We start from the raw sequence: 115,343 nt of genomic DNA on the forward strand, positions 1-115,343 counted from the left end.
AAGGTTAATGTGGATTGGGACCATATCCAATCTGAAAATGGTTTGATCCAATTAATCTTAATCTCTGAGGATGAATTTGTACTAACCAAGGAGGAAAAATCCCTGTTTGACTATTTTTCTGCCAAAGCAAGCCGTCCCGTTGATCAGTCAATAATAAATAAAACTTACCGGTTTGGGGAAGTAATACAATCCCAGCAATCAAAATTTTCCATAGAGAAAGTGAAAAACATGAAGCCTGGGGATAAATTATCTTTTATGATCCACAACCCCACTTCCCTCGTTGACAGGTATTCCAATGCCATTTCGGTGAGGCCCCAAAATAATTATGGGTCGGTTCTGCAGGTTAGTATGACTACTTCGGTGGTTGAAAAAGGAAGGGATTATGTCAACGCCTTGATGGATTCCTATATCGCATATGATCTGAAGGAAAAGAACCAAATGTCTGAAAATACCTTGAAGTTTATTGAGGATCAGATGTATATAGTGGAGGATTCCTTAAGGGCTGTTGAAAACCGGATGCTTAATTTCAAGGTGTCTAACAAACTTTTAAGTGTGGATTCTGAGTTTGGGGATGTTCTTAGTAAGATCCATTCTTTGGAGAGTCATATTCAGGAATTGGATTTTCAATTAAGTTATTACAAATCCCTGAAAAATTACCTCAGTCAAAAGTCTTCGGATTATGGAGAGATTTTGGCGCCGAGTATGATGGGGATTTCGGATGGCTTATTAAATGGCCTTACTCAAAAATTAATAGAAATTTCTATGGAAAGAAGAAAAATTCTTTCTGTAGTTAAGGAAAACCATCCGGATGTCAAAAAGCTCGAGGAACAAATGGAGAGGTTGAAAGAAAATATTTTTGAAAATATTAAAAACCTAGTCCATAATACAGAAGTAAAGAAAGCAGAAGCCAGGCAGAAGTTAACCCAGTATGATAAGGAGTTTTCCAAGTTGCCTCAGGCAGAATCCAGTTATACCAATATTTACAGAGAGTATAAGTTGAGAGAAAACTTGTACAATTACCTGCTGGAAAAAAGAGCCGAAGCGGGGATCGCTAAAGCCTCCAATGTGTCGGATAATTCAGTAGTAGATTATGCCCGAAGAGGAAGTCTTATCTTTCCAAAAAAATCCCAAAATTATGGGATGGCAGTTGGTTTGGGCTTTTTTATTCCCTTGGGTTTGCTTTTACTTTACCATTATTTGAATAATAGAATAATGGACCAAGTGCAGTTAAAAAATTCGATCCGAATTCCCTTGTTAGGTACAATCGGTTATAGTGATAAAGGGACCAATATGCTTGTAGCAGAATTTCCTAAAGCCATAGTATCAGAGTCATTCCGTTCTCTCAGGTCAGCCTTGTTCTATATAGCTAGTGAAAAGAGGTGTAAAAGAATCTTGGTCACTTCCAGTGTTTCAGGCGAAGGAAAAACCTTTGTAAGTTTAAATTTGGCATCTGCAATGTCCTTAAGCGGAAAAAAGGTATGCATATTGGGAATGGACCTTAGAAAACCGCGAATTGCTCGTTATGTGGGGGTAAGTAATAGAAAAGGGCTTTCTTCTTATTTGGTCAATAAAGCCGAAATAGATGATATTGTCCATGCTACAAAATATGACAATTTATATTTTGTTCCTTCTGGGCCTGTACCACCAAACCCTTCAGAGTTATTGCTGAAGGAAAAAATGGAAACCCTTATCAACGATCTGGAGAATAAGTTTGATGTGGTAATAATGGATACCCCTCCCTTGGCTCTTGTATCTGAGACAATGGATTTATTGAGGTTCTCAGATATTAATCTCTACATTGTAAGACAGGATTATACTCACAAGAAGTATTTATTGATGATCAATGACTTGTATGCCAATGATCAGATCAGGAATTTTTACTGTGTATTTAATGGATTGAAAGCGGGTGGCGATATCTATGATTTTGGGGGATACAATTATGGATATGGGTATAATTATTCCTATATCAGGAAAAATAAATATACTGGAAATTACTATGAAGATGACTTGAAAACCAGTTCCAATGGTTGGTTTAGTAAATTGTTGTCAAAATTCAGGGCTTAAATCTTTTCTGGTTTTAAGGCTTAATGACCATCCAAAATTTCCATGATCGCCTTTGCTTTTAAAAGGCACTCCTGATATTCATATTCTGGATCCGCATCGTGTGTGATGGCGCTGCCAACAGCAAAAAACATTCGTTTTTCCTTTAGGTCTACAACCAGGCTCCGGATAATTACACTGAGATCAAAATCTCCTTTCTCATCAATGAATCCAATTGCCCCGGAAAACCATCCTCTTTTGAAGTTTTCATAATTCTCAATTAACTCCATACATTTGATCTTTGGAGCTCCGGTCATGCTGCCCATGGGGAAAGTTTTGGCAATAATCTCATGAAATCCCAATTCTTTTGGAAGAGTGGATGATACCGTGCTGATTAGTTGGGAAACCTGTTTAAATCCATATACCCCAAATAGCTCTTCCACCTTAACTGACCCCACCTCAGAAATTCGGGCAAGATCATTTCTCATTAAGTCCACTATCATCAGGTTTTCCGCCTTTTCTTTCTCACTGTTCTTTAATTGAGATTGTAATTGGGAGTCTTCCTCTGGAGTTTTGCCCCTTTTAATTGTACCTTTTATAGGCTGGGCTATCAGTTGATTTCCCGTTTTTTTGAGAAACCTTTCCGGGGATGCTCCAATCAAATATTGATCTTGGGCCTTGAAAAAACTGCTGAAGGGCATGGGGGACTTTTTAGAAAGGTCAAAATAGGTTGATACCGGATCCATTGCATCAAAATCAACGGAAAAAGCCATACAGTAATTCATTTCATAAATATCTCCCTCCCGGATGTTATCCTGAATATGCTGAACGTTCCTAATATAATCCTCCTTTGAAGTTGCAGGAATTATTGATTTTGGATTAATGGGGAATGATTGGATTTCCTGGGCCCTGACCGTGTCATAGATAAAGTTTGGTTTAGGGTGATGAATAGTGATTTTTTTACCTTCAAATATAATTTTTAGGTCAGGTTCAAAAAATATACAATCAGGGGTATCGACAATAGGTTTATTTTGGCAGGTTAGTTTTTCAAAATAATTCTTAAGGTCATAAGCAAGGATCCCTGCTTTTTCTCCAGTATTATTTCCAATTTCATCCCATGTCAGTTTTTTTGTTCCTGCTAAAAATATATGGGAAAAGCCCTGAAAGGGATAATCAAGATCATTTGGATTAAAGTAAGCCAGATATGGATAATGGTAGTTTGCCCATTGTAGTAATTGATTGATCCAATTTCGATCAGTAGAAAAATGCTTGGTCTCCCTATTTTTGTTCATGGCCCAAAGTTAACAGAATGCAAAAAAAAAGAGGAATCATCTTTTGATTCCTCTTTTAGATATTTAAAATCGTTGTTTAATCAGCTTGGATTTCAAAGCTAACGTTTACGGTGTTATAGATGAATTTGTCTTTAGCTTTGTCAGCAACAGAGCTTTCATCACCATAAGATAATCCCCAATCGGTTCTGTCAATATTAAATCCAGCCTTAGCGGTTAGGGAACCGTCATTTAATTTTACATTGGCAGGAAATTTAATGTTTTTAGAGGTGCCTCTCAGGGTAAGGTTACCACTGATCCAGTGAGTAGGATTTTCAACCATTTGTTCACTTAGGGTGTTAGGAGTATAATCAGACTCATACTCATTTTTATCATCCACCTTTCCTGCAGATTGGAAAGGTTCAACTGAAGTTACTTCAAATGAGGCCTTGGGGTGATTGGCTGCATCAAAGAAATCAGGAGATTGAAGGTGGCCATAAAGCTTTCCGTAATTTTCGGTACCCTCTTCTATATCTTCTATTTTTAGTTCTTTAATGTTAAACTCAAACTTTCCACTTGTTATTTCATCCCCATTGAAACTGATTTCTCCGTTGGTAATAGGAATAGCTCCAATATGTTTTCCTGTTGGTTTATAACCTGTCCAGGAAACTTTACTGGATTCAGGATCAATGGAAATTGTTTTTCCTTCTGCCTTAGCAACATCTTGTGCTTCAGAGGTTTCAACGGTTTTTCCTTTTTGTCCACATGCAAAAACCATAAGTGCACTGGATAAGATTAAAGCGGTTGTTTTAATGAATTGCATTGTTTTTGAATTAAAGTTTTAATTTGATGTATATACATGTAAATTTAAAATTAATAAAAAAGGTTCAATTTCGGTTCAAAAAAAATTAGATTTGATTTTAAAATTTTTCTGACGGAATTTTCATAAGCATCAAAAAATGGCCTACATCAAGAAAGTAAAGGGAAAATTGCCCCAATTGGGGAAAAATAGTTGGGTAGCGGACAATGCCACCCTGGTAGGGGATATTATCATGGGGGAAGATTGTACTGTTTGGTTTAATGCTGTAGTTCGAGGGGATGTTCATGAAATTAGAATTGGGAATCAGACCAATATTCAGGATGGGGCCATAATTCATTGTACCTACCAAAAGGCGGGTACCTATATTGGAAACCGGGTTTCCATTGCCCATAATGCCGTAGTACACGGTTGCACCATTCATGATGATGTTTTGGTGGGAATGGGGGCCATTATTATGGATCATGCTGTTGTTCAAAGTGGAGCGGTTATAGCGGCAGGTGCAGTGGTATTGGCTGGGACGGTGGTTGAGGCCAATAGCATTTATGCAGGCACCCCTGCCAAAAAAGTCAAGGATACAGGAGATGGAATGAAAGAGGTAATAGAAAGAACGGCCCGTAACTATCCCATGTATGCCTCCTGGTACGAAGAAGAGGAGTAAGTGGTCTTTTTACTTTATTAATTTTTTTAACACTCTAGAGGAGGATTCCTCCAGTGTAATCAAGGGGTAATACCTACTTTTTCCCAATATTAAATGGCCTTTTTTGAAAGCTATAAATCAGATAAAATAGAGAAGGTAAAATAAGCAAGCTTCCCGCTAACAAGGCAATGCCCAATCCCTGCATTGTGCTATTTCCCGCCGCGGCATTTTGTAAACTTAAAGCCCTATCCTTCATGATAATAAAATTCGGATGCTGGCTATATGTTAGCGCAAATAAAATCATGCTTACCTGCAGTCCGGAAAGAACCCTTGCAAGGTAATGATAGTTTTTTTGTAATGACCGCCACAAAAGGGGAAGTGAAAGGGTAGCAGTAGCCAAGGCAATCCAATTTATGGTATGTTTGGAAAGGTTGTCTACTAAAGGGATCCCTTCAAGTTCTGCAGTTAGGAAAACCAAGCCACCCGCTAGGACGGTAAGCAAATTCATTTGAATCGCTTTTTTTCTAAAAAGGGCCCGATCATTTGGGGAGCTTGCATCTCCTGTCAAATATACTGCTGCTAAATACCCACAAATACATACCGTGAATACTCCCACACTCATTGGGAACCAATCCAACCATGGTTTGATATATGCAGCAATAAAATCTGTTGCCTGGGGATCTATACTTCCAGAAATTACAGTTCCTGCCAAAATGCCCAAAAATAAAGGCGTAAGGAAGGACGAATAAACAAAAATGAAATTGTAAACTTTTTGAAAATGGTCATTTACAGCATCATAATGCCTAAAAATAAAGGCTGTTCCTCTAGCAATGATCCCAATTAACAACAGGGACAATGGAATATGTAAATAAATGGATACCGTAGTATATATGGTGGGGAACCCTACAAAAAGGATAACAATGGCTATGATCAACCACATATGGTTGGCTTCCCAAATTGGTCCAATAGCTTGATAGGTCAATAATCTTGTTCTTTCCTTATTCGATCCACCAGTAAATAACTCGATGATACCTGCACCAAAATCAGCTCCTCCCAAAAGCAGGTAAAACAGAATAGAAAGGTATAAAAAGGCAATTACAACATCGGTCATTAGCTTATTGATTTTGCGGTAGGGAAAGATCTTGATCTGTTTCCAAAGATTTGATTTGCCGTATCAATAAGGTGCTGACAATTACGGCCAATGATATGTAAATTATAGCATAAAGGCTAAATGAGTAAACTAATCCCGGCATGGGTGTTAGTGCATCTTTGGTTTTCATAATCCCATAAAGAATCCAGGGTTGTCTTCCCACCTCCGTAACCACCCACCCTGCTTCCACAGCAAGAAAACCCAAAGGGGTCAGAAAGATTAAGAACTTTAAAAATTTTTTGTGGTAGATAAATGCTTTTGATTTCCATAAACCAAATAACCAGGCTATTCCTGCCAACATTAAAACTCCACCACAAGCCACCATTATTTGAAAGGCAATATGAGTAACCAAAACTGGAGGATGTTCCTCATTAGGAATTTGATCCAGTCCGGTAACTTCAGCCTGAAAATCACCATGGGCCAGAAAACTAAGAGCACCAGGAATTTTAAGGGCATATTTTACCTCGCGTTCGCTCTCATCAGGTATTCCACCAATAATCAGTGGGGCGGCTTTTTCGGTTCGGAAATGCGCTTCCATCGCGGCAAGTTTGGCGGGTTGCCTTTGGGCAACATCTTTGGCAGATAAATCCCCACTTATGGGTTGTAAAATGGCAGCAAAGGCCCCAATGGTTAAGGCAATTTTTAATGCGCTTTTATGAATTTCTACTGATTTACCTCTCAATATCAAAAAAGCGTGAATCCCTGCCACTGCAAAGCAAGTGGCCACAAAAGCTGCCAAAATCATATGCAAGGCCTGAGTAAACCAAGTTTCATTGAACATGGCTGCCATAGGGTTGATATTTAGATATTCTCCATTGACAAAATCAAAACCTGCAGGAGCGTTCATCCAGGCATTGGCTGCCACCACCAATATTCCAGAAGCCAAGCCACTAAGGCCCACCACTACCCCCGTAAACCAATGGAACCAGGGATGAAACTTTTCCCATCCATATAAGAAAAATCCTAAAGCGATGGCTTCAATAAAAAATGCCGTTCCTTCCAAGGAAAATGGCATGCCAAAGATGGGACCTGCATGTTCCATAAACTTTGGCCATAATAATCCTAATTCAAAAGAAAGCATCGTACCGGAGACAGCCCCGGTTACAAAAAATATGGCCACCCCTTTGCTCCAGGCTTTAGTCAGTAACTTGTATTTTTGAAGGCCTGTTTTTAAATATTTATAATGGGAAATGGCCATCAAGAATGGCATGATCATTCCGATGCAAGCAAAAATGATGTGAAAACCCAGAGAAAGCGCCATTTGGGACCTTGCGGCCAATAAATCATCCATAGGTGGAAATCTATTTATTTTCCTGAATTTACGGTTTAATTAAATGATGGGTTGTCCTAATGTTCTGTGTGGGAATTTTTAATTGATACTCAAGATTAGGGCATTTTTCCTGTATTTATGGATTGATAAAGTTTATCTAAAGTTTCCTTTCTGTTGATTTTGCCAGATTGGGTTTCAGCAAAATTTTCTATGAAATGTATTTTTTTTGGGTTTTCAAATTTATCCAGACTGGATTTTAGGGAATCTGAGAAATCAACTGAAGGCATATGGTCTTGATTCTTCATCTCGATAACCAATACAAGTTGCTCCCCAAACAAATCATGAGGTAATCCCCCAAAGAAATAGCGGGAATCAGGAAAAAACTGAGACATGGCCCCTTGGATTTTTGACTCCAATAATTCAGGTTGAATTTTTATTCCTCCGGAATTAACTGTAAAATCTGCCCGACCCTTCCAAATAAATTCATTCTCAGATACCATTTCAGCCAGATCATTGGTAGTGAGGGTGTCTTGGGAAGCCATCGGGGCTTTTATGACCAATTGATGAGTTTCAGTTGTAGAAATGGAAACCCCCGGTAATGATTTGTACACTAAATTACCATCACCGTTGATTTTGGCCAAAGCAATATGGGAAACAGTTTCTGTCATTCCGTAAGTTTGGTATAAATTTACCGGCCATTGGGAAATTTTCTTTTGCAGAGTAGCAGATATAGGGGCCCCACCAATAATCAGGTTTTTGATGTTTTTGAATGCTTTCAGGCTATTTGGGTCAAGAAGTGTATTTTCCACTTGATAGGGGACCATGGCGACAAAATCCAAGGGGAAACAGGATGGGAATTCTTTTAAGGGTTTGGAATTAGGTGTTTCAATATGTATTGGACAATTCCAAACCATACTCCTGACCAACATCATTTTGCCAGCCACCAGATCAGTATGGAGACAACATAAAAGCCGATCTCCATTTTGGATTTGGAAAAAACGCCTTGTGGCCTCTGCGCTAAGGATCATTTGTTTCCTTGAAACTTGGATGGTTTTGGGCTTCCCGGTGGATCCGGAAGTATTTATTGAGAAAGACTCCTGGCCATTTAACCAGTCTTGGCAAAATTTCAGGGAATTTTTAAAGTATTGGGCCATTTCTGGCCACTGACCAATCCTTATCTGGTCAAAGGTGATCAGATGCGGTCCTATAATGACATGGCTCATGATTAAGCTAGGGTTTGTGGCAAAGTACATTTTTTTGTCAATAAAAAAAAATTGAATTGGATTTCCGAAAGGGTATGATTCTATAAAATTTCAAAAGCATCCATGAGAAATAACCCCAAGGCTATTATCTTGCAGAGTAATTGGAATTATAATAAAATCATCTGGAATATGGAATGGAAAGTTGTTAAAGAATATGAGGACATCACTTATAAAAAATGTAATGGAGTAGCCAGGATTGCTTTTAACAGGCCAGAAGTGAGGAATGCCTTCAGACCGAAAACCACCAGTGAATTATATGATGCATTTTTGGATGCAAGGGAAGACACCTCTATTGGGGTGGTGTTGCTTTCAGCAGAAGGACCTTCTCCAAAAGATGGAGTTTATTCCTTTTGTAGCGGGGGGGATCAAAAAGCCAGAGGACAACAAGGATATGTAGGTGATGATGGAATGCACCGTTTAAATATCCTGGAAGTGCAGCGACTTATCCGTTTTATGCCCAAAGTAGTTATCGCGGTTGTCCCTGGTTGGGCTGTTGGTGGAGGACATAGTCTCCATGTTGTTTGTGATTTGACATTGGCAAGTAAGGAACATGCTATTTTTAAACAAACCGATGCTGATGTTACCAGTTTTGATGGGGGGTATGGGTCAGCCTATCTGGCCAAAATGGTAGGGCAAAAAAAGGCGAGAGAAATATTTTTCCTTGGAAGAAATTATTCGGCACAAGAAGCCTATGAAATGGGGATGGTCAATGCGGTAGTTCCACATAAGGAATTGGAGGAAACAGCCTATCAATGGGCTCAGGAAGTTTTGGAAAAATCACCTACTTCTATCAAAATGCTGAAATTTGCATTTAACCTCACCGATGATGGCATGGTGGGGCAGCAGGTTTTTGCAGGAGAAGCTACCCGGCTGGCTTATATGACTGAGGAAGCAAAAGAGGGAAGGAACGCCTTTCTTGAAAAGAGAAAACCTAATTTTAAAGATATAAAATGGATACCATAAATAGTTCAACCTGCATTTATTGGAAAGTGCAGGTTGTTTTTTGCTCCCTTGGGAATGGAAGTATTATTTAAAAATATTAATGTTTAATTAAAAAATCCATATTTAACCATGAAAAAATTTTTCCAAATTGTATTTTTCTCAGTTTTAACTTTGGCCGTTCAGGCCCAAACCACATCATTACAAGAATCAAAAAATCTGACAATAGGCTCCCCAGAAAGTGTGGGAATGTCTTCTGAGAGGCTTGCCAGGTTGGACCAAATGTTTGAATCGGTAATAGATAATAATCAAATACCAGGAGCGGTGGCGCTTGTAGCAAAAGATGGCAAAATTGTTTACCACAAAGCATTTGGTATGGCAGATAATTCCTTAAATAGGGAATTAAAAAAGGATGATATATTCAGGATCGCATCCCAGACCAAAGCCATAACATCCACCGCAGTCATGATGCTTTGGGAAGAGGGAAAATTCAGGTTGGATGATCCCATTTCAAAATATATTCCGGAATTTAAAAATCCCAAGGTGTTAAAAAGTTTCCACTATTCGGATACCACCTATTCCACTGTCCCTGCAGCGCAGGAAATTACTATCCGCCATTTGTTGACCCATACTTCTGGCTTAGGGTATGGAATGATAGATAGTGATGAGAGGATGAAAATGATTTACCAAAAAGCTGGAGTGACAGATCTTTTCACTACAAAAGAAATTACCATTGGTGAAAGTGTAAAAAAATTGGCAAGCCTTCCTTTGCATCATAATCCGGGTGATAAATTCACTTATAGTGAAGGTTTGGATGTGTTGGGATATTTTGTGGAAGTGATTTCTGGTCAACCTTTTGATGAGTTTTTGAGGGAAAGAATTTTTGAGCCTTTGGAAATGAAAGATACTTGGTTTTACCTTCCCGGTAAAAAAGCATCCCGACTGGTACCCATTCAGCATAAGGTAGGGGGTACCTGGGAGCATTTTCCCATTACCTTTTATGATCCAGAGTATCCCGTCAAAGGAGCAAAAAGTTTTTTTTCAGGGGGTGCAGGCCTAAGCAGTACTGTAGTGGATTATGCAAATTTTTTACAAATGTACTTGAATGGGGGAGAACTCAATGGGGAAAGAATTTTAAGCAGAACAACGGTAAATTCAATTTTGGGAAATCAAACGGGTGACCTATTTGGGGGAGAAGACCATTTCTTTAGCCTGGCTTTCAGGGTTGTTACCCAAAAAGGAGAAATTAGTGGGGGAATGGGAAGCGAAGGTACCTTTAGCTGGGGTGGTTATTTCAACACCCAATATTTTGCCGATCCCGAGGAAAATGTAATTGGGGTTTTGATGAAACAAACCCAAGGGCCAGTTGATGACCCAACGGGTTGGAAATTCCAACAAATGGTCGGGGCTTCAATAGATGATTGATGAAAAAAGCCTGCTGGATAAGTTCAGCAGGCTTTTTTTATTTTGGGAAAAGGATAAACTCTTCCTTTAATTGTCGCTTGATGGTTTTTAGAATTCCGGTATTGGTTTTACTATCTGTACTGATCTCAAGAATTTTTGGATGGATGGATGGATGGTAAAACTGTTCCATTACTTCTTCTACCTCCGATTCATTTTGGGCAGTATAATACCTGAATCCAAATTCCTTGGCCAAGTGTTCTGCATTTAAAGCTTGTTGCGTTTCAAAAAACTCTTCTAATTCTGGCTGTTTGGAAGGTCCATCAATGATCCTGAAAATTCCCCCTGCATGGTTGTTCAGTAAAATTACTCTAAGGTTAGAAACCGGATAATTGTGCCAATAGGCATTTCGGTCATAAAAAAAGGCCATGTCCCCGGTGATCAGGGTGACAAATTCTTTTGTTGTAAAGGTACATCCTACCGCCATGCTATTGGATCCATCGATTCCACTGGTTCCCCTGTTACAAATAATTTCCTGTTTTCTTGGCCCTAGAAAATTAACATAACGGACAGCCATACTATTTGCCAAATGCATTTTGGAAGGAGCCGGAATATGTTTTAGGGCTTGGAAAATGGCTTTCCATTCCCCAAAAGGAGCATTGGAGAGGTGCTTTTCCAAAGCTTTTCCCATTAGGTAGTTAGCTTCTTTCCAGGATTCTATAAATAATTGGTCTGCAACCTTCAAGTTGTCCAGCAGGAACTGAAGGAAGTATTCTGGCTGGGTGTGAATTTGACAGGACAGGGATTGATAAGTGTCTGGAAAATAGCCCTCAGGTTGGATATGCCAATGGGAGGCACTGGAACTCCTTAGAAATTGTTTGAGGGATTTAGATATTATAGATTTTCCAAAACTAATAATAAGGTCAGGCTTAAAGGAATCCAGCTCAGGAACTACCTGCAAAAACTGATCATGAAAATTAATGGTTTCCTTGGATTGGAGGTTGCAAATGGTGTCAGTAACCACCACGGCTTTTTGGTCCTTAGCAAGCTGATTTAATAAATTGCCAATATTTTCATTGGGGCTTTGTTGTCCCGGAACGATCAAAATCCGCTGAAATTTATCCAAAGCATTTTTAACTTTGATCAATCCTTCCTCAGGAAGCAAAGTAGTTCCCCTTAATTCTTGGACCAATTTAATATTGTTAGAATAATTAAAATCCTCCCCGTTTTCTGGATAAAAAGGTTCCCGGAGGGGAATGTTGATATGGACAGGTCCCTGTGGGAAGGCCATAGCAGCATTAATGGCTTCATTACTTATCCGATGGGCATGCCACTGTTCGTCTTTTAAGGAATAGCCGGTAGGAAAAACATAGTCTTTTTTGATGTGCTGACCATATAATTTTTCCTGGCGGATGGTTTGGCCATCCCATTGGTCTATCCATTCTTTGGGCCTATCTGCAGTAACAACCAGCAATGGGATTTGTTGGAAGTAAGCTTCTGCAATTGCAGGGGCGTAATTGAGGGCAGCGGTGCCAGAGGTACAGACTAATACCACTGGTTTTTTTAATTGTTGGGCCATTCCCAAAGCGATGAATGCGGCAGACCTTTCATCAGAAATGGTTCTGCAGTGCATTTCGGGGTGTCTGGCAAAAGCCAGGGTAATTGGAGCACACCTGGATCCTGGGGAAAGAATGGCGTTTTTGATGCCTTTTTTGGCGCAGATGGCGGCAAGATCAATGATAGGTTGTAAGGTCAAAATATATCCTTATTGAATGAATTTACCGATAATATTACACTTCAAGTTGGTTTCCTCCCACTCCTTTTCTGCAGTGGAGTCTTCGGTTACCCCCGCACCCGCGAAAAGTGCAATTTGATCTCCCATAATTTGGGCTGTTCGCAGGTTTACAAAAATGGATGTTTGACCTTGAATATTGACAGGCCCTAGAAAACCAGAGAAAAAGGAACGGTCAAACTTTTCTTTTTCTTTCAGGAAATTCATGGCATTTTCCCTTGGGCTGCCACAGACTGCAGATGTAGGGTGAAGTAATTTTAGCATGACAGATCCTAGCTGAGGAAAATTGGTGGATTTCATGTCCACCCTAAAGTCAGATCTCAAATGAAGAAGGTTTCCTGCCAAAACCGTTTTTGGGCCTACCTCTTCATATTCCCTTAAGCGGATTTTTTTAAAGTTGTTGACAATATAGCGGCTAACCAATGCTTGTTCTTCAATTTCTTTTTGAGTCCAGGCGGCACTTTTTATTGGGTTGTCACCCTCTGCTTTTTGGGTCCCTGCCAGTGCCATGGTATTGAAACAGTTTCCCTCGGTATTGATAAGGATTTCGGGACTTGCCCCCAGCCAAGTACCCACTTCGGGGATATGGAAAAAATTGACAAACCCATTTGGGTATTGGCTACATAATTCCAGGAATGTATTTGCCAGGTCAAAGTTTTCCCTGAAGGGAATAGTTTTAACCCTTGCAGGTACCACCTTAGTAATATTTCCAGTTTGGATACTTGAAATTCCATCATTTACAATTTTGATAAAATCTTCTTTGGTGGTGGAGAATAGAGGTGTTTTATTTCCGGAATTTTTGCTTTTAATCCTTAGATTTTGACGAATCTTTTCCTTGATCTGATCCCCATTTAAGTTGATAGAATGAAATTGCCCTAATTCTTCTTCAGGAAAATGAGAAAGGTTAATGTCAAAATTAAAGTATGCATCAGCTTCCAGGAAGTAGGCTTTTGAAGCTTCTTTTGTTTCAAATGGATGGATGATAAAGCCTTTTGGAAGGTCTTCCAGATCTAAAGCTACTTTTTTTACTTTGTCACTTTTATCTATGATGACCTGAACCATGTTGGATTTTGGAGAGCGCCAGATGGCTATCTGGTAATTGCTTTCCAAGGATTGGAATAATAACCTTTCAAGGACATTTTCCAGACAAAGGATGTTCGATTCGGTGGTGGGTGTATTCATTATTGTTTTTTCTCCAAAACAGCAAGGGTAATTCTACTGACACAAACTAGCTGGCCTTGTTCATTGTTTATTTTTATTTCCCAAACCTGTGTTTTTCCGCCAATATGTAGGGGTTTGGCAATTCCAGTTACTTTTCCCGATTTAACCGATTTAAGGTGATTGGCGTTGATTTCCAGGCCTACGCAAAAATGGGTATCTGGATTGATACAGCAAGTTGCAGCTACACTACCCAATGTCTCAGCCAATACCATATTGGCTCCCCCATGTAAAAGGCCCAATGGTTGTTTGGTCCGGTGATCCACAGGCATGGTAGCCTCCAAATAATCCTCTCCAATGGCAGTAAATGCAATGCCCAAATGATCGGCCATATTGTTTTTGCCCAATTGGTTCAAAAAATCCAACTTGAGGTTTTTGTTAAATATCATGTATTTTGAAATAAAAGCGTTTTCTTTGAAAATCGTTAACAAAAATACAGAATCTTGAGTACTAAAAAAATCTACCTCGTCAGACACGGACAAACTGATTATAATCTTAGAGGAGTAGTGCAGGGCAGTGGAATAGACGCTCCCATCAATGAAACTGGAGAAAAGCAAGCGGAGGCCTTTTATGAAGCCCACAAGGATATCCCTTTTGATTTTATTTACTATACGGGGCTTCAAAGAACCCGACAATCGATCTCAAAATTTTTGAACAAGGGAATTCCTCATGAGGGATTGGAAGAGTTAAATGAGATCAGCTGGGGAAGGTATGAAGGGGTGCCCATGGACCATGGGGAAAATGAATACTATCAAAATATGCTTCAGAAATGGTCTGAGGGAGAATTGGATTATTGTATTGAAGGTGGAGAATCTCCTAATATGGTTTACAAAAGGCTCAGGAAAGGCCTGGATTATATTCTTGAAAAGGGCGGGGAAACCATTCTCATTTGCATGCATGGTAGGGCCATAAGGGTTATGCTTAGCGTAATGCTCAATTATGACCTGAGATTTATGGACGTATTTGAGCACCATAACCTGGGATGTTATGAACTAAGCTTGTTGGAAGCCGGAGATTTCAGGATTGACCGTTATAATAATATGGACCACCTAAAAGCTAAAGGATTGATCTAATGGCCTTGGCTTTTTTCTTGTCAATTTTTTCATAAAAAGAGGACATCAGACCCTGGTAATTTTCTCGGGACTCATCCATGTCAATAATCCTAAAAGCAACTTCTTGAAGAGGTTTCCAAGTGGATTGATTGACTTGAACTAATGTTTGTCCAAATTGACATTTGTCAAATTCACAGTCAGGAACATTGATGAAAATAGCAGCATCTGAGTTTCCCATGTAGGATTTGGTCTCAAACTCTTCTAAAAAGCTCAATTCAATGTACTTAGCACTGGATTTTAGTTCCTTTAACTCTGCTTTGTTAAATATAACTAGAAATGTTTTTTCTTCCGGGTTTTTGCAATATCCGGAAGATATAAGGCAAATAAGCAATAGAGATAGAATAATATTTTTCATGTCGATAATATATGAAAATTATTAGGATCATTCAAATATCTTGGTCCTACTTGTTAAATATTTTTTTCACCTTAATGTTTAATTAATAGGATGTTATGAGTTATAGTAAAGAAAAAATTGTGCCAAAAGTAGAATAATTGCGGGTTTTTCTCACCCCAAAAGAGGAGTTTACTCCTCTTTTGGGGTGAGGCTTAAATTAAGATTGCTGAACGTTAAGAAAACTTCTTGCATGTTGGATCTCGGGACGTTCGGATGAAGGGTTTTCTACTAGCTCTAGAAGTTGGTGGTAATATTGTTTAGCTTTTTCCAGATCACCCACCTTTTCAGCTGCTTTTCCTGCTCCATATATACTGTTAAATCTATTGGGGTTTCTTAAAAGAGCCTCTTCATAGGCGACCATTGCTTTTTCAGGCATACCCATTTCAAAATACATATCCCCAAGCATCTCTTTCATGGGAAGTAATTCTCCAGGTGTAATAGGGCTTTTCTCTGTAGCTGCTTCCATTTCTGCTGCCTTTAATAAGGTTTTAAGAGCCTGGTCCTTTTGGTTTTGGGCATAAAAGAGCCAAGCCTCTACAGCTGTTTTTTGAATATTTACCTGTTGGGCCCAGTATTGAGCAGCCCTGTTTTCCTCTAACGTTTTTTTAATGTTTTGCAGTTTTTGTATTGATTCCAGGGATTGTTGCTCATTTCCTTCTCTGGCGGCCCCTATTCCTTTGGCAAAATGGGTCAAGGCCTCAAAGGCAGGGAATTTTTCCCAGGCAAAATGATCAGGGTGACGTTCCGGAAGTTGAGAGGCTTTTTTCCAATCATGGTTTTCTAAGGCAAGCCTTGCTGGAAAGGCAGCAAGCATAAAAGCTGTACCTGCATGAATTTGATAGGGTCCCTGCAAGGTGTCGAGGGTGGCTTTTAATTCTTCAGCCTTTTTGTCCTCCGCCTTTTGTAAATAAGCATATACCAAATAATCTAATGCATGAAAATAATGCCCTGAAACTTGACCTTTATAAGGGTATTTTAAGGCAGCTTCAGCAGACCTGAGGTTCCATTCTATTGACTCGTTCCAGTATCCTAACCGGGTGAAGATATGAGAGGGCATATGGAGGGCATGAGGGATTTCTGGAGCAATTTTGCCATAGTTATTGGCAACTCTTATGGCGTTGGAGGCAAGGGGTGGTACATCATAAGCGTGAATGGCATAGTGGAAACCGCCAGGGTGATCAGGGATGATTTGAAGGGCCATTTCTGCAGTTTTGCCCACTTCTTTTTGGACAGAATAGCTTTTGTCAGCAGGGGAGGCAGTAGCCAACCTGCTTAAGCCGTGAAATAAATCTGCTTCCAGGTCTATCGGGAATTGTTGGTGGACTTCCCTCCAGCCTTTTTCAAATGCCAATAACCTTTCTTTTTCAGTTTTGGTGGCTCCATTTTCATAGTAAGCTGCAATGGTTTTTCCATAACCTGTTTCCTTTTCATCTTTGGCATATTTTAATGCTTTTTGACTTAATTCCCAGCCTTCTTTTAATTCTCCTTTGGAAGGTTCATCGGGCCAGAGGGGGTGAATATAAGTCATCGCTTTTCCCCAATAACCCCAAAAACATTTTGGATCCTTTTCAATAATGTTTTCAAAAGTGTACCGGGCGTCTTCATAAGTCATATGGTGAACCAAGGCCAAGCCAAATTGAATCAAAGAATCGACTGCTGGTCCACAACCTTCGCTAAATTGTACCGTTCCGCACATCGTGTTCGGACTAAGGTAATTACTGTTTAGGGCATCGGTCTCTTGTTGGGATTTTTCCTTGCAAGACGCCAATAGCATCAGCCCTATAAATGAGAGGACAATGAAATATTTCATGGTGTAATAAGGATGGGTTTAAAAGTAAATTTACATATTTAAAATGTAAATAGCTGAAAAATAACGGATTGTATGACGTGGTGTTTTGAGGTGAAAAAATGAAGACAAAAAAATAGCCCATATAATGGGCTATTTGATTATGATTTTCTGGAACCTCTTTTTTTCTTCGGAATCGTTTCATCTTGAATTTCATCGGCAACACCGGCCAAGATCCTTCCGCAGTGTTCACAGACAATGATTTTTTTCTGTTCTCTAATATCCGCTTGTCTTTGAGGAGGGACGATGTTAAAGCAACCGCCGCAGGCACCTCTTTTTACCATTACAACAGCCAATCCGTTTTTGGCATTTTTTCTGATTTTATCGTAAGACTTCAGGATTCTGTCATCGATTTTTTTCGTAGCCTTTTCTCTTTCGGATTTTAATTTGTTCTCTTCAGTCTCGCTTTCTGCCACGATGGTTTTCAATTCCTCGTTTTTGGTGTCAAGATCTTTTTTACGATCCTTAAGCGTTTCATTAAGATCCTCCAAATCCTGCTTTTTCCCCTCAATTCTAGCTTCCGCTTCGCCGATTTTTTTCTTGGAAACCTGGATTTCCAAATCCTGCAGTTCAAGTTCTTTGGTGATGGCGTCATACTCCCGGTTGTTTCTGACATTCATCTGCTGATCTTGGTATTTTTTGATCAACTTTTCAGATTCCTTGATAGCCTCCTTGTGTTTTTTGATTTCCTCTTCCAGGGAGACAATGTCTTTATTGAATTTCTCCAACCGGGTTTCATAGCCGGTTATTTCGTCTTCAAGGTCCTGAACTTCTTCGGGAAGGGCTCCCCTGATTTTAAAAATTGCATCGAGGCGGGAATCGATTGATTGAAGATTATGAATGGCTTCAAGTTTCTGTGCAACTGTACTTTCCATGTACTAAATGTAAGTTATGGGATTTGTAATGACTTTTGTCAAATAGAGTGCAATATTACTAAATTTTTGTGACAATAGCTCCATTAATAATTCTTTTGTATGGATTTCGCTTTCGTAATGCCCGATGTCAGCCAAAACTATCTGATTGTCAGCATCAAAGAATTCGTGGTATTTTATGTCCGAAGTGATGAATATGTCCGCATTTGCTTTTTTTGCTGCTCCTAAAAGAAAAATTCCTGCTCCTCCACAGATAGCTACCCTTTTAATTTGTCGATCCCTGAGAGCGGTAAATTTTATAATATGAAGATTCATGGAGCTCTTTAAATGCTGCAAAAATACTTTTTCATTCATAGGTTGGGGTAATTCTCCGACCATACCTGCCCCCACTTCCTGATGTTCATTTTCCAGGCTTTGCAGATAGTAGGCTACCTCTTCATATGGATGGCTTTTTTTTAAGGCACTTAAGATCTTATTTTTTAAAAAGGCCGGGAAGATTACTTCCACTCTTTTTTCTTGTACCGTTTCAGTTTTTCCCTGAGAACCAATGGTTGGGTTTGAATTTTCAGAGGGCAGAAATGTCCCTTCCCCTAATACTTGAAAACTGCAATTGGAATATTCCCCAATGGATCCAGCCCCAGCTTTATACAATCCCTGTAAAACTTCTTCTGTATTTTCATTGGGGACAAAAACCACCAATTTCATCAAAAGGGAATTTTTCGGAGCCAAAATCCGGGACTTTTCTAAGCCTATTTTTTCTGCGATTTTCCGGTTTACCCCCGTATGGACATGATCCAAATTGGTATGGATGGCATAAATGGCAATATCATTTTTGATGGCTTTAATCACCGTCCTTTCTACGTAATTTTTACCTGTCAAGCTTTTTAATCCCTTGAAGATGATGGGGTGATGTGCCACAATGAGATTACAATTTTTGTCAATTGCATCCTGAACCACCTCTTCAGTAACATCCAGGGTACAAAGTATACCTTTTACCTTATCCTTCGGACTGCCTGTGATCAATTGGGCATTGTCGTAAGATTCCTGATAAGCAGGTGGGGCAATGCTTTCTAAGTAAGAAACTACATCTCTTATCAAATTAACCATATATTTGTATCTAGCTTTGAAATCAAAAATATAAAAAAATATAGGAATGAAGCCCCATCAATTTCTCTTATATCCTTTTTCACTTTTGTATGATGGGCTGACCCGGTTGAGAAACAAGATGTTTGACCGGGGAGTGAAAAAAAGTGTGGTTTTTGAAATCCCAACCATTGTAGTCGGAAACCTGTCTATGGGAGGAACCGGGAAAACTCCAATGGTGGAATTTTTATTGACTGAATTTAGGGAGATGTATGAAGTGGCCATGCTGAGCAGGGGGTATGGCCGGAATACTAAAGGGTTTATTTTGGCTAATTCCCAGTCCACTCCTGAGAAAATTGGAGATGAACCCTATCAGATTTTTCAAAAATTCGGAGAAGAGGTCGCTGTGGCCGTAGGTGAACAAAGGGTGCTCGCCATCCCCAGGATAATTGAAAATAACCCTGCAACCGAACTGTTAGTACTGGATGATGCATTTCAGCACCGTTATGTCAAAGGTGATTTCAATATTTTATTAACTACTTATCAAAAACCCTTTTTCAATGATCATGTACTGCCAATGGGGACCTTGAGGGAAAATCCCAATGGGGCCAAAAGAGCCAATGTGGTAGTGGTAACCAAATGCCCGGATAACCTGGCGGAGAAGGAAAAAAATTACTACATAGAGGGAATCCACCGTTTTACCAAAAAACACTGTCCGGTAGTTTTTGCAAGCTTAAATTATGGCCAGCCGTATAATATTTGGAATGGTGAGCCAGAAGAATTGGAGAGAGTCATTTTGTTAAGTGGCATTGCCAATCCAAAAGTGTTATATGAATACGTTAAAGGTCAGTATGAGTTGCTGGATTTTTTGGAATATGGAGATCATTACAATTATTCCGAAAAAGATGTGGAAGATCTGCTGTTAAAATACAAAGCCCATTTACCTCAAAATACCGCCATCCTAACAACCGAAAAAGATGCGGTAAAACTTAAAGCGGATAAATTCCTAAAATATTTGGGAGAAATTCCGATTTTTGCGTTACCTGTCCAGGTAAAATTCGAGGAGAAGGATAAACATGCCTTATTGGAATTGGCTTCAAAAGCTATAAGGGAAAAAGGATATCAAAGTGAACGTTAAATATTTACTAATAATATTTTTAGGGTTGAGTACTTTTGGGTTTCAATTATTGGCTCAGGATACAAGGCCTCCAGGTGAAGGGGATGCAGAGGACCAGCCCCAGGAAAGAAGAGGCTTGATCGATGATTCTACCAAAATGGTTTATGGCCCTAAAACCTCTTTATACTTTCAGGAAAAGCATCTAAGGTATAATAAAATGAAAAAAATCCCTTTGGATACGGGATTGACAGATTTCCATAATTTTGAACCGGTATTTGACAGCGGTCATAAATATCAGGACCTGGGCAATATTGGTAGTGCAGCACAACCTATTTATTATCAAATCCCGGGATTGATTGGGACAACTTCCGGCTTTGATGTTTATGATTTGTATTACCATTCGCCCGACAGTTTAAGGTATTTTGACACAAAATCCCCTTATACCAAACTGGAAGCTTTTTATGGTGGAGGCAACCGGAATATGCTAAATGTGGAATTTGCCCGAAATGTAACCCCTACTTGGAATTTGGGTTTTAATTTCAACACGATCAGGGCAAGGAAAGTCCTCAATCCCACAGGTAGGGACGATCACATGGTTCAGCAAAATTCCTATTCCCTGCATACTAATTATCAATCTGATAATGGGAAATATTTTTTGTTGGCCAATTTTTCCCGGATGCACCATCTGGTATTTGAACAAGGAGGGATTATACCACCTGAAGTGGATTCCACATCCCGTTATTTTTCTTATGAAGATGCAAAAGTATGGTTGAGGAATTCCAGGGCACTAGACCTAAGGCAAGATTATCATCTTTATCATCAATTTAAGCTACTAAAAGGTTGGGAAATTTATCATGTGTTTGATAAGAAAAAGCAGCTGGTAACCTTTTTCTCAGATTTAACTACCGATGACGCTTTATTTTTTAATGAAAATAGGTTTGTCAGCAATGACACCACTTCCAACCGTCATCATTTTTCTGAATGGAGAAATGAAGCAGGATTCAAGGGGGATTTTGGTCCGGTATATTATAATGCATACGTAAAGTATAGAACAGGCAGGATGGCCAATCAGCACTTTGAAACCAATAATAGCTTCCATGAAGTTTATCTTGGTGGAGCACTGCGAGGGGATATTAATGAGCGTTGGTCTTTTGAAGCAGAGGGGGAGTATTTAATCCCCAATGGTTATAGGCTTAAGGGGGATTTTAATTCACCATTTTTGGAAGTGCATTATACCAAGGCCTTGTACAAGCCCACCTCCATGCAGCAAAAGTACAGGGGGAACCATTACCAATGGGACAATGATTTTTCCAATGTTGGGGTGGATCAGATTAAGGGAACTATTAAGGCCGATTTTACCAGTTTTTCCATCAGACCTGCTTTAACACTCAACAGGGTTAATAATTACATATTCTTTAATGAGGACCAAGTTCCTGAACAAGCCAATGGGGAGGCTTTTATGGTGATTCCTTCCGTAAAAATGGATATTACATTTTGGAAAAAGTTGGTTTGGCAAACTGAAGTAATCCATACCACTATTACAGGAGACAGGGAGGATAATTTTAGGATTCCGGAATTGTTTGCTAGATCAAGGTTGTTTTTTGATGGGCCCATGTTTGACGAAAACCTGTTTATCCAATTTGGGGTAGAGGGGAGGTATCATAGTGATTATTTTGGAGAAGCTTATATGCCGGCTACCCAACAATTTTATTTAAGCGATTTTAATCTTTATGCTTACCCGGTATTAGATGCTTTTGTCAACCTAAGGATCAACCGTGCCAGGGTGCTGTTCAGGTATAACCATGCTAACAGTAATATGCTGGAAGACCCGGGGTACTTTGTAAGTCCCGGATATACAGGATTAAATAGCTTGTTGGATTTAGGAATAAGTTGGTATTTCTTTGATTAGATCATGAAACACTGGGAGGAAAGTACAAAGCAAAAAATGTTAAACCTGCAATTGCCCACGGACCCAAGATGGGCCAATATTGCAGCCATGAATTTGGAAGATATTTTGGTGGATCATGCCTATTGTGAGCAAAAGGCTGCATCTTCCTGTATTTCTTTAATTGTAAGGTATCCGGACCTGGAAAGGTTGGTAGATGTGTTAACCCCTGTGGTTGCCGAAGAATGGGAACACTTTGAAAGGGTGATGAAGCAAATCAGGAAAAGGGGGTATCAATTTGGACGTCCCCGAAAAGATGCCTATGTGATCAAATTGAGTGAATTTGTCCAGAAGGGTGGAGGAAGGATGCAGCAACTATCGGAATTTTTGTTGATGAATGCCCTGATCGAAGCCAGAAGCTGTGAGCGGTTTAAATTGCTTTGGAAAAATATTCAGGATGAGGAATTACAGCAATTTTATTATGAACTGATGGTTTCAGAAGCTGGGCACTACGTGAATTTTATTGACCTGGCAAAGCATTATTATGACCCTGAAAAGGTGAGTCAGCGCTGGAAGGAGTGGTTGGTCTATGAAGCATGGGTATTGAAGGAAATGGAATTTCGTCCGGACAGGATGCATTAATTTTTGGCAAAATTTCCTGATATGATTTTTTGATGACTAAATTAAGGAAAGAGACCTTTTTATTAATTAGGCCTCCGGAATCTTTTTTTGCAAAATGGTTTAAACCATAATATATGAACCTGATTGAAAATATTCGGGAAGCAATCCGGTCTATTCGGTCAAATTTACTGAGAACAATTTTGACCGGTTTGATCATTGCCATTGGGATTACTTCTTTAGTGGGGATGCTTACAGCTATTGATGGAATGAAAGCCCAGATTGAGGAAAGTTTTTCAGGTTTTGGAGCTAACAATTTTGATGTTCAATCAAAGGGCCGAAGTGGAAGAAGGGTAATGAGGGAAGGAGTGGAGGAGAAAATATACCCTCCGGTCAATTACCGGAATGCAGTTGATTTTAAGGAAGCTTACAGTGAAAGAGGAGTGGCGACTGTCCATTGTTCACTTACAGGGGCTGCAGAAATCAAAAGGGGTTCAAAGACAACCAACCCCAACACCCGAATTACAGGCGGGGATGAAAATTATTTGTTGATAAAGGGAATTGCTATAGAAAATGGCCGGAACTTCAGTAATGTAGAGGTCAGGTATGGTAATAATGTATGCCTATTAGGTAGTGAAATAGTTGAAACTTTGTTTGAGTCCCATGAAGACCCTATAGGCCAGTATGTGACTTTTTATGGGAATCGGTACAAGATTGTAGGTGTGCTTGAGGAACAAGGGACAGTAGGAGGAGATTCGGGTGTTGATCGCAACATTATAATTCCTGTTGAAAATGCAACCCGGCAAGATCAAACTGGAAATTTCAGGTACGATATAACAGTTTTAGTAAGTGATCCGGCAAAGTTGGATTATGAAATGGGGCAGGCTACCGGCATCATGAGAAAGATCCGCCGGGATAGGGTAGGAGAGGAAAATTCCTTTGAGGTGGTAAAATCAGAAACCATTGGTGAAAGTCTGGAAGAGGTTGCCGGCTATTTGAGAATAGGAGGATTTAGCATTGGTTTCATAACCTTGTTGGGAGCTGCAGTTGGTTTGATGAATATTATGTTGGTATCCGTAACAGAAAGGACCAGAGAAATAGGCGTGAGGAAGGCTCTAGGTGCTACCCCTTTAAGGATTCGGCAGCAATTTTTAATTGAGGCTATTATGATTTGTGTGTTAGGAGGAACATTGGGCGTTGTTTTGGGTATTGCCATCGGCAATATTGTAGCCAGTTTGGTAGGCCCCGGCGGTTTTTTGGTGCCATGGGTTTGGTTGGTCATGGCCTTTGTAGTATGTATTTTAGTGGGGTTGGTTTCAGGGTTAATTCCTGCCTACAAAGCAAGTCGGCTGGATCCCATTGAGGCCTTGAGGTATGAATAAAAAATTTTTTTAAGAAAAGTATTTCAGGAAGTGAGGTTTCTCACCTCCTGAGCTGTTTTAAAATTAAACAACATCGGTTTTTCTCGGGTCAGGCCCATATTTGTTTTTTCCCAACTCTCCTTTTTTCATGGCCAGATATACAAACCCAATAAGGTTTACAGGAGGTGGGATCAAAAGGTAAAGCGCATATTTCCAATCTAAGCCTATGTCATGTAATCGCTTGATGGCCTGAACCAGTAGCAATACAATCGTGGCGATCAGAATTATGCCGAAAATGATTAGGGTTAGCCAGTTTTGTTGCCTAATGGACTCGTACATCAACATTAAGCAGAGCAAATTGATAAAGTAAAAAACAACAAAAAGCACCAGGTATTTTCTTCTTGTAATCCTTCCTGTTGGCTCTAAGATGGTTTTCATGGTCTATGGGGTTAATGTTATCATTAAAACAATAATATACAAAATATTATATGTTTTTCCCCAAATAAGATAAAAAAAGGGAATTAACCTTTATTCATTCATTTATGTGTGTTTTTCATACAGTATTTCTGGTTCAAGAACCTCAACAGTGCCTTTTTCATTGATTTCATTCAAGGTCACTTTTTTGATTTCATTGATCAGTAATGGGTCAAATTTAGCTGAAATTCTGATGTAATTTTCGGTGAATCCATGCATTTTTCCATCTTCCACATCATCTTCAAACAGCACATCAAAGTCACCTTTCAGGTTTTCTTCGTAAAACTTCCTTCTCTTCTTCTCAGATAGAATGCGGAGCATTTTTGATCTTTCGTGCCGTTTTTTCATGGGGACAACCTCTTTCATTTCAACTGCACGGGTGTTTGCTCTTTCGGAATAGGTGAAAACATGCAAATAAGAAACAGGTAATTCGTTTAAGAAGTTGTAGGTCTCCAGGAAATGTTCATCTGATTCTCCGGGGAAGCCCACAATAATGTCTACCCCAATACAACAATGGGGCATCAATTGCTTGATCTTTTGTACCCTGTCCACGTATAGTTCTCGCAAATAACGTCTTCCCATTTTTCTTAGGATGGGATTGCTTCCGGATTGCAATGGAATGTGGAAATGCGGAACAAATCGCTTGGATTGAGAAACAAATTCTATAGCCTCATTGGTAAGCAGGTTAGGTTCAATAGAAGATATCCTAAACCTGTCAATGCCTTCGATTTCATCCAAAGCTTTGATAAGGTCAATGAATTTTTCTTTTCTTCTGCCATCCTGAATTCCAAAATCCCCGATATTAACTCCGGTCAAAACAACTTCTTTGACATCAGTTTGGGCAATTTCACGGGCACTTTCAAGGATATTGGCAATGCTATCACTACGGCTTTTCCCCCTGGCCAATGGAATAGTGCAGAAAGCACAGCCATAATTACAGCCATCCTGAACTTTTAGGAATGTTCTAGTTCTATCATGTAGTGAGAAGGCATTATTAAAGGATGTTGCTTCCTGGATTTCTGAAGCAAGCACTTTGGTTTCCTGTTCTTTGGCAAATCCGTCCAGTAATTCTATCAAACGGAATTTTTCAGCCGCCCCAAGTACTGCATCCACACCTTTAATAGTGGAAATTTCCTTTGGTTTTAATTGGGCATAACATCCTATAATGGCTACATAGGAATTGGGGGAGATTTTTTTAGCTTCCTTGACAATCTTTTTACACTTTTTGTCGGCATTTTCTGTCACCGAACATGTATTAATAATGAAGATGTCCGGATTATCCTCAAACCCCACTTTTTGATAGCCCTTGTCTTCAAACTTCCTACTGATGGTGGAAGTTTCAGAATAATTGAGCTTACATCCTAATGTATAAAATGCAACCTTTTTCAAATTTAATCCTTTGATTTATATGAATGATGAGCAAAGTTAAGGATATTATTCCAGTTTTCCATTTCTACTAAATTTTAAGGAATTTCTGTAAAAGTGGTCTATTTCGTGACTAATTCGGGTTGTTTTGGGGTGAAAAATGTATAATTTTCAAGAAATGGCTTAAAAAAATACGTTTTTTCTTTTTATTTCAGATTTTTGCTTATCTTCGCTACTGTTTTTAAACCACATTAAAAAAACATGGCAACTTTACGACAACAATCTCTGATGATGGTTCAATCGAGAGAAAAGGTTTCTTTCGAAGCTCCATCTACAAAAATTTCAGATTATTTTGGTTCTGAGATATTCAGCTTGGCTGAAATGAAAGAATCATTGGCCCCTTCTGTTTACAAAAAAGTAAGTGTGGCCATAGAAAAAGGTACAAAAATTGACTCTTCCAGTGCGGAAGAGGTAGCTAATGCAGCAAAAGCTTGGGCCCTTGCTAAGGGTGTTACCCACTATACTCACTGGTTCCAACCTTTGACGGGTTCTACTGCAGAAAAACATGATACTTTCTTCGATGCCCTGTCTAACATCGAGAAATTCAAAGGATCTGCATTGGTGCAACAGGAGCCAGATGCTTCATCTTTCCCTCATGGAGGTATCAGAACTACTTTTGAAGCCAGAGGTTATACCGCATGGGATCCTAGTTCTCCCATGTTCATCCTTGAAAATACGCTTTGTATCCCAACTATCTTCGTTTCTTTTACTGGTGAAGCGTTAGATTATAAGACTCCTTTGTTGAAGTCTATGGATGCAGTAAACAATGCTGCTGTTTCTATCTGCCAGTTGTTTGATAGAAATGTAAAGAAAGTGACCCCTTCTTTGGGTGTTGAGCAAGAGTACTTTGTGATCGACAAGGCTTTGTTTGCTGCCCGCCCTGACTTGGTAATGTCAGGAAGAACGGTATTTGGCCATAACCCTGCAAGAGGCCAACAATTGGATGATCACTACTTTGGTTCCATCCCTTCCAGGGTTAAGTCTTTTATGAAGCACTTCGAAATAGAATCTTGGAAACTTGGTATTCCAGTTTCTACCCGACACAATGAGGTAGCTCCAGGGCAGTTCGAAGTAGCTCCTGTATTTGAAGAAATCAACAAAGCCACTGACCACAACCAATTGTTGATGGATTTGATGGACAAAGTTGCTGATCTGCATAACCTGAAAGTACTTTTCCATGAAAAACCATTTGCAGGCCTAAACGGTAGTGGTAAGCACAATAACTGGTCATTGATCACCGATACTGGCATCAACTTGTTCCAACCTAGCAACTCTGCTAGAGAAAACCTTCAATTCCTGACATTCTTGGTAGCCACAATCAAGTCTGTTCATGACCATGCAGACCTGCTAAGAGCAAGTATTGCATCTGCAGGTAACGATTTTAGATTGGGTGCCAACGAGGCTCCTCCAGCCATTATCTCCGTATTCTTGGGTTCAACGCTTTCTGCAGTGTTGGATGAATTGGAGGAAAACGGTAATATCAAGATCGAAAAAGGTGACAATATGTACATGAAACTTGGAATCAATAAAATTCCAGAAATCATATTGGACAACACCGATAGAAATAGAACTTCTCCATTTGCCTTTACCGGTAACAAGTTTGAATTTAGAGCTGTAGGTTCTTCTTCAAACGTCGCTGGACCAATGACCGCCTTGAACGTGATTGTTGCGGATACGCTTCAAAATATGCACAAGGATATCCAGGAAGAAATCGATAAAGGAAGCGAAAAGAAAATTGCTATTGTAAATGTGCTTAGAAATTACATTAAAGAGAGCAAGAAAGTAAGATTCGAAGGAGACGGCTACTCTGAAGCTTGGGAAAAAGAAGCTGAAAAGAGAGGTCTTTCCAACCTGAAGAGTACTCCATTTGCTCTTAAGGTTTTGTTGGAGAAGAGTGTAAAAGATTTGTACGAAAAACATGGTGTATTGGACGAAAGAGAATTGCATGCTAGACATGAAATTCGTCTTGAAAACTATATCATGAAGGTACAGATTGAATCTCGTGTAATGGGTGATCTTGCATTGAACCACATCATCCCAACCGCAATCCAATACCAAAACAAGCTGATCGAAAATGCTAATGGCCTTAAAGGTCTAGGTTTGGACACTAAAGCAGCTGTGTTGACCATCAACGAAATCAGCAAGCATATTGAAGCTTTGAAGGAAAATGTCCTGGCTATGATTGATGCCAGAAGAAGACTAAACAAGGAAGAGAATATTGCGAAGAAAGCTGAAGGATATAGCACAGATGTTAAAGATGCTTACTTCGACAAAATCCGTTATGCAGCCGATAAGCTTGAATTGTTCGTAGATGACGAATTTTGGCCATTGGTGAAATACAGAGAAATGTTGTTTTTGAGATAATCTAAATCTCAAAAATCAAACATAAAAACTGCCGGGTATTGAAATGTACCCGGCTTTTTTTATGGCTTTTTTTGATTTTTTAATGGTATATAGAAAGTGGTATTGCCTATTAAGATTGCTGCAAAATTACCTTTTGCAAAATAAGCAGTGAAAATTATTGAAAATTAGTTAATAGGAAACGGAGGACTTTCTACAGCTACCTTGCTTCAAAGTTTAAATTCAAATAATTTGGATGGCAGAAATGTAATTCCTTAAGGGGAATTGGATTGGGTGAATTCCTCCCAGGAATATCAAAGGTAGGTTTAAAGAATAATGGCATTGCGTCAAAATATTAAAGGGAAGCCTTATTAATAAAGTTTTATGGGGCTCATTTATCGCGCCAATTGAAGCATAGCTATTCAAATCAAGCTGATTTATTAACATCATTCCCCCTTTATTCATAAGGGTCATATTGGTTCAGTTTGGCCAATTCCATATAAAGGTCCGCCACTTTTTCGGTAACTGCCTTAAAATACCTTTCACCTTTGTCACTAGTAGATGCTTTTGGGTTTCCTACCCCAGTGTCTTTTGTTACTCTTGACCACTTTCTTTCGGACCAAGCCCATCCTTCCCTGATGCCCTCAACCTGGGATGGTCGCTCTTCTCCAGGGCCAGCTTCTTTCAAGGGGAGAACTAGCTTAGGGTGCAGGTACAGCATAAGGCTGGTTTCCAACTCATCAGCATGGTCCCCATCATATTTAAAAAATTGGGACCTATCTATGGATCTTGACCAATTGCAAGTTGCCAAAAACATTTCTTGGTGTCTTAACCCCACCTCTCTAAGTAATGTTTTAAAGTCATTTCCCCCATGGCTGTTCAAGATCAGGAGTTTCCTTACCTTCTGCCTTTCCAATACTTCTGCCAGGTCATTGATAATGGCCAATTGGGTGCTAGGATTAAGGTTCATATCCAAGAAAATATCTTGTTGACCGGTATTTACCCCAAATGGAATATTGGGAAGAATGATGATTTTAGCGCCCTTTCCATAGGCAATCCTTCCTGCTTCCGCTGCCACTGCTTCTGATTCAAAATTATCTGTACCATAGGGGAGGTGGTAATTGTGGGCTTCGGTAGCCCCCCAAGGTAATATAGCCAGATCAATTGTGGCGTTTTTAAGTTCTTTCCAATTGGTTTCTGCTAAAATATAAGGTCTCATTTCAAATAAAGGTTTCTATTTAGACAATGCAATTGGTGTCTAAGTAGGAAAATGTTTCAATAAATTGGTGGATATTATTGTGAAATTGAAAATTCACCTCACCAGAAAGAATTAATTATTTTGCTGACGAGACTATGGAAGCTGTTCATCAATTTTGGTAATGAATGCTCACCCGGTTAATTTCGTTTTAATATAAACAATTCTATCCATTAGATTCAAGAGGAAAGGTCAATAATGGTTCAGTAATTATTTAATAAATAAAAGTGAGGTAGGGTAATTAAAATTTTATTCCTAGTTTAATTTTTGCTACTTATTCTATAGCATTTGGGAAATATGAGGATCAATTCCACTTTTTGCCCAACATATTTTATCTTAGCGAACCATTTATTGAACTGTATTTATGAAAGGGATCATTTTAGCAGGAGGGTCAGGTACCCGTTTGTACCCATTAACAATTGCAGTAAGCAAGCAACTTATGCCTGTTTATGACAAACCTATGATTTATTACCCACTGTCAGTATTGATGATGGCAGGGATCAGGGAAATATTGATTATTACCACCCCTGAGGACTCCAAAGCATTTCAGCAGTTGTTGGGTGATGGTTCCCATTTGGGATGTTCCTTTTCATATGCCATTCAACCACGTCCCGAAGGCTTGGCGCAAGCTTTTGTGATTGGGGAAGAATTTATTGGAAATGATAAGGTGGCCTTAATACTAGGGGATAATATATTTTACGGATCTGGCCTACAGGAGAACTTGATGAAACATACCTCTCCAGAAGGAGGGATTGTTTTTGCCTACCATGTGAATGATCCCCAACGCTATGGGGTGGTGCAGTTTGACGAAAATAAAAAAGCCATTAGTATAGAGGAAAAGCCTCAAAATCCACGTTCCAATTTTGCTGTTCCCGGATTGTATTTTTACGATAACCAAGTGGTAGGAATTTCCAAACAAATTCAACCCAGCCCCAGAGGGGAATTGGAAATCACAGATATCAATAATGCCTACCTTAAGGAAGGGAAGCTTCAAGTGGCCATTTTATCCAGAGGCACCGCTTGGCTGGATACGGGTACTCACCAATCTTTATTGCAAGCTGGACAGTTTGTGGAAGTGATCGAAGAACGACAGGGGCTTAAAATTGGCTGTATTGAAGAAATCGCCCATCGTAAAGGCTACATTGATAAGGAACAACTGCTTCGGTTGGCAGAAAAATTGGGAAAAAGCGGTTACGGAACTTATTTGAAAAGATTAGTTCTATAAGATTCTTTTTATAGTTTAAGCCAATTATTGGGCCTTTTTCCAAAATGGGCGACCATACAAATACCTTCTAACCGTAAATTGTACTTGGAAAAGGGATGTCATTGGCCCTATTATGACCGGAATTTCCATCCAGTTGATCTGAGAAGCTGGTTAAAATACTCCCTTCCACACCTAGGTCCCAATTTGGGGCGGGAGCATAAAAGCCTCCTCCACGCAACGGAATGTAAAAGCTACCCTTCTTTTCTTCTGTTATTTGGTCACCACCTCCTTGATATACAGTCTGCTCTCGGGACACGTGCATAAAACCGATGCCTAAGCCTCCAAAGAAATTGAATCTTTTTCTTTCCATATGTCTTGCGTATGGGTATAAATAAAATTCCGGCATTATATCTAAGAAGATTGCATTTCCGGAAAAGGAATAAGCATGACCTTCCTCACCCCATTCAATAGCCTTTTCTTGCCCGGTATAATTTCCGCTTGAAAGGAACTGAAAGTCAGTTGATGCTCTTAATTTCATTCCAGGGGTGATTTTTTTTACATAGGCCAATGAAAAAGCAGGATCGATTGAAAAGTCAAATTTCCCATAAACTCCACCATTATCTGCATACATAAAGGAAGGCCCGATGCCAAAATGGATTTGATGGTCCCTTGGTGCCCAATCATTTTGAGAATATTGGGCAATTGCCGGACAACAGCTAAAAATCAGAAAAACAAGGCCTATATATACAAATTTCGTCCACATGATAGAGAGGTTTTAGGAGCTTTTATACTTTTATAACGTTAAAAACCCATTAAAGTCATATAAAAAGGTAAAAAGTCCTTTGGATAAGAGATTTTTTATAATGGATTTGCATATATTTTGCAATAATCAGGCCATGGTATGAATTTAAAATTTAAGTTATGGTGTAGAGGCCTAGTAGAACTTTGTATTGATAATATTTAGGTTTGAAGGGAAAGCAGTAAAAATAATAATTTACCACCATCAGAGAATTAACTACCTGTATTGATGGGTAATTGTTTTTTGTTATTCCTGATTTTTACTTTTAGGTGTTTATCTTAAAAATGTAAAGTATATTCCTTTTTTCGGAAATGTTCGGATAGAGTTGTGTCATCCCATTGGATACCTTTTTGGGATAGGAAAAATAAAGGGAAAATTAGAACCATTTCCCCTTTTTAAAATAACGGAGTATCAATAGGGTAATCAAAAAGAAAATTAACCATACTCCCCAATACCCATATTTCCATTGTAACTCAGGCATAAATTGAAAGTTCATGCCGTAAATTCCTGCAATAAAAGTTAAGGGGATAAAAATAGTAGTGATGATTGTTAGGGTCTTCATGACATCATTTTGCTTGACGCTAAGTTGGGTCATATATATTTCAGCAAGGTTGGTCATGGTTTCTCTTTGAATTTCTAATTCTTCCAGGATTTCAATGGTGTTTTCATAGATGTCCTTGATGAAGGTTAAGGTTTTTTTTTGATCAAGGGGTGTTCTGATTTTTTCCAAGCAGATAATATTTCCCGCATAGGCCAGGTGTACTTTTTTACCTCCCGAATAATTTTTCTATTCAGTTATATGTTTTTTAGCCTTAGGGGCTGGCCAGAAATGATGAGCTCATCTCCAGTTTTTTCAATTGCATCATTGATCATCTCTAAAACCTCATAATATTGATCCACTATGGTGTCAAGGAAAGTATAGGTAAAATAGTCGGTTCCCAGCTTCCTCATTTTTCCTGATGGGTTTTCTAGTCTTGTCCTTATATTATCAAAAATATCCTCAGAAGTTTCCTGATGTCTATTCCGGCGATGCTGGGCCAGTGTTTCCGGCGTATACTGGGCCACGGATTCCGGGAATCATTGGGCCACTTTCCAAGTGCAATAATAGGGTTAAAATTTAATTGTCCAACTTCTTTTTGCTTCTCATGGATTCTCCTTCCAGTTCTATCCTATGTGAGGAGTATACGAGCCTGTCGAGCACGGCATCTGCAATGCTGTCATCACCAATGGTTCCATGCCATTGGCTGACCGGTATCTGTGATGCAATGATCGTTGAACTTTTCTCATAGCGGTCTTCCATGATGTCCATAAGGGCAATCCTGGCCTGCCCATCCATCGGGGCCAGACCAAAGTCGTCCAAGATGAGCACATTGGTTTTTTCGAGCTTTTTGAGCAGTTTATGGTAGGTACCTTCCAGCTTGGCCAATCTTACCGCATCAAAAAACCTGGCCGTATTGTAATAAAGCGTCCTGAACCTGTGCTGGCAGGCCCTGACCCCAAGACACTGGGCCAGGTAACTTTTCCCGGATCCGGTGGCCCCGGTAAGGATGATGTTCGTCCGGTTTTTGATGAAGGCCAGTCCGAGCAATCTCTCAAACAGCCCCCTGTCCAGGTTACGGGAGTTATGGTAATCAATGTCAGTTGCTGCAGCGGCCTGTTTAAACCCTGCCTGACGTATGAGGTTGTCTATGCTTTTGTTCTGCCTGTACTCCCATTCGCTGTCCACTAGAAAGGCCAACAGTTCGTCGGCCGACATGTCCTGATAGAGATGTTCTGTCAGATTCTTGTGGTAAAGTTCCGCCATGGTACCCATGCGCATCTGTTTCATTTTTTCAATGGTGTTGTGTTCGTTCATAATTCATTTGGTTGGGATATTATAATTCGTTTCATCAAGAGGGCGGCCTGTCAGCTGTAGGAGCCCCTGATGTTCTTGTGACCCGGGGTTAAATGATCCTTGGCAGGAGGCAGTTCCTCGAGGTCCATTTTGTTTTTAAGTATCCTTTCAAGGGTATGGTAGGAGGCTTTTTCGAAGCCCAGTGCCCGTTTACAGGCCCTTTCCAGACGCTCCTGTCCATAGCTTTTCAAGAAGGAAAGAATCCCCTGTGCCTGTTTGTAGCCGATTTCGGGATAGGTGTACTGGCCGATCAACGTTCCGATATACTCCTGGGTGTTCGGACCAACTTTTTGTGCCCTCCGGTCAAAGTATTCCGGGCTCCAGTCATTGTAGTATTGGTGGTTGCTGGGCATATGTTCCCCGATGGTGATGTACTGGCCTTGCCGGGAAGCCCTTTTGTGGGATGCGATCCGCTCCTGACGGTAAAATATCTCCACGGTGTTCCGGTTGTACTGTAACTCCACGCTCTTGCCCATATAGCGATAGGGACAGCTATAATAGTTTTTGTCCTCTCCCAGGTAAACATGGGAGGATTTCTGGACGGTGGCCTTTTTATAATAACGGATGCTGTAGATGCTTTTGGGAAGGGGCTGCAGGAACTCCTTTTCGATGTCCAAAAACTGGCTTCGCCTGCTGCCCTGTCCATGGCTGAGCAGGTAGTCATTGTACTCCTCCAGTTTTTCTGCAATGGCCGCATTGAGCTCCTCCAGGCTGAAGAAGGTATGGTTGCCCAAGGGGTAATAGATCCGTTGGTAGACCAGGGTGACCGAACGCTCCACGAGTGATTTGTCCTGCGGGCTATAGGGCCGGGCAGGATCAAGGGCGCAGCCGTAATGGAGGCCAAAATCCGAAAAGGTCTTGTTGAGGACCGGGGCATATTTTGAGGCCTTGTCCACTGCTGATTTGAGATTGTCAGGGACGACGGCATAGGGTACCCCGCCCATCCAGCCCAGACAATAGACCAGACAGCTGATAAAATCCTCCCGTTTTTGGCTGGGCACCGCCCTTATGTAAGTGTACTGGCTGCAGGGCAGGACACCAACAAAAACCTCTACGGCTATCTGCTCCCCAGTCCGGCGGTCAACGTAGTGCAGCTTCTTTCCGCAAAAGTCCACGAAAAGCTTTTCCCCGGCACGGTGGGACAGCTTGCCACTGGCGTTGTTGCGCTTCTTCCATTGCCGGTAGTGCCAGGTGAACTGGCTGTATTTATAGCCTTCCGGATTTTGGGAGATATATTCCTTCCACAGTACCTGCAGGGTACAGCCGGGCTTTTTCATCTCCCCGTCGATGTGGGGAAAACACCCCGAGAGATGCTCATAACGTTCCTTTTCGGTCTGCCCTGTCTCGGTGAAAAGTTCCTGTAGATCTTTGCCGTCAAGGGAGAGCAGTTCCCCGTACCCAAGGGAAAGATCCCTGAAACGCCTGACATAACTGTCAACGGTCTTTCGGTTGACGCCCAATAGGTCTGCCACTTTTCGGTTGCTAAGCCCCTTCTGCTTGAAGGTGATCAAACTTCTTAAATCCATGATGTCTATTCTTTGTCCTGCCATGTAGTTGCTGTTATTCGACTACAAGGCTAATAACTTATCATGGAAAGTGGCCCAATGACCTCCGGTACCAAACAGCTCGGGAATCCTAAAATGGCCCAGTGACCTCCGGAAAACCGACTCTATTTTTGGCCCAGTGATTCCCGGAATGGCTGGCCCGCTATCACCGTAAACCGTGGCCCAGTGACCTCCGTTTTAGACACCTGAAACGAAATGGTAAAATTATGTCCGAAAAGCAAACTGATATGTTTCGTATGGATTTCATGAAGCCCGGATTTAGAATAAACCATTTTGGAACATATCAATATAAAATCTGCTGTTTCTTCTATTTTTGGCCTTTGGTCTGTATTTAATATATCCTCAACAAATAGGGGGGATGTTGAATATTTCCGCCAATTGATTGTTGGTTTCCAGGTTATTGAAGCTGGTGATATTGAGCCAAAACTTATGTTCCTATTGGTGTAAAAAATCCATCAGTAGGGAAGAATCTTTAATAAGTTGTTTTTCAAAAAAATGATCCCTGTAAAGGTAAAGTTCCAGGGACGTTTTGGGAGAGGAATAATAAGTAGTCATTTACTTATTCTTTTTCTTTTAGGTCGAAAGTTTTTAATACCTCCAGTAATTTTTTGTGAGTAAGTGGCTTTTCAATAAAGCCAGATACGCAGGGGTATTCCTCTGATTTTTTTCGGTCTTGAAAATCAATAGAACTGGATAACATGACGATAACATCCTTTCTGTTTTGGCATTTTTCCAAATACAATTTTAAAAAATCCCACCCATTCATCACAGGCATGTTAATATCCAATAATATTAATAGTTTTTTTTGAGATGAGGTTTCTAAAATGGCATTGAGAGCATTTTCAGCTTCCAGATATTCTTCCACCTCGGAATTAAACTCAAGTTTACTGATTAACCTTTTATTGATTAGGTTGTTGATGGGATCGTCGTCTATTAAAACAATTGAATCAAATGATTGCATCAATCGTACCGTTAGGAGGTTCTTATTGCCATTTCGAAGTAAGATACAATTATAATTTAATTTATAAAAAATTAATATATATGTAGATAGTTAATCCCAGTTTCTTTGATCTAAATTTACTAAAACCTACCTGTATTACATGAAAAAGGAGGTTCCTTTTGGAACCTCCTTATGGATATATTCAGAAATTGGGATTACATCATGCCGCCCATTCCTCCTCCGCCCATTGGAGGAACTGAAGCACCACCTTCTTCTTTGATGTCAGCTACCACACATTCGGTAGTCAACAACAAGGAAGCAATGGATGCTGCATTTTCAAGAGCCAGGCGGGTCACTTTGGTTGGATCAATTACACCTGCTTGGAACAAGTCTTCAAAAACATCGGTACGAGCGTTGTAGCCGAAGTTTCCTTCGTTTTCACGAATCTTATTGATTACAACAGATCCCTCCGCACCTGCATTGGAAACAATAGTTCTCAACGGAGACTCAAGGGCTTGTTTTACAATGTTGATACCGGTATCCTGGTCTTCGTTTTCACCTTTAAGGTTATCCAAAGAGACTAAAGCTCTGATGAATGCCACACCACCACCAACTACAACACCTTCCTGAACGGCTGCTCTGGTAGCATGAAGGGCATCATCTACCCGGTCCTTTTTCTCTTTCATTTCCACTTCAGTGGCTGCACCGATATACAAGATTGCTACACCACCAGAAAGCTTGGCAAGTCTTTCTTGAAGTTTTTCCTTGTCGTAATCGGATGTGGATTTATCGATTTGCGCTTTTATTTCAGCAATTCTTGCTTCGATAGCAGATTTTTCACCCGCACCTTTGACAATGGTGGTGTTATCTTTGTCGATGTTAACTTTATCTGCAGTACCCAAATATTCGATGGAAGCGTTTTCCAACTTGTAGCCTCTTTCTTCAGAGATTACAGTACCACCAGTTAGGATGGCGATGTCTTCCAACATTGCTTTTCTTCTGTCACCAAAACCTGGAGCTTTAACGGCAGCAACTTTGAGGGCACCTCTGATTTTGTTAACTACAAGGGTTGCCAAAGCTTCCCCGTCAACGTCTTCAGCAATAATCAATAGCGGCTTCCCAGACTGAGCAACCGGCTCAAGAACAGGAAGCAACTCTTTCATAGCAGAAATCTTCTTGTCATAAATAAGGATGTATGGGTTTTCCAGTTCGGCTTCCATTTTCTCCGTATTGGTAGTGAAATAAGGAGAAAGGTACCCTCTGTCAAACTGCATACCCTCTACAGTTTTTACTTCTGTTTCAGTTCCTTTGGCTTCTTCTACAGTGATTACACCATCTTTGCCTACCTTTTCCATGGCATCGGCGATCATTTTACCGATTTCCTCGTCATTGTTGGCAGAGATAGTACCTACTTGGGCAATTTCCTTTGAAGTTGAAATTGGATTGGAGTTGGATTTAAGTTCAGCAACAACTTTAGCTACCGCTTTGTCAATACCTCTTTTAAGGTCCATTGGGTTAGCACCGGCAGCCACATTTTTGATACCTACATTAAAAATAGACTGAGCAAGCACGGTGGCTGTAGTAGTACCATCACCCGCATTATCAGCGGTTTTTGATGCCACCTCTTTTACCAATTGAGCACCCATATTTTCAATTGGCTCTTCCAATTCAATTTCTTTGGCTACAGAAACACCATCTTTTGTGATGGTCGGAGCACCAAACTTTTTGTCGATGATTACATTTCTACCCTTTGGGCCTAAGGTCACCTTAACTGCGTCTGCAAGAGCATCGACACCTTTTTTCAATCGGTCCCTTGCATCTGTATCGAAAAATAATTCTTTAGCCATTGTTATTTCTTTTTAGTTTGTTGTTAAAATTAAACTACTTCAAGTATTGATTAGAGAACAGCAAAAATGTCTGATTCCCTCATGATCAAATAATCATTGCCCTCCACTGAAAGCTCTGTGCCGGCATATTTCCCATAAAGAACAGTGTCACCTACCTTTACAGTGAGTGGTTCGTCTTTTTTTCCGTTACCAACTGCCACTACGGTACCTTTTTGTGGTTTTTCTTTGGCAGTATCTGGAATATAAAGGCCGGAGGCTGTTTTTTCTTCAGCTGCAGCAGGTTCTACCAGAACTCTATCTGCAAGAGGTTTGATGTTTACTTGTGACATAATTGTATTGTTTTTTTTAAGTTAGATGCTTTGATTTCTGAACCCTTTATTACATTTCTTGTGCCAAGTGTTGATTCTATTTTTAATAGGTCAATTGTCTGACATAAAGTCGTGAAAATGTAGGATAGGGTTGTCATGTGTGTTTTTGGGTTATCGGAGGAGCTGTCATTTTTACTTTGGGCCATTAGAAAGTATGTCAGTTTTTTATTAAATTCTATAAAAAAGTGAGATTCCTATGAAAACTTTGTCAGAAAACTGGATTTCAGAAGGCTTGATTGATTTTGAGTATAAAAAATATATCCTTCTAGCTTACCTTAAAGAGGTGGATCGTCATTTCAATGAAGTGAAGCTTTATCCATCTTTAGCTGATCTTATTAGACATTATCAAAAATTAAAAGGGTTATCTGAAGAAAAGGATACCTTAAGTAACAGCTTTCCCAAAAGGTTGGCAGGTTTGGATATAAAAAAGATGGTCCTTAAACACCAGCCATTGCTGGAGGATGATGAAATGATGAAAGAACTGGAAGAAATTATTTCTTATTCCATGCCCATGATCAAACATCATATTGACCAAGGGAAATCCATTTATGATTTTATAGAAAATCATCTGGAAATTGAACCTGTAGGGCTTTCTCCTATTTATCAAAAGGAGGGGTATGTCTTTTTTTCTTATGACAAAACCCGGGAAATCTATGTTTACAGGTATAAAATGAAATTGTTTGAAAGCAGTTTGGAAAAATTAAGAGGGATTGCTTTGAATTTTTTGTTAAAAATGACAACCAGCTTGACCAATACGTTTGAGCGAATAAAAATGGACCTTGTTAAAAATTATAAAGAATTACCAAACCCTGCCACTTGGTTGATTAATAGCACCAATTTAGTTCCACTTGAGGAAAGTCTGGTTCCTGTTAGCAAAAGGTTATTGATGCGAGTTATAGACTAAAAAAAAAGTCCCGGGCTGGTCCGGGACTTTAAGATTTGAAATGAATTAGTTTTTATTTTTCCACCAAAACAGGCTCTGCTTTTTTGGAGTTATTGAGATCACCATTATCCAAATCTTCGTTAGTTGTTGAAAATTCATTGCCTTTTTTTTCTGTAATTTCCCGGTCCATCCCTTTTTTGATAACGTCATCACCGGGTTTGCCAAATAGTATTCTAAATCTTTCCTTGTTGTTTTTTGCAAGTTTCATATCACTTACAATGTCATACCATTCGTGGAAAACCAAATAAACAGGGTTGTAAGATTTTACGGGCTTGGTGATGCCATAATTAGGTCTTTCTTGTTCTGCCATGAAAGTTCCAAAAATCCGGTCCCAAATGATGAAAGTTGATCCATAGTTTTTGTCAAGATAATGTTCATCACTTGCATGATGTACCCTATGATGGGAAGGTGTGGTAAATATGTATTCTATGGGAGCAGGCAGTTTTTTGATGTATTCTGTATGAATCCAAAATTGATACAAAACTGCAATTTGGTGGCAAATAAAGAAAACAAAAGGATCAAATCCAATCATTACCACCGGTACAAAGAATATAAACTTAATATGCTGGGTCCAACTTAATCGAAATGAAACGGAAAAGTTATATTTTTTTGAATTGTGATGGGTGACATGGGTGGCCCACCAAAACCGCTGTTCATGGGCAACCCGGTGTGCCCAGTAACGGGCAAAATCAATGGCCACAAAACAGGGGAGGAAAGACCACCAAGCGGGTGGAATTTTCCAAGGAACAAGGTTCCAAAAAAACAGCACTGCACTGAAAAGGGCCACTTTGATCAAGGCACTAATGCCAACATTGATCAAGCCAATTGAGGCAGCTGCTAAAAAATCTTTTCTATCATATGTGTCTTTATTTTGATAAATACTGACGCCCCATTCAAGAAAGACCAAAGCAAACATCACAGGGGCTGCCCACAGAATGACATTAGGCCAATCCATAGCCCCAATATCCTCAAGACTTACATAGTTGTCAAACATAAAATTGAATTAATTGATTCTATATTGGCAAAGTTAAAAGGTATGAATAATGTTAGAACCTAGCAAATAAAAGTGACCTTTTGAAAGTTATTGATAGTTAAATGGCTGAAAAAATAAGAAAACAAAAAAAAATAACCTGGCAGTCTGCCAGGTTATTTTTTTTTGTTTTTGGAAATTTTATTGTCCGCTTGCTGTATCAGCAGGGCTAATGTCTTGATTCTCTTCCTCCTCTGCAGGAAGGATGCTTTCATTGTCATCAAAAGCAGGGGTTATCATTTGATCCCTGGCACTCTCCACGTTGGGAGAAACAAATTCCTCAGAAACATTGGTGCCCTTAAAGGCCGATGTTCCCAGGGAAAGAACCAAGATAGCGATAGCCAATACCCAGGTAGCCTTTTCCAAAATATTGCCGGTTTTGGTAACCCCCATGATCTGAGAGGCACTACCACCAAATGCCGCACCAACGCCTCCTTTAGAGTTTTGGCCTAGGATGACCAAAATTAATAAAACGGCCAAAATAATGATGACACTGATCAATACAGTAAACATGTTATAGCTATTTTAATCTTTTAATTCGTTTATTAAGTTCGCAAAGTAAGCTTTTTTCTTTGGAAACTTCAAGATTAATTTCTCATAAATTTTTATGGCTTTCTCTTTCTTCCCTTGCTTGCTTAATAATTTGGCATAGGATTCTGATAAAAGGTTTTCATTAAGTTGGGTGCTGTGGATAGAAAGATCCTGGTTTTTCTCAGTATTTTCATTTTCCTTTATTGCGGCCAACTTGATGTTTTTCTTATTGAAAGAACTGATAATATCACCCTGTTCGCGCTTTCGGACATCATTAATAATCTTTTTTTCCTTCTTTTTGATGGATTCAATCAGGTCTTCGGCAGCTGAGCTTTTGTTGGTTTTTGGAGGGCTTTCATCCTGGGAAGGAGAAAGCTTTTCTTTATTTTTTAACTTTGCCAAGTTTTCTTCCAACTGTTTTAAAACTGCTTCCTTCGAAGATGAACCTGTTTTGAGAGCATCCTGATTATCATTGTCAGCAGGGTTGTTTTCAGTTTTTGGTTCTGATGAAGGATTAGTCCTGGGAGGGCCAATGATAGGAGAAGGGTTTCCTTTAATAAAATCCAAATCATTAAGGATCAATTTTTTTAGCCAAGACCTGTTTGGACTTTGTACCGCCGCCCAATGAAGCAATTCCTTGGATTCTCCCTTTGAAATATTGTATTCGTATTTAGCAGCAAGCACTTTAGGCACCAAAAAATAAGGAAAGGTTTCATGGAGCTTGATCAAGGCCCTGAAATCTTCTTTATCTAAAGAGTTTCCTTTATGGATGATCTCAAGCAATTGCTTCGCGTTCACTGGATTTTAGTTTGATTAGAATCTCTAATTTAATGAAAATATGTATTTCCACTTATTAGTTGGAAAGGAAATTTCTTTTTTGTCCCATAAATTAAAACGGGACAGTTTACAAGGAATATTCTTAAAATGAGTATTCCTGATGAGTTTTTTCAAATTTAGAAATATGAATTATATATATCCCTTTTTGTTTTTAAATTTTTACCTTTTGAGTGATGATTTTACCAGTTGGCCACTGTAGAGGTGAAGATGTCTTGGATGATTGCTTCAAATATTTCATCAATCAAATCAGATTCCACTTCCAAAAGAGAGGTTGTCCTTGGGTCATAGTCTTGGTAAAAACTAAAGCTCCTTTCCATATTTTCCTCCTCATTGGTGAGGTTAATGTAGTTGACATCCACCGCTATGGTAAGCCTCATTTGCCCGGCTCTATCAGGTAAATTAGGATCTGTGCTGGTAACAGTAGCCTGGGGGGTGTTGGTATACCGGGAAATAGCTCCTTCAAACTGCAAGTCTCCATTGTTTTGCACTAATTCCAGTTGGGTATTCCTTTGGAAATAATCTTTTAGAGATTCCGTGAAATTTTGTCCCATATTGGCAGGACCTCCTCCGGAATCGTTAAAAAAGTTGGCCACTGAAAAGGAATTGGTGACATTGTAATCAATGGTAGTCCCGGTAAAACTGTATTCTACCTTGCAACCAGAAAACAATAGCGGACTGAGCAGCCCCAATAAAATGAGCAGTTTTTTACTCATTGATGTCATATTGTTTGATTTTACGGTATAAAGTCCGCTCCGAGATTCCCAAATCCTGGGCGGCATATTTTCGCTTATTGTTGTGTTTTCTTAAGGCTTTGATGATCAATTCCTTTTCTTTCTTTTCGATCGAAAGGGAATTATCGTCTTCCTCATGGATAATGTCCTCAATGCCCTCGTCATCATAATCCTCAGAGGCCTGGTTGGAATTGGAAGAAGATGAACCTGATTCCAAAACAATAGGCATGGATGAAGAGGGTTTGGAAGAATCTTCATCAAATGAAACTGATGAATCCATATCCTCAAAGAGGGAATGGTGTTTTTTAATGATATTCTGACTGAGACCGCCAGACTGGTAGGTGTCAAGTACAAGTTTTTTGAGGTCAGTCATGTCCTTTTTCATATCAAAAAGGACTTTGTATAATATTTCCCTTTCGGAAAAATCCCTTGAGCCTTCTCCTGACCCCTGGGGTTTATAAGGTGCCGGCAAACTGGAGGATTCTTCGGAAGGAAGATATTTGGCCAAAGTAATTGCATCAACCTCCCTGTTTTCTTCCAATAACGATATTTGCTCAGCTAAATTTTTTAACTGCCGGATATTTCCCCTGAATGAAAATTTCAAAAGGAGATTTTTGGCTTCATTATCCAGGGTTATGGGCTTTACGTTGTATTTTTCTGAAAAATCAGAGGTGAACTTCCGGAATAATAGGATAATATCCTCTCCCCGTTCCCGAAGAGGAGGGACGAAAATCGGAACGGTGTTAAGGCGGTAATACAGGTCTTCTCTAAACTTTCCCTTTTCGACAGCATTTAGCAGGTTGATATTGGTTGCAGTGATTACCCTAACATCAGTTTTTAGGACTTTTGAGGAACCTACTTTGATAAATTCCCCATTTTCCAAAACCCTTAAAAGCCTGGCCTGGGTACCCAAGGGCATCTCTCCAATCTCATCAAGGAAAATGGAACCATTATCGGTAACCTCAAAATAGCCTTTTCTTGCTTCATGTGCACCTGTAAATGAGCCTTTTTCATGTCCAAAAAGTTCAGAATCTATGGTTCCTTCCGGTATGGCTCCACAGTTGATGGCAATGAATTTGCCATGTTTCCGCGTGCTGAGGGAATGTATAATCTTGGAAAAGGATTCCTTGCCACTACCACTTTCTCCGGTGATGAGGACGGTCATTTCCGTAGGGGCTGCCTGCATGGCTACCCTGATGGCATGGTTAAGCAAAGGACTATTTCCAATAATGCCAAAACGTTGTTTTACTGCTAAAACTTCTGAATCCGTAATCATATAATTAATTAGGTTAAAAATCAGGAAATCACTTCACCAAACAAGGTGGCGGCGGTACAATCCGTGATTTTTAACCGTACATAATCTCCTTTTTTATAATCCCCTTTGGAGAAGATAACCACTTTATTGGCAGAATTTCTGCCTTTTAATTGTTCATCGGATCTTTTGGAAGAACCTTCCACCAATACTTCCTGTATCTGGCCAATATCCATCTGGTTTCTTTCTAAGGAATGTTGGGTTTGTTTCTGTATGATTTCCTGGAGCCGCCTTTTTTTGACCTCCAGGGGAATATCATCTTCATACTTTTTGGCAGCAAGGGTTCCGGGACGTTCGGAATAGAAAAACATATAGGAGAAATCGTATTTGACGATGTCCATCAAGGTTAAGGTATCTTGATGTTCCTCCTCGGTTTCTGAACAAAAACCGGCAATCATATCCGAGGAAATTCCACATTCTTCTCCAAGAATTTCCCTGATCTTAGCTACCCTTTCCAAATACCAATCCCTGTCATATGTCCTGTTCATCAGTTCGAGAACCCTGGAGTTTCCACTTTGTACAGGCAGGTGGATGTATTTGCAGATATTGTCATAAGCTTTCATGGTGTAAAGGACTTCATCGGTGATGTCCTTGGGGTGAGAGGTGGAAAACCTGACGCGAAGTTTAGGATCCACTTTTGCTACCATTTCAAGTAATTTTGCAAAATTATATACCTTACTGACCTCTCCCTGCTTGTTCAGCCTTGCTTTGTTGTTTTCCTCTGGAGACCACTTGTAACTATCCACATTTTGACCCAGAAGGGTGACTTCGCGAAATCCCTGATTGAATAAATCCTGAGCTTCCTTGACAATGGAGTGAGGATCACGACTTCTTTCCCTTCCTCGGGTAAAGGGAACTACGCAGAAAGAACACATATTGTCACAACCACGCATGATGGAAATAAAAGCACTTACTCCATTGGAATTTAACCTTACAGGAGAGATGTCTGCATAAGTCTCCTCCCTGGAAAGGAAAGTGTTGACACCTTTGTCTCCGTCTTCTGCTCCTTTTACCAGGTTGGGAAGGTCACGATAGGCATCAGGCCCTACAACTAAGTCGACCAACTTTTCTTCTTCAAGAAGCTTATCCTTCAACCTTTCAGCCATGCATCCCAATACCCCAATGGTCATTTCTGGCTTTTCTTTTTTGATCTGGTTGAATTGGGATAGGCGCTTTCTGACAGTCAATTCTGCCTTTTCACGAATGGAACAGGTGTTTAGGAAAATTACATCTGCTACTTCATAATCAGAAGTAGTGTCAAATCCATTTTTTTTCATTATGGAAGCGACGATCTCACTGTCAGAAAAGTTCATCTGACATCCGTAACTTTCTATATAGAGTTTTTTCTGCTTTCCAGTATTCTGCTCTTCTGTGGTTTTGAAATCACATGCTTGCGCCTCTTCCGCAGGGATAATATCTATATCCTTAATTAAATTCTCCATAGGACTCTTTTCAATCAATTTGAAATGCGAAATTAATAAAAATACCGACAAAATGACAGGTTTTTTCCGGATTAATACCTAAAGTGATTTTTTCTCCATTAGACCTAAATGTTCTAATCCGGATTTTCAATTTCCCTGCCTGAAAAAATGATAAACAATTTATTGACACACATGTTGATGAAGGTGTTTGAGGGTAAAAGAAGTCATCTTTGAAACCATTCCTTTTACCCAAACAACTTGGAATAATTTATCCGGTAAATGATTAAGGGGAAATCCTCGTTTTTTTCTTAAATTATTATCCATTTGGATTCAGGAGGTAGGGTTGAAATCTATCAGATAATTGAAATGATCAATTTTGTCTATTTGGGTTTTTGATCTACCTTTTCTTTGGAAGAAAACCATAACTAAACGGAAAATATCCATGTCCGATCAAAAGAAACATAATAAGTTAACCACGGCATCAGGAAGGATTTATGTGGAAAATGATAATACAAAAACAGTTGGTCCCAGAGGTCCCGTCTTAGTCGAGGATTATATTTTGCATGAAAAAATGGCCCATTTTAACAGGGAAAGAATTCCAGAAAGAGTGATGCATGCAAAAGGTTCCGGGGCTTATGGGGTGTTTACGGTAACCAATGATATTTCAAAATATACCAAGGCTAAGCTTTTTAATAAAATAGGAAAAAAGACAAAAGTATTTGTTCGGTTTTCCACGGTAGGGGGCGAAAAAGGCTCCGCAGATACAGAAAGGGATCCACGTGGATTTGCTGTGAAATTTTACACCGAGGATGGTAATTGGGATTTGGTAGGGAATAATACCCCAATATTTTTTATCAAAGATCCCAAAAAGTTCAGTGACTTTATCCATACACAAAAACGAGATCCATATACTAATATGAAATCCCCAACTATGATGTGGGATTTTTGGTCCCTAATGCCAGAGTCTTTACATCAGGTTTTGATTTTAATGAGTGATAGAGGTACGCCCTATGGTTACCGTTATATGAATGGATATGGTTCCCATACTTTTTCCATGGTCAATGATAAAAATGATAAAGTTTGGGTGAAATTTCATTTTAAAACTGAGCAGGGAATCAAGAATTTTACCAGTGAAGAAGCAGTAGAAATGAAAGCAAAGGATATGGACTTTGCCCAAAGGGATTTGTTGGAAGCCATTGACAAAGGAGATTTTCCTAAATGGCAATTAAAAATTCAGGTGATGACTGAAGACCAGGCCAGACATTTGGATTTTAACCCATTTGATTTGACCAAGGTTTGGCCGCATGGGGATTTTCCTTTGATAGAAGTTGGTGAATTGGAGTTAAACCAAGACCCTGATAATTATTTCCAGGAGGTGGAGCAATCGGCATTTGCACCTGCACATGTAGTGGATGGAATAGGCTATAGTCCAGACAAGATGCTTCAGGGAAGGATACTTTCTTATCCAGATACCCACAGGTATAGGTTGGGTGCCAATTATGAACAAATCCCTGTGAACCGTTGTCCCTTTGCTGTCAATAATTATGACCGGGATGGATTAATGCGGATAGATGGGAATGGTGGTAGAAAATCCAATTATTATCCTAATAGCTTTGATGATATTGAAGTGGATAAAGAATATTATGAACCTTCCGAGGCTTTGGATGATAATATTGCAGATTGGTATGATAGAAACAGCAAAATAGGAGGGAATGATCATTATTCCCAAGCCCGGGCCCTGTTTAGGGATATCATGAACCTAGAAGAGCAGGATAATACCATTGCCAATACCATTGAAGCCATGAGTGGAAATTCCGGACCCAAAAGGGAGGAGATCATTTATCGCCAACTTTGTCATTGGTTCAGGGTGGATGAGGAATTTGGATCCAGGGTGGCAGATGGATTGGGTGTTGATGTCAATTCAGTGATGGCATCAATGAATGCTGCACATGGTTGATCAAATATTTAGAATTTTGCAATGGAAAATGAGCGGAAAAGTTTCCGCTCATTTTCTATATGAAAGGTTATTCAAGAAGAAGTAATCATTGGATCTTTGCCTTAATTTGGATAATTGAATGGGATTTTGATAATATAGCTTTTAAGCAAATGCATAGCATTTATATTTGAATATTAAATCATGTTAATCCATTGTCAAGTTTTTCTACGATATTGAAAAAGATTTTTAAAATTCTTGGAGGAATATTGTTGGTGATATTCCTTCTTGTTTTGGGTCTGATCCTTTTTATCCGAAGCCCTTGGGGGCAAGGGATTATTGTGGATAAGGCCACAAATTATGTTTCTGACAAAACCGGGACTACAGTAAAAATTGAAAAATTGTTCCTAACTTTTTCGGGTAATTTAAGTTTAAAAGGGCTTTATCTGGAAGATCAGGTAGGAGACACCCTTGTTTATTCAAAGTCTCTGGAATCCGGGATTGAAATTATGCCTTTGGTGAGGGAAGGTGCCATTCATTTGACCAGGTTGGAATGGGAAGGTCTAAAGGCCAGAGTCAGGAGATCTGAAGAAACCCAAAAATTTAATTTTGATTTCTTAATTGATGCCTTTTCAGGATCTGAAGGGGTGCAAGAAAGTCCAGCTTCATCAAGTGAAAATAATGATTTACCTGAACTGGAAATAGGACCTGTCCAATTAAGGGATTTGGATATTGTTTATCAGGATGATTGGATGGGAATAGATAGTAAAGTGATCCTGGGGAGACTGTCCCTCATTTTGGATGCCATTGACCTTAATACCATGGGCTTTGCTGTGGAGGATTTTTCCTTTAGGGATTCTGAGGTTTTTTACCGACAAACCAAAGCATTTGAAACTTCAGAAGAGCTGGATACTACTTCCACTGTATTGCCTTTCTTATCAGTTGATCAATTTTTTATCAAAAATGTAAAAGCCTATTATGAATCAGTCCCGGATAATACTATTGCAGATATCATATTGGGCGAGTTTTCAATAGCTCTCCCTGAAGCGGATCTTGAAGGAAAAAAAATATTATTGAAAGAATTTCAGTTAAAGGAATCCAAATTTGGTCTCCGGCTACCTGAAGCTTCTCCAGCTTCAATTGATACGGTAAGTGGGGACAGAAAAACTGATTTTTCCTGGCCGGATTGGGAAGTGGAAATGGGGAGAATTGCCATTGAAAATAACCAGGTCCAATTTCAACAGGGAGAAACACCACCTCAAAAAGGCCGTTTCAATCCCACCTCATTTGAATTCAAGGATTTTAATTTAATGGTTTCCCAGCTTTTTTTAAAGGGAAAAGAGGCCGGATTCAAATTGGATAGTTTTTCTTGGCAGGAATATAGTGGTGCAAAATTAGACGAGCTTAGCTTTGACTTTACCCTCAATGACCAAATGGCCGGCCTGGAAAAATTAAACTTTCAAACCTCCCAAAGTAAATTGGCCGGGAAAATGGAACTTCAATATCCATCCATAAATGCAATAATTAATAACCCCAAAAAGGCAAAAATTTTATTGGATTTGCCAGAGTTCAAGACTCATGCCGAAGAAGCATTAGTTTTTGTCCCTGAAATGGCTCAGGAGGATTATTTCAAGATATTATCTTCTAAGGAAATCAAAGGGGAATTCCAATTTAACGGCACTTTGGAAAATATGGAAGTGATCAATTCCAGGGTCCAATGGGGTGAGAAAACCAGGTTTTCTGCAAAAGGGAGGTTAAGAAACCTGCCGGAGATGGATAAATTAAGTTTTTCCAACGGTGTGCTGGAATTCCAAACCATTAGAGAAGATGCCAAACAATGGGTAGATGAAAAGGAAATGGGCTTCCAACTTCCTCAAAAGATCCACTTGAAAAGCCAGCTAAATGGTGATGTGAATAACCTGAAAACTGATTCTAATTTGGAAATGCCTGAAGGTATTGTCCAATTTTCTGGAAATTTTAAGCAAGGAAAACAAAATTCTTTTGATGTTTCACTAGATGTTAAAGATTTAAAATTGGGGGAACTGTTGCCAGGCCAAGGTTTGGGTACTATGACATTTCAAATTAAGGGAAAAGGTCAGGGAAAGGAATTGGCAGAAATGAGTGCTAATTTGAGTAGTAATTTTGACCAACTGGAATATAGTGGGTATGATTTTTCAGGATTAAACCTGGAAGCCAATTTAACCAACGGGGAAGGAAATGCTAAAATAATCTTTAAAGATGAAAATCTTGATTTGGATATACAGACGCAAGTCCATTTGGATTCCCTGGACGCCAAGTATGAGGCAATGGTGGATATTCAGGCAGCGGATTTATTTGCACTAGGTTTGACCCAGAAAGAGATTTGGGCCAGGTTAAAAATGAAAATGGCTTATCATGGTAACCCGGATGACTTTGATGTCAATGCCCATATGGAGGAAGGTCTGTTGGTTTATGATGACAGAAGCTATCCTTTGGGGAATTTTGATCTGAAGGCTAAAATGGCTGAGGATAGCACCCATTTGGATTTAAAAAGTCTTATGCTTAATAGCCAATTGAGGGCCAACCAGCCCCTTGCCCAGGTAATGGAAAGATTATCAGGGCATTTTAAGCAATATTTAGGTGACAGTCTTTCGGAAACTGCAGCTGATAAGATCCCTGCAAAAATGAATTTCAATTTTTCATTTAACCGGGCTCCTGTTTTGGATCAGGTAATTTTGGATGGCTTAGATAAATTGGATGAAATCACCTTTGCAATGGATTTTGATGAAGAGGAAAATCAATTTTCTTCGGAGTTGAAAATTCCCTATGTCCAATATGGAAGCATTCAGGTGGATAGTTTGAATTGGAATGCCAACACCGATAATGAAAAGCTGAACTTTAATTTGGCCTTGGGTACTTTTCAATCAGGCCCGGTTCAATTAGACAAAACCTTAATTAATGGAGATATGAACCATGGGCAGTTAGTTTTAGATTTTTCGGCCTATGATGGGGGAGAAATGGCCTATCACCTGGGGTCTGAAATGGTGTTTGGAAAGGATACCATAGAGTTTAATTTGGACCCTGACGAATTGATCCTGAACAAAAAAAATTGGACTGTTCCTGTGGATAATCATCTGATTTGGACGGGCGAGGGCTTGGGTTTCCATGATTTTTCCCTAGGTAGAAATGATCAAAAAATTACTTTGACCGACAGTATGGAAAAGCTGGAAACAAGTCATGTGGGAGTGCTTTTCGAAAACTTTCAGCTTAGTGCTTTGACCGGATTTTTAAATCCCCAAAAACCCCTTGGGCTAGGCAGGGTTCAAGGGGAGTTCATTATTGAAAATCCATTTGAAAAACCTGGACTAGTGGCCGCTTTAGGAGTTGAAGGATTACAAGTCATGGAAGTGGGATTGGGCAACTTGACCTTGAATGCCAAATCCCTGGAAACTAATCATTATGATTTCGACCTGTCACTAAAAGACGGGGGAATTGATTTAGATCTCAATGGGGATTATAAAGCCCAGGAAGAGGGGGCAGCAATGGATTTAAACCTGGACTTAAATGCTCTACAATTAAATGTTCTGGAAATGTGGTTTGGGGAGCAACTAAGTGAGGGTCAGGGAAGTATTTCCGGAAATTTAAAAGTAAGTGGCAATACTGCCTCTCCTGAATACCAAGGGGAATTTGCTTTTAGAAATGCAGCTATTAAAGTCAATACTTTGAACTCTAGCTTTAGCTTGCCCAATGAGTCAATAGATATCGATACCGAAGGAATTTATTTTAACGGTTTTACGGTTAGGGATGAAGAAGAAAATGATTTTACCATAAACGGATCAGTTTTGACTTCCTCTTTTGCCAACCCAAGTTTCGACCTGAAACTTCAAGCGGATCATTTTCAATTGTTGAATTCTGGTAAGTCTGATAATGAAATTTTTTATGGGAAGGCCAATGTCAATGCTAATATGGATATTAAGGGGGATTTAAACCTTCCAAGGATCAATGCCAGGTTAAAGGTAAATGGGGAGACAGATTTGACTTTTATTATCCCTGAATCAGAATTGGAAATTGTGGAACGGGAAGGGGTGGTTTTATTTGTTGACCGGAAAGATACTCAAGATCTCTTGACCAAAAGAGAGCAGGAACGTGTAAGTTCAGGCTTTACAGGTATGCAAATGGACGCAGTTTTGGAAGTGGACCCGGATGCATCCTTTAAAGTGGTAATTGATGAACGGTCTGGGGACAACCTTTTGATTTCCGGTAGGGCAGATCTCAATTTTACCATGGCTCCCAATGGAAGGATGAACCTGTCAGGAATTTATGAAGTTCAGAGTGGACATTATGAGATGAGCCTTTATAACCTGGTCAGCCGGAAATTTGCTATTAATGAAGGAAGTACCATTAGCTGGAAAGGAAACCCCATGGATGCTGATTTAAATATCACTGCATCCTATAATGTTGAAACATCAGCAAGTGAATTGATGGCCAGCCAATTGACAGGAGTAGATGCAGAAGTGGCCAGAAAATACCGTCAGAAATTACCTTTTGTGGTTTATCTAAATGTGGGTGGGGAATTGATTAAGCCTCAAATCTATTTCAATTTGGATATGCCGGAGGATGACCGTGGGGCTTTGGGAGGCAATGTTTTTAGCAGGGTCCAGCAGGTAAATAATGAAGAGGGTGAATTGAACCGGCAGGTATTTTCTTTATTAGTTCTGGGTAGGTTTTTTCCTTCTGCAGGAGGGGAAAGTTCAGGGGGAGGAACGGCGGGGCTTGCCCGCTCCAGCGTAAGCCAAGTACTATCTGGCCAACTTAATGCATTGTCCAGTAACATCCTTGGTAATTCGGGATTTGAATTGGATTTTGACCTTGACAGCTATACTGATTACCAAGGAGGGAATCCGCAGGACAGAACCCAGTTAAATGTAAATGCCCGACAACGTTTATTTAATGACCGGTTAATTGTACAAGTCGGTAGTCAAGTGGATTTGGAAGGATCAGATCCTAACAATCAAGGTAGGGGAGCTGTTTTTGGAAATGTTAGCATAGAATACTTATTGACAGAAAACGGGAGGTTCCGTTTAAGGGGGTTTAGAAAAAATCAATTTGAATCCATTATAGATGGGCAGTTAATTGTAACGGGCCTTGCGTTAATTTTTAACCGTGAATTCAATAAGTTTATTGACTTATGGAAGGGAGATGAACCGGCTCAGAAAGAGGAAGTCGAGAAGGGTCCTGAAAGCCAAAACAAAGAGGCTGACTCAAATGGCAATAAAGAGCAATGAAGCAATCAATTATTAAATACTGTTTGATATTAGGTTTGGGGTTGACCTTCACTTCTTGCGGGGTGGGTAAGTTTATTCCCGAAGGGGAAAAACTATATACAGGAGCTTCTTTGGACTTGAATGCTGAAAAAGGGGTTGATTCTCCCAAGAGGCTCGAGGAGGAACTGGATGAGGTGGTCAGGCCCAATCCCAATTCCAAGTTTTTGGGAATGAGAGTTGGTTTATGGGCCCATTTTAAAGGGAGTCAGGAAAAGCCAGGGTTTATCAATCGCTTTTTGAAGAAAAAGATAGGTCAGGAACCTGTTTATTTTAGCCAGGTGGATATTTCAGGAACGGAAGAGTTGTTGCTCAATCGCCTTGAAAACAACGGGTATTTTTATGGTCAAGTCCTTTCTTCCGTTGATACAAAAGGAAAATTCGCGGGAGTGAATTATGAAGTGAGCTATGGTGAACCTTATCGCTTGGCAAACTATCAATTTTTGGGGGATTCTCTCCCCATCCAAAAAGAGATCCAAAAAATGATGGGTGAAACTGAATTATTGCCCGGAGAGAGGTTTAGTTTATCCTCATTAAAAAGTGAAAGGGGCAGGTTGGATGAAGGCCTAAAACAAAAAGGCTTTTATAATTTTAATTCCGAATTCCTGATTTTTGAAGCGGACACCAACCAACATGAAAAAAGGCAAATTGACCTGTATTTGAGATTGAAGGAAAATTTACAGCCAAAGGCTTTTCAGCTTTACCGGATAGATCAAATAAGTGTTTATCCAAATTATATGATCGACCAGGAGGCATTTGATCAGGACACGGTTATACTGGGGGGGATCGATTATATACAGGATGAAACCATGTTCAAGCCTCACTTATTAAAGCATTATATCTTATTGGAGGAAGGAATGACTTATAATTCAAAGCTTGCCCGCTTGACTAGAAACAGGCTTTCTTCTATTGGTATTTACAGGTATGTAAGCCTGAAATTCAACGAAAAGGATAGTGTTGCTCTTGGAGAAACAGGAAGGCTTGATGCTAATATCTATCTTTCCCCTTTGAAAAAAAGGTCAGTACGGGCTGAACTTCAAGGGGTGTCTAAATCCAATAATTTTTTGGGGCCTGCCCTGATGCTGACCTATAGGAACAGAAACTTGTTCAAGGGTGGGGAGACTTTGAATATTTCCGGGGAATTTTCTTTTGAAACTCAGATTGCTGGGGGGGACAGGACAGGTTTGAGTTCCTATGAATTGGGACTCAATACCTCTTTAATTTTTCCCAGGGTTATTTTCCCTATTCCCATCAATGAAAGATTTAATTATGCCATCCCCAAAACCAAAATCAGCCTAGGGGCTGAATACCTTGACCGGGTACATTTGTATAGGCTTAATTCCTTGACTGCAACATATGGGTACTATTGGAATGCCAACCGGTATGTTTATCATGAAATTAATCCAATCAGTTTAAGCATTGTCAATCTTTCCAATACTTCCTCAGAATTTGAGGAAATCCTTAATGAAAATCCGTTTCTAAGGAGAAGTTTCGACCAACAGTTTTTGGCAGGGTTGAATTATACATTTAATTATAATCAGTTAGTAGATCAGGAAAAGGTACATAAAATTTTTGTTGGTACGACTTTAGATATGGCAGGAAATATATTGGGGTTGCTGGAAGGGGGTGGAGCCTCTGAAGAGCCTGGGACTTTTTTGGGTTTGGAATATGCTCAGTATGCAAAAGGGGAGTTGGACTTTAGGTACCATATGAAGATCAGTGAGCAACAGACTCTTGCTGCCCGGTTATTTGGGGGGGTGGGTATTCCCTATGGGAATTCAATTTCTTTGCCATTTGTCAAGCAATTTTTTACGGGAGGGCCAAACAGTGTCAGGGCTTTCCGGATTCGGTCCCTGGGACCGGGGACTTATATGCCTGAATCTGTTGATAACCAGTCTTATTTTGAACAATCTGGGGATATAAGATTGGAAGGGAACCTGGAATACCGTTTTCCCTTGGTTTCTTTTCTTAAAGGAGCACTGTTTATGGATGCAGGAAACGTTTGGTTGAAGAATGAAAATGAAGCTTTGCCAGGAGGAAAGTTCAGTTCCTCCTGGTTTAAAGAATTAGGGGTAGGAGCCGGGCTGGGCTTAAGGGTGGATATTGAATTTTTTGTGATCAGGTTTGATCTTGCTACACCTTTAAAAAAACCGTATTTACCTGAAGGGGAACGCTGGGATAACAGTTTTGAACTGGGCGATAAGGAATGGAGAAGGGACAACCTAATCTTTAATTTTGCTATAGGTTATCCCTTCTGATACAGTTTATTGCTTTTTATTTTCACGTGAGAATGAAAGGGAATATTTTCTTATCTAACATTTCGCTTTTTTTTATGTAATTACCGGAGGGTAAAATGTTTGGGTTGACCTTTTGGGTGGTCTTTGTTGCAGAGGGCGTAAAAGAATGAATTACCCTTGAAGACGGGAGAGATCTATTCATTTTTTGCCCAAGGAATTTGCCAAAAATCAATTTGGGCAAACCAAATGGTAATCTAAAATGAAACTGGGCCAATTTGAAATAACTGCCCCATCCAACCGGGAAAATTAGTGTCAAATCCTAATAATTATGAAAAATCCGTTGAATATTACGTGCCCTGTTAGGTTTCGAATTCAAATAAGTTCTTAATTTACCAAATCTAACAAGTTGGTAATGTCAGAAATCATCCCTTTGGCTCACCATCCAGTTGATTCCAAATTTATCTGTGAACATCCCAAAATAATCTCCCCAAAAGGCTTTTTCCATAGGCATGGTTACTTTGCCTCCTGCTGACAATTCCTTGAAAACACGGTCGGCTTCCTCTTTACTGTCAGTATTGACGGATATCGAAAAATTATTGCCAAATATGGGACTTGGGCCGAATGAGGAGACACTATCACTACCCATTAAGGTGGTTTCCTTGCTGATAGGAAGGCTAATATGCATGATTTTATTTTTGTCCTTGTCAGAAACCGTAAATTCTGAAGGCATTTCACTAAATCTTCCCACATAGGTGAATTCACCTCCAAATACAGACTGGTAAAAGTTGAAAGCGTCTTCACAATTACCATCAAAGGTTAAATAGGGGTTGATAGAAGTCATGATGAATGTTTGTTTTGGTTATAAAAAGGGTTCTAATAAAAATACAAAATTTGAAAAATATTTCTTGTTATAAAGTGGTGGAAAAAAGTGGTTTTTAAAATAAAATAGACCTGAAAGCAGGGCTTCCAGGTCTATTTTTTGAAGGAGGTATAGATTCTATTAAGTTGACAAAATTTTTGCCACTCTGAAATCCTCTTCATCCACGTCTTTATCATCTACAATTGCCCTTTTAATTGGCGTATAAACCACTTTATTGTTGATCAGTCCAGCCATTACATCATATTTTCCATGTAATAAACCTTCTACTGCCGCCACGCCAAGTTTGCTGGACAATAACCTGTCAAATGAGGTAGGAGATCCTCCCCGTTGCAAATGGCCAAGAATAGTTACTTTTATATCGTAATTGGGTAGGAACTTTTTGACCTTTTGGGAAATTTCCAATGCTCCTCCACTTTTACCACCTTCGGCAACGATAACCACGTTGGCTTGCTTTTTAGCTTTCTCCCTGACCTTTAGCCTTTCAATTAATGTTTCGATGGGCATTTTTTTCTCAGGAATCAAAGTGGCAGCTGCTGCGCTTCCTATACCCGCATTGATGGCAATAAATCCGGCATCCCTACCCATTACCTCAACAAAGAATAATCGGTCATGAGATGTGGCCGTGTCCCTGATTTTGTCAATGGCTTGGATGGCCGTGTTACAGGCAGTGTCAAAACCTATGGTAAAATCAGTCCCTGCCAAGTCATTATCAATGGTTCCCGGCAACCCTATGGCCGGTACACCAAATTCTTTATAGAAAAGATGTGCACCAGTAAGGGAACCATCACCACCTATGACTACCAAGGCATCAATACCATGTTTTTTGAGGTTTTCGTAAGCTATTTTTCGCCCTTCCGGCGTTCTAAATTCGTCACTTCGGGCTGACTTTAGAAATGTTCCACCCCTTTCCAGGATATAAGCAATATCCCGGCTGTTCAATTTTTTGATGTCATCCTGGATCAAACCTTCATAACCCCGGTAGATCCCAAAGACCTCAAGTTTATAGTAAAATGCTGACCTCACTACAGCTCTTACCGCTGAATTCATGCCAGGAGCATCCCCTCCTGAAGTCAAAACACCAATTTTAGTGATTGCCTTATTTTCCATCTTTGTGATTTAAAGTTAGTTGTTTGAACATCAGGTCTGCAGAAGCTGGGTTAGTAGCCAGTGGAATATTGTGTACATCACAAATTCTCATCAGCATCTGCACATCTGGTTCGTGGGGATGTTTGTCCAATGGATCCCTAAAAAAGACGACGAGATCCAGTTCCTTTTGGGCGGCCATGGCAGCAATTTGGGCATCCCCTCCATATGGCCCGGACATCAGTTTTTCCACTTCATATCCTGATTTTTCGATATGGGAACCTGTAGTCCCTGTGGCCACCAGCTTTAAATCAATCTTATTTAAATGGGCTTTGAAACCTCTCAGGAAGTGGACCATGTCGGCCTTTTTTCCATCATGGGCAATTAAAGCTATTCTCATTGTATTTAGTTTAATAGGTTGAAGGCCTAAAGTTATAAAAAATAAAAGTATATGTTCAAAAATTGGTAATGGAAGATGTGTTTTAATAAATCATTTTAATTTTCAGTAATCCTATAATTTGGCTCCAAGGTGAATATGCCAACTTAAATGGTGGAGCAAATTTGAAAGGATGATTAAAGAGGAAAATTAGAATTAAAGTGAACTAATAATTATTTTAAAATCCATCCTCTCGCTTTGACATTAATTATAAAGCCTGGCTCTGAATTTTTATTAATATCCATTCCTATTACTAGGTGGATAAGTCTTAAAAAAAACATATTTCAACCCATTGAAAAGATAAGTGGAATCTAAATGGAAAGTAGTATATTAAAAATGTTAATTAGGGTTGGATGGGTTGGATTCGGAATGGATGAAAAAAATAATAATCAAAGGATATTTTATGGCTAATATATATTGTACAAAAAAGCTTGAAAAGCTAATTGGAAAAAAGAATATGGCAGCAAATCCATCTGAAAATCTGTTAGGAAACTGGAATGCCAATATATTCACCTTCAAGCAGAGAAAATGCTTGATTCTGGTGAATGAGGAAACTTATTATTCCGTGCTCTTTTTGGATGTTCTTAAAGCTGATATCCTCAATTTCCATCATTTGTTTTACGAAAGGTTAATTGAGCAGTTAACTTATGACCATATTCATTTTCCTCATGAATATTCCCCGAAAATCTTAAATGACCTTCAACCGATTTTTTTGCCTACCAATAATAACAGAAGGATCCTTGGAGTCATGAATCAATTTATTTCGGATACTGTATTTCATATTGATTACTTTTTTGAGGGAAAACTTGCAGATGTGGATGTTTCCTTCATAAATAATAAATTAACAACTGATTTGGTTAAGGCTTTGATGGTGAAAGGGGAGGGTGATACCTGGACAAATGGCCAACCCATTACCGCGATGAAAACTAAGATTTCAGAGTGTTGCCACCCTTAATTTCTTCTTTCTTTTTTGATGTTTTTCCGAAATGGGCTAGTTGAGAATGGGTTCAACTTCATACTATCAAATAGATTAAAAAACAAAAAGCCATATAATGAAAAGTCTTTTGGTTTTCTTTTTGCTAACCATTGCTAATCTCCAATTACTTGCCCAGGTTCCTGATTATTCTCCTTTAGATACGCAGGACCCAGTTTATTTTAAGGGGAAATATTTTATATATCAAAATGATACCACCTATTTGGGGCCACAAGCTTTTTATATTGATGGTCAATTGAGTGATCAGGAAGCGGCGCGATGGCCATTTGTTTTTAATTCTGTCCATCAGGCTGCCCAACATTTGACAGATGGTACTGAGGAAAAACCAATGGTGCTCTATATTGCACCCTATGTATATTGGATAGATGATCCGGATGATTCTGAAATAAGGGTGCCTAAGGAAGGGGCGGTGCCTTATGGACTTGAAATAAAATGTGAATGGCTTAAGTTTTATGGCCTTAATAAAAAACCTGAAAATGTAATTCTGGCCTGTAACAGAGGCCAGACAATTGGGGCTAAGGGGAATTTCACTTTGTTTCGCTTTGATGGTCTGGGAACTTCCTCAGAAAATATCACTTTTGGGAATTATTGCAATGTGGACCTGAAATATCCCTTAAAACCTGCACTTAACAGGAGAAGGCGTGCCAATGCCATTGTTCAAGCCCAACTAATTCACTGCAATGGAGATAAGATCCTGGCAAGAAATACTCATTTTATCAGCAGGTTGAACCTATGCCCATTTGTTGGCGGTAAAAGGGTCTTTTTTGACCAATGTCATTTTGAATCTACGGATGATGCCCTTTGTGGAACGGCAGTATATAAAAACAGTACTTTAGAATTTTATAGCTCAAAACCTTTTTACCACACAACAGGAACGGGGGCTGTTTTCTTAAACTGCGATATAACTTCTTTTACTGATGGTGAGCAGTATTTTACCAAGGTCAATGGACAAGTGGCCGTAATAGATACACGCTTTCATTCGGAAAGCATGAGCTACATTGGATGGAGGGATGAACCTCCTGCAAGCATGAAAAATTACCAATATAACGTCACCTTGAATGGTAAGCCTATTTCCATAGGTAAAAAAGATCCCGAAAGTACAGTGGATTTGGATGGGAAACCTCTGCTCCATGCCTACCGGTTTATGCATCAGGATACTGTGGTTTATAATACTTATAACCTGCTAAAAGGGAATGATGACTGGGATCCTGAAGGGATAAAAAAGTTGGTATTAGAAGCTGAAAAAAAGCAAGTAGGTGCGCTGGAGGATATTCCTGTCCAGCTGAACATTCATCCCTCAAAATCAAGCCTGGAAACAAAAAAGGACACGGCAAGGCTGGAAACAGAGTTTTTACGGTTTGGGAACTTTAATACCCATGATTATCCAGTTGAATGGCAGCTTTCTCAAGAGGGGCAAGCCTATGTGAAACTACTTCCAGGGGCAGATGGAGAAACTTTAAAAGTTATCCCCATCAATACAAGTAACAAACCCCAAAGTGTAACTCTAACGGCTACAACTAGTTTGGGATTGGAAGGTGCCAGTGAACTGGAACTATTTCCGGCAAAACTTTCCCCTCCAAATTTCAAAAAAAAGCCAGAGATAAAAATGACAGGAAAAGGAACTCTTAGGGTGGACTATTCCTTTGAGAATTTGAATTATGCCGATCAATCTTTGGTGTCATGGTATCGTTGCAAAGATCAAAATGGGTCCAATGCCATTAAAGTTGCAGTTTCCAGAATGGATAAGCCATATAAAATTTATCATTTGTCTCCAGGGGACGTAGGATATTTTATCATGGCAAAAGTTTTTCCTAAACACCTAAGAAGTGACCCGGGAAATCCTCAGGAAGTTGTTTTGACAAGACCCATTCAAAACAAGGATGTGAAATCCGGCGAAAGGAGGTTAGTAACGGATTTTAATAACCAGTCGGTTGAAAACCAAACTCGGGTAATTCCCGGTTTTTGGACATTTGATCATTTAGGAGCCCATTTAAAATTTGATAGAAATAATCCTGGGAATGCATGGTTTTATGGTGAAGGAACAGGAGGGGCAAAGGGTAAAATAGGGTTGCTCCAAACAGGAAGGGCCGCCTCAATGAGTTATACCCCAGTAGGGGAAAAGTTTGAGGATATGAAAGCTAAGATTTTAGTATCCCCGCATAAAACCGCCGGGCAGGGGTTTAGTGTGGCACCCTTATATATGGATATATTGATTAAATATGATGCCAGGACAAAATCAGGATTTGGTCTGCGTTTGACTAGGACAACTAAATTCGCCAACTCAGTTGATTGCTATTTTGTAAAATATGACCAAAGTGAAATCATCCCAATCAGTGAACCTGTTTCTACCAGTTGTTTCCGGGCCCCTTGTCAGATAAACCTGGAAGTATCGGGAAATAAAATCAAAGCCCATATGGAATGTTTGGAAGAATATGACAAATCCAAATATCCGGATCAGGTATTAGATGAAGTGCAAATAAGTGCTCCTATTGAACCTGATAGCAAGGGAGGTTTTGGTATAGAATACCAAGGAGGCTCAACCACTATGATCAATAAGGTTGAATTAAATTGGGGTTTAGAATAGAGAACATCAAAATACAGCGCTTTTAGGAATTGGCAATTCCTGCTAAAAAAGTTTGGATTTATTAGGCCTCTTTGGGAAATAGACATAATTAACCTTTTAGTGACTTAACTAAAAGGTTAATTTGTTTTTAGGGTACTTTGAAGTAAAATTCAGAGTACAATTTGTGTAAGGAAAAGTACAATTACTGAATTGAAGGGGTTGATTTTTGGGGTGGTTTTGACAATTGGACACACCTGTCCTGTAATCCTTCTTTCCGGCGGTAGTTTTTGTCAAGCAGCTTTGTTGATGGGCGGGGATTCCTGTTGGTTTCTTCGTTTGGCAACTGCTACGGCGTTGGCTGCCATAATGCCGAACAGCACGGCCAGCTTTTCCCTTTTATCTCCCTTTACTCGTATTTTAACCAGTCCATAGTGGTTTTTATGGTTGCCGAAAGCCCCTTCCATTGCCGTTGCCCTTTGTTTGGAGACTTCAGCACTCAGAATCTTTTCGGCTTTGTTGTGCGGTTTGGGGCCTTTTTTGGGGAAGCCGGTGAATATGTCTTTGGAGGTACAATACTTTCTGTTGGCATTGGTGGCATAAATCCGGTCGGCACCCAGCTGGGAAGTCTGTCCGAAAATCCGGGTATGTTTTACCGTGGATATTTTCAACCGGGTACATTCATTGAAGTTGTTGAAGTCCAGTTTATCGATAAATGATAGCCCGCCTGTCTGAAGGATATGGGCTTTCATACCGAACTCCACAGGTTTGTTTTCCTTTCCCCGGACGATCGGCCGGAGATAAGGTTTATGGAGGGAAACGATGCGGTCCTTAAGTTCGGAGGGAGGATTTTCCAACAAAAACTGCTGCTGGACCAAGACTTTTTTGATGGTCTTCAGACAGGCAAAGTCATTTGGTTTAAGCCCCGCCCCTTGATAAAAGTCTAGGATCTCTTGTAACTGGCCAAGTCCTTTTTCCAACAGGAAGACCAGGGATTTTTTCCTTTTGAGGGTTTCCTTAAAGGATTTGCGTCTTTTACGGAAGTAGCCAAGCTGTTTGGCCTTCTGCTCCCTGTATTTTGACCGGGGCCTTTTTATGCCCAATTGTTTACATTTTTTGAACAGTTGCTTTTCAAACACCCACTGGCAGCATTCCCAGAGTAGTTTGGGGTCGGTGGGGAAACGGACATAACTTTCATAACAGGTGGCATCCATTAATAAGACGTGGCTGTTGTCCACATCCTGTTTCCAGTGATCCATTAGTACCTCTTGGATCTGTTCCCAGTGGCAATGTTCCTCGATGTAGGCCCTGATCCGTGTCATAATGGTAAGGTCCCGGATCTGTTGGTCTGCTGCCAATACTTTCCCGCAGAAATACTGAAGGCTCCAGTCGGTATTGAAACGCTCTATCAATTGGCGGTCTGAGGTATTCAGGTAGGCTTTCAAAAACATCAGGGCAAACATGCCCTTGGCACCGAACCACCTTGGGGCACCAGGCCCCTGCAGCTTTTCAGGAACAAGGCTCGAAAGCTTTTCCCATGGCAGGCTGTCATGGATCTGGCCAAGCAAGGAATTCTTGAAAAAGTGATACTTTGGAGAGTATCCGTCAAAGTCTTTGAAAATAGGGAGCTGTATGGTATCTTTCATAGTATTTTTGTCTGCAAACAAAAAATACGAAAAAGAAAACCCCGGAAAAAGCCCTTTTGGACGATTTTCGGGGTTTTTGAGTTATTTTTTCGCAACCCTGTTTATTAAGAGTCAGTGATTTAGCTAATTAACAAGAAGCCCTTATTATTTCAGTTACTAATGCTGCCCCCCTGTAAGGGGTCTACTATAATCCGGTTAAGTTGGGCTAAGGGAAAAAACAAACAACCATTAAAGTAAACAGGGGTCACTGTTTTTGAAAGGCCATAACCGTAAATTCCCTCTCAATTTCTTCCATTGCTTTGCTCTTTACCGTTTCGGTTATTTCTGATTGTTCAACAATGGTAAAATTGGCCGCTTCCATTAATTCCTCAACCATTTCATTGTCATAAAAAGTAAAGCCGTATTGAGCGAAAGGTAGTTTTTCCAAAAAGTGTTTTTGGCTAAAGGCTACCGTAAAACGCCCGCCTGTATTTAGCACCCTGTGGATTTCCTGAGCCATTTTAAGTGGTTCTTTCCAAAAATAAATGGTGTTAACGGTCAGGATTTTATCAAAGGATTCCTTTTCAAATGGGATTTTGTCCCCTCCATATAGGTGAAATTTTGCTTGACCATTTTCAAGGTGATTGATATTAGCCTTTTTAGCTTCCTGATGCATCAATTCCGAAATCTCCAATCCGTAATATTTCAATGAGGGGATGTTTTCAAGCAGCTCAACCACATGATGCCCGTTGCCATGGCCAAGTTCCAAAATTGAATCATCATTTTCCAATTTCAACAGCTCTATTGCCTTTTCGGTCATTGAAATATTAGTTTGGTGCATGAGTTTGGATATTTCTAATCCCTCTTCACCTTTAGGATGGGCCAATTGATTGGCAATTTGCTGGAGTTCCTCCTGGTCTTTTGGTTTTTTCATAAAAAAATTAATTTCTTTCTCTTAACGAAAAGTTCCTTGATGGGTTGGTGAATTTATAGATTTTTTGGAGGATTAAATAACAAAGCATCCCTAATGTCTAAATTTTATCTAAAGTAAAGGCTACCTATTATCCCTGAAAAAGCCCTCTTCCAAATTGTCAAATTCCCCTATCAGGATTCAGGATTTTTCCTTTTTTAGCTCCTACAAATCAAATGTTTAAATGTGGAGAAACACCACCTTAACTTAAAAACTATAAATCAAAGGGATCAGCAGCGTGGCCAGTAACCAGAATAATAGGTTCAATAAGGTGCCAACTTTAATGAAGTCCATAAATTTATATTGTCCAGCACTGTACACCATGGTATTGGTATGATAGCCCACAGGGGTCATAAAGCTAGCAGATGCAGCAAAGGTTATGGCCATAAGAAAAGGCATTGGACTTAAACCTAATTTGTGGGCGGTTGCAATGGCAATAGGTGCCAAAAGTGCGGCTGCTGCATTGTTGGACATGATTTCGGTCAAGATGGAGGTTACAATATAAAGCCCCGATACCAATGCTACTGGCCCCCACTGCCCCAGGTCAACCACCAGCTCATCAGCTATGATTTGATCCAATCCTGTATTGGTCATGGCGGTTCCCAAACTCAAAGCTCCAGCAAGAAGGAAAACAACTTTCCAGTTAATGGCTTCATAAACATCTTTCATTGTCAAAATTCTCAATAGCACCAGTGCAGTCACACCGGAAATGACACTGACCATGATATGTAAAACATTAAAGGTGGCCAGTCCAATTACCCCGCATATGACAGCGATCACCAAGTAGAATTTCTTTTTGTCAAAATCCGTTAAAGCATCTTCTGAGATCATTACAAAAGGAGCATCTGGACCACTTTCCATTTTTTTGAGATCTTTTATGCCATGGTTTTTTATCTCAACGAGAATAACATCTCCCGCTTTGAGTTTGACATTATAGAGCTGTTCATGCTGAACTTCCTTCCGATGTTTAATGGCCAATGGAATGGCCTGATATTTTCTTCTGAAATCTACCTCATTTAAGGTTTTTCCATCAATTTCCGAATTGGAGGTAATGATCATTTCCACCAGTGTGGAGCTTTTTCCGGTCAGGTCATCATCACCGATTTGGACAGGGGAGGGTACCAAGATCCTAGCCCGGTCTTTCAAAGACTTAATCTTTGCCACATTACACCTGACTTTTAAGATATCATTGGCCTTGAGGACAAAATCCTTTGGTGGAAGTGTGAATTTTGATCCATTTCTGGCTACCTCGATGATGTCCATTTCCAATTCCTTAACCAAAGGAGAATCCATGATCTTTTTTCCTACAGAACCAGCGTTTTCTAATAGCTTTATTTCTGTAAGGTAATTTCTCATCCCAAATTTTTCCTTCAGGTCCCTTTCATCTTTCCTGTCAGGTAACATCCGGATACCCAGGAAAACCATATATAAAATCCCTGCAACCAAAAATATTACGCCCATAGGCGCCATATCAAACATGGTAAATGATCCAGCCCCTTGTTTTTCGGCAATTCCACTGACCAGGATGTTGGTGGAAGTTCCTATCAAGGTACAGGTCCCCCCAAAAATGGATGCAAAAGAAAGCGGAATCAGCATTTTAGCAGGGCTTTGACCTGAGGAATGGGCGATTTGAATGACAACGGGAATAAAGACAGCAACCACTGGGGTGTTGTTGACAAAAGCAGAAATTCCTGCAATCAGGACCATCATCAGAATCATCCCTGTGTTGAAGTTGTACCGGAAGGTTTTGGAAAGCCTATGGGCCATGTATTGAAGGGCTCCGGTTTTTAGCAGGGCAGCACTAAGGACAAACATAAAGGCAACCGTCAGGGTGGCCATATTACTAAAGCCCTCCACACTTTGGGTAGGAGTAATTACCCCGGTCAAAACAAGTGATACTATGACCAAAAGAGCAACAAGGTCAATGGTGATTATTTCGGTGGTAAACAATAAAATGGCACCGATGATGACGCAAATGGTTATGACAGCTTCTGTGGTCATGTCAAATTTCCCGTAGTTTGATTTTTCGAATAAGGGAACTTTCCCTCATTGTGATTAAAAATTATAAAAAATGATTGAACCAAAATCCGCTTTAATTTTGATTTTTTTTGTCAAGGTATTTTTCAAGTCCCCAAGTTGCATGCTTTCTAGAATCCAATTTATGGCCCAACCATTTTTACCGGGTGCAAATATACATATAGTCTATAGACTCAGTAGAGTAAAATATGGATTTTTTTTAAGATTTATTTTTTTAAGATGGGAAGGAAATTAGAAAATTAACCCGCGGAATAAATTTCAATTAATAAGGAAAATATCATTTTAAAACGGGGGCAATGAATTGAAAGAAAGTTTAACGGAATAGAAAACTGCTGAGTATAGATAAATCCCTTAATAGGGATCCACATCAACGACAATGCGGACGGATTTGAAATCCTTTTGGAAATTTAATTCCTCCAGGCACCTTCTCAATTCCAGTTTGAATAGGGCAGGAACATTTCCTGTTTTATCCAATTTGATCAAAAGGTCAAAAAGATACTGGTTTTTGATCTTGCCAATGAGAGATTTTTCGGGGCCTAAAACGATCTTCTTGACCTGAATATCTTTGATTAGGTTGGCAAGGTGATTAGCTGCTTTCTGTGCAATTTGTGACTCTTTATGTTTGATGGTGACTTTAATGTTTTTTACAAATGGAGGGTAAAAGAACCTTTGCCTTTCACTCATTTCTGTTAAGTAAAAGTTGGCATAGTCCCCTTTAAAAACCTGGTCAAATACAAAATGATCGGGTCTTCGACTTTGGATAATCACACTTCCACGACGGTTTCTCCTTCCTGCCCGGCCTGCCACTTGGGTGATCTGTTGAAAAGCCCTTTCTCCTGACCTGAAGTCCGGAAAATGCAGTATCCTGTCAGCATCCACAATGCCTACCACCGTTACTTTATCAAAATCCAACCCTTTGGTTATCATTTGGGTGCCTACCAATATATCCAGATTGCCTGCCCCAAAATCTTCCAGGATCTTTTGGTATGCATATTTGCTCCGTGTAGTGTCCAAATCCATCCTTCCAACCCTGGCTTCAGGAAATAAAAGGGAAAGACTTTCCTCAATCCTTTCAGTCCCCATGCCTATGGTAGATATTTTGTTGCTGCCACATGCGACACAGGATTGGGGAACCTTATCCTTAAAGCCACAATAATGACAGCGCATTTCTTTGCTGTACTGATGGTAAGTTAGGCTAACATCACATTGTTCGCATTCCGGTATCCATCCGCATTCATCACAAGAGGTAAATGGAGCATAACCTCTTCGGTTTTGAAAAATAAGAACCTGTTCTTGTTGGTTAAGAGCTTCCTGAATTTTCTCCCTCAAAATCCTGGTGAAATCCAGTTTTAAAAGGTTCTTTTTTTTATCTGCCAAAATATCTGCCATTACGAATTCCGGGAGTTGAGCTTCCCCAAATCGTTTGTTAAGGGGGACATAACCGTATTTTTGATTTTTGGCATTATAATATGATTCAAATGATGGAGTAGCGGTTCCCAAGAGGGTTTTGGCTTGGTGAAGCCATGCCAGCATGATAGCTGCATCCCTTGCTTGAAACCGGGGAGCGGGATCAAATTGTTTAAAGGAGGGCTCATGTTCCTCATCAATAATAACCAAACCCAAACTGTCAAAGGGCAAAAAAATGGAAGATCTTACACCGACCACAAAGGAAAAACGACCGCTTAGTACACCCTGCCAAACTTCCACCCGCTCATTGTCCGAGTATTTGGAATGAAAGATGCCCATTTTACTTCCAAATACTTTTTGTAAACGGGCCACAATTTGGGTGGTTAGGGCGATTTCCGGAAGTAATAAAAGTACCTGTGAACCACTTTCCAGTACTTCTTTTATTAATTCAATATAGATTTCGGTTTTTCCACTTCCGGTTATTCCATGTAAAAGGACCGTTTGTTTTGACTCAAATTGGTTTTTAATTTTCTCTAATCCTTCTTTTTGAAAAGGAGCCAATTCTATTTCCAGGTCTTTGGAAGGGATTTGTTCAAAGCGGCTTTTAATAACTTTGAATTCCTCCAATACCTCATTTTTAACAAGGGTCTTCAATGAACTTGTTGAACAACCTGCCTCAGAAAAGACTTTTTTGTTGAGGCCATTTTCATTTTTGGTAGAGTTTTGAAATACGGGTATTTCCTGGAGGTATTTTAGTAAGACCTCTTCCTGCTTGGGCTTTTTACTAATGGTGTTAAATAGCTTTTCAAGTTCCGCTTTGGAAGAAGCATAAGGTTCCTTAAGCCTGATAAAATTTTCAACCTTAGGACTATATTTTTCCCTGACCTGCTCGTATACCAAAATTGCCTCTTTGAGCACCAGGCTTTTGATGATTCGGTGAGCTGATTTTAACCCAAGGAGCTTTCCACAATCTTCATAAGCCAATTCATCCTTTTGTGTAAGAGCATCCAAAATGACCTGTTCCCGTTCATCAATGGGGAAAGAAGATGTTTGCTGATCAAATTCTGGGTTGAGTTGAATTTTACTTTCACTGTTAAGCTTGAGCCCTGAGGGAAGGGCAGCATTCATGACTTCCCCAATATGGCAGCAATAATATTCTGCCATCCAAGACCAAAACTTGATCTGGAGAGGGTTGACCACAGGCTGTTCATCAAGGATTTCCAAAATCGGTTTGGCTTCGTAAGCTTGGGGGGGCTTTTGGTGTACCTTGCCAATGATCCCCGTGAGAACCTTTTTTCTCCCAAATTGTACAATTACTCGGTAACCTATCCCAATAGCTTTTTCCAGAGAACGGGGTATGCGATAAGTGAACATTTTGGGGATAGGCACCGGAAGGATAACATCAGCAAACACGGCAACTTCTGCCTCTTCACCGTCCAAATCAAATGTATCTCCAAAAAGATTTTCCAAGGTTAATTAAAGGTTTGGAATTTGGGATAATGCTTCCTCAATGGTTGAAACAGGTTTTTTACAGGTCTCGTCAAAGCAAACGTAAATTAAAGCATTTCCATTTGAATCTGCTATTTTATGCTTTAATAGGGGGATATCACCATTTGGGCTTTCAGATGCTGCAATGGCCTTTTGACCTGGAAATACCTTAGATATTTGTCCCGCTATTTTTATTGCTCCCTTCCCAACAATAGCAATTTCTGGAGTATGGGCCAATCGTTCCAAATAGAGGCTTCCCCAATTGGTTAAAAACCCTGGTTCCTGGATCAGGAGTTTTTTCATCAAGCCCATTAAATTGGCAGATAGTTCCTTGTATTTTTCTTCATAAAAGTACAAGCTAAGTTGGTAAATATTCCTAGCCATCATGCTGTTGGATGAAGGGATAACATTGTCAAAAATCTCTTTTTTATTGGCTATAAGTACTTCTGCATCAGGGTTGTTAAAATAAAACAATCCTTCTTTTTCATCATAAAAATGCTCTAGTGTGTATTCAGTTAATGACTTGGCTTTTAAAAGCCATTTTGTTTCGAAACTGAGTTGGTACAGGTGGATGAATGCCTGTATCACTGCAGCGTAATCTTCCAAAAAGGCGGAGGTATAAGCTTTTCCATTTTTATAAGACCTAAATAGTTCTTCACCCTGCACCATTTTTTTAAGTAAAAAGGCCCCATTTGCAAGAGCTAGTTCTTTGGCTTTTTCTGAACCAGTTGCCCAATGAGCATAGGACAATCCAGAAATGGTCAAACCATTCCAACCACTGATGATTTTATCGTCCAACCCTGGCCGGATGCGTTGATTACGCCTTTCCAAGAGCTGGCTTTTCATATTTTTCACCTTTTCGGTAAATTCATGTGGGGGGATTTCCTGCATTTCGGCCAATTTTTGGTAGGATTGGGTTTGAAATAATATGTTTACCCCGTTTTCCCAATTGCCTTTTTCCGAAATATTATAAAGGGGGAAAAACCAGTTTTTATCCATACCCATAATTTCTTCTAATTCAGAAGCCTTCCAAGTATAGAATTTCCCTTCCTCTCCTTCACTGTCAGCATCCAAGGCTGCATAAAATCCGCCTTCTTCCTGCAACATTTCCTTATCAATCCACTGGACGGTTTCGTCCACCTTTTCGGCAAAAAATGGGTCCTGGCTTATTTGATAAGCTTTGGCGAATAGGGCCAATAACTGACCATTGTCATAAAGCATTTTTTCAAAATGGGGAGCAAACCATTCACCATCTACAGAATAGCGGGCAAATCCACCCGCCAGATGATCATAAATCCCACCCATGCCCATCTTTTTAAGGGTGAAAATGACCTCTTCCACAAGTTTGCGATCATCTTTGGCTTGGGCCACATCCAATACAAAATGCCAAATAGAAGGCATGGGGAATTTGGGTGTGCGGTCCATGCCACCCCATTTTGGGTCTGTTTGGTTAATGATTTTTTGGACTACATGGGCCAAGTCTTTATTGGAAAGATCCTCCTTATCCTCCTGTAATCCATATTTTTCCTTTTCTAACCTTTGAATGCTTTTTCCAAAACCTTCTGCACTCTTTGCCAGCTCTTCATAATGTTTTTCATAGGCTTCAGCAATATTTTGAAGCAAACCTTTCCAATTGGGGTTCGGAAAATAAGTGCCCCCGTAAAATGGTTTTTGATTGGGCATTAGAAAAACATTTAAGGGCCATCCCCCATTTAAACCCATTGCCTGTACGGCATCCATATATATATTGTCCAGGTCAGGTCGTTCTTCCCGGTCAATTTTGATGCAGATAAAATGCTCATTCATCAGTCGAGCAGTCTCTTCATCCTCAAAACTTTCATGTTCCATCACATGACACCAATGACAAGCAGAGTAACCTATGGAAACAATGATAGGTTTATTTTCTTTTTTGGCTCTTTCCAGGGCTTCTTTGCCCCAAGGATACCATTCTACAGGATTGTAAGCATGCTGTAAGAGATAGGGGCTTTGACTATGAATTAGTTTATTGGCTTGAGCTGTCATGATTTTAGGGTTTTACCTGAAAATATATTACCAAGTTATTAAAAAGATAACAATCGTTTTTGGACCTCCCTGATTTCAACTGAAAAATCAATCTCACCAGAAAATTGTTCCATTTTTTGTAAGAGATTGATCAAGAATTGCCGATGGGATTTTCCTTTGGGGTTGAAAGCCTTGTGTTCCAGGGATTTTTGAATTTTAGCGATTTTATCTACTTTATGAAGTGTTTCTTCACTAAAACTACATGCTGTAAATTTTTCCCATATATAGTTTTCAGCCTGCTCGGTCGGATGGATCATATCTTCCTTATAATATCGGTAATCCCGGAGCTCATCCATCATTATTTCATAGCTTGGGAAATAATGCACGTTCGGGAAATTTTGTTCTAATTGATGACAGGCAACTCTGAGCAAGGACTTGCTCAATTGGTTTTCTGGGATTCCATCTTTGATATGCCGGACCGGGCTTACCGTTACAATGATATTTAAACTGGGGTTTATTATTTTAATTGAAGGGATTATTTGCTCAAAAGCTTCTAGGATTAGTGGCAATTCAAGGAGTTCCTTTTCAAAAAGTTGACTGGGCTGTTTATGGCAATTGGCAACCAGTTTTTGGGAAGCTTTGATGCGGTAAACATGGGAAGTTCCGAAAGTAAGGATCAAATGAGACGCCCGGGCTAAAATAGAGGCTGTTTTATTTTGTTGTTCCTGGAAAAGTTTCATAAAACCTTCCTGCGAGTCTGCAGTAATATCAGAGTGAAGTTCATAGTGCAAGTAACGATCTTCCTGCTGGATCAACCATTGTGAGGAAAGGGCTTCCCTATGAATGGATTTTTTTATTAGTTCAAAAATGGAAATAGGGTTGAAAATCGTCCCAAATGGATTGTTGAGGACCTCAAATTTGTGTTTTTGAAGCTTTTGGCCAATTACAGTTGAAAAACAAGAGCCTACTGAAACTATTGGTGCATCATAACTGATTAGTGGAAGAATAGGGGATATAGGAAATGTGGTCTGCAATTGCATAGGATAAAAATAAGCAAAAGTGTTGGTTTTATAGGAAAAAAAATAAAACTGGATGACAAACTCGAATTTTGGCCCCCAATTCCTTGGGATATGGAATTTCTTAATATAAGGGTTGCAGAAATTATATTAAATTAAACAGTTTGTTATCAATGGATTATCATACATATTTTTTTATTGATAATATAATTTGTTTTAGTTATGTTTATTGGATATTTGTTAATAGCGATTATTCAATTCAAACCGTACCATCATGCAAACAAGTAAACTGGAAAAAACTGTAGAGTCAGTGGTTGAAAAACTTCAAAAACTAAAAGTAAATGACCATTTAGTATCAGAGCTTCAATGGTGCCTAGGTAGTTATCGTAATGATAACAATCCTTCTGGCCTTTTGGAAAAAGGGAATATAGCACTGGTATTGTTGAAGCAAGTAAAAGAAAAAAACAGCCGTTCGGTGTCCAAAAAATTGATAGAGGATTTAGAAAAAGCAGTAATTTTAGCCTAATTTTTCATTCCCTTAAAAATAGGAAAGGCCATCCAAAATGGATAGCCTTCCTCTTATGATTTTTATAATAGCTGAAATTATTCAGCTACTACACTAAATTTTACTTCAGTTTTCACCTCTCTGTGAAGGTCTACTTCAGCAGTGTATTCACCCGCACCGGTAACAGGGCTTGAGATAGAAATTTTCTTTCTGTCCACCTCAATACCTTTTTCAGCAAGAGCATCGGAAATTTGTAGAGTGGTCACTTTACCAAATATCTTACCGGAATCACCGATTTTAGCTTTGATTTCAAGTGTAACTCCTTCAATCTTCCCAGCCAGCTCCTTAGCTTTAGTTTTAATTTTTTCAGCTTTGTGAGCGGCTTGCTTAATGTTTTCTTCTAGGATTCTTTTGTTAGAAGCAGTGGCTAAAACGGCATAACCCTGAGGAATAAGGTAATTTCTGCCATGACCTGGTTTTACAGTTACCATGTCATTTTTGTAGCCAAGTCCTTTTATGTCTGTTTTTAAAATAACTTCCATTGTTGTATGATTTTAAAGTATTTGAATAGAACAGGAACGGATTATTTCAACCCGTCAGTCACATAAGGTAACAAGGCCAAATGTCTTGCCTTTTTAATGGCATTGGCTACTTTTCTTTGAAATTTAGCAGAGTTTCCGGTTAGCCTTCTTGGAAGGATTTTACCTTGCTCATTTACAAACTTCAACAAGAAGTTAGGGTCTTTATAATCAATGTACTTGATGCCTAATTTTTTAAAACGGCAGTACTTTTTCTTATTTTGTTCTCTGTTGATTGGTTCGTTCTTAAGTGTCATTTTGCAGCCTCCTCTTTTACTTCAGATTTTTTGTTGAATTCTCCTTTTCTTCTTCTTTCGGCATAAGCAATGGCATGCTTATCCAAAGCTGTGGTCAAGAAACGCATTACTTTTTCGTCTCTTCTAAGCTCAACCTCGAATTTCTTGATCAAAGTGGGCTCGCTCTTGAACTCAATCAAAATGTAAAAACCTGTGGTTTTTTTGTCGATTGGGTAGGCTAATTTTTTAAGCCCCCAGTTTTCCACGTTGATAACATCTGCTCCCTCTTCCTTTAACAAGCTAATGAACTTGTCAACGGTATCCTTCATCTGAACATCAGACAAAACGGGAGTTAAAATGAATACCGTTTCGTAATTTTTTTGGAACATGTTAATAATCGTTTAGATATAATTGTTTTAATAGATCGCAAAAATAGAGGTTTATTCTTTTTAATCCAAAGGGATAGGCGAGGATATAAAGAAAAAACACCCTGGAAGAGGTTTTTTCACTAAAGAGAAAACTGTGCTTTGTAGAAGGCAATTGCTTCTATTAAGCTCCTCCAAATAAATAAGAGAAGTTTAACTTCTCTTATTTATTTGATTTCAAAATCTTTATTGCCGATCTGAAAACCATCAGCATAAATCCGAACTTCATAAATCCCTTCTGTATATTCGGTTCCTTTTTCATACAGGTAAATGAGTTTTTGACTGGAATTATCGAAGAGGATATCCTGCTTAGCAGTAAAAAATTCCTCTCTTCCATCAATATTAAAGGTTCCTGATCCTTTTGCAATGTCAAAGATGACCTGATTATTGGGAGCTACCACCTGAACAAAAATATCTTTGGTTCCGGGGTCTGCCACTTTATTTTCGGTAAGGTTAAAGGATATTTTAAGTTTTTCAAGGTGACGGTTTTTAAAAGATCCCTCTCTTTCCCTACCTCTTGAATTGACAGCTGCTATGGTAATATTTTCTGCATGTAGCCTTTGGGCCATATTTACCTTTTCTTTTAACTGTTCCTGTTTGAGGTTAAGTTGTACGATGGAGTCTTCAATTTCTGCCTTGGAAGTTTTTAGATCCTGATTTTCGGTAAAAAGTTGCTCATTGACTTGTTTCAACCGAACTATTTCCAGGTCTTTTTCGGCCAGGACATTGGAAAAGCTGTCTATTTTTTTGTTGAGCTGGGCAATCTCTGCTGCAGAACGGTTACGATCAGTGTTACGTTCCTGGATCAACTCTTCCTTTAGCATGATCAGAGAATCCACATTTCCTCCCAGTTTTTTGATTTCCTGAATCCTGAGGTCCAATTGGTAAGCCATTGAATCAATCCTTAGGTTGAGGTTGTTGTTTTCCTCTGAAAGAATGAGAATTTCCTCGGTTTTATTTGATTTTTCTACATTGTCAAAATACAACTTAATACCACTGACAATCACTAAAAGGATCAAAACAATAATGAGGATATTTTTACCTCTTTCATTTTTGGATTTTTTTTCTTCGGGTATATTAGTACTCATATTTTAAAGTTAATTAGGCCTCATTTAATCTAAAGATACCATTCAAATGTACACACATTTTAATGAAAATTTCTGGACTTCCAGGTACTTGCAGGGTCGTACTGAATGGGACACAGGAAGTATAACCATTCCCATAAAGCAATATTTAGACCAAATTCCCAACAAGAAAGTGAATATTTTAATTCCTGGGGCGGGGAATGGGCATGAAGTAGCCTATTCTCATGAAATAGGGTTTAAAAATGTACATATTTTGGATATTTCACCAATTCCTTTAAAAGCATTTTTGAATCATTTTCCGGAATTTCCTAAAAATCATGTTCATCAGGAGGATTTTTTTCAACATAAGGGCTAATACGATCTAATTTTGGAACAAACATTTTTTTGTGCACTCGAACCCGGAAAAAGAAAAGAGTATGCTCAAAAAATGTTCGAATTGCTAAAACCTTCCGGAAAACTGGTTGGGGTGCTATTCGAGGGGGAATTTGGGGTAGATTTACCTCCATTTGGAGGAACTAAAGAAGAATATTTGAGTTATTTTAAGCCCCTGTTTAAAATCCATACCATAGAACCTTGTTATAACTCTATTCCCCCCAGACAAGGTAAAGAATTATTTATTATCTTGGAGAAGCCAGCCAAATAAGGCCCCATAGGACATTGCATTGGAATACCCAATTCCGTCTTTTTTTAAACAAATTCAGATTATTTTATGATAATCCATTAAAAATGAAGGATATAATTGTTTTTTGGAACTCCTTTCTTGAAAAATAAAATACCACATTCAAAAAAATCCATGCTGACAGTCAGTCCTGGATATGTTTTGATTTCCTCCCAAGCCTTTTCCATTCCTTGCGACCAATGAATATCTCCAATGGCTACAATGCTATCCTCGTGCAAGAAGGGGAGGATTTGGTCAAAATATGCAATAGTAGCCTTATAAGTATGGTGAGCATCCATCAGTACAAAATCCAACTTTGGTTTTTTTTTCAAAAAGTAGGGAAGAGTTTGATCTATATTTCCTCTTACTAATTGAATAGGAAATCTTTCTTCAAAGATGCTCTCTGCCAAATCCCCCAAAGCTTCAGCCCCTTCAAAGGTAAATAAAGTACCTTTGGTGACTTTTGCTAAATAGCAGGTATTGATCCCAACGCATGTTCCTAGCTCCAGGACAGTTTGGGCAGGTGTTTTACCGCAAAAAAATTGATACAAGAGGGAAAACTTGGTTGGGCTGCTGCTATGACGGGTGATGGCTGCTATCTTTCTGTGTTTTTCTTTTTTTAAGGCCCTGGAACCGGCACCAAAATCTTTAATGGGAATGCTGCGTTGATCTTGAAGCAATTTAATTTTTTTAGCTTCCAATTCTGGAAAACTTTTTTGGTGGTTTTTCTGATACTTCCTAAGTCCCTGATACATTTGATAAGCAAATGGGGATTGCAACGAGTGGTGGTCTTCTTTTTTTAAAAAGTATTTTAAATAGGAAAGAAAAGAGAAAAGTTGATTTTGCACAATTAGTTGTCAAATAAGTCTGCAATTAATTGGAATTCAGGAATGATAACCTCAATAAGCTGACCATTTTGTAATTTTTCCAAAATATAGCTTCCCTTCATTTTTCCGAGTCCGGAATGCAAATTACACCCAGAAACATAGGTATGGGATTGGCCAGGTTCTAATATGGGTTGTTGGCCGATCACACCGTCACCCTCTACAATTTTGGTGTCCATTCCAGCATCAGAAATTTCCCATTTCCTCCTCAAAAGTTGAGTGGTGAAGGCGCTATTGTTTTCAATGGTTATTTGGTAAGTAAAAACAAAATGATGCTGATGAGGGCTAGAATATTTCCCTTGATAAGTGGCCTCTACGCTGACCTTGATACCTTGAGTGATTGCCGTAACCATTAAAATTTTTGAGTAAATGGATATTTGTCCGAAATTAAGGGTTTCTTATGAATTCTCAAGTGAAAAAACTAAATGAACGTTAAAATAGAGCAAAGTTGGAAGGATAAGCTAAATGGGGAATTTGAAAAACCTTATTTTAAATCCCTGATCCAATTTGTGAAATCTGAGTACCAAAACAAAACCATTTATCCCAAAGGAAACGATATTTTTAATGCTTTTGAGCATTGTCCTTTTAATAAAGTAAAAGTGGTTATCCTTGGTCAGGATCCTTATCATGGACCAGGCCAAGCCCATGGTTTATCTTTTTCTGTACCGGAAGGGGTGCCATTTCCACCTTCCTTACTTAATATTTTTAAGGAGCTAAAGCAGGATGTTGGAGCGGAAGTTCCTCCGAATGGGAATTTGGAACGTTGGGCAGACCAAGGGGTATTATTGCTGAATGCCACCCTGACCGTTGAGGCAAGGAAAGCAGGATCCCACCAGCGAAAAGGTTGGGAGGAATTTACTGATGCGGTGATTCATAAATTGGCCGAAGAAAAAGAAGGTTTGGTATTTTTACTTTGGGGTGCTTATGCTCGTAAAAAAGCGGCATTTATCTCTGACAAAAAACATTTGAAATTACATGCCCCCCATCCAAGTCCATTGTCTGCTCACCGGGGATTTTTGGGCTGTGGCCATTTTAGCAAGGCCAATGCTTATTTGAAGGATAAAGGGATGGACGAGATTAAATGGTGAATAGAGGATGGTGATGAGATATTTGGTTGGCTGGTAAGCTTGAAATTGAATTCAATAAAATAAAAAAAGAGGTAGGAATGCCCTACCTCTTTTTATTGCTTAATGTATACTTTGGAAAAAACGGTCCCACCTTATTTTGCTAAACATACTTTTGTGTTTGTCTAGGGATAGCCATAAGAACCATGCTTTTCCAACAATATGGTCTTCTGGGACAAATCCCCAAAAACGGGAATCCAATGAATCATGGCGGTTGTCTCCCATCATGAAATAATAGTTCTGCTGGAAGGTATAGGTGTCTTGTTTTTTTCCATTGATAAATACCTGATTGGCTTCAATCCGGATATCATCATGGCCTTCATAATTTTTGATAGTAAAGGCATACCTTCTGACATTGTCCTCTGTCAAATCTATGGTCCAACCTTCTGCAGGGATTTCTAACGGCCCAAAATTATCCCGGTTCCATCCATAATAAGCACCATCAGGATGAATATCTGGATCTCCCTTTCCCTTGTTATATGCCCTGATATTTACTTCTTTGATGACTGGTGACTTGGCCAGTCGCTGGGCAATCTCCGGAGTGGTAAAGACTACATACATTCCATTATAGGGATGGAAGGAGTCTGGGTTGATATCATAGCCTTCAAAGAAGTCTGCATTTAACATTCTGTTGGGGATTACATCATAGGAAAACTGCATATTTTCCGGGTTTTCTGCTGATTTACCATTGATCATCAACTGGGTGTTTTCAATGGAAATTACATCCCCGGGAAGTCCAACCGCTCTTTTAATGTAATTGGTTTTCAGGTCCACGGGATGTTCAAATTCATCAGGATAGTTAAAAACCACCACATCATTTCTTTCAACATCACCAAATCCAGGGAGCCTAAAATAAGGAAGCTCGATGGCATCCGAATAGGAGGGGATATCCGTACCCCAAATTTTCTGATGGGTCAAAGGAACTTGCAACAGGGTTTTTGGTGTACGAGTGCCATAGTGCATTTTGCTTACAAACAAAAAATCCCCCACCAACAGTGACTTTTCCATGGAAGCGGTTGGAATGGTAAATGGCTCCAAAAACAACCAGCGGATCAAACTGGCTGCAATAACGGCAAAGACCAGGGCGTCTAACCACTCCCGGACCGGTCCCTTTTTCTTTTTATCTTTTCTCATTTTCGCAATTAAGACTTAAAAGGTTAAAAAATCATCCATGGACAATACACCTTTTTTGTCCTTGATCCATTCTGCTACAAGCACTGCGCCCAAGGCAAAACCTTTTCTGCTGTGTGCAGTATGTTTGATTTCAATGTCATCAATTTCAGAATGATAATTGACAATGTGGGTGCCTGGTGCTGGATCCACCCGCTTGGCAGTAATTGTTACATTTTGTTCTTTCCCTTCGCTTTCTTCTTTCAAGCTCCATTGTTTTACTCGGTCAAGCTCATTGATAATTCCTTCTGCCAAGGTAATAGCTGTTCCACTTGGGGCATCTTTTTTCTCAGTATGATGTATTTCCTCCATGCTTGCTTCATAATCAGGTTGGTCATTCATCATTTTGGCCAAAAACTGATTAACCTTAAAAAACATATTTACACCAATGCTGTAATTGGAAGCATAGAAAAATGCCCCGTTTTTGGATTTTGTCAATTCCTCGATCAATGGTTTTTTATCTAACCAACCAGTGGTGCCGCAAACCACGGGAATTTGATGGTTAATTGCCCAAGAAAGATTGTCAAAGGCAGCCTCGGGTTGACTAAACTCAATGGCTACATCAATCTTGTCAGTATCCAATTTTTCAAGTTGGTTTACGTTGCTGATGTCTATTTTTCCTGCAATGGTATGGCCTCTTTCTTCTGCAATTTCGGCAATGATTTTGCCCATTTTGCCATATCCTAAAATCAGTATGTTCATGAAAATGTTAAAATTTTAATTTAAAAGATAATCCTATCGTTTTTCCTCTTGCCGACATGGTTTCAAGAGCAGGTTCAATATTCATGGTCAAATCATCTGAAACATCAAAGCCTGACAGATGTGCGTCTACCAAGGCATCAATAATGTTCAAAACATATATGGCTCCAAATAAAAGGTAAACTCCATCCCGGTTTCTTCGCCAATAATCCACATTCCTGATCAGCCCTGCTTCATTGAGGTAGGGAAACATATTGGGAACGTTGGGATCGTCTTCTCTAAAAACCTCCAATGCCCGCTTAAATAGCTGATACCTTCTGTTATTGAAATCCAGAAAATAGAGGTTGGTTGCGATGCCTCCATAAAGCAAAGGGACTTTCCAGGGCTTTTCATTATATATCTGGCCAGCTCCGGGTAAAATGGCAGAAAGAATTACTGCTGTTCTGGGGTTTTTGGGATTTTTATTCAGGATAATTTCCGATTCCTGGGCTGCCGTGTCCAAATCAATGATTTCCTGCCCCGAAACCCCATGATGCAAAAGGAGTAATAAAACAAAAACAGCAATAGTTTTGCTAAAATAAACTATTGCCATTTTTATTTCTTTAACCAAACATTTAAGTGGTTTATAAGTCACTTTAGATAATTTCTAGAATTTCCAATATCCTGTTCAAATCATCTGCAGACCTGAATGGGATTTTGATTTCACCTTTATCCTTATGGTCCATTTTTAAATTCACCCTGGATCCAAAATGGGAGGCCAATCGCTGTTGTATTTTACTCAGTTCATACTTTTTAACCGGATCCATTTCTGATGCTGGGCTTTTTTCTGTAGGCTCTTCGGGTTCACTGTAAAGGGCTTTTACTAGTGCTTCTACCTTCCTTACAGATAGCTCTTCTTCCAGGGTTTTTTTGTATATGGCCAATTGCTTGTCCACATTCTCAATATTGATCAGAGCCCTTGCATGTCCCATGGAGATTTTTTTGTCCCGGATACCTGCTTGGATATCAGGGGGAAGTTTAAGCAATCTGAGGTAATTATTAACCGTAGTCCTGTTTTTTCCGACCCTTTCTCCCAGTTGTTCCTGTTTTAGTTCGCATTCAGCCAATAATCTTTGGTAGGAGTGGGCAATTTCAAGGGCATTAAGATTTTCCCTTTGAATATTTTCAATCAGGGCCATTTCCAGCATTTGCTGGTCATTGGCCGTCCGGACATAGGCAGGAATAAATTCCAGCCCAGCCAGTTTGGAGGCTTGGAACCTTCGTTCACCGGAAATCAATTGATATTCCTGATTGCTGAGTTTTCGTACGGTGATAGGTTGTATGATTCCTTGGACCTGAATGGAATCTGCTAATTCCTGTAAAGCTTCCTTGTCAAAATGGGTCCTAGGCTGATAGGGGTTGACCTGTATTTCAGATAAAGGCACCTCATTAATCCCTGCAACGGGATTTTGATCCTGTTCTTCCTCTGGTCTTGACCTTTGCTGTGGAGAATCCTGTAACAAAGCACCCAATCCCCTTCCCAGTGCATTTTTCCTTTTTGTGGGTTTTTGATTATCAGCCATAATTCATTGTAATATTAATTTACTTTTACCAAGCCGTTCCGCTCCGCTATTTCATTGGCCAGGTTAAGGTAGGCCACCGCTCCTTTTCCTTCCGCATCAAAAGCAATGACCGGAAGGCCAAAACTTGGCGATTCTCCTAGTCTAACGTTCCTAGGTATGATGGTATTGAATACCATGTTTTTAAAATGCATTTTGACTTCATCAACTACCTGATTGGAAAGCCTTAACCTGACATCATACATGGTCAAAAGGATGCCTTCGATTTCCAGGTCGATATTAAGCCGGGTTTGGATAATTTTGATGGTGTTGAGTAATTTCCCCAGTCCTTCCAGAGCGAAATATTCACACTGAACCGGAATAATGACCGAATTGGCTGCCGTTAAGGCATTGATGGTGATCAGGCCCAAGGATGGAGAACAGTCAATGATAACAAAATCATAATCGTCCTTGATCTTGGATACCACTGAACGCATCTTTTCCTCCCTGTTTTCCAGGTTGATCATTTCCACTTCCGCACCGACAAGGTCGATATGGGAGGGAACTAAATCCAGGTTTTCGATTTCTGTATGGCGAATAATAGAAGAAATTTCAACACCATCTACCATACACTCATAAATACTGTTATCGATCTCCTTTGGATCCTGTCCAAGTCCTGAGGTGGTGTTGGCTTGAGGGTCTGCATCGATGACCAGCGTTTTAAACTCCAGGATGGCCAAACTGGCCGCTAAGTTCATGGCTGTGGTCGTTTTTCCCACGCCGCCTTTCTGGTTGGCTATTGCTACTATTTTTCCCATTATTTGAAGTCCAATGGTGGTTTAAAATCCAATAATAAGCATAATCATTTCTAAACCAGTGTCATTGACAGCTTTTTTGCATTTCAAAAAAAATGCAATAGGATTGATCCACCTAAATTAATCTGTTGGTCAACCCAAGCTGGACATTAGTTCAATCCGCTTTCTGGTTTTGTCAATGGGCTATTATCAAAATGCTAATTACACGTTTCACAAAGATATAAGTTTAATTGTTACATGAAACAGTTTCTTTTCCACATCCAATTGTGGATACTTGATAAAACTTTGATTTTTAATTGTATATAATCAATTCGGAATTTTGAATAGTTATTAAATTTTAACAAATGTTATCAAAAAAGGGGCTTTCAATTGAAAGCCCCTTTTTAGTGTGGAATAATTTATTTTTTCTTTTTGCTTTCCTCGGCTACCTTCATGGCTTCCTCCAGTCTTGACTGGAATTTTGATTTCTTCTTATTGGCATTTTTCTTTTTGTTTGCTTCAATTTTTTGACGGATTTTGCTGTCATCCACAAATTGCTTGATCAAAGCTTGCTGGCCGAAAGTAACCATGTTTGAAACAAAATAGTAGAAACTCAATGCTGCCGGATAAGAATTCAATACAAACATGAAAGTTACAGGCATAATATAACCAATGTTCTTCATGGGGCCCTGAGCAGCTGTCAATTGGTTGTTGAATTTGGTATAGGTAATTTGGGAAACCGTCATCAACAAAGTAAATAGGCTGACATGGCTACCATAAAAAGGAATGCTGAAGGGCAAATTGATGATAGAATCATAGGTGGACAGGTCATGTGCCCAAAGGAAAGATTCCTGCCTCAATTCTATGGAATTGGGGAAAAAGAAGAACATGGCAAAAAGAAAAGGCATTTGAAACAACATGGGCAAACACCCGCTCAATGGACTTACCCCCAATTGGCTGAAGAGTTTCATCTGCTCCTGTTGCATTTTAGTGGGGTCATCACTGTATTTTTCTTTCAGTTCATCAATTTCCGGTTTTATCACCCGCATCTTGGCCATACCCACATAGGATTTGTAGGTCAACGGGAACAAAAACAATTTGATGATCAATACTATCAGGATAATGATGACACCATAATTGGTGAACACTTTTTCCAAATAATGGAAAAGGTTAACAATAATGTATTTGTTGACCCAACTTACAAAGAAGTAGCCCATGTCCACATTTTTCTCAAATTCAGGGGTTACCTTTTTGAGAATTTTGTAGTTGTTGGGACCAAAGTAATAGCTGTTGTTGGCAAGATCATTATTGATTGGAAGAGACAGGGTAGCGGACATGTTCTTAACCGACATGGTGTCCTGGGGAATCTCCTGTTCCAAATCCGCTTTTGAAAATTGATCTTTGGCTATAATACCAGAGGTGAAAAACCGTTGTTTGAAAGCCACCCACTTTACAGGTGCGCTTACTTCTTCGGCATCTTCATCTGAGGAAGCGCTTAAGTAATCATAATCTCCCTCCTGGGTATAATAATTGACATAAGTTTTCCTTCTGGACTCATCAATGTCACCTTCCTGCTTTTTAAGTTGATCCTTCCAGTGAATGGTAATTTGTTGATCTGTAAGGTTCGCGCCAATTCCCTGGGTGGAGATATCATGGCTCATTACATAACTACCCGCTGGAAGGGTATAAGTCCGGCTGATTTCACCCTGAGCTGTACGGGCAGAAAATGTTATCTGCTGGGCAGTTTTTTCTTCCAAGGTGATTTCCTGGGAAGAGGCTTCAAAGTAAAACTGGTTTAAGCTTAGTGGGCCCTTATTGGTTTGGATTTGATAGTCAAAGGAAGCACTTTTTTCATCCATCAGGATTAAAGGCTCATTGGCCCAGGTATTAAAACCCTTAAGTTCAACAAGCTTAATTTCCCCTCCTTTGGTAGAGAATATGATTTTCACCAAACCATTTTCCAGTGCCACTTTTTCCTCCGTTCCAGTGACCAATGGGGCAAAGTCCCCATATTTAGCCTTGTTTCTGGCATTTACCAGGCTATCAGCTTCTTGTGTTGGCTCTGGAGAAGAAACAGCTTCCTGTTCTTTTTCGGTAGTGTGGGCTTCCTGGGTAGTTTCAGGGGCACCTGGTTGAACTTTTTCAGGCTCTGGGTTACTGGCAAAAAAGAAAGAGTAAACCAGGAGCACGGCTGCGAAAAGTATAAGACCTGTCGCTTGATTTCTGTCCATAATTGTATAGGATTATTGTACTTCAACCCCGGTGAAGGGAAAGTACCTTCAATGTTTAATTATTGTTTTTCTTTTTGTTGTCCAAGGTTGCCTTGATAAACCTCACAAATAAGGGATGAGGGGTAAGGACGGTACTCTTATATTCCGGATGGAACTGGGTGCCCACAAACCATGGATGGTCTTTTATTTCAATGATTTCCACCAGACCCGATTCCGGGTTAATTCCGGTAGCAATCATACCATTTTCCTCATATTGCTTGAGGTAATCATTGTTGAATTCATAGCGGTGCCGGTGTCTTTCATGGATTTTGGCTTTACCATAAGCTGCACTTGCTTTTGTTCCTTTTTTAAGGTCACATGGATAGGATCCAAGTCTCATGGTGCCTCCCATTTGTTCCACATCTTTTTGTTCTTGCATCAGGGCAATAACAGGGTGTGGGGTATCTGGGTTCATTTCAGTGGAACTGGCACCGGTCAATCCAAGGGCATTGTTGGCAAATTCAATAACAGCTGTTTGCATGCCCAAGCAGATCCCAAAGAAAGGGATGTTATTGGTTCTTGCAAAATTAACTGTTTCCAACTTTCCATCAAGCCCTCTTTCGCCAAAACCAGGGGCAACCAAAATCCCGTCTAGTTCAGCTAATTTTTTGGAAACATTATCTTTTTTGATCTCCTCGGAAGAAATCAAGCTTAAGTTGACCTTGGTTTCACAGGCAGCACCTGCATGGATAAAGGATTCAATGATGGATTTATAAGCATCAGGAAGGGTTACATATTTTCCTACCAATCCGATGTTTACCTCTTGGGTAGGGTTTTTTAATTTGCCCAAAAACTCCTTCCAGTTTTCCAGTTTGGTGTCAGATTTGGAAGGAAGTTTTAGTTTGGTCATTACCCTTTCATCCAATTTTTCCTTTTTCATATGGAGTGGAACATCGTAGATGGTTTCCGCATCCATAGCCTCAATTACACAGTTGAGCTGAACATTACAGAATAAGGCAAGTTTCTTTTTGACGTCAAGGGGAAGGTGATGTTCTGAGCGGCACACCAAAATGTCAGGTTGGATACCAGCTTCCAGCAATTGTTTTACAGAGTGCTGGGTGGGTTTGGTTTTGAGTTCTTTGGCAGCAGAAAGATAGGGGATCAAGGTCAGGTGAACCACCAGGAAGTTGTTGGGGCCCAAGTCCCATCTGGCCTGTCTAACAGCCTCAATAAAGGGTAGTGATTCGATATCACCCACGCAACCCCCAATTTCGGTGATCACTACATCATAATTGCCCTCTTCTCCCAGCCTATAAAAACTGTTTTTGATTTCATCGGTAATATGAGGGATTACTTGGACGGTTTTCCCCAGAAAATCACCTTTACGTTCTTTGGTGATGACGTTATTGTAAATCCTTCCGGTGGTTACATTATTGTCTTGGGAAGTAGTGGTGTTCAAAAAACGCTCATAATGTCCCAGGTCCAAGTCTGTCTCTGCTCCATCTTCAGTGACATAACATTCCCCGTGTTCGTAGGGATTCAATGTTCCCGGATCAATGTTGAGGTAAGGGTCAAATTTCTGGATGGTGACTTTAAAACCTCTGGACTGTAAAAGTTTGGCCAAAGAGGCTGCAATGATTCCTTTTCCTAATGAAGAAGTAACTCCCCCTGTAATAAAGATATATTTGGTGGGTGACGCCATAAGAATGTTATAATGTTTTGTTTGAATTCCTATGGGGCTCAAAATTAGGCAAAATTATTGACTTGGCCCCCTGAGATTGGATTAAAATTTTGTTTTTAATTCAGGGGTATGCCCTGAAAATTTGGAGGAAATAATAAGCCTCAAGGAAATCCCTTGATTTTGGCTTTAAGTGGTTCTGGTCAATAATTACCTAAAACAGCTTTCCCAAAGGAAATTTTTTCCGGCTTGATGAATTTGATTATTGATAGCCGGCAATTTTGAATTTTTTTTGAAAAGGGTACAAAAAAAAGACCTTGATTTGATGTCAAGGCCTTATGAATTTTATCTTTTTTTCAGACAAATTACTTTTTGAACTCTTCCTTGATTTTTTCAACGTCTACGTTTTTGATCACAGGCTTAGCATTCAATTGCTTGATTTTGATTACTCTGGTATTTTGCCTTTGTCTATTTCTTCTTGCTTTTCTTTTTAGTGTAGTAACTGCCATATCTATTCAAGTTTTAGTTCTTTTCCAAATGAAGGGCAAAGGTAGTTAATTAATTTGTGTTTTGTATAAAATGAGGCGAAAAAAAGCAACCTTTGAAATTTGAACTTGTATTTTTCCACTAATTGTTAAAAAAATACGGCCTACTCAATAATCTGTTTTAATTTTGAACTCCAATCAAATAATAAAAATGGAAGCAAGTACCATAGTGAAAGCCTTAAAAGAAAAAGGCAGGGTTACCCTTCAGGAGGGTGGGGGAAGACTGGTAAACTTGATCATGCCAGAGGAGTTCCATCCGGGAAAAGATCAGGAAAATGCTATTTTCCTCCTCGCTGACTTATTTCAGATTAGGTCCGTAGCCGGGCAATATTCAGAAGTTGCGTTGGATATTGTAGAATATGCCACCAAACCCACAGTTTATACCACTAAGGCCAGTCCACTTCTGGTGAACAAACCAAAATCAGGAGATGAGGTGAAATTTAGCCTTATAAAGCGGGGCTTTTGGCATCAGGTGATTTTTGGGGTTGGAAGGCCAATACTGTTTCAGGAAGTTAAACAGGCTGAAGGAGAGGTGGAAGTTGTAAAGGAGAATTTCCCATTGTATCAAGGAAACGTAAAAAGATTGTTTTTAGGTCCGGATGGGCAAGTGAAAATTGGTGGTTGATGAATTTAGAAAATAAACTGGATCAGTTTGAGGTCATTCGAAAAGTTGGAGCCTGTGCTGATGAGTTGGGGCTGGAGGCCTATGTGGTTGGTGGATTTGTTCGTGATCTCTTGTTGAAGAGGCCTAGCAAAGATATTGATTTTGTTTGTGTGGGTAGTGGAATCAAATTGGCCAAAAAAGTAGCAGCCTCTTTTGATCAACAAGTACCGCTTTCCGTTTTTAAAAATTTCGGAACTGCCATGATCAAGTTGGAGGATTGGGAGTTGGAGTTTGTTGGGGCAAGAAAGGAATCTTACCGCCAGGATTCCAGAAAGCCAATTGTGGAGGATGGAACTTTGAAAGAGGACCAGGAAAGAAGGGATTTTACCATCAATGCCATGGCAATTTCGATCAATAAGGAATCCTATGGAGAATTGGTGGATCCTTTTGATGGTGTGAAGGACCTCAAAAGGAAAATTATCCGAACACCCTTGGATCCGGGAGTGACATTTTCAGATGATCCATTAAGAATGTTGAGGGCAGTTCGGTTTGCCACCCAGTTGAAATTTGATATAGAACCTGAGACTTTTGAGGGGCTGACCGACTATGCGGAAAGACTGAAAATTATTTCCGGGGAAAGGATAATTGATGAAATCAATAAAATAGTGATGGCTGAACAGCCAAGTTATGGGTTTAAACTTTTGTTTGTTAGTAAACTTTTGCATCAGTTTTTCCCAGAAATGGTGGCCCTTCAGGGAGTAGATTCGGTGGGGGATAAGTCCCATAAGGACAATTTTTACCATACACTTCAAGTTTTGGACAATATTGTTCCAACGACAAAAAGCCTGTGGTTGAGGTGGGCAGCTATCATGCATGATATTGCCAAACCAGCCACCAAGAGGTTTAATGCCAAAGCAGGTTGGACTTTTCATGGCCATGAGGATAAAGGGGCAAGGATGACTCCGAAGATTTTCCGCAGGTTAAAATTACCTATGGATGAGCGCATGAAATATGTGCAGAAATTAGTAAGATTGCATCTGCGTCCAATTGCGCTTGTCAATGAAAAGGTGACGGACTCTGCCATAAGAAGGTTGCTTTATGAAGCCGGGGATGATATTGAAGACCTGATGAAACTGTGCCGGGCAGATGTGACTTCCAAGAATCCCAATAAGGTGAAAAGGTTTCTGGCCAACTTTGATAAGGTGGAGGATAAAATCCAGGAAGTGGAGGAAAAAGACCATATCCGGAATTTTCAACCCCCTGTTTCTGGAGAGGAGATTATGGAGGAGTTTGGGATTCCACCTTCAAAAATGGTGGGTGAGCTGAAAGAAGAAATAAAAGAAGCTATATTGGAGGGCAAAATTGAGAACAATAAAGAACAAGCAATAGAGTTAATGTATAAAATTGCTGCTGAAAAAGGCATTACCAAAAAAGATTAATAATAAGCACCAAAATAATATGAGTAAATTAAAAGGATTAGCAATTGTTCTGTTTTTTGTAAGTGGAGTTGTTATGGGGCAAGAAACCATTCAGGCACCTACTAGAATAGACAGCAGTGGAAATCAAAAGAATCAGGCAGACCAAAGGATCTACCAAAGGGCCATGAGATTTAATGATCCCATGGTGGCAAAAAGTAAACTGTATGAGTTGATGGATAGGAATCCTGAAAACTTGAGATACCCAGAGCTTTTGGCCTCTTTATATTTTGATTTGGAGCAATTCAGCAGTGCAGCTTTAGTGGCCATGGATGTGCTTAAAAAAAATGATAAAAGTATCCCTGCATTAAAGGTTGCCGCCTATTCACTGGAACAACTAGGGGCATTGGACAGGGCATTACCACATTTCGAGTCCCTGCATTTGCTTTCTGGGGATTTGTTCAGTTTGTATAAAACTTCATACCTTCAGTACTCGCTGAAAAAATATGATGAGGCGTTGAATTCAGTCAACATGTTGATCAAGAATTCAAAATCTGAAGAACAGATGTTAAGCTTCCCCAAAAAGGACAATTCCTCCCAAGAAGTTAGCATGAAAGCCGCAGCTTTAAACTTGAAAGGCATGATCTATAAGGAGCAGGGAAGTAATACTGAAGCCAGAACTGCTTTTGAAGCAGCATTGGCCAATTCGCCTGACTTTGAAATAGTACAAGACAATTTGAAAGAGTTGAATTAATATTTTCCTTTAAAAGGATTAAAAGTTGCCAGGGCATACCTAGGCAACTTTTTTTATTTTCTGTCCTTTAAAGGGATGACTAGCTTCAGTCCAGACCAAATTTCATCCACAGCACATACTTTAATATCTACCAATCCAGTATTCAAAGCATTTTGACGAATCAAATTTTCATTGATTTCAGAAGGGATTTTTGAAGATTTTTTTGGCCAACTTACCCAGATCATCCCATTGGGTTTAATGTCTTCTTTCAATTGAGGTAATAAACTAACTAGGTCATTTACTTGAGAAGTAAAAAAGTGGATGAAATCTTTTGGAGAATCTTCTGTATTAGAAAAGAATAGAGGTTCTGGGAGCGGATCAAGCAATTCAAAATAATTGGTGGGAGGATTAATGATTTTAATATTAAACCCAGGTTTAATGCCCAATTTTTTGGACAGGGGAGTTCCAGAGTAACCGGATGGATTTATGTTCATTGGTCTGGAGGAGAAGTTTTTTAAGAGATGCACTTAACCTGACAAACAAAAGAAAAGCCCTGCCGAAATGAATCATTACAAAATCAGACAGGGCTTTATATTAATTATTTGGGGTAATTTATTCCAACTTTAACTTAAACTGGTTATCGACCATTGTTCCAAACCTGGGCTTGTGTTCTATACTTGCCCCAACATCCTTACGGTCAAGTTTTTCTACCCGGGCGTTGTCAGGGATACCTGTAATATACGCTATGGCTTTTCTTAGCAATAATTCTTGGGTGTCACCAAATGGCATTAAACGCTCTTCAAATTCCCGGGCTAAAACATCTGGGACAAAACCGTTACTATAATCGGATTGATCCAAACTGTTAAAGCTTTGGGAAACAACTGGTAAAAGGCCGTAAGGGTTGTCTTCATTTTCTTCGTCCTCAAGGGCTATGGACCCCACATTTTTTCCATATGTGGTATCCCCAACAATTTTAATATCCATATAAGGCTTTAGTCCGTTGATCACCAGTTCACTAGCCGATGCCGTTCGGTCTGATGTTAAAAAATATACCCTGCTATTATTGAGTTGTCCTCCAAGATTTTCAGTTTTAGTGACAAACTCTTTGGAGAGTTCGTCTTCCCCAAATTGTCTTATGTATTCTGCTTGGATGGTATTGTTGTATCGGGTTTGGAAAAAAATGTCATTATCGGTAACTCCTAAGCCAATTAAGCTGGCCAAGTTGATGGCACTGCTCACAAACCCCCCCCCATTGTAGCGGAGATCAATAATCAGGTCCTGTACCCCTTCTGCTTTAAATTGAGCAAATTTTTCATCCATTTCCTGATCATAGACCCCATAAGCGTTTTGGTTATTGTCTGAGGGCTCAACATCATCTCCAGGGGTGAAGAAGTGATACACTAAATATCCGATTTTATGCCCTTCAATATTATATACAGAGTCCATGAAAATGGGGTCTTCGGACAAAATGGTAGTTGTTAAACTAATATCTTCTGGCAATTGGACATAACTGCGTTCGTCCTCATCATACCTATGAGTAGTAAGGGTATGCGGCTCTTCCATTTCCTTGAGCAAGGTCCGATAATTTGCCAAGGTCATGACGGTACCATTTACATGGGTGATGATGTCCCCCCGCTTAATGTCTTTGCTTTCAGCGGGGCTTCCTTTTTTGATATAAAATACTTCGGCAATCACATTATTATTAGTAGAACTTGCCCTATAAAGTCCAAATTCATAACCGGCTTCTTTGCTCACTCCCTCCAGGGAATTGATCAATTCATCGTAATCTGGGTATATGGCAGAAAACCGGTCTTCTTGAACCAATAACTCATTAAAAAAATCTACGGGATCTTCAGTTGCCGATAAAGGAGGGTTCATGTTGTCGGTCCAATAATACCAAAAATCCATAATCCCATATATCCACTGATTGATTTCACTATTTGGATTTTCATTGTTGTTCCCCGTGTTGTTATTATTGTTGGTGTTATTATTTGGCTCCTCATTGTCTTTGCAGGAGAGGGTAAAAACCATGATTAATACCAAGAGGGAAATAGGCCATTTTATCTTAGAAATATTTTTCATGTTTTTGGGTTTAAGCTAATTAAATAAACCCATCACTAGTGTGTTTTGTTCCAATATGACGGGTGAAAGACTAATTTATTAATATAAGATTATTTAACGAAAATAGTTAGCATTTGGGTTGATAAATTGAATAGAGAGTTGGTCAAGTATAAAATTATTGTGTTGGAAACTTTGGGGAAAGGTTGTGATTCGGAAGGTTAATGAAAATATCCCCCATTTGGGTTATTTTTTGGGATCAATAGATCTTTTACCTTTAAAAAGAAAAATCTGTGGGTTTATGGATTTTTTTAAAATAAAAAAGAGCTGTGTCTACTTTGGGATGCAATGTGGATTGATCTCTACATCAAAAAGTATTTTGTCCGGAAAGAAATAAGGGGAAGAACGTTGAGGAAAGTATTTAAAGTTCTGGCACTATACTTGAATATTATTTTTTGTTTTAAAATTATATGTGAAATTGTTACTCTATTTTTAACATGGAATCTATTTATATTGTACTTATTTCATTTTTTATAGGCTTATTTGTTATGCCTCTAATTATCAGGATAATTAAGGAAAAAGAACTTTTGGACCAGCCCGGAGGAAGAAAAATCCATCAGGAAGCCATTCCATCCATGGGAGGGATAGGTATTGTTTTGGCCTTATTAGTGGCTTTAGTAAGCATGCTGAATGCGGAACAATGGTACGAAGCCAGGTTTTTTATGTTAGGATTAGGGATCATGTTTTTCTTGGGATTAAGGGATGATCTTGTGGTTTTGAAGGCAATGCAAAAGTTAATTGGTCAATTGGTTGCCATATTTGTTGTGGTGGTTTTGGGGGATATCAGGATCAGCAGCATGTACGGATTTATGGGGGTTGAAGAATTGCCGTTATGGTTCAGTTATGCACTGACCATTTTTGCCATTACCGGGCTTACCAATGCCTTTAACCTCATAGATGGGTTAGATGGATTGGCAGGCACCTTAAGTGTCCTGTCATTTGTGTTTTTAGGGGGGTGGTTTTGGGTGACAGGATTCACTACCTATGCCCTTATATCTTTAGCAATGATAGGAGGAATTTCGGCCTTTTTGATTTTTAACTGGCATCCTGCTAAAATATTTATGGGGGATACAGGTTCCCTCACTATAGGTTTTGTTTTGGCTGTTTTTAGTGTGATTTTTGTGGAAGCCAATGGCGTCAAATTGTTGCAGGGGCATCCTATGAAATTTCAAAACCCCATAACTGCGGGGTTGGGAATTATGGTTATTTCCTGTATTGATACTTTAAGGGTGTTTGTAAGACGAATATTGAAAGGATGCTCCCCCATGAAGGCGGACAAGTCCCATGTCCATCATTTTCTACTTCGGATGGGGTATGGTCATAATAAGGTAGCCTGCATTTTGGGATTGGTAAAATTAATGATTTTGGCCTTTGTGATGGCTACTTCCTCCTTGTCCGATACGGTTATTTTGCCTATAACTGCTGTAGGAGTAGTGGCCTTAGGATTGCTACTGGATAGGCAAACCTTGAGAAAGGTGAAGGAAAAAGCAAAAAATACTCCTCCTATATTGAAATTGTCCACTTCACAAAACTATAAATCAACCCAAAAAGAACCTATAATCCGACAAAAGGCTTTGAAGAAAGAGCCAGTATAAATAGTTATTAAGCTAAATAGGGGATACATTGAGAAAAAAGTTAACCTTTAAAGAAAGGGTTTTACTTGAATTGTTCTCTGATAAAACAAACAAATTTTTAATTTAATTATTATTTTTTGGGTCTTGGTTCCAGCTTGGAAAGCTGGATGTGGGGTGGAATTTCATAAGGAAACCTGGAAAATTTTATCACCCTGTTTTGCCCTTCTTCCCAATCAAAATAATTAATTTTTTTGTTTTCCGTCCCTGTGGCAAAGGAGGTGCCGATAATGTTATATCCGGAGAGAATAAGGCCTGATAATATGGCAACACTTGAATCGCATTCTTCACATGTTGAACCCACGACCATCATAATGAGGTTGGGGATAATCAATAAAGAGCTCCAACCGTATTGGTTGGGAGAATGTACTATTACCCTTGCGTCTGTAATCTCCTCACGTTTCAGCCCCACAAGCGGAGGTCCCATTATGAAAATAGAGTCATTTCGAATTCCGATCAATTCACCAGAATAACTTAGATTATCAGCTGTATTAATACGAATAAAACTCCCATAGGCATCATAAGGAAGGTCGCTTCGAATGGGAACGGTTCCCTTAGGTGCAAGCACAATATTGGTTTTGCAACTTGCCAAGCTAATCATAATTACCGGAAGTAATAAACACCATATAATAAGCCTAGTTTTCAAGCTGGGTATATTTACTGGTCCAAAAGACTTTTTCCATTTCTACTTCCCGAACCTTATATAAGGGAGCCATTTTTTTTAGAAATCCAGAAGGATTAAGCAACATTTTTTTTACGGCCTTTAAATTTTCATCTTTCAACCATTCTTCCCTGATCCATTCTATATAATAACCCTGGCTTTCTATAAAATATTCAAAATCCGGTCTGTAGGAGAGGGGGTAATTCAACTGATAGACATCTCCGGGATAAGTCACCAGGAATTCATTTCTATGATTAAGTTTTTCCAAATTTTCCTGATTATTTTTGGTGCCATTTGTTACTTTAACAGGTGAAATACGCAGAGGCTTTACTTTTTTATGGATCACAGCAAGATTCGCCCTATTAATTCTCCACAAACCTTGGGTCATTCGGAGTCTCAATATAATGGATTGAGAATTAATTTCAGGTAAAGCAACAAAATGGGTATCGGATACAATGGGGCCCGCCTCTCGGATGGTTTTTAAAGGTATCCAGCGCTGATTCTGATCAAGCATAGATACCTCTATTCCTCCCAAAATGTCATATGTTTTGATGATTCTTTTTTGTAACCATTTGTTACCATTTTCCATTTTGGTAAAGTAATAAGCGTTTGTCCGGCCAAATAAAGAGAGGGTATGATAGAAAAGGAAAGTGGTCATTAGAGACTCCCGCTTATCAATTACCAACCCCGAAGCTTTCCTGGGATTATCGAATTCAAGAAAAATAGACTCTTTTTTTGAAAGATCATTCGAATCAGCCAGGCTAAACCATTCGAGATTATCCTTATCGCCAATTTTTTTCAGAACTGATTTTAACTCATAATTTGCTTTTATTGGAGCCTTAAGGTCACTGACTTCGTAAAAGCTACCTCCTACTTCCTGAAGCACTTTGTTACCTGGAGATTTTTGACAAACCAGCGCAGGTTAACCTGACGGATCATATGGGTTTCGAGGGCCTCATTTTTTACCGTAATTTGCAAGGGGGCTCCCATCTTCAAGGGAAAGTCCAATAGGTCGATATCTTTCTTCTCAAAGGAGGGACTTATGCTGGAGGAAAAACCTTCTGCCACCAGTTTGAACACTGAATCTTTTTGCGCATAAAAAGTTGGGCATGAGCCAAAACAGGATTTAGGGTCTGCTATACATGAAACGGAGGTCGAAATGGTTGACAGCCCCAGGATCACCATCACTGGAACCCCAGGGTTATTTCCCTTATCATTGCTTTCCACAATGACAATTTCACCATAGGGGATTTCAAAGGGAGGGAAGCGCCCTGAACGTTTTTTATTGTTCAAGTAGGCTCCCCTGCTTTCTATGACCTTCCGGTTATGGTCTAGATAATTGCCTAGGCCTGAAATTGTTTTTGTGGCCTCATTTGTTTTCCAGGAATGCAGTACATATAGGTCTCCGTTTTTTAAGTGGACCTTAAGGTATTTTTCATTTACGTTTTTGATCTGTTCAACCTGAAATAATTCGCGGTTGATTCTCCGGGAGGCACAACTTGCTAATGTCAGGCATATTGCAATTAAAAATATACCCCAAGTTCTAATATTTAGGGCCCGGCTCATAGTTTAGGGTTCTTTAAAAGAAACTGAACTCTAATTTAAAATTACTAAAAATAATTTTATTTTACCATTTTAGAAAAATAAAATTTTGATATAGTTGGTCTATATAGTATATAGTTGTGAATTGTTGATGTAAATAAATTAAGGTGTTTAATACAACCTGTATTTTTAATTTCAAAAATGGTTTTAGAAGAATGGCTTGTTTTTTTATTCGAAAAATATACAAGGGATGATTTTTGGGGTAAAATCCTGTGTTAATATTCATTATCATGATTATGGAAAAAATTAGGTTATCCCGATAAAAAACAATGCTGGATCTTGGCTTTCTTGTTAAAAAATGAGGAAAAATTTACCAATTGATTTTCTACTTCATGAAGGGTGTCCGGTGGGAAATTTTGATCAACAGGGTATTAATGAGCATAAGGTCTTTTTTAGTGATTCTTTTCCAAATGCCTACAATATTTCCATCTAAAACAATCACCGGCCTGAAGATGCCATTTTGAGAAATGGCATACTTTTGAGAAGCCTTGGAAAGGCTTTCCTTTTCTGCCCTTAAACCCAAGGCCCATTTGGTCATGACGAAATCCTGGCTTTGGATAGCTCCCATCCAGTCGAGCAGGTCTTTGGCTTTACCGCATTTTGAAGCATGGATTTGTTGGTTGATCAGCCTTTGGGAGGGGATGTCCTGAGGGGTTTCCTGCTCGTTCATATGTTTTTTTATTGTTAATTTAAAAACAATATGTGTTTTTGGAATTTGGTGAATGGACATTGCAATTCCCTTGATATCTAGGAGGCGGAATTCCAAATTCCGGCCAGCTCCGAATTTCCAACCAGTGCAGCTCAAGACTCCCTACTCAATACAGTGTTCCTGAGTCTTGGCCCTTTATTCTTTTCTCTTTAACTTATCTCAATGCTTTTATCAGGTAGATAAGCCATTGAAAGGGTTGAAATTGTGTCTTTTGGCATTGATGCCAATGGCCCGGCAAACGGTCTTATCGCCGTATTTGATATTGATGCGGTCCAGGGCCTGATAGAGGCGGACACTTTCCTGGGTGTCTTCAAAGAGATTGATCTGATAATGACCATTGACCAAAGCGCTGAAGCGAATACCGATCAGACGGATGAGCAACCTTCTATTATAGAGTTTGCGGAAGAGCTCTTTGATGATAGGGATCAGGGTATGGTCGGCCGCGGTGTAGGGGATACGTTGTTGCATGGTATGGGTGTCAAAGTCCGAATAGCGGATCTTTACACTGACACAACAGGTTAACTGTTTCTTTTGGCGGAGCTTGGTAGCCAATTGCTCGGCCATCGCCACCAAAGTAGCTTCCAGCTTCGGCACATCAATGGTATCCTGGCTGAAAGTGGTTTCTGTGGAAATGGACTTAGCTTCAGTATAGGGCACAACTGGGCTTCTGTCGATGCCATTGGCCTTGTTCCAGAGTATCCGTCCATTTTTGCCAAAAGCACTTTCCAGGAGTTCTTCCGGCATGATCTGAAGGGTGTGGATCTTTTTGACCCCCATGCCATGAAGGGTATGGGCTGTCTTTTCCCCAATCATGGGGATTTTTTTGACCGGTAGGGGAGCCAGAAAGGGTTTTTCTGTTCCATAGGGGATTTCTTTTTCATTGTTGGGCTTGGCCTCTCCGGTGGCGATTTTGGAGACGGTTTTGTTTTCTGAAAGCCCCAGGGATATGGGTAGCCCGGATTCGTGGAGGATTTTTTGGCGGAGTTCGTGGGCCATTTTAAAACAACCAAAGAAACGGTCCATGCCAGTGTAATCGATATAAAATTCATCGATCGAGGATTTTTCGAACAAAGGCACTTGCTCCCGGATGATTTCAGTGATTTCATGGGATTTCTTGCTGTACCGTTCAAAGTCTCCTTTGATAATGATGGCTTCTGGGCACAGTTGCCGGGCAATCCGCATGGGCATGGCCGAATGTACCCCGAAAACCCGGGATTCATAGCTGCATGAAGCCACCACGCCCCGGTCACCGGTGCCGCCGATCAGTATGGGTTTTCCTTTCAGCTTATCGTCAAATAGCCGCTCTACGGATACAAAGAAGGAGTCCAGATCCATATGTACAATGCTTCGCTGTTGGGAAATGTTCATATTGTAAATTTAGTAAACATTTACGTGTTTATTAAATTTACTTTTTGGTTAAGGTCAGAAAAGATGACAGCTGGTGTCGTAATATGTGTGGGGAGAAAAAAGGTGTTTTTTGCAACAGGATTTATAGGGGGTGTTGGAAAAGGAAGTGAGTTAAAATGAATTGGATAGGGAAGAAAGTTGCCGTCAAAGCGGAAAACCTCTCTATTTCCTTGTCGTTTGAATTTACGGCTTTACTTTGCATCCATTAAGTTGGAAAAGCCGGAAGGAAAAAGGAAAATAGATCAAAAAAATGTCTACAGGTAACAAACAAGAAATTGTCATCCGGGAAGGTAGTATTGCCGAGGTACTGTCCTTAAGGTTAGCCATTCCAGAATTTGAGAAGCCTTTTGGAGATGAGGTTTATGCGGAAAGGTTGAAGGGTAAAAATTATTTGATATTGGTGGCCGAGTCTGCCGGGAAACTGGTGGCCTTTAAGGTGGGATATGCCTTGGATGATCAGGTTTTCTTTTCCTGGATGAGCGGGGTGTTGCCTGCATTCAGGAGAAATGGAATTGCCAATATTTTGGCAGATGTACAGGATAATTGGGCTCGCAAATCGGGTTTTTCCAAGTTGCTTTTTAAGGCCAGGAATAAATATGCATCCATGATTCAATTTGGTTTAAAACGGGGATTTTTAATTGTGGATTTGGTCAAGGCTCCCGAGCCTGAGGAATCTAGAGTAATAATGGAGAAACTATTGTAATAGTAGTGGTTAGCTAGATAATAGAATCAAGAGGAAAGAGTAAAGATGAAAAACAATAGGGAATTAAGGATGGAAAATTCTGCTTCCATGTTTCGATTTGAGGAATACAGATCCCTTGAAATCTGTAGGTCGGGATTTTCAAATCCAGACCAGCGCATTTTTTTCATTGTTGGTCGATAAAGTTTGTGTCCTCAACAACCCACCGATCACTGATTACTGGTCAAAAGCAATCATGGTGTCAAACAAAAAAGCCTCCCGGAAACCGGAAGGCTTGATGTGCGCACGAGAGGATTCGAACCTCCACGCCCGTAAGAGCACCACCCCCTCAAGATGGCGTGTCTACCTGTTTCACCACGTGCGCGGGATAGGTTTGCAAAAGTAGAAATATATCCCTTTTGCTCCAAATATCCAGCCTATATTTATTTTCAAAAACCATGACTATGGTTTGTAATGGCTGATTTTCTTGGCTTAAACTTTCTTAATTTTCATGTTTCATTTTTCCCATCTTATGTTTTTTAAAAGCCTAATTCAAGTTGGTCCGGAAGCAATTTGAAAGATTTCCTGTGCAGTGGGGTGGGGCCTTTTTCCGAAATGCCTTTCCGGTGTTGCGGGGTGGGGTAGCCAGCATTGGTTTCCCAGCCGTATCCCGGGTAATCCAAGGCCCATTTAGCCATTAATTGGTCCCTATGGACTTTTGCCAAAATAGATGCTGCCGCAATGCTTGCAAATTTCCCATCTCCTTTAATAATGCAATCATAAGGTATGTCCAGATCAGTTTTAAAGCGATTACCATCAATCAGTAAATGATCAGGCCGTACCTCCAATGCTTTTACCGACCTGGACATGGCAAGAAAAGATGCATTCAAAATATTGATTTCATCTATTTCTTCCACGCTGGCCTCGGAAATGGCCCAGGCCAAGGAATTGGATTTTATTTCTTCAACAATGTTTTCCCGGTTGGTTTTAGTGAGTTTTTTGGAATCGTTAATCAGGTCATTGGCATAGTCAGCAGGGAGGATGACCGCAGCGGCCACCACTGGGCCACTCAAGCATCCCCTGCCTACTTCATCACAACCAGCCTCCAATCGATTAATTTTTAAATACGGCAGTAGGCTCATCCTTTTTAACGGCTTTCTTAACGGCTTTCTTATTTCTTGGAAAATATTTGTGGATCATTTCAGCTACCAAACCGGTCCAGCCAGTTTGGTGTGAGGAACCCAAACCTTTTCCAGTATCCCCATGGAAATACTCATGAAACAATATATAATCTTTAAAGTGGGGATCATCTTGCATTTTATTGTAATCCGCGTAAACAGGTCTTTTCCCTTCCTTGTTCCGGGTAAAGATTTCAATGTTTCTTCTGGATAATTCCTTGGCAATAAGGTCCATGGTGAGGAATCTTCCGGATCCAGTAGGGTATTCTATTGGGAAATCCCCTCCGTAATAAAAGTTGAATTTCTTGAGTGATTCGATAATCAAGAAATTAACCGGGAACCATATTGGCCCCCTCCAGTTGGAATTTCCACCAAACATTCTGGTGTTTGATTCCCCAGGAGTGTATTTGACTGTATGTTCTACTCCATTTAATTTCATGGAGTAAGGGTGTTTTTCATGGTATTTGGATACCGATCTTACTCCGTAATCCGAAAGAAATTCGTTGGGATCCAGTACTTTGTTGAGGATGCTTTTCATCCGGTGTCCCCGTAATAAGGAGAAAAGGTGTCTTTTATCCTTACCTGGTTCTATCCAGTTGGAAACCAATGAGGCCAATTTGGGTTTTTCTTTCAAAAAGAAGTCCAGCCTTTTCTTGAATTCGGTAAGATCCTCGAACATTTCTTCCTTGATGGGTTCTACTGCAAATAGGGGAATGACACCCACGATGGATTTTACCTTCATCATTTTTGGGCTTTTGTTGTCAATGTGAAGAACATCATAGAAGAAATTGTCTTCATCATCCCAAAGGCTGATATTGTCCCCTGATATATTGTTCATGGCCCCGGCAATGTAAAGGAAATGCTCCAGGAATTTATTGGCAATATATTGATAGACCTTGTTAAACTTGCAAAGCTCCAAAGAAATCCGCAGCATGTTTAAGCAAAACATGGCCATCCAGGATGTGGCATCTGCTTGTTCCAATCTGGCGCTGAATTTGTCCACATGGCTACGGTCAAATAAGCTGACATTATCCAGCCCTAAGAAGCCTCCTTCAAAAATATTCTGGTCATAACTGTCTTTTTGGTTGACCCACCAGGTGAAGTTGAGCATTAGTTTATGAAGTGCTCTTTCCAGGTATTCCTGGTCTCCCTTGCCGTTTATCTTTCGGTCTATCTGAAAGACCCGCAAAACAGCATAGGCATGGATTGGAGGGTTGACATCATTAAAGTTCCACTCATATGCTGGTATTTGCCCATTGGGGTGCATGTACCATTCACTCAGAAGGGTGAGCAATTGATCTTTTGCAAATTCTGGATCCATCCTTACCAATGGGATACAATGGAAGGCGAGGTCCCAGGCAGCATACCAAGGGTATTCCCATTTGTCTGGCATGGAAATGATGTCATAATTCTGCAGGTGCCGCCATTTATGGTTTCTTCCCTTTTTTCTTTCAACAGGAGGAACATACCGGCCCGGATCTCCTTCCAGCCATCTTTCTACATTGTAATAGTAAAATTGCTTGCCCCACATCATTCCGGAATAGGCTTGCCGCTGGATGTTTCGCATTTCAGGATCTGTCACATGGCCTTGGAGGTCTTCAAAGAATTCATCTGCATCATTTTTCCTCATTTGGAAGATGTCCTCACAATCATTGAGAGATTTGGCGGAAACCTGGTGACGCATCCTGAAAGTTACTTTTTCGGAGCCTCCGGCAGGAATTGTGATTTGATACAAAGCGGCAGCTTTTGTGCCCTTTTTCTTGGGGTTGAGGTGCTCCTTATCCCCATGGATGACATAATCATTGATGGCATCCTTAAGGTACTTTTTTTGGTTGTCTATATGGTATAACCTTTCCCGGTTGGACTCATTATCGCAAAATAAAAGCTCGGGATTTCCACCAAACTGGAAATGGTATTTCCCTGATTTAGGAGAAAATGCTTTTATCCCGTTTTTCCCTTCCTGGGTCAAATTAGGCATAAAGGGTTCATGGCCGGTAAACCAAGTTTTCCGGAACCAAATGGTAGGCATGACCCAAATGGTTGCATCTTCTTTACCTCTGTTATGTATGGTTGCTTTGCAGACAATATCTTCTACATCCTCTTTGGCATATTCAATAAAGATGTCAAAATAAGCATCGTCATCAAAAATACCGGTATCTAGAATTTCGTACTCAGGATCATTTTTACCCCTCTTGGCATTTTCGTCCACAAGTAATTGATAAGGAAATTCGGCCTGTGGGTATTTGTACAGCATTTTCATATAGCTGTGGGTAGGAGTAGAGTCCAGGTAATAATAGATCTCTTTTACATCTTCTCCATGGTTTCCCTGGTTTCCCGTAAGACCAAAAAGCCTTTCTTTGATCATGGGGTCCTTTCCGTTCCAAAAAGCCCAAGCTATACATAATTTCTGTTTATGGTCACTGATGCCACCAATCCCCTCTTCTCCCCAACGGTAGGCCTTGCTACGGGCATCATCATGGGTGACATTTTCCCAAGCTGCGCCATCCGGGCTGTAATCTTCCCTGACTGTTCCCCATTGTCTTTCAGTAAGGTACGGTCCCCACTTTTTCCAGTGCTTGACATTTTTCTTATCTTCCTTGAGTTTTTTTCGCTCTATATTCATGAATTCTTTCCGATTCGTACCAGCCCCTAATTTACAAGATTTTACAAAAACAAATTCCCAAACCCTGTAAGGTTTTAGTGTGAAAATTACAATTAGGTTTTTAAATCGATTTCGATAGGTGAAATCTTTTGTAAATATGTTAAAAAATATAAGTGAATTTTTTAAAAAGTTGAAAAAAATTTGCTAATAATTTCTAATTTATTTAGAAATGGCTCTATGGGGTAAGTAATTTGTAATTTTGTTGATGATTTTATTTTCTTTAATTATCTCCTCTATTTTAATTTGAAGTTGGGCGTGCCAAGCAGGGAAATAATCCGGAAGTGAAAAACCCTGGTCAAGGTATTCTGTGAAAAGTTTGAAGTCAAAACAATGGTGCTGGATGCCCGCACCTGCCATTTCCCCATCCAAAGCATTACAGGCTTGTTCGTATTGCCCTTTTACAGGGACCATCATCACAGGTTTTCCCAGATACATGGCTTCACAAATAGATTCAAAGCCTGCGGTGGATACCAAGCCTTTGCAAACAGCCATTTTTTGGAGGAACAATTGATCATCAATGGGGTAAAAAGAAACATTGGGCAATGGCCTATAGCATTCTGGGCTTCCCTTTTTATCCCAAAAGGCCACAATTTGAATTTCTGGATGCTTTTGACCAAAGCTTATTACTTCCTCAGCATAACCTGGGTTGACCATATAGGTCAAAATAAAATCCCCTTTTAGGGGAGTGATATTTTTTACGGATTCCCTGAGTAAAGGAGGTATTATTTCCAGCCTTGGATTGTTATGGGAAGGCATTTCCTGAAAAGACAAAGCCAGCATTTTACTTGCTCCCAAAGCCGTAAGCCAGGTGTTGATCTTGAATAAATATTTATGAAAAAATGAATGGTTGGCAAAGGGAAAGTGTGGGTGATAAATCAAATATTGATGTCCTATTGTCCAAAAAGCTGCATTTGGCTTATTAAGGGCATTATAAATGCCTCCTAAAACATCATAAAAATTAATAATAACTTCAGGGTTTTCTTCTTGAATGACCTGATCTATTAGGTGAAGGCTTTTTTTGAAGTGATTGATTTTTAATAAGTTTTTTTGGATTGTTGCTCCAATTTTTATGGACTTGTCCTTTTGATCCGTGAAAAAGTTAGGGCTTTCGAAAGTTTTAAGCTTTGACCCCAGGTTTTTGAGGACAAAATCCGGGATTTTCCTTCTACTGCTTTTACCAATCAAAACCTTTTGAACCTGGTGACCGGCATCCATTAAAATTTGATGTAGGGCAATGGCTTGGGTCATGTGGCCCCGGCCTTCACCCTGTACGATAAATACAAGTTTCATGACTAGATCCGAATTGGAGGGCTGTCCAGATCATCATTTTTCCTGTCAAAAGCCACGGTTTTATAGGCCTCAGATTCTGGGAAAGGAATGACATTGTCAGGTTCCGGCCTGCAAAAATCAATTTCATTATAAAAAATTAATTGCCAATTTCCATCATGGTCTTCCGCCAAAGCACTCATGGTTTCTACCCAGTCTCCGGAATTATGGTATTCTATGCCATCTATAATCCTTGATTCTGCTTTGTGGATATGTCCGCAGATAATTCCATCGCAACCTTTAGCTTTGGCCATCATGGCCAGCTCCTCCTCATATTTGTCTATATAGGATACGGCAGATTTTACTTTTCCCTTTAAGTATTGGGAAAGTGAAAAGTAAGGTAGCCCTTTTTTTCTACGGTGGTAATTAACTTGTCGGTTAAGCCAAAGCAAAAAGGTATACCCAATGTCTCCTAGGTAGGCTATCCATCTCAAGTTGGTGGTAATGCTATCAAAAATATCCCCATGGAGCACAAAATATTTCTTTCCCCTGGATTCATAAATCAGGTCTTTTTGGATGGAGAGGTTTCCGACCTCGAGGGGGAGAATTTGATCCAAAAAATCATCGTGATTTCCCCTGAGATAAAATACTTTAGTTCGGTCATTGTCCATCATTTTCAATATCCTATTAAAAAACCTGGTGTGTTTCCTTTTCCATGTTCCAGATTTTTTCAATTGCCATCCATCAATAATATCCCCATTAAGGATAAGGTTGTCACATTTGTGTTTTTTTAGGAAACGGACGACTTCTTTAGCCTTTGACCCTTTTGTGCCAAGGTGGATATCGGAAATGACAATGGTCTTAAATTGTGTTTTCAAAATTTTCCGCTTTTGCATGCAAAGTAGAAAAGGGAAGTTAACTGATGATTAATTCGTTATTATGAAATTGAGATGTTTATGAGGTTATTAGTCAGCATGCTTTATTTTCCGGAAAAATTAGGTTAAAAAATAATTAAGAACAATCAAGGATTTAACCACCGCAAATCTGGCATGCAACCCCTTCCTCTTCACTGCAAAATTCCCCTTCAGTTTTTTTAAAATACCTACAACCGGAATTATGCCTGATATTCGTGTCTGTTGTTAACCAATAATTGGTATCTTCATCGTTATTGGTTTTTTGGGGTTCATTCACATTGAAATCATCCGGCCAAACCCAAACTTTTATTTTTTGATCCAGATTTCCATATTGAAGGGCCGTTTCCAATTGGATAGGATATTTTTGATCTTTTTCTTCTTTTTTTATCAATACAATTCCTGGTGACTTATTGGTTTGTAACCCATACCATAATGCTTGCCCAATGGCCTCTTTCCATTTTGGGGCAAAATCTACCTCTATGGCAAACTCCTCGGTCAAAATATCAACATAACCACTGGTTACAGCCACCTCTCTTTGTCCACCTAATTCCTTCTGGATTAAATCTGCATAATCCACTTCATATTTTTGGGCAACAATCTCAATATTATTAAGGAAAAATATGGCTAATAAGGTGAGTATTAGTTTGTGTTTCATGATAATGGTAGGTGGGGAATTTGGGGTGATAATAAAAGATTACTCTATTAATTTTAACCTTGATGGAATGGGTTTTCAAGTTGTTTGATAATAAAAATTTTCAAGTTTCTGGATCACCCAACCACGGTTTAATACTGAGAACATTAGATTTTCATAAATTATGAAAAATTGGTGTTCAAGCAATCACAGGGGGTGCCTCTTGTCCTTCCAACGGAAATTTAGGTCTATTTAAAGGGCCAGGATTATCAAATCCCTAATGGTATAGAAACCAATTACAAATTAGGCTGCCTTAAGGAGTACCCGTGTCTATTAATTACGAATCAATTTTTTTTCCATAAATATATACTAATTCTGTTCCAGAATTTTCCTGAATTCTACCAGTGCTGTGGGGTTTCCGATTACAGTGATCACATCGCCCAAAAGCAAATGGGTATTTCCATGCGGGATAAATATTTCATTCCCTCTTTTTTGGATGACCAATGAACCCGAAGGTGGAAATGCCACCTCCTTGACCAGTTTCCGGTGCAGGTCTTTTCGGGAAACCTGAATTTCTTCCACCCTATAGATATTAAAACTTTCAGAAAGTGAAGCAACTGAATCCGGCCTTACAATCATATCTTCCACATGGGTGGCCAAAATTTCATCATGATCAATCAATTTTATTTCATTATTGGAGTCCACCAAATCCCTGGAAGCGGAATTTTTACGGGTAATAATTTTGCTGTGATTTAAATCATTTTTGATGAATTTTGTCAATTTTTTGTTGGTGTTTTTGGACTCTGTCAAGACCACCACCAAGTCTGAGGTCCTAAGGGTAATATCATCAAATACCTGGGTGTCCAGCTTTTCCACTTGTTTGAAAGTGAGGTCTTTCCTTTCAAATTCAGGAATGATGTTTTTGTTCTGGAGAATTGTCATGCAAGAGAGCCCGTGCATTTTAAACCTTTCGGCCAAAAACAAACTTGCCCTGCTTCCACCAAAGATGTAAATATGGTGAAGGTGTTCTCCAATATTGTTAAATAATTTATAAGCCAATGGGGAAATTAAACTTGTCAGAATGGCAGAAGTGACAATCCCTGCATTGTCTGCTGAGGAAATCACCCCCAATGAAAGGCCGATTTGCGCAAATGCAATGGCCAGTCCCATCCTTGCTGAAAGTAATACTCCACCTGCCATTGCCTTTTTCCAGCCAAATATCTTTACCATGATAAAAGCAGGGATGATTTGGGTAATGAAAAAACCGGAGGTTAAGGTTAGTATAAAGGGAATAGAACTTTGGAATTGTTTCAGGGCCGAAAGATCCAAATTAGCTCCGACCATGATAAAAAATATCGGGATAAAGAAGCCATAACCCATACCATCCAGTTTAAAAAGGAGGGCGGACCTTTCTTTATTGACAAAAAGGCTTAGCCACAAGCCGGCAAAAAAGGCTCCCATAACCAATTCCGATTCGATCCAATGGGCAATGATTACAAATAGTAAAACCAAAGCAATGGTACCCCTGATCCGGATTTGGCTGGCCGCATGCTCCAATGTATATAATAGGGTTTGAAAGGTCCTTATCTTAATCAATCTTTTGCCTATCTGGTAAACAATCAAAAAAGCAAAAAAGATGACCGTGAATAGTAATAATTCTACCTGAAATCCATTTTTCAATACTCCAGAATATACTGAAATAAGGATAATACTCATCACCGTGGCAATAGCTCCCTCCATAAGCATGATTTGCCCAAATTTCCGGGTAAGCTCCCCTTCAGCTTTCAATATAGGGACAGTAATACTAAGGGCTACTGTGGGCAGTAAAAGGGTGAAAAATACAATATCCACTTCAATAAACTGACTGACCAACCAGGCAAAAGGTAAGGACAGAAATAAGGATCCAAAATAAATGAAAATGGCCAATAGTAGGGAGTTGCTGATCAGATCAACCATTTTGACTTTGTTTCTTGGGAAGGATGAGACGATTTTTTTAACATCGATTTCAAGGCCCGCCAAAAAAATCAAAAACAAAAAGCCTGTTTTTGAAAGGAATTTTAAATAGGGCACATCCTCCAAAATGTCAAAAACATAGGGGCCTATGATAACCCCCATAATGATTTCAACTATAACTGAAGGGACTTTGGTGATTTCCAACCAGGATAACATCAATGGGACGATCCAGGCGATAATGAAAATTAGAAATAAGGGTGTATAATTGACTACATCCATATGAATTGAAGCACTTTAGGTAACAAATTAGTAAATCAGTTTTGAAAAAATACTATCCTTGGACAACTGATCCAATTTAAAATTTCCAGTAATGCTTGCTTTTTGAAGTTAAAATACTGGAAATTAGGGGTTAATATCTTATTGTTTCTTTGATTTTTTTTGTGGTTAAAAAATGTTTTTTGTAATGAATTGTTTTTAATTTTTTAGAAAAAATAAAAATTTATAATAAAAAAGTGATAAATATAATAATTAGGCGTTAAAAATTAGTCTGAATGAAGTGCCCTCGCCTACTTTTGATTTGACCTGGATATTTCCTTTATGCCTTCTCATTATTTGTTTGGATAAACTAAGGCCAATTCCGGAACCTTTTTGTTTGGTCGTAAAAAAGGGTATGAAAATTTTGCCCAAAGCTTCTTCTTCTATACCCTTACCGGAATCCGTAACCTCAATAATGATTTTACCTGATTCATCAATAAAGGCCGAAAGGTTGATTTTTTTTGATTCCACCTGATCCACTGCATGGATGGCATTTTGTATTAAATTGATCAGGACCTGTTCTATCAGCCCCCCGTCGGCAAATAACAAAAGGTCAGAGGGTTTGATTGATTTTTTGAACTGGATGTTTTCATTCTCCATTTGGGGGTGAAATAGCATTTCAATTTGTGAAAAAAGATCCTTAAGCTTTATGGCACCAAACTTGGGGTTGGGGATATGGGCAAGGCTTCTAAAATCACTTACAAAATTGATCAAACCCTCGCTGCGTTTTTCGATGGTTGATATCCCCATTAAATAATCTTCCAATTCACTTGCTGATATGTCCCCCCCCTTATCCAGTTGTCCTTGGATTTCTCCTTTTATGGTAGAGGCAAGAGAGGAGATGGGAGCGATGCTGTTCATAATTTCGTGGGTCAATACCCTAACCAGGTTTTGCCAGGCTTCCATTTCCTTTTCCTCCAATTCACTTTGGATATTTTGAAGGGAAACCAATTTGAATTTTACCCCTCGGAGGACCAGTTCAATGACATAAACAGATAGCTGCATAATCCCGTCGGGGTGGGCAATTTTGATCAATTCACTACCCCCGGTCCTTAAATTTTGTATGGAATGATTGAGTTCTTTATTGACCTTTTCTATCTCATCAATATAAGTCAATTGGTTGATGTTAAGCATCCTTTTGGCTGCTGTATTGAGAATTTGAATCTTTCCGTCCTCATTAAAGGTGATCAGTCCTATGCTAAGGTGTTGGAATACCGATCGGAAGTATTGAAAATTGGCCTCTTTGTCAGCTTGGTCTTCTTTTAATTTGGCAAGAATGGCATTGAATTCTATGTGGAGATCATCGGTTTCAGTGCCGTCAAATTTGACGGGGTAAACGGTGGCATAATTGTTTTGCTTGATATTGTCCAGGAACTGCCGGACTTTTTTAAAACTGCTTTCAGCATACCGGATCAAAAAAATCAATTGGGAAACGGCCAAAATGATAAACAATGAAATAGCAAATACCCCCGAATCATTGACGATGGTATAAGCCAATCCATATATGGTAATGGAAAGTAGAATTACCCTTCCCAATAAACCAATTTTATAGTCCATATTTCTCTAATCTTCTGTACAAAGAAGCCCTTGTTAATCCCAATTCCTTGGCGGCTTTGGAGATATTACCCCCATTTTTATCAATAGCTTTTTGAATTACATTTTTTTCAACCTCATCCAGGTTAAGTGAGTTTGGTGTACTGACTTTTTCTGTGATGGGCTTGGAGGATAAGAAAAAGAAATCTCTGGAATCCAATTCATTTCCTTCCGCCATAATAATGGCCCTTTCTATAGCATGTTGTAATTCCCGAATGTTGCCCGGCCAGGGATAATGTTGCAACAATTGAAGAGCCCCAGGTGTTAAGCCATCAAAATTTTTCCGGTATTTTTTGGAGTAAATTTTCAGGAAATGATCAGCAAGTAAAGGGATATCATCCTTTCTTTCCCTTAGAGGGGGTAGGAATATTTCCACTGTATTGACCCGGTAGAGGAGGTCCTGTCGGAAAGTCCCCTTCATGACCATATCATGGACATTCAAATTGGTGGCGCAAATAAGCCGGATGTCCACAGGAATGGCTTTATTAGTGCCAATTCTTGTGATCTCCCGTTTTTGGAGAGCAGTCAATAGTTTAGACTGAAGCGGCATGCTCAGGTTGCCGATTTCATCCAAAAAAAGGGTCCCTTTGTCCGCAATTTCAAAACGACCTATCCGGTCTTCTTTAGCATCAGTAAAGGCGCCCCTCTTGTGGCCAAATAACTCACTTTCAAAAAGGCTTTCGGTCAAAGCCCCCATATCCACCCCGGCGAAAATTTCATTTTTTCGAAGAGACCGGTCGTGAATTGCTCTTGCTATGAGTTCCTTACCTGTTCCGTTTTCTCCAAGGATTAGGACATTGGCATCAGTTTGGGCTACCTTATCGATAATGGAAAAAATATTTTTCATGGCAGCACTTTGCCCAATGATTTCAGAAAATGGTTTTTTTAGGTCCGCCTGCAGTAGTTTGGATTTTTGGGAAATGCTGTCCACTTCTTTATAACTTTCCTTTAGGCGGCAGGCAGCACTTAGAGTGGCTAGAAGCTTTTCATTTTGCCAAGGTTTAAGGATAAAATCGGTGGCCCCTTCCTTCAGGGCTTGAACGGCCATTTCCACATCCCCAAAGGCAGTGATAAGAATAACCACAGCTTTGGGGTCTATTTCTTTGATCTGCTTCAACCAATGGAAACCTTCTTTGCCAGAAGTGGTATCCCCAGTAAAATTCATATCCAATAGGATAACATCATAATTATTGTTGTTGATCAAAAAAGGAATTCTTCTGGGGTCTTTTTCAATGGTAACCTCTTTGGCATGTTTTTTCAATAACATTTTAGCTGCAAATAGTAGATCCTCATTGTCGTCTACTATCAATATTTTGCCTAGGTTTTTTTCTTCCATCTGTTGGGGAGTTTAGGTAGTTGTCGGGAATTTGTGGTACTGAAATGATGCCAAAATATTATGGACCTGATACTGAGTGAATTTAGCTTTTTTTGAGGATATTGCGTTCGGAATCGTACAAAAAAAGAACGTAAATGAACAGTTTTTAAATCAAGCATGGGATTGTTTTTAATCCCTTTTAAAAAGTGTTACCTTTAAGTTAATTCAAAATTCACAAAAAAAAATAATTAAATGTCTGTAGCAGCTAAAGGAAACACTGTAAAAGTTCACTACACAGGTAAGTTAAAAGATGGAACCGTTTTCGACTCTTCATTAAACAGAGAGCCGCTCCAATTTACACTCGGCGAAGGGAATATGATTCAAGGTTTTGATTCTGCAGTACAGGGAATGACTGTAGGTGAAGATAAAAATATTACTATTCCATGTGATGAGGCTTATGGCCAAAAGCGGGAGGAGATGATGATTGATGTGCCCATGGACAAAGTTCCAGCTGACATCAAACCAGAAGTGGGTATGGATTTATCCATTCAAAACCAAGAAGGACAACCTGTTCCTGTAAAAGTAGTGGATGTAGATGAGGAGAAAATCACTTTGGATGCTAATCATCCATTGGCAGGTGAGGACCTAGTATTTGAAATTAAATTAGTTGAAGTAGATTAAAAAAAACCCGGCTAAGCCGGGTTTTTTATTCCTATTCTGTTGAAGCCGTTTCACCGGCTTTTTTTATTTCTTTTTTTTCGCCCTGAGGATCTGCGTAAATGCTTTTGGTCTTATTGTATTTGGAGTTTCCTACCTCAACAACAAAAAGTTGACTTTTAATATGGGCAAAATTATAGGTTTTTTGCTTTCCGTCTTTTGGTTCAATAGCGTCCTCCAAAATAAGATTGCCAACAATATCAAAAATTTTGACAGCTGTTTTGTTTTTAATCTTTTCATCAAGGACTATTTTGAATTTCTTTTGGCCAGTGGATTTCAGGTCAAAATCCACATCCGGCTGATTTAAATTTTTCGGGAAGGTAACGGAGCCTTCTCCCTTAGGAAGAAAATCTTGTGCATAAAATTCCCCCACCATACCTGAACTAAAATAAAGAAGGGTAAATAAAAATCCGGAAGTAAATATCTTTTTTAGTAAAATTTGTTTCATCAGCAGGTAAAATTGCAAAAATCAATCCATATACTGAATCAATTCGGATTTTTTTAATTTTCTTATAATTTTTGTTTTGGATTCATTTGTGATGAATAAGATTGTAATAAATAAATATTTTATTTAAATATTGAATAGTAATTCATGATATATTGTATAAAATACGTGGTGTCTCCCTTTATTCTTACTGCAAAGAAAAGCCTCGTAATTTTATTTTCCAATAAAGTGGCCGTTAATGATTGTTAAATGCCTGAAACTTTGGGCTTAATGAAAAAATGGGAAATCGTAAACTTGGATTTCGGTTTGGGAAAAAATTGCCATTTTTTTTGCGCCGATCCTTATCTTTTCAAAATCCCTAGCGGGTAAAGAGTAAGAGGATTTTTCCCTGCTTTGAATATTGATGCTGATTATTTTTCCTTCAGAAATATAAAATATTTGATCTTCATAAAAACTTACCTTTTGATTGGTTTCTAAAGGAATAAAATCGAGGTAATTGGCTTGGTTGTCAAATAAAAAGATACCCTTGTTTTCAACCTGAAGGAATAACATGTTTTTGTGTTCGATCAGGCCCAAAACAGGCCATTGTGGGTTTTGGGTGATAAGGGCCAAAGGTTGATTTTGAAGGATGGTCTTTCGCTGGTAATTGAATTGTTTAAGAGATAAATCTGCAGCATCAAATATCCAAATGACATTATTGTTTCCTAAACAGGCCGTTTTGATCCACCCTATATCTGAATGATCCAAACGACCTGAAAATAAAGGTTGGAGGAAGCGGTCCAAAATTTCTATTCTCTGCAAATCCTCGGAAAAGGTAAAAACTTGGATAGACCTGGAGATTTCAAGTTGCTGAAGGGAAGCCTGAGTGGGAGGCGAGTAATGGTTGATTGTATCTCCATTTGATTGGAGTTGAAATAGGTTACCTTCTGTATCAGCACAAACGAGTTGATCTCTTGCATCAATGGTCAATAAAGTGAGCTCCCGGCATTTTATTTTTTTGGCAGGGGACCAATTAATGTTTTGTCCCCAGGCAGTTGCCAACTGGGATATTAAAAAAAATATGATCAAAAAGGCCCGATTCATTTTTTAAATTTAAGAAGCTGGAAGGTATTCCCATCAAATTCCCCATAGGTGAACTGATTTACCCATTCACCTAGATTATAATAGGTGGATTTCTTTCCGACCGGCAATTCTAGGGGAAGATGCCTATGGCCAAAGATATAATAATCAAAATGAATTTTTTCCTCCACGGATTGGCAATACTTCCAAAGCCATTCCCCTTCACCTTTAAAGGTATCTTCCTGTTTATTTTCGTTGGTGACTCGACTGCTGTTGGACCATTTTTCTGCGAGACTGATCCCAATGTCGGGATGGATCCATTTAAACAGAAACTGGCAGAGCTTATTGGTAAATATCTTTTTTAGCACTTTATAATTCTTGTCGCCAGGACCAAGGCCATCACCATGGCCAATCAGCATTTTTTTATGATTGATTTCTACTTCAATGGGATGATGGTAAACAGGGATTCCCAGTTCCTTAGTGAAATAATCCTTCATCCAAAGGTCATGGTTTCCTGTAAAGAAAAAGATAGGAATTCCCTTGTCCCTCATGGCGGCAATTTTTCCAATAAACCTGATGAAACCCTTGGGAACCACCTTCTCATATTCAAACCAGAAATCAAAAATATCACCAACCAGAAAAACAGCTGCTGCCTCCTCTTCTATATTTTCCAGCCAACGAATAATTTTATCCTCACGTTTTCTACTGGATTTACGGTTTGGAGCCCCTAAATGAAAATCTGAAGCAAAAAATACTTTTTGTGTTGCGCTTATATTAATGTTCATGAATACTTTATTGTTCTGGGGCGAATAATTTCCCATTTCTTGTTCAAATAATGGAATATTGAGTTGCCAATTTTTTTTGCTGCCAAATTTAACAATCTTTTGGTTATGGGAAAATGAATTCCAAATGGTAGTCAAACTTGTGGGATGAAAAGGTATGGGGAAGAAAAGAAAAAGCTCCATTTGATTTGTAATGGGGGACAGCAGGAAAGGGTAAATCTTGATTTGGAAATTTACACGTTAGGTAATATTCTATGGTTTCTCTTCAATTATTAGGAATAAAATCAATCTAAAAACCTAAGGAAAGGATTCCAAAACATTTATGCTCCATTCCGGGAATCCGCCCAATTTATTTCACCCAGGGCAAAAAAAAGCTTTCCTGAAAAATTTCAGGAAAGCTTTTTAAAATTTTATTGAAGGAAATTAATCTTTGTTTTCACTGAGGGTTTCTTCTACATCTGTAGATTTACCATTATTGGTGGATTTTCCCTTTTCTTTTTCTTCTTCTTCCTTCTCTTCTTTCTCGATTTTTTTATCACGGTCCTCTGCTTTCCTTGTGAAAGCTTCATAAGTAGTTTCCCGGTCAAATGGCCTTTTGCCAATCAGTTTTTCAAGGTCAGATTGGAAGATGATTTCTTTCTGCAACAATTCCTTGGCCAAGGTTTCCAGTTCCGGTAACCTATGTTTCAGCAATTCCTTGGTCCTTTCATAGGCAAAACTGATCAACTTTCTCACCTCTTCATCAATCGTCTCAGCGGTGGCTTCTGAATAAGGTTTGTTGAAGTTGTATTCATTCGATTTGCTGTCGTAGAAGCTGACATTTCCTATTTTTTCGTTCATACCATAAATGGAAACGATGGAATAGGCCATTTTTGTCACCCTTTCCAGGTCACTCAAGGCCCCAGTGGAAATTTTGGCGAAAATCAATTCTTCGGCAGCTCTACCACCCAAGGTCATGCACATTTCATCGATCAATTGCTCGGTCTGGTAAAGGAACTGCTCTTTTGGCAGGTATTGCGCATATCCTAGAGCAGCTATTCCCCTTGGAACAATACTTACTTTTACCAATGGGTCAGCATGCTCCAGGAACCAACCTGCTACAGCGTGACCAGCCTCATGGTAGGCAACGATTTTTTTCTCTTCAGGAGAAATGATTTTATTTTTCTTTTCAAGGCCACCAATGACACGATCCACGGCATCCTGGAAATCCTGCATATCAACAGCTTCTTTATTTCTTCTTGCAGCAATCAGGGCAGCCTCATTACAAACATTGGCAATCTCTGCACCCGCAAAACCAGGAGTTTGGGCAGCGAGTTTTTTAGGGTCGATATCCGAACTGGTTTTGATGGGTTCCAGGTGAACTTTGAAAATAGCTTCCCTTCCAAGAATATCTGGTTTGTCAATGCTGATTTGACGGTCAAAACGACCCGCCCTCAGCAAGGCGCTGTCCAGCACATCCGGGCGGTTGGTGGCCGCTAAAACAATCACCCCTGTATCGGTACCAAAACCATCCATCTCCACCAGTAAGGAGTTCAGTGTGTTTTCTCTTTCATCATTGGAACCTGGCATTTGGCCTTTTCCTCTGGAACGGCCAATGGCATCAATTTCGTCAATGAAGATAATACAAGGGGCTTTTTCTTTGGCCTGCTTGAAAAGGTCACGGACCCTCGCAGCACCCACTCCTACGAACATTTCCACGAAGTCGGAACCTGACAGGGTGAAAAATGGTACGCCTGCTTCACCTGCTACAGCTTTTGCCAACAAGGTTTTACCAGTACCAGGAGGGCCTACTAACAAAGCACCTTTTGGAATTTTACCACCCAACTTGGTGAATTTGCCGGGGTTTTTGAGAAACTCCACAATTTCCTGAACTTCTTCTTTGGCTTCATCCAAGCCTGCCACATTGTCAAAAGTGATTTTTACTTTGTTTTCAGCATCAAACAATTGGGCTTTGGATTTTCCTACATTGAAAATCTGGCCTCCGGGGCCACTAGGACCTGCCATTCTACGCATCATGATCCAGAATAGGAAGAAAATCAGCAATAAAAAGCCGAAGCTTCCAAACCAATTGCCCCAGCTGTCTTCTTTGTCAGCTGTGTATTCTATTTTTTGATCATTAGGTAGATTTCCCTGAAGCTCATCAAAATATTCTTCAAATGTATCTATAGATGGTATAGTTAATTTATAGTGTGGGCCTGTAGGGCTGAAAAATGGATTTTGATTTTCTAATTCATCCTTGTATCTCTGATTTTCCAGGGCCTCCTCTTTTAGGGTGATCTTAGCGTAATTTTGATTGTAGATTAATACTACCTTATCTACATCATTGCTCATCACCATTTCCTCAAACCGCATCTTGGTGATTTCTATCATGGCACTACGGTTATTAAACCAAGTGATTCCGATCAATACAATTACGGCCGTGATGATCAACCAAAGTTGAAAATTCGGCTTTTGAGGCGGTTTAGGGATGAACTTTTTATTTTTGTTTTTATCACTCATTGGTCATTAATTAATGCTGTAAACTTTAGGTAAAACGGATTTAAACGGTGAAGGTTTGAGCCACTATTTTATTTGGGTGATTTTTGCATCACCCCATAATTCCTCCAATCCATAAAAGGCTCTTTTTTCCTTTAGAAATATGTGAGCGACTACGTCGACATAATCCACCAGAACCCATTGTCTGGAATTTTTCCCTTCACTTCTCCAAGGTCTTTCTTTATTTTTTTTATAAACTTCCTCTTCTATAGAGGTAGAAATGGCTTCTATTTGAGTGTCAGATTGGCCTGAACATATCACAAAAAAATCAGAAACTGAATCGGTTATTTCCCTTAAATCCATCAACACAATATCGGAGGCTTTTTTCTCCTCCATCCCTTTCACTATTATTTTACTCAGCTCTTCTGCTGTCATACTTTTTATTTGTAATTTTACTTTTCATTTCTGCTTTACAATAAAAGTTTAAATATCCTTATTGTACCACAAAATAACTAATTATTTGATGCATAAAATCCTTGCCAATACTGTTTTTCTGGGTAAAGATGTGAAATATCTGACAGAGTGTCATTCCACCAATGACATGGCCGCCCAAGAATACAAGAATGGGCACTTAATAGAAGGTAGCATAATCATTACGGATAAACAAACCAAAGGACGGGGGCAAAGAGGCAACCGTTGGTACAGCGAACCAGGAAAAAACTTGACTTTTTCATTGGTACTTACTCCCTGTTTTTTGGATGTCTCCCAGCAATTTGACCTGAACAGGGCCATTTCCTTGGCTGTTCATGCAGCATTAGAGGATTATGTGAAGGGAATCAAGGTCAAATGGCCCAATGATATAGTTTATGAAAATGGGGAAAAAATAGGGGGGATATTAATTGAAAATACCCTAGGGCAAAGAGGAATGGAGCATTCGATTGTGGGGATAGGTTTAAATATCAACCAGATTGATTTCCCTTTTCCGGGCCCGGTTTCCATGGCTATTTTGACGGGCGGGGAATTAGATAGGGACGAGTTATTTAAGTCTATTATTCATCATATAGAAAAAGAATATACCCTATTGAAAAAGGGAAAATTGAAAGGACTCCGGCAATCCTTTAATCAACATTTATACAGGATGGATCAATGGGCAAGTTATCAGGAGCCAGGAGGAAAACAATTTGAGGCTAAGATTGTTGATGTTAATGCCGAGGGTAAACTTCTTTTGAAAAAACAAGGGGGCGAAATAAAGCATTATACTTTTAAAGAAGTCCAATTTCTGTAAGGATAATGATTTCGTAATGTCTTTGGGATTGAGTAAATTTGCAGTCGAAATTTTAATATCTAAACGATAAATTCATGTCAGAAACTACATCCAAATA

The 115,343-nt window shown here is 39.5% G+C and carries 99 protein-coding genes, 1 tRNA gene and 1 pseudogene (2 of these 101 only partly in view); 28 read left to right on the plus strand and 73 right to left on the minus strand.

What is annotated here, in order from left to right; translation table 11 throughout:
• Nucleotides 1-2,064: the 3' portion of a GumC family protein gene (locus QWY93_RS12215; RefSeq protein ID WP_290248541.1), read on the plus strand. The gene continues 387 nt to the left of window position 1, outside the view; the window shows 2,064 of its 2,451 coding nt (coding positions 388-2,451); the start codon falls outside the window, past its left edge; its stop codon occupies nt 2,062-2,064.
• A 20-nt stretch (nt 2,065-2,084) separates the two neighbouring features.
• On the opposite strand, the gene QWY93_RS12220 is transcribed toward QWY93_RS12215, so the two are convergent.
• Together QWY93_RS12220 and QWY93_RS12225 are read right to left on the minus strand one after the other, a co-directional pair.
• On the minus strand, nt 2,085-3,332 hold the full coding sequence (locus QWY93_RS12220; RefSeq protein ID WP_290248542.1) for an anthranilate synthase component I family protein: 1,248 nt from the start codon (nt 3,330-3,332) through the stop codon (nt 2,085-2,087).
• Between the two features lie 76 nt (nt 3,333-3,408).
• Entirely contained in the window at nt 3,409-4,131 is a 723-nt protein-coding gene (locus QWY93_RS12225) for a YceI family protein (RefSeq protein WP_290248543.1), read from the minus strand.
• A 136-nt stretch (nt 4,132-4,267) separates the two neighbouring features.
• Between QWY93_RS12225 and QWY93_RS12230 the strand changes: the two genes are divergently transcribed.
• Nucleotides 4,268-4,786 carry a gamma carbonic anhydrase family protein gene (locus QWY93_RS12230; RefSeq protein WP_290248544.1) on the plus strand — a complete coding sequence of 173 codons (519 nt, stop codon included), beginning with the start codon at nt 4,268-4,270 and terminating at the stop codon, nt 4,784-4,786.
• Nucleotides 4,787-4,859: 73 nt separating this feature from the next.
• On the opposite strand, the gene QWY93_RS12235 is transcribed toward QWY93_RS12230, so the two are convergent.
• The 3 genes from QWY93_RS12235 to QWY93_RS12245 form a co-directional block, all read right to left on the minus strand.
• Nucleotides 4,860-5,876, minus strand: a complete 1,017-nt coding sequence (locus QWY93_RS12235) for a cytochrome d ubiquinol oxidase subunit II (RefSeq protein WP_290248545.1) — start codon at nt 5,874-5,876, stop codon at nt 4,860-4,862.
• 4 nt (nt 5,877-5,880) lie between these two features.
• Nucleotides 5,881-7,206: a cytochrome ubiquinol oxidase subunit I gene (locus tag QWY93_RS12240; protein WP_290248546.1), complete on the minus strand. Its 1,326-nt coding sequence runs from the start codon at nt 7,204-7,206 to the stop codon at nt 5,881-5,883.
• Nucleotides 7,207-7,301: 95 nt separating this feature from the next.
• The gene (locus QWY93_RS12245; protein WP_290248547.1) at nt 7,302-8,408 is read right to left on the minus strand and encodes an AMP-binding protein; all 1,107 of its coding nucleotides are present in this window, start codon (nt 8,406-8,408) and stop codon (nt 7,302-7,304) included.
• Nucleotides 8,409-8,576: 168 nt separating this feature from the next.
• Here QWY93_RS12245 and QWY93_RS12250 point away from each other — a divergent pair, with 168 nt between their 5' ends.
• Together QWY93_RS12250 and QWY93_RS12255 are read left to right on the plus strand one after the other, a co-directional pair.
• Nucleotides 8,577-9,410 carry a 1,4-dihydroxy-2-naphthoyl-CoA synthase gene (locus QWY93_RS12250; protein WP_290248866.1) on the plus strand — a complete coding sequence of 278 codons (834 nt, stop codon included), beginning with the start codon at nt 8,577-8,579 and terminating at the stop codon, nt 9,408-9,410.
• Nucleotides 9,411-9,518: 108 nt separating this feature from the next.
• Entirely contained in the window at nt 9,519-10,811 is a 1,293-nt protein-coding gene (locus QWY93_RS12255; RefSeq protein WP_290248548.1) for a serine hydrolase domain-containing protein, read from the plus strand.
• Nucleotides 10,812-10,848: 37 nt separating this feature from the next.
• Here QWY93_RS12255 and menD read toward each other — a convergent pair whose 3' ends face one another.
• The 3 genes from menD to QWY93_RS12270 are packed head-to-tail and all read right to left on the minus strand — an operon-like array spanning nt 10,849 to nt 14,186.
• Nucleotides 10,849-12,543: a 2-succinyl-5-enolpyruvyl-6-hydroxy-3-cyclohexene-1-carboxylic-acid synthase gene (menD, locus tag QWY93_RS12260; RefSeq protein ID WP_290248549.1), complete on the minus strand. Its 1,695-nt coding sequence runs from the start codon at nt 12,541-12,543 to the stop codon at nt 10,849-10,851.
• A 9-nt stretch (nt 12,544-12,552) separates the two neighbouring features.
• Nucleotides 12,553-13,761: a chorismate-binding protein gene (locus tag QWY93_RS12265; protein WP_290248550.1), complete on the minus strand. Its 1,209-nt coding sequence runs from the start codon at nt 13,759-13,761 to the stop codon at nt 12,553-12,555.
• Nucleotides 13,761-14,186: a hotdog fold thioesterase gene (locus QWY93_RS12270; protein WP_290248551.1), complete on the minus strand. Its 426-nt coding sequence runs from the start codon at nt 14,184-14,186 to the stop codon at nt 13,761-13,763. The genes QWY93_RS12265 and QWY93_RS12270 overlap by 1 nt, the downstream gene beginning before the upstream one ends.
• Before the next feature lie 54 nt (nt 14,187-14,240).
• On the opposite strand from QWY93_RS12270, the gene QWY93_RS12275 reads away from it, so the two are divergent.
• Entirely contained in the window at nt 14,241-14,870 is a 630-nt protein-coding gene (locus QWY93_RS12275; protein WP_290248552.1) for a histidine phosphatase family protein, read from the plus strand.
• Here QWY93_RS12275 and QWY93_RS12280 read toward each other — a convergent pair.
• The 4 genes from QWY93_RS12280 to QWY93_RS12295 all read right to left on the minus strand — a co-directional run bounded on the left by QWY93_RS12280 (nt 14,854) and on the right by QWY93_RS12295 (nt 19,128).
• Nucleotides 14,854-15,264 (minus strand): hypothetical protein, encoded by a 411-nt coding sequence (locus tag QWY93_RS12280; protein ID WP_290248554.1) that lies wholly within the window; start codon nt 15,262-15,264, stop codon nt 14,854-14,856. The genes QWY93_RS12275 and QWY93_RS12280 overlap by 17 nt on opposite strands.
• Nucleotides 15,265-15,460: 196 nt before the next feature.
• The gene (locus QWY93_RS12285; RefSeq protein ID WP_290248555.1) at nt 15,461-17,113 is read right to left on the minus strand and encodes a tetratricopeptide repeat protein; all 1,653 of its coding nucleotides are present in this window, start codon (nt 17,111-17,113) and stop codon (nt 15,461-15,463) included.
• Nucleotides 17,114-17,250: 137 nt separating this feature from the next.
• Nucleotides 17,251-18,024 (minus strand): zinc ribbon domain-containing protein, encoded by a 774-nt coding sequence (locus QWY93_RS12290; protein WP_290248556.1) that lies wholly within the window; start codon nt 18,022-18,024, stop codon nt 17,251-17,253.
• A 3-nt stretch (nt 18,025-18,027) separates the two neighbouring features.
• Nucleotides 18,028-19,128 carry a Nif3-like dinuclear metal center hexameric protein gene (locus tag QWY93_RS12295; RefSeq protein WP_290248557.1) on the minus strand — a complete coding sequence of 367 codons (1,101 nt, stop codon included), beginning with the start codon at nt 19,126-19,128 and terminating at the stop codon, nt 18,028-18,030.
• 46 nt (nt 19,129-19,174) lie between these two features.
• Here QWY93_RS12295 and lpxK point away from each other — a divergent pair, with 46 nt between their 5' ends.
• The 4 genes from lpxK (at nt 19,175) to QWY93_RS12315 (ending at nt 24,106) form a co-directional block, all read left to right on the plus strand.
• Nucleotides 19,175-20,242 (plus strand): tetraacyldisaccharide 4'-kinase, encoded by a 1,068-nt coding sequence (gene lpxK / locus QWY93_RS12300; protein WP_290248558.1) that lies wholly within the window; start codon nt 19,175-19,177, stop codon nt 20,240-20,242.
• On the plus strand, nt 20,232-22,130 hold the full coding sequence (locus tag QWY93_RS12305; protein ID WP_353959639.1) for a putative porin: 1,899 nt from the start codon (nt 20,232-20,234) through the stop codon (nt 22,128-22,130). Before lpxK ends, QWY93_RS12305 begins: the two co-directional genes overlap by 11 nt.
• A gap of 36 nt (nt 22,131-22,166) precedes the next feature.
• Complete coding sequence (locus QWY93_RS12310) at nt 22,167-22,748, plus strand: MiaE family protein (RefSeq protein ID WP_290248559.1); 582 nt, start codon at nt 22,167-22,169, stop codon at nt 22,746-22,748.
• A gap of 113 nt (nt 22,749-22,861) precedes the next feature.
• On the plus strand, nt 22,862-24,106 hold the full coding sequence (locus QWY93_RS12315) for an ABC transporter permease (protein ID WP_290248560.1): 1,245 nt from the start codon (nt 22,862-22,864) through the stop codon (nt 24,104-24,106).
• 63 nt (nt 24,107-24,169) lie between these two features.
• Here the strand turns inward: QWY93_RS12315 and QWY93_RS12320 are convergent, their stop codons facing one another.
• The gene (locus QWY93_RS12320; protein ID WP_290248561.1) at nt 24,170-24,523 is read right to left on the minus strand and encodes a DUF805 domain-containing protein; all 354 of its coding nucleotides are present in this window, start codon (nt 24,521-24,523) and stop codon (nt 24,170-24,172) included.
• Nucleotides 24,524-24,625: 102 nt separating this feature from the next.
• Nucleotides 24,626-25,948 (minus strand): tRNA (N(6)-L-threonylcarbamoyladenosine(37)-C(2))-methylthiotransferase MtaB, encoded by a 1,323-nt coding sequence (mtaB, locus tag QWY93_RS12325; RefSeq protein WP_290248562.1) that lies wholly within the window; start codon nt 25,946-25,948, stop codon nt 24,626-24,628.
• A gap of 237 nt (nt 25,949-26,185) precedes the next feature.
• Between mtaB and QWY93_RS12330 the strand changes: the two genes are divergently transcribed.
• Nucleotides 26,186-28,348: a glutamine synthetase III family protein gene (locus QWY93_RS12330; RefSeq protein ID WP_290248563.1), complete on the plus strand. Its 2,163-nt coding sequence runs from the start codon at nt 26,186-26,188 to the stop codon at nt 28,346-28,348.
• Between the two features lie 433 nt (nt 28,349-28,781).
• On the opposite strand, the gene QWY93_RS12335 is transcribed toward QWY93_RS12330, so the two are convergent.
• Nucleotides 28,782-29,543, minus strand: a complete 762-nt coding sequence (locus tag QWY93_RS12335) for a creatininase family protein (RefSeq protein WP_290248564.1) — start codon at nt 29,541-29,543, stop codon at nt 28,782-28,784.
• A gap of 400 nt (nt 29,544-29,943) precedes the next feature.
• On the opposite strand from QWY93_RS12335, the gene rfbA reads away from it, so the two are divergent.
• Nucleotides 29,944-30,804: a glucose-1-phosphate thymidylyltransferase RfbA gene (gene rfbA / locus QWY93_RS12340; protein WP_290248565.1), complete on the plus strand. Its 861-nt coding sequence runs from the start codon at nt 29,944-29,946 to the stop codon at nt 30,802-30,804.
• Nucleotides 30,805-30,871: 67 nt separating this feature from the next.
• Here the strand turns inward: rfbA and QWY93_RS12345 are convergent, their stop codons facing one another.
• From QWY93_RS12345 to QWY93_RS12380, 8 genes are all read right to left on the minus strand, one after another.
• Nucleotides 30,872-31,546: a hypothetical protein gene (locus tag QWY93_RS12345; RefSeq protein ID WP_290248567.1), complete on the minus strand. Its 675-nt coding sequence runs from the start codon at nt 31,544-31,546 to the stop codon at nt 30,872-30,874.
• 412 nt (nt 31,547-31,958) lie between these two features.
• Nucleotides 31,959-32,312 (minus strand): CorA family divalent cation transporter, encoded by a 354-nt coding sequence (locus QWY93_RS12350; protein WP_290248568.1) that lies wholly within the window; start codon nt 32,310-32,312, stop codon nt 31,959-31,961.
• 65 nt (nt 32,313-32,377) lie between these two features.
• A complete protein-coding gene (locus QWY93_RS12355) occupies nt 32,378-32,647 on the minus strand; it encodes a magnesium transporter CorA family protein (protein WP_290248570.1) in 270 nt (89 codons plus the stop codon).
• A gap of 52 nt (nt 32,648-32,699) precedes the next feature.
• Nucleotides 32,700-33,437, minus strand: a complete 738-nt coding sequence (gene istB, locus QWY93_RS12360; RefSeq protein ID WP_290246277.1) for an IS21-like element helper ATPase IstB — start codon at nt 33,435-33,437, stop codon at nt 32,700-32,702.
• Nucleotides 33,438-33,487: 50 nt separating this feature from the next.
• Nucleotides 33,488-35,026: an IS21 family transposase gene (gene istA / locus QWY93_RS12365; protein ID WP_290246278.1), complete on the minus strand. Its 1,539-nt coding sequence runs from the start codon at nt 35,024-35,026 to the stop codon at nt 33,488-33,490.
• A gap of 574 nt (nt 35,027-35,600) precedes the next feature.
• Nucleotides 35,601-36,002: a response regulator gene (locus QWY93_RS12370; RefSeq protein WP_290248571.1), complete on the minus strand. Its 402-nt coding sequence runs from the start codon at nt 36,000-36,002 to the stop codon at nt 35,601-35,603.
• A 194-nt stretch (nt 36,003-36,196) separates the two neighbouring features.
• On the minus strand, nt 36,197-37,828 hold the full coding sequence (gene groL, locus QWY93_RS12375; protein WP_290248573.1) for a chaperonin GroEL: 1,632 nt from the start codon (nt 37,826-37,828) through the stop codon (nt 36,197-36,199).
• A 50-nt stretch (nt 37,829-37,878) separates the two neighbouring features.
• Entirely contained in the window at nt 37,879-38,157 is a 279-nt protein-coding gene (locus QWY93_RS12380; protein ID WP_290248574.1) for a co-chaperone GroES, read from the minus strand.
• A 235-nt stretch (nt 38,158-38,392) separates the two neighbouring features.
• Between QWY93_RS12380 and QWY93_RS12385 the strand changes: the two genes are divergently transcribed.
• Nucleotides 38,393-39,100 (plus strand): hypothetical protein, encoded by a 708-nt coding sequence (locus tag QWY93_RS12385; RefSeq protein ID WP_290248575.1) that lies wholly within the window; start codon nt 38,393-38,395, stop codon nt 39,098-39,100.
• A gap of 52 nt (nt 39,101-39,152) precedes the next feature.
• On the opposite strand, the gene QWY93_RS12390 is transcribed toward QWY93_RS12385, so the two are convergent.
• From QWY93_RS12390 to miaB, 6 genes are all read right to left on the minus strand, one after another.
• Nucleotides 39,153-40,133 carry a sterol desaturase family protein gene (locus tag QWY93_RS12390; protein WP_290248576.1) on the minus strand — a complete coding sequence of 327 codons (981 nt, stop codon included), beginning with the start codon at nt 40,131-40,133 and terminating at the stop codon, nt 39,153-39,155.
• A 177-nt stretch (nt 40,134-40,310) separates the two neighbouring features.
• The gene (gene secG, locus QWY93_RS12395) at nt 40,311-40,682 is read right to left on the minus strand and encodes a preprotein translocase subunit SecG (protein ID WP_290248577.1); all 372 of its coding nucleotides are present in this window, start codon (nt 40,680-40,682) and stop codon (nt 40,311-40,313) included.
• Between the two features lie 12 nt (nt 40,683-40,694).
• On the minus strand, nt 40,695-41,498 hold the full coding sequence (locus QWY93_RS12400) for a DUF8458 domain-containing protein (protein WP_290248578.1): 804 nt from the start codon (nt 41,496-41,498) through the stop codon (nt 40,695-40,697).
• A 218-nt stretch (nt 41,499-41,716) separates the two neighbouring features.
• Complete coding sequence (gene lptE / locus QWY93_RS12405; RefSeq protein WP_290248579.1) at nt 41,717-42,250, minus strand: LPS assembly lipoprotein LptE; 534 nt, start codon at nt 42,248-42,250, stop codon at nt 41,717-41,719.
• On the minus strand, nt 42,243-43,544 hold the full coding sequence (locus QWY93_RS12410) for a sigma-54 interaction domain-containing protein (protein ID WP_290248580.1): 1,302 nt from the start codon (nt 43,542-43,544) through the stop codon (nt 42,243-42,245). The genes lptE and QWY93_RS12410 overlap by 8 nt, the downstream gene beginning before the upstream one ends.
• 20 nt (nt 43,545-43,564) lie before the next feature.
• Nucleotides 43,565-45,022, minus strand: a complete 1,458-nt coding sequence (gene miaB, locus QWY93_RS12415; protein ID WP_290248581.1) for a tRNA (N6-isopentenyl adenosine(37)-C2)-methylthiotransferase MiaB — start codon at nt 45,020-45,022, stop codon at nt 43,565-43,567.
• Nucleotides 45,023-45,443: 421 nt separating this feature from the next.
• Here miaB and QWY93_RS12420 point away from each other — a divergent pair, with 421 nt between their 5' ends.
• The 3 genes from QWY93_RS12420 (at nt 45,444) to tamL (ending at nt 54,492) form a co-directional block, all read left to right on the plus strand.
• Nucleotides 45,444-46,958 (plus strand): catalase, encoded by a 1,515-nt coding sequence (locus QWY93_RS12420; protein ID WP_290248582.1) that lies wholly within the window; start codon nt 45,444-45,446, stop codon nt 46,956-46,958.
• Between the two features lie 212 nt (nt 46,959-47,170).
• Entirely contained in the window at nt 47,171-52,198 is a 5,028-nt protein-coding gene (locus tag QWY93_RS12425) for a translocation/assembly module TamB domain-containing protein (protein ID WP_290248583.1), read from the plus strand.
• Entirely contained in the window at nt 52,195-54,492 is a 2,298-nt protein-coding gene (tamL, locus tag QWY93_RS12430) for a translocation and assembly module lipoprotein TamL (protein ID WP_290248584.1), read from the plus strand. Before QWY93_RS12425 ends, tamL begins: the two co-directional genes overlap by 4 nt.
• A 394-nt stretch (nt 54,493-54,886) precedes the next feature.
• Here tamL and QWY93_RS12435 read toward each other — a convergent pair whose 3' ends face one another.
• From QWY93_RS12435 to QWY93_RS12445, 3 genes are all read right to left on the minus strand, one after another.
• Complete coding sequence (locus QWY93_RS12435; RefSeq protein ID WP_290248585.1) at nt 54,887-55,312, minus strand: VOC family protein; 426 nt, start codon at nt 55,310-55,312, stop codon at nt 54,887-54,889.
• A gap of 159 nt (nt 55,313-55,471) precedes the next feature.
• Complete coding sequence (gene pfkA, locus QWY93_RS12440; protein WP_290248586.1) at nt 55,472-56,458, minus strand: 6-phosphofructokinase; 987 nt, start codon at nt 56,456-56,458, stop codon at nt 55,472-55,474.
• Nucleotides 56,448-56,834 carry a methylglyoxal synthase gene (locus QWY93_RS12445; RefSeq protein ID WP_290248587.1) on the minus strand — a complete coding sequence of 129 codons (387 nt, stop codon included), beginning with the start codon at nt 56,832-56,834 and terminating at the stop codon, nt 56,448-56,450. Before QWY93_RS12445 ends, pfkA begins: the two co-directional genes overlap by 11 nt.
• Nucleotides 56,835-57,273: 439 nt before the next feature.
• Here QWY93_RS12445 and QWY93_RS12450 point away from each other — a divergent pair, with 439 nt between their 5' ends.
• Together QWY93_RS12450 and QWY93_RS12455 are read left to right on the plus strand one after the other, a co-directional pair.
• Nucleotides 57,274-57,825: a DUF6933 domain-containing protein gene (locus QWY93_RS12450; RefSeq protein WP_435380192.1), complete on the plus strand. Its 552-nt coding sequence runs from the start codon at nt 57,274-57,276 to the stop codon at nt 57,823-57,825.
• Between the two features lie 97 nt (nt 57,826-57,922).
• Nucleotides 57,923-60,448 carry a hypothetical protein gene (locus tag QWY93_RS12455; RefSeq protein ID WP_290248589.1) on the plus strand — a complete coding sequence of 842 codons (2,526 nt, stop codon included), beginning with the start codon at nt 57,923-57,925 and terminating at the stop codon, nt 60,446-60,448.
• Between the two features lie 269 nt (nt 60,449-60,717).
• Here the strand turns inward: QWY93_RS12455 and QWY93_RS12460 are convergent, their stop codons facing one another.
• The 6 genes from QWY93_RS12460 to QWY93_RS12485 all read right to left on the minus strand — a co-directional run bounded on the left by QWY93_RS12460 (nt 60,718) and on the right by QWY93_RS12485 (nt 70,992).
• Nucleotides 60,718-62,070, minus strand: coding sequence for a transposase (locus tag QWY93_RS12460; RefSeq protein WP_290246189.1), 1,353 nt, complete (start codon nt 62,068-62,070; stop codon nt 60,718-60,720).
• 244 nt (nt 62,071-62,314) lie between these two features.
• Nucleotides 62,315-62,983, minus strand: coding sequence for a class I SAM-dependent methyltransferase (locus QWY93_RS12465; RefSeq protein WP_290248590.1), 669 nt, complete (start codon nt 62,981-62,983; stop codon nt 62,315-62,317).
• A gap of 243 nt (nt 62,984-63,226) precedes the next feature.
• The gene (locus tag QWY93_RS12470) at nt 63,227-65,020 is read right to left on the minus strand and encodes an SLC13 family permease (RefSeq protein ID WP_290248591.1); all 1,794 of its coding nucleotides are present in this window, start codon (nt 65,018-65,020) and stop codon (nt 63,227-63,229) included.
• A 387-nt stretch (nt 65,021-65,407) separates the two neighbouring features.
• A complete protein-coding gene (priA, locus tag QWY93_RS12475) occupies nt 65,408-67,933 on the minus strand; it encodes a replication restart helicase PriA (RefSeq protein ID WP_290248592.1) in 2,526 nt (841 codons plus the stop codon).
• Nucleotides 67,934-67,939: 6 nt separating this feature from the next.
• Nucleotides 67,940-69,973, minus strand: a complete 2,034-nt coding sequence (locus QWY93_RS12480) for a thioredoxin domain-containing protein (protein WP_290248593.1) — start codon at nt 69,971-69,973, stop codon at nt 67,940-67,942.
• A 38-nt stretch (nt 69,974-70,011) separates the two neighbouring features.
• Nucleotides 70,012-70,992 (minus strand): GSCFA domain-containing protein, encoded by a 981-nt coding sequence (locus tag QWY93_RS12485; protein ID WP_290248594.1) that lies wholly within the window; start codon nt 70,990-70,992, stop codon nt 70,012-70,014.
• 250 nt (nt 70,993-71,242) lie between these two features.
• Between QWY93_RS12485 and QWY93_RS12490 the strand changes: the two genes are divergently transcribed.
• Nucleotides 71,243-71,494, plus strand: coding sequence for a hypothetical protein (locus QWY93_RS12490; RefSeq protein ID WP_290248595.1), 252 nt, complete (start codon nt 71,243-71,245; stop codon nt 71,492-71,494).
• A 77-nt stretch (nt 71,495-71,571) separates the two neighbouring features.
• Here QWY93_RS12490 and rplI read toward each other — a convergent pair whose 3' ends face one another.
• From rplI to QWY93_RS12510, 4 genes are all read right to left on the minus strand, one after another.
• Nucleotides 71,572-72,015 (minus strand): 50S ribosomal protein L9, encoded by a 444-nt coding sequence (rplI, locus tag QWY93_RS12495; RefSeq protein WP_290248596.1) that lies wholly within the window; start codon nt 72,013-72,015, stop codon nt 71,572-71,574.
• A gap of 41 nt (nt 72,016-72,056) precedes the next feature.
• Nucleotides 72,057-72,308 carry a 30S ribosomal protein S18 gene (rpsR, locus tag QWY93_RS12500; RefSeq protein ID WP_290248597.1) on the minus strand — a complete coding sequence of 84 codons (252 nt, stop codon included), beginning with the start codon at nt 72,306-72,308 and terminating at the stop codon, nt 72,057-72,059.
• Nucleotides 72,305-72,676: a 30S ribosomal protein S6 gene (gene rpsF, locus QWY93_RS12505; protein ID WP_290248598.1), complete on the minus strand. Its 372-nt coding sequence runs from the start codon at nt 72,674-72,676 to the stop codon at nt 72,305-72,307. Before rpsF ends, rpsR begins: the two co-directional genes overlap by 4 nt.
• 203 nt (nt 72,677-72,879) lie before the next feature.
• On the minus strand, nt 72,880-73,800 hold the full coding sequence (locus QWY93_RS12510) for a DUF8428 domain-containing protein (protein WP_290248599.1): 921 nt from the start codon (nt 73,798-73,800) through the stop codon (nt 72,880-72,882).
• 46 nt (nt 73,801-73,846) lie between these two features.
• On the opposite strand from QWY93_RS12510, the pseudogene QWY93_RS12515 reads away from it, so the two are divergent.
• A pseudogene (locus QWY93_RS12515) lies at nt 73,847-74,440 on the plus strand (class I SAM-dependent methyltransferase).
• 77 nt (nt 74,441-74,517) lie between these two features.
• Here QWY93_RS12515 and QWY93_RS12520 read toward each other — a convergent pair.
• Together QWY93_RS12520 and apaG are read right to left on the minus strand one after the other, a co-directional pair.
• Nucleotides 74,518-75,156: an O-methyltransferase gene (locus QWY93_RS12520; protein WP_290248600.1), complete on the minus strand. Its 639-nt coding sequence runs from the start codon at nt 75,154-75,156 to the stop codon at nt 74,518-74,520.
• 149 nt (nt 75,157-75,305) lie between these two features.
• Entirely contained in the window at nt 75,306-75,692 is a 387-nt protein-coding gene (gene apaG / locus QWY93_RS12525) for a Co2+/Mg2+ efflux facilitator ApaG/CorD (RefSeq protein ID WP_290248601.1), read from the minus strand.
• Nucleotides 75,693-75,764: 72 nt separating this feature from the next.
• On the opposite strand from apaG, the gene ung reads away from it, so the two are divergent.
• Nucleotides 75,765-76,427 (plus strand): uracil-DNA glycosylase, encoded by a 663-nt coding sequence (gene ung, locus QWY93_RS12530; RefSeq protein ID WP_290248602.1) that lies wholly within the window; start codon nt 75,765-75,767, stop codon nt 76,425-76,427.
• A gap of 99 nt (nt 76,428-76,526) precedes the next feature.
• Here ung and lepB read toward each other — a convergent pair whose 3' ends face one another.
• From lepB to QWY93_RS12570, 8 genes are all read right to left on the minus strand, one after another.
• Nucleotides 76,527-77,597, minus strand: a complete 1,071-nt coding sequence (gene lepB / locus QWY93_RS12535) for a signal peptidase I (RefSeq protein ID WP_290248603.1) — start codon at nt 77,595-77,597, stop codon at nt 76,527-76,529.
• Between the two features lie 15 nt (nt 77,598-77,612).
• The gene (dapB, locus tag QWY93_RS12540; protein WP_290248604.1) at nt 77,613-78,335 is read right to left on the minus strand and encodes a 4-hydroxy-tetrahydrodipicolinate reductase; all 723 of its coding nucleotides are present in this window, start codon (nt 78,333-78,335) and stop codon (nt 77,613-77,615) included.
• 7 nt (nt 78,336-78,342) lie between these two features.
• A complete protein-coding gene (locus tag QWY93_RS12545) occupies nt 78,343-78,924 on the minus strand; it encodes a DUF5683 domain-containing protein (RefSeq protein WP_290248605.1) in 582 nt (193 codons plus the stop codon).
• A gap of 43 nt (nt 78,925-78,967) precedes the next feature.
• The gene (locus tag QWY93_RS12550; protein WP_290248606.1) at nt 78,968-79,894 is read right to left on the minus strand and encodes a ParB/RepB/Spo0J family partition protein; all 927 of its coding nucleotides are present in this window, start codon (nt 79,892-79,894) and stop codon (nt 78,968-78,970) included.
• Nucleotides 79,895-79,908: 14 nt separating this feature from the next.
• Nucleotides 79,909-80,688: a ParA family protein gene (locus QWY93_RS12555; protein WP_290248607.1), complete on the minus strand. Its 780-nt coding sequence runs from the start codon at nt 80,686-80,688 to the stop codon at nt 79,909-79,911.
• A gap of 395 nt (nt 80,689-81,083) precedes the next feature.
• The gene (gene yidC, locus QWY93_RS12560; protein WP_290248608.1) at nt 81,084-82,895 is read right to left on the minus strand and encodes a membrane protein insertase YidC; all 1,812 of its coding nucleotides are present in this window, start codon (nt 82,893-82,895) and stop codon (nt 81,084-81,086) included.
• A gap of 55 nt (nt 82,896-82,950) precedes the next feature.
• Nucleotides 82,951-84,576, minus strand: coding sequence for a CTP synthase (gene pyrG, locus QWY93_RS12565; protein ID WP_290248609.1), 1,626 nt, complete (start codon nt 84,574-84,576; stop codon nt 82,951-82,953).
• Nucleotides 84,577-84,917: 341 nt separating this feature from the next.
• Nucleotides 84,918-85,061, minus strand: a complete 144-nt coding sequence (locus QWY93_RS12570; protein WP_290248610.1) for a hypothetical protein — start codon at nt 85,059-85,061, stop codon at nt 84,918-84,920.
• A 187-nt stretch (nt 85,062-85,248) separates the two neighbouring features.
• On the opposite strand from QWY93_RS12570, the gene QWY93_RS12575 reads away from it, so the two are divergent.
• The 3 genes from QWY93_RS12575 to QWY93_RS12585 are packed head-to-tail and all read left to right on the plus strand — an operon-like array spanning nt 85,249 to nt 87,870.
• Complete coding sequence (locus QWY93_RS12575) at nt 85,249-85,722, plus strand: hypothetical protein (protein WP_290248611.1); 474 nt, start codon at nt 85,249-85,251, stop codon at nt 85,720-85,722.
• Entirely contained in the window at nt 85,722-87,140 is a 1,419-nt protein-coding gene (locus tag QWY93_RS12580) for a CCA tRNA nucleotidyltransferase (RefSeq protein ID WP_290248612.1), read from the plus strand. Before QWY93_RS12575 ends, QWY93_RS12580 begins: the two co-directional genes overlap by 1 nt.
• A gap of 19 nt (nt 87,141-87,159) precedes the next feature.
• Nucleotides 87,160-87,870 carry a tetratricopeptide repeat protein gene (locus QWY93_RS12585; protein ID WP_290248613.1) on the plus strand — a complete coding sequence of 237 codons (711 nt, stop codon included), beginning with the start codon at nt 87,160-87,162 and terminating at the stop codon, nt 87,868-87,870.
• A gap of 53 nt (nt 87,871-87,923) precedes the next feature.
• Here QWY93_RS12585 and QWY93_RS12590 read toward each other — a convergent pair whose 3' ends face one another.
• Entirely contained in the window at nt 87,924-88,343 is a 420-nt protein-coding gene (locus QWY93_RS12590; RefSeq protein ID WP_290248614.1) for a DUF3052 family protein, read from the minus strand.
• A gap of 118 nt (nt 88,344-88,461) precedes the next feature.
• A complete protein-coding gene (locus tag QWY93_RS12595; RefSeq protein WP_290248615.1) occupies nt 88,462-89,931 on the minus strand; it encodes a S41 family peptidase in 1,470 nt (489 codons plus the stop codon).
• A 473-nt stretch (nt 89,932-90,404) separates the two neighbouring features.
• Here QWY93_RS12595 and QWY93_RS12600 point away from each other — a divergent pair, with 473 nt between their 5' ends.
• Nucleotides 90,405-91,562 carry a glycosyltransferase family 4 protein gene (locus tag QWY93_RS12600; protein WP_290248616.1) on the plus strand — a complete coding sequence of 386 codons (1,158 nt, stop codon included), beginning with the start codon at nt 90,405-90,407 and terminating at the stop codon, nt 91,560-91,562.
• 109 nt (nt 91,563-91,671) lie between these two features.
• Here the strand turns inward: QWY93_RS12600 and QWY93_RS12605 are convergent, their stop codons facing one another.
• The 5 genes from QWY93_RS12605 to dinB form a co-directional block, all read right to left on the minus strand.
• A complete protein-coding gene (locus QWY93_RS12605; RefSeq protein ID WP_290248617.1) occupies nt 91,672-92,166 on the minus strand; it encodes a hypothetical protein in 495 nt (164 codons plus the stop codon).
• Nucleotides 92,167-92,233: 67 nt separating this feature from the next.
• On the minus strand, nt 92,234-93,145 hold the full coding sequence (locus tag QWY93_RS12610) for a hypothetical protein (protein WP_290248618.1): 912 nt from the start codon (nt 93,143-93,145) through the stop codon (nt 92,234-92,236).
• On the minus strand, nt 93,130-93,825 hold the full coding sequence (locus QWY93_RS12615) for a hypothetical protein (RefSeq protein WP_290248619.1): 696 nt from the start codon (nt 93,823-93,825) through the stop codon (nt 93,130-93,132). The genes QWY93_RS12610 and QWY93_RS12615 overlap by 16 nt, the downstream gene beginning before the upstream one ends.
• A gap of 361 nt (nt 93,826-94,186) precedes the next feature.
• On the minus strand, nt 94,187-94,531 hold the full coding sequence (locus tag QWY93_RS12620) for a CBS domain-containing protein (RefSeq protein ID WP_290248620.1): 345 nt from the start codon (nt 94,529-94,531) through the stop codon (nt 94,187-94,189).
• 210 nt (nt 94,532-94,741) lie between these two features.
• On the minus strand, nt 94,742-95,932 hold the full coding sequence (gene dinB, locus QWY93_RS12625; protein ID WP_290248868.1) for a DNA polymerase IV: 1,191 nt from the start codon (nt 95,930-95,932) through the stop codon (nt 94,742-94,744).
• Nucleotides 95,933-96,227: 295 nt separating this feature from the next.
• Here dinB and QWY93_RS12630 point away from each other — a divergent pair, with 295 nt between their 5' ends.
• Nucleotides 96,228-96,680 (plus strand): GNAT family N-acetyltransferase, encoded by a 453-nt coding sequence (locus QWY93_RS12630; protein ID WP_290248621.1) that lies wholly within the window; start codon nt 96,228-96,230, stop codon nt 96,678-96,680.
• A 277-nt stretch (nt 96,681-96,957) separates the two neighbouring features.
• Here QWY93_RS12630 and QWY93_RS12635 read toward each other — a convergent pair.
• From QWY93_RS12635 to QWY93_RS12675, 9 genes are all read right to left on the minus strand, one after another.
• Nucleotides 96,958-97,041: transfer RNA gene (locus QWY93_RS12635), tRNA-Leu, on the minus strand.
• A gap of 154 nt (nt 97,042-97,195) precedes the next feature.
• A complete protein-coding gene (gene rnhB / locus QWY93_RS12640; protein ID WP_290248622.1) occupies nt 97,196-97,798 on the minus strand; it encodes a ribonuclease HII in 603 nt (200 codons plus the stop codon).
• The gene (locus tag QWY93_RS12645; protein ID WP_290248623.1) at nt 97,770-100,457 is read right to left on the minus strand and encodes an MGH1-like glycoside hydrolase domain-containing protein; all 2,688 of its coding nucleotides are present in this window, start codon (nt 100,455-100,457) and stop codon (nt 97,770-97,772) included. The genes rnhB and QWY93_RS12645 overlap by 29 nt, the downstream gene beginning before the upstream one ends.
• 198 nt (nt 100,458-100,655) lie before the next feature.
• On the minus strand, nt 100,656-101,786 hold the full coding sequence (locus tag QWY93_RS12650; protein ID WP_290248624.1) for a glycosyltransferase family protein: 1,131 nt from the start codon (nt 101,784-101,786) through the stop codon (nt 100,656-100,658).
• Nucleotides 101,787-101,788: 2 nt separating this feature from the next.
• Nucleotides 101,789-102,640 (minus strand): UDP-2,3-diacylglucosamine diphosphatase, encoded by an 852-nt coding sequence (locus QWY93_RS12655; protein ID WP_290248625.1) that lies wholly within the window; start codon nt 102,638-102,640, stop codon nt 101,789-101,791.
• Nucleotides 102,641-102,791: 151 nt separating this feature from the next.
• Entirely contained in the window at nt 102,792-103,331 is a 540-nt protein-coding gene (locus tag QWY93_RS12660) for a type 2 periplasmic-binding domain-containing protein (protein ID WP_290248626.1), read from the minus strand.
• Nucleotides 103,332-103,676: 345 nt separating this feature from the next.
• On the minus strand, nt 103,677-105,539 hold the full coding sequence (locus QWY93_RS12665) for a cation:proton antiporter domain-containing protein (protein WP_290248627.1): 1,863 nt from the start codon (nt 105,537-105,539) through the stop codon (nt 103,677-103,679).
• 249 nt (nt 105,540-105,788) lie between these two features.
• Nucleotides 105,789-107,132 carry a sensor histidine kinase gene (locus QWY93_RS12670; protein WP_290248628.1) on the minus strand — a complete coding sequence of 448 codons (1,344 nt, stop codon included), beginning with the start codon at nt 107,130-107,132 and terminating at the stop codon, nt 105,789-105,791.
• The gene (locus tag QWY93_RS12675; protein WP_290248629.1) at nt 107,122-108,504 is read right to left on the minus strand and encodes a sigma-54-dependent transcriptional regulator; all 1,383 of its coding nucleotides are present in this window, start codon (nt 108,502-108,504) and stop codon (nt 107,122-107,124) included. Before QWY93_RS12675 ends, QWY93_RS12670 begins: the two co-directional genes overlap by 11 nt.
• 231 nt (nt 108,505-108,735) lie before the next feature.
• On the opposite strand from QWY93_RS12675, the gene QWY93_RS12680 reads away from it, so the two are divergent.
• Entirely contained in the window at nt 108,736-109,164 is a 429-nt protein-coding gene (locus QWY93_RS12680) for an FKBP-type peptidyl-prolyl cis-trans isomerase (RefSeq protein ID WP_290248630.1), read from the plus strand.
• Nucleotides 109,165-109,195: 31 nt separating this feature from the next.
• Here QWY93_RS12680 and QWY93_RS12685 read toward each other — a convergent pair whose 3' ends face one another.
• The 5 genes from QWY93_RS12685 to rsfS form a co-directional block, all read right to left on the minus strand.
• A complete protein-coding gene (locus QWY93_RS12685; protein WP_290248631.1) occupies nt 109,196-109,648 on the minus strand; it encodes a T9SS type A sorting domain-containing protein in 453 nt (150 codons plus the stop codon).
• A gap of 264 nt (nt 109,649-109,912) precedes the next feature.
• On the minus strand, nt 109,913-110,728 hold the full coding sequence (locus QWY93_RS12690; protein WP_290248632.1) for a hypothetical protein: 816 nt from the start codon (nt 110,726-110,728) through the stop codon (nt 109,913-109,915).
• Nucleotides 110,725-111,489, minus strand: coding sequence for a UDP-2,3-diacylglucosamine diphosphatase (locus QWY93_RS12695; RefSeq protein ID WP_290248633.1), 765 nt, complete (start codon nt 111,487-111,489; stop codon nt 110,725-110,727). The genes QWY93_RS12690 and QWY93_RS12695 overlap by 4 nt, the downstream gene beginning before the upstream one ends.
• A 420-nt stretch (nt 111,490-111,909) precedes the next feature.
• On the minus strand, nt 111,910-113,985 hold the full coding sequence (gene ftsH, locus QWY93_RS12700) for an ATP-dependent zinc metalloprotease FtsH (RefSeq protein WP_290248634.1): 2,076 nt from the start codon (nt 113,983-113,985) through the stop codon (nt 111,910-111,912).
• 63 nt (nt 113,986-114,048) lie between these two features.
• Nucleotides 114,049-114,396, minus strand: a complete 348-nt coding sequence (rsfS, locus tag QWY93_RS12705; RefSeq protein ID WP_290248635.1) for a ribosome silencing factor — start codon at nt 114,394-114,396, stop codon at nt 114,049-114,051.
• An 88-nt stretch (nt 114,397-114,484) separates the two neighbouring features.
• Here rsfS and QWY93_RS12710 point away from each other — a divergent pair, with 88 nt between their 5' ends.
• Nucleotides 114,485-115,246 carry a biotin--[acetyl-CoA-carboxylase] ligase gene (locus QWY93_RS12710; RefSeq protein ID WP_290248636.1) on the plus strand — a complete coding sequence of 254 codons (762 nt, stop codon included), beginning with the start codon at nt 114,485-114,487 and terminating at the stop codon, nt 115,244-115,246.
• A gap of 74 nt (nt 115,247-115,320) precedes the next feature.
• On the plus strand, nt 115,321-115,343 hold the 5' end (the start) of the coding sequence (ahcY, locus tag QWY93_RS12715) for an adenosylhomocysteinase (RefSeq protein ID WP_290248637.1). 1,294 nt of this gene lie beyond the right edge of the window; the window shows 23 of its 1,317 coding nt (coding positions 1-23); it begins with the start codon at nt 115,321-115,323; its stop codon lies off the right edge, out of view.

Source organism: Echinicola jeungdonensis, from assembly GCF_030409905.1.
Lineage (GTDB): Bacteria > Bacteroidota > Bacteroidia > Cytophagales > Cyclobacteriaceae > Echinicola > Echinicola jeungdonensis.

Coding starts and splice junctions, on each gene's coding strand:
- QWY93_RS12230 (WP_290248544.1), top strand. CDS start 4,268: ATGGCCTACATCAAGAAAGTAAAGGGAAAATTGCCCCAATTGGGGAAA.
- QWY93_RS12585 (WP_290248613.1), top strand. CDS start 87,160: ATGAGTAAATTAAAAGGATTAGCAATTGTTCTGTTTTTTGTAAGTGGA.
- QWY93_RS12385 (WP_290248575.1), top strand. CDS start 38,393: ATGAAAACTTTGTCAGAAAACTGGATTTCAGAAGGCTTGATTGATTTT.
- QWY93_RS12390 (WP_290248576.1), bottom strand. CDS start 40,133: ATGTTTGACAACTATGTAAGTCTTGAGGATATTGGGGCTATGGATTGG.
- QWY93_RS12485 (WP_290248594.1), bottom strand. CDS start 70,992: ATGCAATTGCAGACCACATTTCCTATATCCCCTATTCTTCCACTAATC.
- QWY93_RS12315 (WP_290248560.1), top strand. CDS start 22,862: ATGAACCTGATTGAAAATATTCGGGAAGCAATCCGGTCTATTCGGTCA.
- QWY93_RS12460 (WP_290246189.1), bottom strand. CDS start 62,070: ATGAAAGATACCATACAGCTCCCTATTTTCAAAGACTTTGACGGATAC.
- QWY93_RS12630 (WP_290248621.1), top strand. CDS start 96,228: ATGTCTACAGGTAACAAACAAGAAATTGTCATCCGGGAAGGTAGTATT.
- QWY93_RS12410 (WP_290248580.1), bottom strand. CDS start 43,544: ATGATTACGGATTCAGAAGTTTTAGCAGTAAAACAACGTTTTGGCATT.
- QWY93_RS12370 (WP_290248571.1), bottom strand. CDS start 36,002: ATGCAATCATTTGATTCAATTGTTTTAATAGACGACGATCCCATCAAC.
- QWY93_RS12550 (WP_290248606.1), bottom strand. CDS start 79,894: ATGGCTGATAATCAAAAACCCACAAAAAGGAAAAATGCACTGGGAAGG.
- lpxK (WP_290248558.1), top strand. CDS start 19,175: ATGAAGCCCCATCAATTTCTCTTATATCCTTTTTCACTTTTGTATGAT.
- QWY93_RS12555 (WP_290248607.1), bottom strand. CDS start 80,688: ATGGGAAAAATAGTAGCAATAGCCAACCAGAAAGGCGGCGTGGGAAAA.
- QWY93_RS12435 (WP_290248585.1), bottom strand. CDS start 55,312: ATGACTTCTATCAACCCCTATTTAACCTTTGATGGTAATTGTGAAGAC.
- rpsF (WP_290248598.1), bottom strand. CDS start 72,676: ATGTTCCAAAAAAATTACGAAACGGTATTCATTTTAACTCCCGTTTTG.
- QWY93_RS12445 (WP_290248587.1), bottom strand. CDS start 56,834: ATGAGAATAGCTTTAATTGCCCATGATGGAAAAAAGGCCGACATGGTC.
- rfbA (WP_290248565.1), top strand. CDS start 29,944: ATGAAAGGGATCATTTTAGCAGGAGGGTCAGGTACCCGTTTGTACCCA.
- miaB (WP_290248581.1), bottom strand. CDS start 45,022: ATGGAGAATTTAATTAAGGATATAGATATTATCCCTGCGGAAGAGGCG.
- QWY93_RS12620 (WP_290248620.1), bottom strand. CDS start 94,531: ATGAACGAGCAGGAAACCCCTCAGGACATCCCCTCCCAAAGGCTGATC.
- QWY93_RS12235 (WP_290248545.1), bottom strand. CDS start 5,876: ATGACCGATGTTGTAATTGCCTTTTTATACCTTTCTATTCTGTTTTAC.
- ung (WP_290248602.1), top strand. CDS start 75,765: ATGAACGTTAAAATAGAGCAAAGTTGGAAGGATAAGCTAAATGGGGAA.
- QWY93_RS12270 (WP_290248551.1), bottom strand. CDS start 14,186: ATGATATTTAACAAAAACCTCAAGTTGGATTTTTTGAACCAATTGGGC.
- QWY93_RS12330 (WP_290248563.1), top strand. CDS start 26,186: ATGGCAACTTTACGACAACAATCTCTGATGATGGTTCAATCGAGAGAA.
- istA (WP_290246278.1), bottom strand. CDS start 35,026: ATGGCAGGACAAAGAATAGACATCATGGATTTAAGAAGTTTGATCACC.
- rpsR (WP_290248597.1), bottom strand. CDS start 72,308: ATGACACTTAAGAACGAACCAATCAACAGAGAACAAAATAAGAAAAAG.
- pyrG (WP_290248609.1), bottom strand. CDS start 84,576: ATGGCGTCACCCACCAAATATATCTTTATTACAGGGGGAGTTACTTCT.
- groL (WP_290248573.1), bottom strand. CDS start 37,828: ATGGCTAAAGAATTATTTTTCGATACAGATGCAAGGGACCGATTGAAA.
- rplI (WP_290248596.1), bottom strand. CDS start 72,015: ATGGAAGTTATTTTAAAAACAGACATAAAAGGACTTGGCTACAAAAAT.
- QWY93_RS12255 (WP_290248548.1), top strand. CDS start 9,519: ATGAAAAAATTTTTCCAAATTGTATTTTTCTCAGTTTTAACTTTGGCC.
- QWY93_RS12675 (WP_290248629.1), bottom strand. CDS start 108,504: ATGGAAGAAAAAAACCTAGGCAAAATATTGATAGTAGACGACAATGAG.
- QWY93_RS12250 (WP_290248866.1), top strand. CDS start 8,577: ATGGAATGGAAAGTTGTTAAAGAATATGAGGACATCACTTATAAAAAA.
- QWY93_RS12480 (WP_290248593.1), bottom strand. CDS start 69,973: ATGACAGCTCAAGCCAATAAACTAATTCATAGTCAAAGCCCCTATCTC.
- QWY93_RS12710 (WP_290248636.1), top strand. CDS start 114,485: ATGCATAAAATCCTTGCCAATACTGTTTTTCTGGGTAAAGATGTGAAA.
- QWY93_RS12580 (WP_290248612.1), top strand. CDS start 85,722: ATGAATTTAGAAAATAAACTGGATCAGTTTGAGGTCATTCGAAAAGTT.
- QWY93_RS12690 (WP_290248632.1), bottom strand. CDS start 110,728: ATGAATCGGGCCTTTTTGATCATATTTTTTTTAATATCCCAGTTGGCA.
- QWY93_RS12510 (WP_290248599.1), bottom strand. CDS start 73,800: ATGAGTACTAATATACCCGAAGAAAAAAAATCCAAAAATGAAAGAGGT.
- QWY93_RS12285 (WP_290248555.1), bottom strand. CDS start 17,113: ATGAAATATTTCATTGTCCTCTCATTTATAGGGCTGATGCTATTGGCG.
- QWY93_RS12310 (WP_290248559.1), top strand. CDS start 22,167: ATGTTAAACCTGCAATTGCCCACGGACCCAAGATGGGCCAATATTGCA.
- pfkA (WP_290248586.1), bottom strand. CDS start 56,458: ATGGAAAATAAGGCAATCACTAAAATTGGTGTTTTGACTTCAGGAGGG.
- QWY93_RS12670 (WP_290248628.1), bottom strand. CDS start 107,132: ATGGACTATAAAATTGGTTTATTGGGAAGGGTAATTCTACTTTCCATT.
- QWY93_RS12650 (WP_290248624.1), bottom strand. CDS start 101,786: ATGAAACTTGTATTTATCGTACAGGGTGAAGGCCGGGGCCACATGACC.
- QWY93_RS12345 (WP_290248567.1), bottom strand. CDS start 31,546: ATGTGGACGAAATTTGTATATATAGGCCTTGTTTTTCTGATTTTTAGC.
- QWY93_RS12450 (WP_435380192.1), top strand. CDS start 57,274: ATGGCTAATATATATTGTACAAAAAAGCTTGAAAAGCTAATTGGAAAA.
- lepB (WP_290248603.1), bottom strand. CDS start 77,597: ATGAGAAAAGATAAAAAGAAAAAGGGACCGGTCCGGGAGTGGTTAGAC.
- QWY93_RS12600 (WP_290248616.1), top strand. CDS start 90,405: ATGGAATCTATTTATATTGTACTTATTTCATTTTTTATAGGCTTATTT.
- QWY93_RS12245 (WP_290248547.1), bottom strand. CDS start 8,408: ATGAGCCATGTCATTATAGGACCGCATCTGATCACCTTTGACCAGATA.
- QWY93_RS12420 (WP_290248582.1), top strand. CDS start 45,444: ATGTCCGATCAAAAGAAACATAATAAGTTAACCACGGCATCAGGAAGG.
- QWY93_RS12455 (WP_290248589.1), top strand. CDS start 57,923: ATGAAAAGTCTTTTGGTTTTCTTTTTGCTAACCATTGCTAATCTCCAA.
- QWY93_RS12280 (WP_290248554.1), bottom strand. CDS start 15,264: ATGAAAAATATTATTCTATCTCTATTGCTTATTTGCCTTATATCTTCC.
- QWY93_RS12320 (WP_290248561.1), bottom strand. CDS start 24,523: ATGAAAACCATCTTAGAGCCAACAGGAAGGATTACAAGAAGAAAATAC.
- QWY93_RS12545 (WP_290248605.1), bottom strand. CDS start 78,924: ATGGCAATAGTTTATTTTAGCAAAACTATTGCTGTTTTTGTTTTATTA.
- QWY93_RS12470 (WP_290248591.1), bottom strand. CDS start 65,020: ATGACCACAGAAGCTGTCATAACCATTTGCGTCATCATCGGTGCCATT.
- rnhB (WP_290248622.1), bottom strand. CDS start 97,798: ATGAGCCTACTGCCGTATTTAAAAATTAATCGATTGGAGGCTGGTTGT.
- QWY93_RS12295 (WP_290248557.1), bottom strand. CDS start 19,128: ATGGTTAATTTGATAAGAGATGTAGTTTCTTACTTAGAAAGCATTGCC.
- QWY93_RS12570 (WP_290248610.1), bottom strand. CDS start 85,061: ATGGCAGTTACTACACTAAAAAGAAAAGCAAGAAGAAATAGACAAAGG.
- ftsH (WP_290248634.1), bottom strand. CDS start 113,985: ATGAGTGATAAAAACAAAAATAAAAAGTTCATCCCTAAACCGCCTCAA.
- QWY93_RS12590 (WP_290248614.1), bottom strand. CDS start 88,343: ATGAACATAAATCCATCCGGTTACTCTGGAACTCCCCTGTCCAAAAAA.
- apaG (WP_290248601.1), bottom strand. CDS start 75,692: ATGGTTACGGCAATCACTCAAGGTATCAAGGTCAGCGTAGAGGCCACT.
- QWY93_RS12595 (WP_290248615.1), bottom strand. CDS start 89,931: ATGAAAAATATTTCTAAGATAAAATGGCCTATTTCCCTCTTGGTATTA.
- rsfS (WP_290248635.1), bottom strand. CDS start 114,396: ATGACAGCAGAAGAGCTGAGTAAAATAATAGTGAAAGGGATGGAGGAG.
- QWY93_RS12490 (WP_290248595.1), top strand. CDS start 71,243: ATGCAAACAAGTAAACTGGAAAAAACTGTAGAGTCAGTGGTTGAAAAA.
- istB (WP_290246277.1), bottom strand. CDS start 33,437: ATGAACGAACACAACACCATTGAAAAAATGAAACAGATGCGCATGGGT.
- QWY93_RS12380 (WP_290248574.1), bottom strand. CDS start 38,157: ATGTCACAAGTAAACATCAAACCTCTTGCAGATAGAGTTCTGGTAGAA.
- lptE (WP_290248579.1), bottom strand. CDS start 42,250: ATGAGTAAAAAACTGCTCATTTTATTGGGGCTGCTCAGTCCGCTATTG.
- QWY93_RS12465 (WP_290248590.1), bottom strand. CDS start 62,983: ATGAAAAAACCAAAAGACCAGGAGGAACTCCAGCAAATTGCCAATCAA.
- QWY93_RS12645 (WP_290248623.1), bottom strand. CDS start 100,457: ATGAATATAGAGCGAAAAAAACTCAAGGAAGATAAGAAAAATGTCAAG.
- QWY93_RS12660 (WP_290248626.1), bottom strand. CDS start 103,331: ATGAAACACAAACTAATACTCACCTTATTAGCCATATTTTTCCTTAAT.
- QWY93_RS12335 (WP_290248564.1), bottom strand. CDS start 29,543: ATGAGACCTTATATTTTAGCAGAAACCAATTGGAAAGAACTTAAAAAC.
- QWY93_RS12240 (WP_290248546.1), bottom strand. CDS start 7,206: ATGGATGATTTATTGGCCGCAAGGTCCCAAATGGCGCTTTCTCTGGGT.
- QWY93_RS12680 (WP_290248630.1), top strand. CDS start 108,736: ATGTCTGTAGCAGCTAAAGGAAACACTGTAAAAGTTCACTACACAGGT.
- QWY93_RS12615 (WP_290248619.1), bottom strand. CDS start 93,825: ATGAGCCGGGCCCTAAATATTAGAACTTGGGGTATATTTTTAATTGCA.
- QWY93_RS12685 (WP_290248631.1), bottom strand. CDS start 109,648: ATGAAACAAATTTTACTAAAAAAGATATTTACTTCCGGATTTTTATTT.
- QWY93_RS12220 (WP_290248542.1), bottom strand. CDS start 3,332: ATGAACAAAAATAGGGAGACCAAGCATTTTTCTACTGATCGAAATTGG.
- secG (WP_290248577.1), bottom strand. CDS start 40,682: ATGTTTACTGTATTGATCAGTGTCATCATTATTTTGGCCGTTTTATTA.
- yidC (WP_290248608.1), bottom strand. CDS start 82,895: ATGGACAGAAATCAAGCGACAGGTCTTATACTTTTCGCAGCCGTGCTC.
- dapB (WP_290248604.1), bottom strand. CDS start 78,335: ATGAACATACTGATTTTAGGATATGGCAAAATGGGCAAAATCATTGCC.
- QWY93_RS12290 (WP_290248556.1), bottom strand. CDS start 18,024: ATGGAAAGTACAGTTGCACAGAAACTTGAAGCCATTCATAATCTTCAA.
- QWY93_RS12265 (WP_290248550.1), bottom strand. CDS start 13,761: ATGAATACACCCACCACCGAATCGAACATCCTTTGTCTGGAAAATGTC.
- QWY93_RS12695 (WP_290248633.1), bottom strand. CDS start 111,489: ATGAACATTAATATAAGCGCAACACAAAAAGTATTTTTTGCTTCAGAT.
- QWY93_RS12665 (WP_290248627.1), bottom strand. CDS start 105,539: ATGGATGTAGTCAATTATACACCCTTATTTCTAATTTTCATTATCGCC.
- QWY93_RS12575 (WP_290248611.1), top strand. CDS start 85,249: ATGGAAGCAAGTACCATAGTGAAAGCCTTAAAAGAAAAAGGCAGGGTT.
- QWY93_RS12225 (WP_290248543.1), bottom strand. CDS start 4,131: ATGCAATTCATTAAAACAACCGCTTTAATCTTATCCAGTGCACTTATG.
- tamL (WP_290248584.1), top strand. CDS start 52,195: ATGAAGCAATCAATTATTAAATACTGTTTGATATTAGGTTTGGGGTTG.